Origin of the sequence: Gillisia xinjiangensis (genome assembly GCF_046298265.1) — a bacterium.
GTDB lineage: Bacteria > Bacteroidota > Bacteroidia > Flavobacteriales > Flavobacteriaceae > Gillisia > Gillisia xinjiangensis.
This window is the reverse complement of sequence record NZ_JBKAHK010000011.1, coordinates 1-93,253: the sequence shown is the minus strand read 5'-3', so window position 1 is coordinate 93,253 and position 93,253 is coordinate 1. Positions and strand designations below refer to the sequence as shown.

General features: G+C 37.4%; 76 protein-coding genes and 1 pseudogene. 38 read left to right on the top strand and 39 right to left on the bottom strand.

The window, feature by feature from the left end; all coding sequences use genetic code 11:
- Positions 1–205: 205 nt before the first annotated feature.
- On the bottom strand, positions 206–883 hold the full coding sequence (locus ACKGJN_RS15965; protein WP_409540559.1) for a DUF4294 domain-containing protein: 678 nt from the start codon (positions 881–883) through the stop codon (positions 206–208).
- Positions 884–1,081: 198 nt separating this feature from the next.
- Between ACKGJN_RS15965 and ACKGJN_RS15960 the strand changes: the two genes are divergently transcribed.
- Together ACKGJN_RS15960 and ACKGJN_RS15955 are read left to right on the top strand one after the other, a co-directional pair.
- Complete coding sequence (locus ACKGJN_RS15960) at positions 1,082–2,170, top strand: M42 family metallopeptidase (RefSeq protein WP_409540558.1); 1,089 nt, start codon at positions 1,082–1,084, stop codon at positions 2,168–2,170.
- Positions 2,171–2,302: 132 nt separating this feature from the next.
- Complete coding sequence (locus ACKGJN_RS15955; RefSeq protein WP_409540557.1) at positions 2,303–3,379, top strand: DNA topoisomerase IB; 1,077 nt, start codon at positions 2,303–2,305, stop codon at positions 3,377–3,379.
- 102 nt (positions 3,380–3,481) lie between these two features.
- Here the strand turns inward: ACKGJN_RS15955 and ACKGJN_RS15950 are convergent, their stop codons facing one another.
- The 3 genes from ACKGJN_RS15950 to acs form a co-directional block, all read right to left on the bottom strand.
- The gene (locus tag ACKGJN_RS15950; RefSeq protein WP_409540556.1) at positions 3,482–4,957 is read right to left on the bottom strand and encodes a G-D-S-L family lipolytic protein; all 1,476 of its coding nucleotides are present in this window, start codon (positions 4,955–4,957) and stop codon (positions 3,482–3,484) included.
- 45 nt (positions 4,958–5,002) lie between these two features.
- Entirely contained in the window at positions 5,003–7,762 is a 2,760-nt protein-coding gene (locus ACKGJN_RS15945) for a TonB-dependent receptor (protein WP_409540555.1), read from the bottom strand.
- A 223-nt stretch (positions 7,763–7,985) separates the two neighbouring features.
- Positions 7,986–9,911 (bottom strand): acetate--CoA ligase, encoded by a 1,926-nt coding sequence (gene acs / locus ACKGJN_RS15940; protein WP_409540554.1) that lies wholly within the window; start codon positions 9,909–9,911, stop codon positions 7,986–7,988.
- Between the two features lie 132 nt (positions 9,912–10,043).
- Here acs and ACKGJN_RS15935 point away from each other — a divergent pair, with 132 nt between their 5' ends.
- Positions 10,044–10,814: a glycoside hydrolase family 16 protein gene (locus ACKGJN_RS15935; protein WP_409540553.1), complete on the top strand. Its 771-nt coding sequence runs from the start codon at positions 10,044–10,046 to the stop codon at positions 10,812–10,814.
- A 6-nt stretch (positions 10,815–10,820) separates the two neighbouring features.
- Here the strand turns inward: ACKGJN_RS15935 and ACKGJN_RS15930 are convergent, their stop codons facing one another.
- Both ACKGJN_RS15930 and ACKGJN_RS15925 read right to left on the bottom strand, forming a co-directional pair.
- Positions 10,821–11,777 (bottom strand): phosphoribosylaminoimidazolesuccinocarboxamide synthase, encoded by a 957-nt coding sequence (locus ACKGJN_RS15930; RefSeq protein ID WP_409540552.1) that lies wholly within the window; start codon positions 11,775–11,777, stop codon positions 10,821–10,823.
- A gap of 392 nt (positions 11,778–12,169) precedes the next feature.
- Positions 12,170–13,123 (bottom strand): PhoH family protein, encoded by a 954-nt coding sequence (locus ACKGJN_RS15925; RefSeq protein ID WP_409540551.1) that lies wholly within the window; start codon positions 13,121–13,123, stop codon positions 12,170–12,172.
- 208 nt (positions 13,124–13,331) lie between these two features.
- Here ACKGJN_RS15925 and ACKGJN_RS15920 point away from each other — a divergent pair, with 208 nt between their 5' ends.
- The 5 genes from ACKGJN_RS15920 (at position 13,332) to dnaN (ending at position 18,385) form a co-directional block, all read left to right on the top strand.
- Positions 13,332–14,162 carry an SAM hydrolase/SAM-dependent halogenase family protein gene (locus ACKGJN_RS15920; RefSeq protein ID WP_409540550.1) on the top strand — a complete coding sequence of 277 codons (831 nt, stop codon included), beginning with the start codon at positions 13,332–13,334 and terminating at the stop codon, positions 14,160–14,162.
- Position 14,163: 1 nt separating this feature from the next.
- Positions 14,164–14,460: a putative quinol monooxygenase gene (locus ACKGJN_RS15915; RefSeq protein ID WP_409540549.1), complete on the top strand. Its 297-nt coding sequence runs from the start codon at positions 14,164–14,166 to the stop codon at positions 14,458–14,460.
- 202 nt (positions 14,461–14,662) lie between these two features.
- Positions 14,663–15,397: a gliding motility-associated ABC transporter permease subunit GldF gene (gldF, locus tag ACKGJN_RS15910; protein WP_409540548.1), complete on the top strand. Its 735-nt coding sequence runs from the start codon at positions 14,663–14,665 to the stop codon at positions 15,395–15,397.
- Between the two features lies 1 nt (position 15,398).
- Entirely contained in the window at positions 15,399–17,072 is a 1,674-nt protein-coding gene (gene gldG / locus ACKGJN_RS15905) for a gliding motility-associated ABC transporter substrate-binding protein GldG (protein WP_409540547.1), read from the top strand.
- Positions 17,073–17,266: 194 nt separating this feature from the next.
- Positions 17,267–18,385: a DNA polymerase III subunit beta gene (dnaN, locus tag ACKGJN_RS15900; RefSeq protein WP_409540546.1), complete on the top strand. Its 1,119-nt coding sequence runs from the start codon at positions 17,267–17,269 to the stop codon at positions 18,383–18,385.
- Positions 18,386–18,666: 281 nt separating this feature from the next.
- Here the strand turns inward: dnaN and ACKGJN_RS15895 are convergent, their stop codons facing one another.
- The 6 genes from ACKGJN_RS15895 to ACKGJN_RS15870 all read right to left on the bottom strand — a co-directional run bounded on the left by ACKGJN_RS15895 (position 18,667) and on the right by ACKGJN_RS15870 (position 27,700).
- Positions 18,667–19,296, bottom strand: a complete 630-nt coding sequence (locus tag ACKGJN_RS15895; RefSeq protein ID WP_409540545.1) for a hypothetical protein — start codon at positions 19,294–19,296, stop codon at positions 18,667–18,669.
- Positions 19,297–19,346: 50 nt separating this feature from the next.
- Positions 19,347–19,736: a response regulator transcription factor gene (locus tag ACKGJN_RS15890; RefSeq protein WP_409540544.1), complete on the bottom strand. Its 390-nt coding sequence runs from the start codon at positions 19,734–19,736 to the stop codon at positions 19,347–19,349.
- 1,450 nt (positions 19,737–21,186) lie between these two features.
- The gene (locus ACKGJN_RS15885; RefSeq protein WP_409540543.1) at positions 21,187–21,813 is read right to left on the bottom strand and encodes a response regulator; all 627 of its coding nucleotides are present in this window, start codon (positions 21,811–21,813) and stop codon (positions 21,187–21,189) included.
- A 21-nt stretch (positions 21,814–21,834) separates the two neighbouring features.
- On the bottom strand, positions 21,835–24,192 hold the full coding sequence (locus ACKGJN_RS15880) for a sensor histidine kinase (protein WP_409540542.1): 2,358 nt from the start codon (positions 24,190–24,192) through the stop codon (positions 21,835–21,837).
- A gap of 143 nt (positions 24,193–24,335) precedes the next feature.
- Positions 24,336–26,972 carry a chemotaxis protein CheB gene (locus ACKGJN_RS15875; protein WP_409540541.1) on the bottom strand — a complete coding sequence of 879 codons (2,637 nt, stop codon included), beginning with the start codon at positions 26,970–26,972 and terminating at the stop codon, positions 24,336–24,338.
- Between the two features lie 389 nt (positions 26,973–27,361).
- The gene (locus ACKGJN_RS15870) at positions 27,362–27,700 is read right to left on the bottom strand and encodes a DUF4870 domain-containing protein (RefSeq protein ID WP_409540540.1); all 339 of its coding nucleotides are present in this window, start codon (positions 27,698–27,700) and stop codon (positions 27,362–27,364) included.
- Between the two features lie 230 nt (positions 27,701–27,930).
- On the opposite strand from ACKGJN_RS15870, the gene mnmE reads away from it, so the two are divergent.
- The 9 genes from mnmE (at position 27,931) to ACKGJN_RS15825 (ending at position 36,418) form a co-directional block, all read left to right on the top strand.
- Positions 27,931–29,334: a tRNA uridine-5-carboxymethylaminomethyl(34) synthesis GTPase MnmE gene (gene mnmE / locus ACKGJN_RS15865; RefSeq protein WP_409540539.1), complete on the top strand. Its 1,404-nt coding sequence runs from the start codon at positions 27,931–27,933 to the stop codon at positions 29,332–29,334.
- Positions 29,335–29,649: 315 nt separating this feature from the next.
- The gene (locus ACKGJN_RS15860) at positions 29,650–30,021 is read left to right on the top strand and encodes a helix-turn-helix domain-containing protein (protein WP_409540538.1); all 372 of its coding nucleotides are present in this window, start codon (positions 29,650–29,652) and stop codon (positions 30,019–30,021) included.
- 3 nt (positions 30,022–30,024) lie between these two features.
- Positions 30,025–31,161, top strand: coding sequence for a tyrosine-type recombinase/integrase (locus ACKGJN_RS15855; RefSeq protein ID WP_409540537.1), 1,137 nt, complete (start codon positions 30,025–30,027; stop codon positions 31,159–31,161).
- Positions 31,151–32,041: a hypothetical protein gene (locus ACKGJN_RS15850; RefSeq protein WP_409540536.1), complete on the top strand. Its 891-nt coding sequence runs from the start codon at positions 31,151–31,153 to the stop codon at positions 32,039–32,041. The genes ACKGJN_RS15855 and ACKGJN_RS15850 overlap by 11 nt, the downstream gene beginning before the upstream one ends.
- A gap of 214 nt (positions 32,042–32,255) precedes the next feature.
- Entirely contained in the window at positions 32,256–32,588 is a 333-nt protein-coding gene (locus ACKGJN_RS15845) for a helix-turn-helix domain-containing protein (RefSeq protein ID WP_409540535.1), read from the top strand.
- Positions 32,589–32,778: 190 nt separating this feature from the next.
- Complete coding sequence (locus ACKGJN_RS15840; protein ID WP_409540534.1) at positions 32,779–33,207, top strand: hypothetical protein; 429 nt, start codon at positions 32,779–32,781, stop codon at positions 33,205–33,207.
- Positions 33,198–34,475, top strand: coding sequence for a DUF3987 domain-containing protein (locus ACKGJN_RS15835; RefSeq protein ID WP_409540533.1), 1,278 nt, complete (start codon positions 33,198–33,200; stop codon positions 34,473–34,475). Before ACKGJN_RS15840 ends, ACKGJN_RS15835 begins: the two co-directional genes overlap by 10 nt.
- A gap of 114 nt (positions 34,476–34,589) precedes the next feature.
- Positions 34,590–35,534 carry a DUF6371 domain-containing protein gene (locus ACKGJN_RS15830; protein WP_409540532.1) on the top strand — a complete coding sequence of 315 codons (945 nt, stop codon included), beginning with the start codon at positions 34,590–34,592 and terminating at the stop codon, positions 35,532–35,534.
- A 245-nt stretch (positions 35,535–35,779) separates the two neighbouring features.
- Positions 35,780–36,418: a hypothetical protein gene (locus ACKGJN_RS15825; protein WP_409540531.1), complete on the top strand. Its 639-nt coding sequence runs from the start codon at positions 35,780–35,782 to the stop codon at positions 36,416–36,418.
- Positions 36,419–36,467: 49 nt separating this feature from the next.
- Here ACKGJN_RS15825 and ACKGJN_RS15820 read toward each other — a convergent pair whose 3' ends face one another.
- From ACKGJN_RS15820 to hsdR, 8 genes are all read right to left on the bottom strand, one after another.
- Positions 36,468–37,310, bottom strand: coding sequence for a GIY-YIG nuclease family protein (locus ACKGJN_RS15820; RefSeq protein ID WP_409540530.1), 843 nt, complete (start codon positions 37,308–37,310; stop codon positions 36,468–36,470).
- A gap of 25 nt (positions 37,311–37,335) precedes the next feature.
- Positions 37,336–38,367, bottom strand: a complete 1,032-nt coding sequence (locus tag ACKGJN_RS15815; RefSeq protein ID WP_409540529.1) for a retron St85 family RNA-directed DNA polymerase — start codon at positions 38,365–38,367, stop codon at positions 37,336–37,338.
- Positions 38,368–38,570: 203 nt separating this feature from the next.
- Positions 38,571–38,858 (bottom strand): hypothetical protein, encoded by a 288-nt coding sequence (locus tag ACKGJN_RS15810; protein ID WP_409540528.1) that lies wholly within the window; start codon positions 38,856–38,858, stop codon positions 38,571–38,573.
- Entirely contained in the window at positions 38,855–39,799 is a 945-nt protein-coding gene (locus ACKGJN_RS15805; RefSeq protein ID WP_409540527.1) for a phosphoribosyltransferase, read from the bottom strand. The genes ACKGJN_RS15810 and ACKGJN_RS15805 overlap by 4 nt, the downstream gene beginning before the upstream one ends.
- 2 nt (positions 39,800–39,801) lie before the next feature.
- A complete protein-coding gene (locus ACKGJN_RS15800; protein WP_409540526.1) occupies positions 39,802–41,091 on the bottom strand; it encodes a restriction endonuclease subunit S in 1,290 nt (429 codons plus the stop codon).
- Positions 41,091–42,551 (bottom strand): class I SAM-dependent DNA methyltransferase, encoded by a 1,461-nt coding sequence (locus ACKGJN_RS15795; RefSeq protein ID WP_409540525.1) that lies wholly within the window; start codon positions 42,549–42,551, stop codon positions 41,091–41,093. The genes ACKGJN_RS15800 and ACKGJN_RS15795 overlap by 1 nt, the downstream gene beginning before the upstream one ends.
- A 24-nt stretch (positions 42,552–42,575) precedes the next feature.
- Positions 42,576–43,433, bottom strand: a complete 858-nt coding sequence (locus tag ACKGJN_RS15790) for a GIY-YIG nuclease family protein (RefSeq protein WP_409540561.1) — start codon at positions 43,431–43,433, stop codon at positions 42,576–42,578.
- Positions 43,434–43,436: 3 nt separating this feature from the next.
- Entirely contained in the window at positions 43,437–46,652 is a 3,216-nt protein-coding gene (gene hsdR / locus ACKGJN_RS15785) for a type I restriction-modification system endonuclease (protein WP_409540524.1), read from the bottom strand.
- A 647-nt stretch (positions 46,653–47,299) separates the two neighbouring features.
- Here hsdR and ACKGJN_RS15780 point away from each other — a divergent pair.
- Positions 47,300–48,367, top strand: coding sequence for a CNNM domain-containing protein (locus ACKGJN_RS15780; RefSeq protein ID WP_409540523.1), 1,068 nt, complete (start codon positions 47,300–47,302; stop codon positions 48,365–48,367).
- 216 nt (positions 48,368–48,583) lie between these two features.
- Here the strand turns inward: ACKGJN_RS15780 and ACKGJN_RS15775 are convergent, their stop codons facing one another.
- From ACKGJN_RS15775 to ACKGJN_RS15755, 5 genes are all read right to left on the bottom strand, one after another.
- Entirely contained in the window at positions 48,584–48,784 is a 201-nt protein-coding gene (locus ACKGJN_RS15775; RefSeq protein ID WP_409540522.1) for a hypothetical protein, read from the bottom strand.
- Between the two features lie 140 nt (positions 48,785–48,924).
- Positions 48,925–51,663 carry a cation-translocating P-type ATPase gene (locus tag ACKGJN_RS15770; RefSeq protein WP_409540521.1) on the bottom strand — a complete coding sequence of 913 codons (2,739 nt, stop codon included), beginning with the start codon at positions 51,661–51,663 and terminating at the stop codon, positions 48,925–48,927.
- A 209-nt stretch (positions 51,664–51,872) separates the two neighbouring features.
- Positions 51,873–52,640, bottom strand: coding sequence for an SOS response-associated peptidase (locus ACKGJN_RS15765; protein WP_409540520.1), 768 nt, complete (start codon positions 52,638–52,640; stop codon positions 51,873–51,875).
- A 110-nt stretch (positions 52,641–52,750) separates the two neighbouring features.
- Positions 52,751–53,428 (bottom strand): hypothetical protein, encoded by a 678-nt coding sequence (locus ACKGJN_RS15760; RefSeq protein WP_409540519.1) that lies wholly within the window; start codon positions 53,426–53,428, stop codon positions 52,751–52,753.
- A gap of 89 nt (positions 53,429–53,517) precedes the next feature.
- Entirely contained in the window at positions 53,518–54,579 is a 1,062-nt protein-coding gene (locus tag ACKGJN_RS15755; protein WP_409540518.1) for a bestrophin family protein, read from the bottom strand.
- Between the two features lie 615 nt (positions 54,580–55,194).
- On the opposite strand from ACKGJN_RS15755, the gene ACKGJN_RS15750 reads away from it, so the two are divergent.
- Positions 55,195–56,226, top strand: coding sequence for a site-specific integrase (locus tag ACKGJN_RS15750; RefSeq protein WP_409540517.1), 1,032 nt, complete (start codon positions 55,195–55,197; stop codon positions 56,224–56,226).
- The gene (locus ACKGJN_RS15745; protein ID WP_409540516.1) at positions 56,216–56,935 is read left to right on the top strand and encodes a hypothetical protein; all 720 of its coding nucleotides are present in this window, start codon (positions 56,216–56,218) and stop codon (positions 56,933–56,935) included. The genes ACKGJN_RS15750 and ACKGJN_RS15745 overlap by 11 nt, the downstream gene beginning before the upstream one ends.
- A 71-nt stretch (positions 56,936–57,006) precedes the next feature.
- On the opposite strand, the gene ACKGJN_RS15740 is transcribed toward ACKGJN_RS15745, so the two are convergent.
- The 3 genes and pseudogenes from ACKGJN_RS15740 to ACKGJN_RS15730 all read right to left on the bottom strand — a co-directional run bounded on the left by ACKGJN_RS15740 (position 57,007) and on the right by ACKGJN_RS15730 (position 58,985).
- The gene (locus ACKGJN_RS15740) at positions 57,007–58,263 is read right to left on the bottom strand and encodes a type II toxin-antitoxin system HipA family toxin (protein WP_409540515.1); all 1,257 of its coding nucleotides are present in this window, start codon (positions 58,261–58,263) and stop codon (positions 57,007–57,009) included.
- 3 nt (positions 58,264–58,266) lie between these two features.
- Positions 58,267–58,575, bottom strand: coding sequence for a helix-turn-helix domain-containing protein (locus tag ACKGJN_RS15735; protein WP_409540514.1), 309 nt, complete (start codon positions 58,573–58,575; stop codon positions 58,267–58,269).
- Positions 58,576–58,782: 207 nt separating this feature from the next.
- A pseudogene (locus ACKGJN_RS15730) lies at positions 58,783–58,985 on the bottom strand (helix-turn-helix domain-containing protein).
- Between the two features lie 416 nt (positions 58,986–59,401).
- On the opposite strand from ACKGJN_RS15730, the gene ACKGJN_RS15725 reads away from it, so the two are divergent.
- Genes ACKGJN_RS15725 through ACKGJN_RS15710 form a run of 4 tightly spaced genes read left to right on the top strand, consistent with a single transcriptional unit; the run spans position 59,402 to position 65,702 of the window.
- Complete coding sequence (locus ACKGJN_RS15725; RefSeq protein ID WP_409540513.1) at positions 59,402–60,601, top strand: hypothetical protein; 1,200 nt, start codon at positions 59,402–59,404, stop codon at positions 60,599–60,601.
- On the top strand, positions 60,602–61,177 hold the full coding sequence (locus ACKGJN_RS15720) for a condensin complex protein MksE (protein WP_409540512.1): 576 nt from the start codon (positions 60,602–60,604) through the stop codon (positions 61,175–61,177).
- Positions 61,161–64,844, top strand: a complete 3,684-nt coding sequence (locus tag ACKGJN_RS15715; protein WP_409540511.1) for an ATP-binding protein — start codon at positions 61,161–61,163, stop codon at positions 64,842–64,844. The genes ACKGJN_RS15720 and ACKGJN_RS15715 overlap by 17 nt, the downstream gene beginning before the upstream one ends.
- A gap of 3 nt (positions 64,845–64,847) precedes the next feature.
- On the top strand, positions 64,848–65,702 hold the full coding sequence (locus tag ACKGJN_RS15710; RefSeq protein WP_409540510.1) for a DUF7281 domain-containing protein: 855 nt from the start codon (positions 64,848–64,850) through the stop codon (positions 65,700–65,702).
- Between the two features lie 280 nt (positions 65,703–65,982).
- Here ACKGJN_RS15710 and ACKGJN_RS15705 read toward each other — a convergent pair whose 3' ends face one another.
- Positions 65,983–66,621 carry a nucleotidyl transferase AbiEii/AbiGii toxin family protein gene (locus tag ACKGJN_RS15705; protein ID WP_409540560.1) on the bottom strand — a complete coding sequence of 213 codons (639 nt, stop codon included), beginning with the start codon at positions 66,619–66,621 and terminating at the stop codon, positions 65,983–65,985.
- A gap of 46 nt (positions 66,622–66,667) precedes the next feature.
- Positions 66,668–67,162 carry a hypothetical protein gene (locus ACKGJN_RS15700; protein ID WP_409540509.1) on the bottom strand — a complete coding sequence of 165 codons (495 nt, stop codon included), beginning with the start codon at positions 67,160–67,162 and terminating at the stop codon, positions 66,668–66,670.
- Between the two features lie 275 nt (positions 67,163–67,437).
- Between ACKGJN_RS15700 and ACKGJN_RS15695 the strand changes: the two genes are divergently transcribed.
- From ACKGJN_RS15695 to ACKGJN_RS15655, 9 genes are all read left to right on the top strand, one after another.
- The gene (locus tag ACKGJN_RS15695; protein WP_409540508.1) at positions 67,438–67,728 is read left to right on the top strand and encodes a helix-turn-helix transcriptional regulator; all 291 of its coding nucleotides are present in this window, start codon (positions 67,438–67,440) and stop codon (positions 67,726–67,728) included.
- Positions 67,729–67,743: 15 nt separating this feature from the next.
- A complete protein-coding gene (locus ACKGJN_RS15690) occupies positions 67,744–68,928 on the top strand; it encodes a VapE domain-containing protein (RefSeq protein WP_409540507.1) in 1,185 nt (394 codons plus the stop codon).
- A gap of 223 nt (positions 68,929–69,151) precedes the next feature.
- Positions 69,152–70,009, top strand: coding sequence for a toprim domain-containing protein (locus tag ACKGJN_RS15685; RefSeq protein ID WP_409540506.1), 858 nt, complete (start codon positions 69,152–69,154; stop codon positions 70,007–70,009).
- Positions 69,999–70,508 carry a mobilization protein MbpA gene (gene mbpA / locus ACKGJN_RS15680; protein ID WP_409540505.1) on the top strand — a complete coding sequence of 170 codons (510 nt, stop codon included), beginning with the start codon at positions 69,999–70,001 and terminating at the stop codon, positions 70,506–70,508. Before ACKGJN_RS15685 ends, mbpA begins: the two co-directional genes overlap by 11 nt.
- Entirely contained in the window at positions 70,505–71,362 is an 858-nt protein-coding gene (locus ACKGJN_RS15675; RefSeq protein ID WP_409540504.1) for a relaxase/mobilization nuclease domain-containing protein, read from the top strand. The genes mbpA and ACKGJN_RS15675 overlap by 4 nt, the downstream gene beginning before the upstream one ends.
- A gap of 11 nt (positions 71,363–71,373) precedes the next feature.
- Complete coding sequence (locus ACKGJN_RS15670; RefSeq protein WP_409540503.1) at positions 71,374–71,682, top strand: DUF6730 family protein; 309 nt, start codon at positions 71,374–71,376, stop codon at positions 71,680–71,682.
- Between the two features lie 433 nt (positions 71,683–72,115).
- Positions 72,116–73,873 (top strand): sensor histidine kinase, encoded by a 1,758-nt coding sequence (locus ACKGJN_RS15665; protein WP_409540502.1) that lies wholly within the window; start codon positions 72,116–72,118, stop codon positions 73,871–73,873.
- Between the two features lie 247 nt (positions 73,874–74,120).
- Positions 74,121–74,825, top strand: coding sequence for a CPBP family intramembrane glutamic endopeptidase (locus ACKGJN_RS15660; RefSeq protein ID WP_409540501.1), 705 nt, complete (start codon positions 74,121–74,123; stop codon positions 74,823–74,825).
- A 485-nt stretch (positions 74,826–75,310) separates the two neighbouring features.
- Positions 75,311–75,499, top strand: a complete 189-nt coding sequence (locus ACKGJN_RS15655; protein ID WP_409540500.1) for a Rieske (2Fe-2S) protein — start codon at positions 75,311–75,313, stop codon at positions 75,497–75,499.
- 274 nt (positions 75,500–75,773) lie between these two features.
- Here the strand turns inward: ACKGJN_RS15655 and ACKGJN_RS15650 are convergent, their stop codons facing one another.
- The 5 genes from ACKGJN_RS15650 to ACKGJN_RS15630 form a co-directional block, all read right to left on the bottom strand.
- Positions 75,774–78,854, bottom strand: a complete 3,081-nt coding sequence (locus tag ACKGJN_RS15650; RefSeq protein WP_409540499.1) for an efflux RND transporter permease subunit — start codon at positions 78,852–78,854, stop codon at positions 75,774–75,776.
- 12 nt (positions 78,855–78,866) lie between these two features.
- Positions 78,867–80,369 (bottom strand): efflux RND transporter periplasmic adaptor subunit, encoded by a 1,503-nt coding sequence (locus tag ACKGJN_RS15645; RefSeq protein WP_409540498.1) that lies wholly within the window; start codon positions 80,367–80,369, stop codon positions 78,867–78,869.
- 295 nt (positions 80,370–80,664) lie between these two features.
- A complete protein-coding gene (locus ACKGJN_RS15640; RefSeq protein ID WP_409540497.1) occupies positions 80,665–80,901 on the bottom strand; it encodes a hypothetical protein in 237 nt (78 codons plus the stop codon).
- 18 nt (positions 80,902–80,919) lie between these two features.
- The gene (locus tag ACKGJN_RS15635; protein ID WP_409540496.1) at positions 80,920–82,107 is read right to left on the bottom strand and encodes a TolC family protein; all 1,188 of its coding nucleotides are present in this window, start codon (positions 82,105–82,107) and stop codon (positions 80,920–80,922) included.
- 71 nt (positions 82,108–82,178) lie between these two features.
- Positions 82,179–82,613: a hypothetical protein gene (locus ACKGJN_RS15630; protein WP_409540495.1), complete on the bottom strand. Its 435-nt coding sequence runs from the start codon at positions 82,611–82,613 to the stop codon at positions 82,179–82,181.
- Positions 82,614–82,811: 198 nt separating this feature from the next.
- Between ACKGJN_RS15630 and ACKGJN_RS15625 the strand changes: the two genes are divergently transcribed.
- Entirely contained in the window at positions 82,812–83,258 is a 447-nt protein-coding gene (locus ACKGJN_RS15625; RefSeq protein WP_409540494.1) for a hypothetical protein, read from the top strand.
- Between the two features lie 41 nt (positions 83,259–83,299).
- Here ACKGJN_RS15625 and ACKGJN_RS15620 read toward each other — a convergent pair whose 3' ends face one another.
- The 4 genes from ACKGJN_RS15620 to ACKGJN_RS15605 all read right to left on the bottom strand — a co-directional run bounded on the left by ACKGJN_RS15620 (position 83,300) and on the right by ACKGJN_RS15605 (position 89,185).
- Positions 83,300–84,067: an SOS response-associated peptidase gene (locus ACKGJN_RS15620; protein ID WP_409540493.1), complete on the bottom strand. Its 768-nt coding sequence runs from the start codon at positions 84,065–84,067 to the stop codon at positions 83,300–83,302.
- Between the two features lie 1,397 nt (positions 84,068–85,464).
- Positions 85,465–86,208 (bottom strand): PepSY-like domain-containing protein, encoded by a 744-nt coding sequence (locus ACKGJN_RS15615; protein ID WP_409540492.1) that lies wholly within the window; start codon positions 86,206–86,208, stop codon positions 85,465–85,467.
- Between the two features lie 1,072 nt (positions 86,209–87,280).
- Positions 87,281–88,369 carry a sensor histidine kinase gene (locus ACKGJN_RS15610; RefSeq protein ID WP_409540491.1) on the bottom strand — a complete coding sequence of 363 codons (1,089 nt, stop codon included), beginning with the start codon at positions 88,367–88,369 and terminating at the stop codon, positions 87,281–87,283.
- 234 nt (positions 88,370–88,603) lie between these two features.
- Positions 88,604–89,185 (bottom strand): GNAT family N-acetyltransferase, encoded by a 582-nt coding sequence (locus ACKGJN_RS15605; RefSeq protein ID WP_409540490.1) that lies wholly within the window; start codon positions 89,183–89,185, stop codon positions 88,604–88,606.
- 107 nt (positions 89,186–89,292) lie between these two features.
- Here ACKGJN_RS15605 and ACKGJN_RS15600 point away from each other — a divergent pair, with 107 nt between their 5' ends.
- The 4 genes from ACKGJN_RS15600 to ACKGJN_RS15585 all read left to right on the top strand — a co-directional run bounded on the left by ACKGJN_RS15600 (position 89,293) and on the right by ACKGJN_RS15585 (position 92,818).
- Positions 89,293–89,439: a hypothetical protein gene (locus tag ACKGJN_RS15600; protein WP_409540489.1), complete on the top strand. Its 147-nt coding sequence runs from the start codon at positions 89,293–89,295 to the stop codon at positions 89,437–89,439.
- A gap of 34 nt (positions 89,440–89,473) precedes the next feature.
- A complete protein-coding gene (locus tag ACKGJN_RS15595) occupies positions 89,474–89,728 on the top strand; it encodes a YceI family protein (RefSeq protein ID WP_409540488.1) in 255 nt (84 codons plus the stop codon).
- Between the two features lie 493 nt (positions 89,729–90,221).
- Positions 90,222–90,770 (top strand): hypothetical protein, encoded by a 549-nt coding sequence (locus tag ACKGJN_RS15590; protein WP_409540487.1) that lies wholly within the window; start codon positions 90,222–90,224, stop codon positions 90,768–90,770.
- A gap of 29 nt (positions 90,771–90,799) precedes the next feature.
- On the top strand, positions 90,800–92,818 hold the full coding sequence (locus ACKGJN_RS15585; RefSeq protein WP_409540486.1) for a lipase family protein: 2,019 nt from the start codon (positions 90,800–90,802) through the stop codon (positions 92,816–92,818).
- Positions 92,819–93,253: the final 435 nt, after the last annotated feature.

The following is a 93,253-nucleotide window of genomic DNA, read 5'->3' as shown; positions in this document are numbered from 1 at the left end:
ATTTTAACCACAGCTTAACACAATGAACACCTGCAGATTAGATTCTGAATTTTTTTTATTACACTGGAAATCCTTCAAAAAAAAAGGATTTTCAGCAAAAAATGCCTTAAGGGGCAAGAAAGTGCTTAAAAAAGCACCAACGCTTTTTTAATTTCAGGCCCAAAACCGGGGTCGAACACCAGGGAGAAAAGAAATCATGACCGAATTATTTTAAGTTAATGACAGTCCATTTGTTGGTAAGATCGGTAAAATTGAAATCCAGGGCACTTGGCTGGGGTTCCAGAATTTTTGACTGGAAAGAACGCTGAAGAATATCCTCTATAAGATAGTCTTCCTGATTGCTCTCAGGATGATATTCTTCCTTGAGTGAAATTTCAAATAAGCTGGCTGTAGTATTATACCAGAAAGCCCGCCATCCGCTCTTCAGGTTTTTTATCAACTCAAAAGTGGTAATTCCGGTTTGCCTATGAACAAGTTTTACCAGGATCTGACCTTCTGTATGAGTGAGTTTTTTAAGTTCTGCGGCGAATTCTTCTTCTATATAATCCTGTACTATCTTGGTGTATCTCTTTTGATCCCTTTTCGTCTTGATTTGATCTAACCTGGAATTGAGCGTAAGCAATCGCTCGGAAGCAAGTTTGGCATAAGGATACACTTTCCTGGTTTTTCGTCTTAAAATTAAATAGCGCCTTCTATCCTCATCGGAGTTAAATTTTAATTTGCTTAAAATAAGCACTTCATCCAAATCAATGGATTCCCGCATTATAGTATCTCCCACGACGATGAAATACTGCTTATCAATAGTATCCTGAACAGGCTCTTTTGTTTGACCGGCTACGTTAAAAAAGATAAGCAACATTATATAAGTGAAATATCGATTCAAAGCAATATGATTTTTTATTTTGTCTATTATAAACTAAAACCATTCCAAATTTACAATTATTGGCCTTGTTCTGCTTTTAATTCTTCTTAAATTCGTGCAAATATTTTTGTCATATTTAATTGTGATTCTTAATAACGAGGCTTACTTTTTTTTATTTCAGAACTAAACCATTTATATCACATTTAAAATTATAGATAAATGAAAGAAATTGAACTACTCGATGAAAAATCGATAACATTTTTAGAGAAATACCTCAACAATGCCTCCCCTACCGGCTATGAATGGGAAGGCCAGAAGATTTGGATGGATTACTTAAAACCCTACGTAGATGAATTTATAACAGATACCTATGGAACTGCAGTTGGAGTTATCAACCCAAAGGCTGAATTTAAGGTAGTTATAGAAGGACATGCCGATGAGATTTCCTGGTATGTGAATTATATTACCGATGATGGATTGATCTATGTAATAAGAAATGGCGGAAGCGATCATCAAATAGCAGCTTCCAAAAGAGTTAACATTCATACAAAAAAAGGGATTGTAAAAGGGGTTTTTGGATGGCCGGCAATTCATACCCGCGATAAAGAAAAGGAACAGGCACCAAAAATGGACAATATTTGTATCGATGTTGGATGCAGCAATAAAGATGAAGTTCTTGAACTTGGGGTTCATGTAGGCTGCGTGATCACGTATCCCGATGAATTTTTTATTCTGAATGGGAATAAATATGTTTGCCGGGGATTAGACAACCGAATGGGTGGTTTTATGATCTCTCAGGTAGCTCGTCTTCTGAAAGAAAATAAGAAGAAACTGCCATTCGGACTCTACATCACAAATTCTGTTCAGGAAGAAATAGGCTTGAGAGGGGCCGAAATGATCACCCAGCGTATTAAACCAAATGTGGCCATTGTGACAGATGTTACTCATGACACCACAACCCCAATGATAGAAAAGAAAACCAATGGGTATGCGAAAATTGGTGAAGGTCCCGTAATTTCCTATGCTCCGGCAATTCAGAATAAATTAAGGGAGTTATTGATAGAAACCGCAGAGAAGAATGAAATTCCATTTCAACGGGCCGCTTCTTCCAGAGCTACCGGAACAGATACGGACGCTTTTGCTTACAGCAACGGCGGAGTAGCATCGGCGCTAATCTCATTACCCCTTAGATATATGCATACCACTGTGGAAATGGTTCATAAAACAGATGTTGAGAATGTTATCCGATTGATTTACGAAAGTTTACTTAATATAAAAGAAGGAGAAACTTTTAGTTACTTCGATTAACACTATAAATCTCCATAAATTTAAAGCTCTTTTCCCTTCTGCGGAAAAGAGCTTTTTGATTTTATAAGGACAACTTTCACAATTTTTTATAGATACATTATTGCTTTTACATTTATCTTTCCCAAAAAAGCGATGACCTTAACTACGGAAGATGTTGATATTATTCTCGAAAACCCCGTAGAAGCCATTGATATAGCCAACCTGGAATATACTTCAGAACATCAGTTATCCATTGAGCGAAAAAAAGTTGGCAGGGGCTATTCCTACAGGGAAAAAGATGAAAAAATATCCGATCCTGAAATCCTTGACCGAATAAAAAAACTGGTTATTCCTCCAGGCTGGAAGAATGTCTTTATTTGCAAAGTGGCTAAAGGTCACCTTCAGGCTATTGGCAGGGACGATAAAAATCGCAAGCAATATATTTATCACCCGTTCTGGTCCAAGATCAGAAATCAAACCAAGTTCTTCAAAATGACATCCTTCGGAAAAACTTTGCCTAAAATAAGGAAACGGGTTGAAGAAGACCTGGACCAGCCAGAAATGAACAGAAAAAAAGTTCACGCCCTTATTATCCGATTGCTGGAAGAAACCCATATTAGAATTGGCAATGCGTATTACGCTAAAACAAATAAAACCTATGGCCTTTCCACGTTGAGGACAAGGCACGTGAAAATAGTGAAGAATAAGATGATGTTTGAGTTTACCGGGAAAAAAGGAAAGGCACATTCCATTTCCCTAAAAAACAAAAAACTGGTGAAACTGGTCAATCAATGCGAGGAGATCCCAGGCTGGGAATTATTCAAATTTTACGATGAAAACGGGGTAAAACAAACCATAGACAGCGGGATGATAAATGAGTATATTCACAAAATTAGTGGAAAACAGTTCTCTGCCAAAGATTTTAGGACCTGGTCTGCCTCTAAAATATTTTTTGAAACCCTTTATAAATTGGGGTATACCCATGATGAAAAGGAGAATAAAAAGAACATTCTCGCTGCCTTTGACGCAGCTGCAAATGGCCTTGGCAACACCCGCAGTGTCTGCAAGGAATATTATGTGCATCCCACAATTGTTGAAAATTATGAGAACGGTGAGATACAGTCTTTTTTTAAGAAGATTAGATCTAACACCGATAAGAATTATGCCTCCCTTTCAGGTTCAGAAAAAGTATTGCTGAAAATGATAGGAGATTATGAGATCAGTATCTAGCCAGGTAGTAATTCTTTCATGCTTAACCTTCAGGTATTCAAAAAAATTAAAATCCCATTCCGTTTACGAAATGGGATTTTTGATAATTAGAACTATTGCTTCTTACATATCTTTCGGATAGACCGTGGTATACCCCGAAGCTTTCACCGGCGGAAGATTAGATCCATATTTAGCGTTTATAGCTTCAAGGAATTTATTGGCAAGATACGCATATCCCCTCGCTGTTGGATGAATCCCATCCAGGGAGAAGGCCCCTCCAAAAACAAGGTTGGCATTCAGTGAATATTCGTCAAAAGTGACTCCGGTAGCTGCCACCTGGTTTAAAATAGCATTAACATCTACAAATGCAAATTGGTGTTCCTCTGCTAATGATTTAATGGTTTGATTAAATAAAGTGGTTGCTGCAAGAACTTCGGCTTGTTCCTCCGGGGTCAATACCCATTTGTCCTCCAGAGGAACAGAAACGCCGTTAATGAACTGAGGATTTCCTTCCACCGCCGTGCCAATAAAGGTAGAAGCGGTAAAAACAATAAGATCCTGGGCAGTTGCATGCCTGTATGATGGGATATCATAGTCGGTAAGATCAGTTAAGCTTTCATCTACAATCACAACCGCATTTTGCCCTGCTGCAAAAGAGATAGTTCTTTTAGCTGCTTCTTCGGTAGTGATAAGGTTATTTTGGGCAGCAAATTGAAGCCCTCCGTTATATGGTGCATAGGCTTGGTTTACCGCTCCTGCCGTAGCGGCATCAAGTGGAACCGGATTATGAGGAACCGTTGTAAAATAAGGAATGGTCAACACATTTGGGATATTTGCAATCACCCCGCCCGCCCCGGTTGCCTTTAATGCGGCTACAATTAAGGAATAAGCACCTTTAAAAACCTCAGGGTCTGTGATGTCATCGTTCCCATAAGTTCCTGGGTTATCGTTTCCCGCCTGGTTAACACCTGTGCCGCCATTTATTGCATATACAAGAACATCATTACTTCCTATCCATAAAGAAAAGAAGGTAGGATCCTGGGCGATTGCATCTTCAAGGATAGAAGCAGTGTTGCTGCTTGCAAACCTTGCAAAATAAGGATTTGCCTGAAATGTTGCCACCCCGGCTACATTCCCATATCCTTCAGCCAATAAATGAAAACTCTTGGCCCCGGGAACACCCATATTATTAAAGGGGCCTGTAAGACGGTTTGTAACCTCGGTAGTTGGGGTGGCATTAAGCCTTGCCGGGGCACTCACATTAAAAAAAAGTCTTGGTGCTTCAATTACAGTACCTCCATACAGAAGGCCTCCTATATTATCTGATGTTAACGGCTGTACAAATTCTCCACCTCCTGCCAGCTTGAATTGCTGTGCAAGGATATTAGGGAGCGAATTTAACTGGCCCGCTTTAAATAATGCTCCATCCGTATACCCTGATGTAAGAGTATTTCCTATGGCTACATAGGTTGAAAAATCGGCCGATCCGGAAGTATATTCAACCGGTTCTACAATTATCCCATTATCATCATCTGAACTACAACTTACCACCGCTCCCGCAAGGAGTAGTAGTAACCATTTATATTTAGTAAATTTCATATGTCTGTTTTTTATATTTTTTAATACCATTAAAATCGATTCCTGCTAAAGATTATTAAAGATCAGGGAAACGTAATATTGTTGTCCAATTAAACCAGTCCCGTAGGCGGTGAAATAATCTTTACCTCCAATATTGGTTGCACCGGCTTTGATCATAGATTTCCAGGATGGGATCTTATAATTCACCTGGGCATCTACCACGGCGATTGATGGTACAAACCCATCGGCAAAAGTTGCCTGCCAGAAATAAGAATCGCTCCAGCGATAATTAATATTAAATCCAATATTTTCGTACACCTCCGAATTTCCGAAAGAAAGTTTCACCTTATGTTTTGGTGTATTAAATGCTGTTCTGAAATCGGGTGCGGTAGACTGGTCAAAATCCTGTTCAGCAAAAGTATAGTTCCCTTCAAGATCATAATTTCCAAAAACTTTAGAGCTCAACCCAATGGAAGCTCCAAAGGATTTAACCTCTGCAGGAGAATTGGTATAGGTTTGATAGGCCTTAAAATCTCCCTGCTGTAATGCAAGAAGGGAAAGGGAATTATCTCCTACTGTTCCATATAAAGGTACCAGAACCGTTTCATTGGAAATGAAATCCTGATATTCATTGAAATATGCGTTAAGATCTACAATCACTCTTCCTGCGCGACCGCGATAACCCACTTCATACGCAGTAACCTGTTCCGGTTTTACTATTTCCACATTTGCTGCAGCAGGTGCACCCCTTTGAACGGAATTAAGAGAAAAAGCATTTTCATAAGCCGCTCTACCTGTAATGGTAGCAGTTGGGCTTCCGGTTACAGTGGATCCCATTCCGCTAAGAGGAAATGTTCTGCTATCTCTGTCAAGATTAGATTCAGCCGATCCTACCAGGATAGCACGCCCTGCATCAAGGCCTATAAAAAGATCCTGGGTGGTAGGGTATCTGAAACCGGTTTGAACCGATGCTCTCAAATTATGACTCCTGGAAGCACCAGCAGTATAAGCAGCCGAGATCCTTGGAGAAAAATTCCCTTCAAAAAGTTCAGATTTGTCATATCGTAAAGAGCCGGTTAGCTTTAATCTTTCTTCTAAAAATTTCTTCTGAATCTGAGTGTATACTCCATATTCCTTATATGAAATAGGACCATCAAAATCTGTAAAGATGGTTCCGAAGGAATTTAAACGGTATTCCCTGAAAGAACCTCCTACCTGGATCTCGGCTATATCGGGCGTTAAATGGGTAAGGTTATAATTGGCATCAACGTGTCTTAACTGTGAGGCATCCTGAAACTGCGATCCTGTTGCAAGATCTGGATCTGTAGTCACCTTGTCAAAGGCAGTCTGGAACTCGGGAGTTCCGGGAAGGAATCTGCCAGTATCCGCCTGTTGTCTTGCAAGGGCATGTGCCTGGTCCGGACCAAGCCCTCCAAGGGTACTCTGGATAAAAGCACCTGCATATTCCCCAAACCATTGCTGGTCAGATTTCCATAATCTGTTGATGTTGATTGCAGTAAAACGGGTATCATAGGAATCTCCTGCATCTTCATCTGTAATATAAGCTCTTATAAAGAAGTTGGCATTTTGAATCTCTAATTTATGTTGTTGTAAAAAGAAATCCTTGATAGAATATCTGTTTGCCCCCTGGTAAATAGTGGTTCCTAAACCTACTTTACCAACATAGCTTATTTCAAAATCATCGGCAAATGGGCGGTAGTGTATAGCTGCATCAAGTTTTATGCTTTCAGCATTATAATCGGTCAATGCGGTTTCGGCATAGCCTGTACGGCTTACGGCAGAGTTAGGCAGCAGGTTCTCCGCTCCTGCAGGTATTCTTTCTAATTGCGCCAAAGTCTGGCCTACCCCGCGTATGTTGGCAGAAACCTCATCACCGTAAATGTTCAATCCGTCATAATTTGGATGAGAACGATCTCTTCCCGGATTTAAAACATCTTCCTCACTTACTGCATACCAGTCGGTTCCCTTTAAATAAGAAAAGTTGACTTTGGCGGCAAATTTATCAGAAAATTTATGGGCTACACGAACCCCAAGATCGTAAAAGGCATTGGTACCGGCGGCATCCTGAGAAGTTAGCCCCTGCTTATAGTATGCGCTTATCCCGGGAAAATCGAACGGATTTTTACTTGTCATAAAGAGTATCCCGTTGAAAGCATTTGCCCCGTATAAGGCAGAGGAAGCACCGGGTAATAATTCAACATTGTGAACATCCAGCTCTGTCATCCCCAATAGGTTCCCCAACACAAAGTTTAGGGCGGGTGAAGAGTTGTCCATACCATCTACCAACTGTACAAAACGAGTGTTTGCAAAGGTGGCAAAACCCCTTGTGTTAACCGACTGGAATGTCAAACTATTTGTATTCACGTCTACTCCTTTCAGGTTTTCCAAACCACCATAAAAAGAAGCCGCCGTAGTATTTTTAATTTGAGCCAGCCCGTATCTTTCCACTGTTACCGGCGATTCAAAGATCCTTTCCGGAGTTCGAGAGGCAGAGATAACGATCTCATCCAGCGAAGTACCTTCTGAAAGCCTTATATCAATAACCTGATTATTGGAAGAAACATCCATAGTTTGGGATTCATAACCAACGCTACTAAATAAGATTTTAAAGGGCGGATTTTGATTTACCGTTAGGGAATATTTACCATCATAGTCGGTAATTGTGCCAGATGAAGTTCCAAGCACCGAAACATTTACTCCTAAAATAGGAACATTATCCGTATCAACAACAACTCCTGAAATGGTAGATTGTGAATAGGATATAATAGAAAAGAGAAAAAACAATAAAGCTACAGGGATTTTCATAATTCGTTTTATTGGTTACACCACACCAATATAACTATTTATAAATAATTAACTTAAATTAACAGTTGTTTTTTACTTCTTCAAAATAATAATTTGTATATCCATTACTAAAAGTGACAAGTCTTAAGGAGCGCAGTCGGGAAATTTTTGTTTGACCCTTCGACTGTGCTCAGGGGGACAAAAACTGTTTTTAGGTTTCTAAACGGATAAGTATAAATAATAATTATAAATTTTTAGAATCCTGTATTATACTATCCACAACTTCCGGATTTAACAATGTAGAGGTATCTCCCAAATTTGAAGTATCATTCGAAGCTATTTTTCTTAGGATTCTTCTCATGATCTTACCGCTTCTCGTTTTTGGAAGGCTGCTCACAAATTGAATTTTATCGGGTTTCGCGATGGGTCCAATAATTTTTGAAACCTCCTTTTTTATTTCCTCTTTTAAATCATCAGAAGGTTCAGTATTATCATATAAGATCACATAGGCATATAATGCATTTCCTTTAACATCGTGGGGATACCCAACCACAGCACTTTCTGCTACTTTGGGATGTTCATTTATAGCATTTTCAATTGGAGCAGTTCCAAGGTTATGGCCAGAAACAATTACAACATCATCTACCCTTCCGGTTATTCTGTAATTACCTGTTGCATCCCTGTATGCACCATCTCCTGTAAAATACATGTTCTTATAAGCAGAAAAATATACCTGCTTAAACCGCTCGTGGTCCCCATAAATTGTTCGCGCCATCGAGGGCCATGGAAACTTAATAGCAAGGTTGCCTTCAGCTTTTTCGTGCACATTGGTAATTTCTTCAGAATTCTCATCCATTAAGGCGGGCTGTACCCCGGGTAAAGGAAGCGTTGCAAAAGTTGGCCTGGTAGGTGTGATTCCGGCAAGTGGAGAGATCATAATAGCACCTGTTTCGGTTTGCCACCAGGTATCTACAATGGGACAATTTCCCTTGCCAATATTATCATTATACCAGTGCCAGGCTTCTTCATTGATAGGTTCTCCCACAGATCCTAAAACTTTTAAGGAGGATAGATCATGTTTTTCAACCAAACTTATAGGGTGCTTTGCAAGCGATCTTATAGCAGTAGGTGCCGTATAAAAATGAGTGACTTTTAATTTTTCGATAATTTCCCAAAACCTGCCAGAATCGGGAAAACTTGGTATTCCCTCAAACATCACCGTAGTTGCGCCTGCAGCCAGGGGTCCATAAATAATATAAGAATGGCCCGTAATCCAGCCAATATCTGCAGTGCACCAGTACACATCAGAAGCATTCGAACCTTCGGCATTGTATTGAAAAACATTAGCAAATGTATAAGAAGTCCCAACCATATATCCACCTGTGGTATGCACCATGCCTTTGGGCCTGCCTGTAGATCCGGAAGTATATAATATAAAGAGAAGGTCTTCTGCATCCATTTCTTGTGCAGGGCAATCCTTTTCGGCTTTTTGAAGTTCATCAAACCAGAATTTGTCACGGCCTTCTTGCATAGGGGTAGTTTCTACAGTTCTCCTGTAAACTATAACCGTTTCTATAGAGGGAGTGTTTTCCAGAGCTTCATCACAAATATCTTTTAGGTTAACAGGTTTCGTGCCTCTATACACCTGATTTGCGGTAATAAGCATTTTACAATTGGAATCATTGATCCTGTTTGCGATTGCTGTACTTGAAAAACCGGCAAATACAATGGAATGTACCGCACCAATTCTGGCACAAGCCAGCATTGCAATTGCCAATTCCGGAATCATTGGCATATACATACAAACCCTGTCCCCTTTTTTTATCCCGTTATTCTTCAAAACATTGGCAAAATGAGAAACCTTTACAAACAATTGCCTGTAGGAAATGTATCTGGATTCTTCATCCGGATCATTAGGCTCCCAAATAATTGCTGTTTTATTCCCAATGGTCTCCAGGTGGCGATCCAGGCAATTTTCAGTAATATTGAGTTTCCCACCCTGAAACCATTTTATTTCAGGCTTGGTAAAATCCCATTCCAGGGTTTTATCCCATTTCTTTTTCCAAAGAAATTCTCCTGCAATTTTATCCCAAAATTCCTCTGGCTTTTCAACACTTTCTTTATACGCTTTCTTATATTCGGCAAAAGTTTTTATTTGTATGTTTTTCATTCTATAAATTTATATAAAGCAAAACCGATTAGCAAAAAAAGCTGATGGTTAAATTCCTTTTTTTTGAACAAAAAACACCTAATTCCAGCCTTGGTATAATTTTCGCCCTGTAACCGTTTAAATTTCCAGTTGATGCACTTATTTCAAATTATTATTTTCCTTATAATTCCCGCAATGCTTTCCTCTCAAAAATACGAACTCGAATGGTCTGAAGAGTTTAACGGATCCCAATTAAATACTGAAATATGGAATTTCGAAAAAGGCCTTGCCAAAAACAACGAAGCGCAGTTTTACACAGGAAGGACCAAAAATGCACGTATTGAAAACGGAAACCTCATTCTTGAAGCTTATAAAGAGGATTATGAAAATGCTGATTATACCTCCGGCAGAATAAACACTTTGCATAAAAAACATTTCAAATATGGCCGGATCGAAGTTCGGGCAAAACTTCCCGAAGGACACGGTACCTGGCCGGCTATATGGATGCTCGGTATAAATCATCATACAGACGGGTTTCCTGCCTGCGGAGAAATAGACATTATGGAGCATGTGGGAAAGGCTCCCGAAGAGGTTAACGGAACGATTCACTATCCGGAAACCGATAATATTAAAATGAATTCGGCATCCCAGGGTTTTTTATTGCCGCCTTCCCAGGATGGGTTTCATACTTATAGTATAGAATGGGACGGTGCTCAAATAAATTTCTTTGTAGACGATATAAAGTATCATCAATTTGAGGTTGATGATGCAAACCGGCAGAAAAGAAAAAACATCTTCAGAAAACCATTTTATTTGGTCCTTAACCTGGCACTGGGAGGAAAATGGGCCGGAGAAATAGATGATACCATTTTCCCGGCCCGCTTTTATGTGGATTATGTGCGCTACTTTAAGCTTAAAAAGTAAAAGTATCTAAGATTGCGATCTCAAATAGTCGATTACATTTTTCTCAATTCGGTCTTCTATATTTTTAACATCGGCTTTAATAAAAGGTGTGCCGGTAATATTTTCATATAATTCAATGTATCGCTCTGAAACAGTTTGAATATAATCATCGCTCATCACAGGTGTTTTTTGACCTTCCAGGCCTTGAAATCCTTGCTCTATAAGCCATTGTCTTACAAACTCCTTGGAAAGCTGTTTTTGGGTTTCTCCCTTTTCCTGACGTTCCTTATAACCTTCGGCATAAAAATACCTTGAAGAATCCGGGGTATGGATTTCATCTATCAGCACAATTTTTCCTTGCGGGGTTTTCCCGAATTCATATTTTGTATCCACCAATATCAATCCTCTTGAGGCTGCGATTTCTGTTCCCCTTTCAAATAGTTTCCTGGTATAATCTTCCAAAATACCATAATCAGATTCAGAAACTATTCCGCGTTCTAAAATATGCTCTCTGGAAATGTCTTCATCATGATCCCCCATTTCAGCCTTGGTCGCAGGAGTGATAATCGGTTCCGGAAATTTATCGTTTTCCTTCATTCCTTCTGGCATACGAACCCCACACAACATCCTTTTTCCCAGTTTATATTCCCTGGCTGCGTGTCCGGACATATATCCACGGATGACCATTTCAACTTTAAAAGGCTCGCATTTTATTCCTACTGCCACATTTGGATCTGGAGCTGCCTTTAGCCAATTGGGGACAATGTCTTTGGTTTCATCCATCATTTTGGTAGCGATCTGGTTAAGGATTTGTCCTTTAAATGGAATTCCCTTTGGCATCACCACATCAAAAGCAGATAACCTGTCGGTTGCGATCATAACCAGCACATCATTTTCCAGCTCATATACCTCTCTTACTTTCCCTTTATAAACCGATTTTTGTCCGGGAAAATTAAAATTGGTATCTGTAATAGTATTCTTCATTTTTATAATATTTTTTTCAGTAATGTCCCACAAAGAATCAAGATCGTTCCGCCTTTGGCGTAACTGCAAGAATCAAGAACAAAGACTTGTTTTAATTTAACTGATAAACATTTAGTTATAATTCAATTTTTTGAGAACAGTATAATTTAATTATATATAAAAGCAGTGTCTGTTTTTATATAACTTCTTGGAATGTCCACTGGAGGGTTAGTTTCAACTTTTACAAAAATGTATACCGGACAACATTTTATTTTTATCAATCCTTCCAATGGATTTAAATCTAAGCTGATTTCTTTTAAGTTTTTGATATTTCAATCTTTTACAACACTTAAATCCTCTAAATAGAAATGGAAATTTGTAATTATTTGGTTTTTTCCGAAGCGATACTTTCTTCACTCTACATGCTCAATTTCCTTATATGCGGAGATTATGCTTTTTACAAGCTTGTGGCGTATCACATCCTTATCATCCAGGTAAACCACGCCAATTCCCTTAACATCTTTAAGAACCAACAAGGCTTCTTTTAAACCGGAAATAACCCGCCTTGGCAAATCTATCTGGCCGGGATCGCCATTAATTATAAATTTGGCACTTTTCCCCATCCGGGTAAGGAACATTTTCATTTGGGAATGCGTGGTATTTTGTCCTTCATCAAGGATCACAAAAGCATTATCTAACGTGCGTCCCCTCATAAAAGCTAAAGGTGCAATTTGTATCACTCCTTTTTCAATATACTGCTCCAGTTTTTCATGCGGGATCATATCCCGTAAAGCATCATATAAAGGCTGCATATATGGATCCAGTTTTTCCTTAAGATCCCCGGGTAAAAATCCCAGATTTTCCCCTGCCTCTACCGCAGGCCTTGTTAGAATAATTCGTTTCACCTGTTTTTCCTTCAATGCTTTTACAGCAAGGGCAACTCCGGTATACGTTTTTCCGGTTCCTGCAGGTCCTATGGCAAATACCATATCGTTTTTGCCCATCAATTCCACCAACTTGCGCTGATTGGCAGTTTGAGCTTTTATAACCTTTCCGCCAACACCATGTACAAGGGTTTCCCCGCTTTGTGCAGAGGTAGAATACTCCTCCTTGCTTTCGCTGCTTAAAACGCGCTCTATCATGTTTTCATCCAGCTTATTGTATTTGGCAAAATGATCCAGAAGCATGGTAAACCGTCGGTCAAATTCTTCCAGCAATTCTTCATCTCCATAGGCCGTAATCCTATTGCCCCGGGCTACTATTTTCAGTTTTGGAAAATACCTCTTAAGAAGTTCTATGTTTTCATTTTGTTGCCCAAAAAATTCTCGCGGGCTAATTTCGGAAAGTTCAATGATGATTTCGTTCAATAGGAGTTTGGTTTAGAATTAATTATTCTTTTCTTAAAGATATTAAATTTGTTTAAACCTGCTACAAATTCTAATTTTGTTATTGACAATTTGATATAAAATTCTATTAAATGTGACAGGAAAGGAGGAAATAAATTTATCTTCGCCTGTAGTACAAACTTACATAAAATAACAACTTACCAACCTTAAAAATTATTAACAATCGCCTATGGCCATCATCACTTTAACGACCGATTTTGGGGAGAAAGATCACTTTGTAGGAGCCGTTAAAGGAACTATTTATTCTGAAATAGAAGATGTAAGGATTGTTGATATTTCGCATTCTGTTTCCCCCTTTCATATTACAGAGGCTTCTTATATAATTAAAAACGCCTATAAATGTTTCCCCAAAGGAAGTATTCATATCATAGGAATTGATTCTGAACTTACTCCTGAAAATAAACATCTTGCAGTTTTTCTGGACGGGCATTATTTTATTTGTGCAAATAATGGAATTCTTTCCTTAATCGCTTCAGAAATAAACCCCGATAAGATCGTAGAAATCAATATTCACAACACCGTTGAAACAAATTTTCCTGTGCTGGATGTATTTGTACGGGTTGCCTGCCACCTTGCCCGTGGCGGAACTTTGGAAGTGGTTGGAAAGAGTATTGAGAACCTCAAATATTTAAAAGAATTAGAACCTTCCCTGAATGTTGATAAAAACCAGATCATTGGCCATGTTCTGTATATTGACAACTACGGGAATGTAGTTACAAATATCTCCCGAAAGCTATTTGACTCTGCAGGAAAAGGGCGATCTTATTCCATTACAGCACGTACTGCCAGATTTACAGAAATTTTTGAAACCTACAGCGATGCTATTAACTTTAAGCTGGAAAAGGAAAAACGGGAAGAAGATGGTAAAAAACTGGCTATTTTCAATTCCGCCGATTATATTGAATTGGCCATTTATAAAAGCAATCCCAGTACGGTAGGAAGCGCTTCCACCTTATTTGGATTGGAATTAAGGGATACCATCACCATAAAATTTGAATAAAATGTTTGTTAGAATAGTAAAAATGGGCTTTAAGCCTGAAAATATAGAAGCCTTTTTAGAAAACTTTGAAGTGAATAAATCAAAGATCAGAAATTTTGAAGGATGCCTGTTCCTTGAACTTTACAGGGATAAAACCAAACCAAATCAGTTTTTTACTTATAGTTACTGGGAGGATGAATCGGCATTGGAAAATTATAGAAATTCTGATCTTTTTAAAGGCTTATGGGCAGATACCAAGATCTTTTTCAACCAGAAACCGGAGGCCTGGAGTGTTGATAAATTGGTGAGTATTGAATGATGAGTAGTGAGTAGGGAGAAAAAAGAAAAGAGAAAAGAGAATAGAAAAGAGAGAAAAAGAGGATTAGGGAGTAAATAGCTTAGGGTTTTAACCTGATCTCCGGGTTGAACTTTGAACTTTGTAACTTTACAACTTTTGAATTTTTGAATTTTTGAATTTTGAATTTTGAATTTTGAATTTTGAATTTTAAATAACTTTTACGTTGACAGCAATTTTAAAAAAAGAAATTCAGTCATTTTTTTCAACCACGATGGGATATCTGGTGGTTGGAATATTCCTGGTGGTGAGCGGGTTGTTTCTGTTTGTTTTCACTGGTCCTTATAATATACTGGATAATGGTTTTGCCGATCTTGGTCCGTTTTTTAACCTGGCTCCCTGGATCTTTATTTTTCTTATTCCCGCGATTTGTATGAAGAGTTTTTCAGAAGAAAACAAACAGGGAACCATGGAATTGTTACTCACAAAACCTATTGGGGAATGGAACCTGGTTTGGGGAAAATTTTTAGGTGCTTTTCTTTTAACCATAATCGCTCTTATCCCCTCGGTTTTATACGTTTTAACCATCTATCAACTAGGGGATCCCATTGGAAACCTTGATATGGGCGCCCTGCTGGGTTCTTATCTTGGATTGATCCTGCTGGCTGCTTCCTATACTGCTATTGGAATATTTTCATCTTCCTTATCTTCCAACCAGATCACCTCTTTTATCATCGCGGTATTTTTATGTTTTCTGGGATTTTTCGCTTTTGAAAGCATTACAGATTATCAGCTTTTTGATTCTTCCTACGGCATAGAATACCTGGGGATGAGCTACCACTATAAAAGTATGAGTCGGGGTGTGATCGACACCCGGGATCTCATTTATTTTTTAAGTTTGATTTGTTTATTCCTGTTGCTGACCTATTACAAGATCGCTCCTCAAAAAAACAAGAACTGATTTGAAACACCTTCTGAAATATAAATACTTTCTATTTCTCATCCTTGCCCTGGTGGTTATAAACCTGATTGCATCACAGTTTCATCATAGGTTTGATTTGACCGGGGATAACCGATATACGCTCTCACCGGCTGCAAAAGAAATCATCGGTAAGGTGGAAGCTCCGCTTATTATCGATGTTTTTATGAAAGGGAGTTTCCCTCCGGAATTCAGAAGACTTCAAAATGAAACCCGGCAATTTCTGGAAGAAGTAGTTTCCTATAATCCCAATATTAAATTCAACTTTATAAATCCCTTGGCTGAAGGCGATGATGCCAATGCTATTGCGGAAGAATTCTATTCCCTTGGAATGACTCCCGCACGCCTAAGCGTTATGGAAAATGGGAAGGCCAGCGAAATGCTTATTTTTCCCTGGGCGTTGGCAAATTTCAACGATGAAACTGTAAAAATCCCTTTGCTGAAGAATAAATTGGGGGCGACAGATGAAGAACGGGTTAACAATTCTGTACAACAGCTGGAGTATTCTTTTGCCGATGCCATAAGTCGGTTGGTTAGAGAACGAAAAAAGAAAATTGCGGTGATGCGTGGGAATGGAGAACTTGCCAATGCAAATCTTGTTGATTTTATTCAAACCATCCAACAGTATTATTTCGTTGCACCTTTTACTTTGGATGCCACTTCTGTGAATCCACAAAAAACACTCAATGATCTTAAGGAGTATGATTTGATCATCGAAGCAAAACCAACCCAGGCTTATTCTGAAGAGGAGAAATTCCTTCTGGATCAATACCTGATGCAAGGCGGAAAAGCGCTGTGGCTTATTGACCATGTAGCGATAGAAACCGACAGCCTTTTCAATGCGAGGGGCAGCGCTTTTGCAATTCCCCGGGATTTGAACCTGGGAGATATGTTCTTTTCTTACGGCATTCGCATGAATCCGGTTTTGGTTAATGATATTTATTCTGCACCTTTAATCCTTGCCACTGGAAGAGGAAATGAAACAAAATTTACTCCTTACCCTTGGTTTTACAGTCCCTTAACTTCCAGCCCTAACTCCCACCCTATCATCAACAATATAGAGGCAGTGAAGTTTGAGTGGGCAAATCCAATCGAGCTTTTAAAAACCAACCTTCGCAAAACGGTATTGTTAACAAGCTCGCCACGCTCCAAACTCGAGGGAACCCCCAGGGAAATAAGCCTTGAGATTCTGGGTTCAAAACCCGATATATCTTCATATACATCCGGGGAACAGCCTTTGGCAGTTTTGCTGGAAGGCACCTTTAAATCGGCTTATAAAAACAGGATAAAACCCTTCGAGATTGAAAAACCTTTAGATAGCAGCGAAACAACTCAAATGATCGTTATTTCAGATGGGGATGTGATAAAAAATCAAGTACAAAAAGGGGAACCTTTAGAACTGGGATTTGAACGTTACACTGGAACCACCTATGGCAATAAAGAGTTTTTACTGAATGCTGTAAACTATCTTTTAGACGATTCCGGATTGATAGACATTCGATCCAAAGAAGTAAACATCGCATTTCTAAATACCGAAAAGGCCATTGCCGAACGTGAAAAATGGCAGCTTATCAATCTTGCTATCCCTGTTTTGATTTTGCTTATGGCCGCCTTCGGTTTTAAGTACTTCAGAAAAAAACGATATCAAAAAAATTAAGTGGTTTCACCTACATATCTTCAGCAAAAATAAATATTAACAATTAATACTTTTTAACAAAGTTTAAATCCCTGTAAATCAGAACCATAGAATAGATTGGAATACTTTTCATGTTAATAAAATATCTATATATGTACTTCTATTTTTGAAGGATTAGGATATATTTGTAAAGATTCAAATTAATCGATACGTCCATGAAATTTATTGTATCCAGTACTTATTTACTAAAACAGCTTCAAATATTAGGAGGGGTTATTAATAATAATAACACCCTGCCAATTTTAGATAATTTTTTATTCGAACTTAAACAGGATGAGCTAAGGGTTTCTGCCTCCGATTTGGAGACTACCATGTCTGCCAAATTAAAAGTAGAATCAGATTCTGAAGGCGCCATCGCCGTTCCTGCGCGTTTGCTTTTGGAAACACTTAAAACCTTTCCGGAGCAACCCTTAACGTTTGTAGTTGAGGATAATCATACTATAGAACTGAGTTCCAATCACGGGAAATATGCCCTGGCCTATGCTAACGGCGATGAATTTCCCAATGCTGTGGAACTCAAAGAAGCCAGCAGCACCATTATCCAGGGAGATGTTTTGGCAACGGCTATAAGCAAGACCATTTTTGCTTCCGGGAATGATGATCTCAGACCTGTGATGAGCGGGGTTTTCTTCCAATTCTCTACAGAAGGTTTAACTTTTGTTGCTACCGATGCGCATAAACTTGTAAAATATACCCGGGAAGATGTTTCTGCTTCCCAGGCTTCAGAGTTTATTATGCCGAAAAAACCTTTGACCTTGCTTAAAGGAATCCTGGCTGGTAGTGAAACCGATGTGCTTATTGAGTACAACGAATCCAACGCTAAATTCACTTTTGAAGATACCACGCTTATCTGTAGATTGATAGACGGGAAATATCCCAATTATGAAGCGGTAATCCCAAAAGAAAATCCGAATAAACTGGTGATAGACCGCAGCCAGTTTTTAAGCTCGGTAAGAAGGGTTTCTATTTTCTCTAATAAAACCACCCATCAGGTGCGATTAAAAATTGCAGGAGCCGAACTAAATATTTCTGCTGAAGATATCGATTACAGCAACAAAGCCGAGGAACGTCTTACCTGTTCTTATCAGGGTGATGATATGCAAATAGGATTTAATTCCCGTTTCCTTACCGAAATGCTGAATAACTTAAATGCAAACGAAGTTCAGCTGGAAATGAGCCTTCCTAACCGTGCAGGTATTTTGACACCTGTAGACGGCCTTGATGAAGGTGAAAAAATCACGATGCTTGTAATGCCCGTGATGCTGAATAACTAAGCCACAGAAATGAAAAAGACCCCCTAGCCCCCGAAGGGGGAATTTTGAAACTGTATATTGTATAATGATTTAAATGACGCCATTCGGGAATCCGGTTGGCGTTTTTTTTTACAACTATCTTTCCGGCTTACAGGTACATTTTTATAACAAAACCTGACTCAGGGATTGGATATCACGGCTTTTTTCCTTCATCCCGCTTCACGGGATGTTGGCAGATTACGCCCTTGCAGGGCTAAGAATTCAAATTCCTTCACAACTTTTGAGAATGACCCCAAATCCGTTTACAAAATTTCTTCAAAACCCTTTTTCTCTACTTGTTTTTTAGTAGAAATTTGATTGGCATGAAACAATTTGGCGTGTTCTATTTTCCAATAAAGTTTCTTGATCTCCTTAGTTAAAATTTGTTCCGGGGAAAGTTCTGGTTTTATTTCAGTATTCTCCGCAAGGGAAGTTATAGGTTCTTCAGCCAGGCTAAAATATAGCAAGCCCCTGTTATATTTTATATTCCATTCCAGTTTATAAAACTTATTTGTGCATTTACTAAACCGGTTTTTCAGAAAAGTATTGGGCTTGCTTTCCTGTATCATTGCTACCAGGAACTTCAAGATAGAAGGTGAGCCTAAAGAAACATCCTTATCCATAACAGAGGTTTCATAAAATTGATTTTCAACCCCTTCAAATAAATTTAAAAAGTTAGGATGAATATACTTGAAATATCCATTCATGTCCGTTATAAAACAAATCCCCAAAACGTTCTTGTTTAAATTTGATAGTGCGCGATCCCTTTGCATTTTTCCATTTTCTTTAGAGTTATCTATCCCGTTCATCCTGTGCCAGGGATAACAAGCATACATCTCGATATTTTCATTTTCTGAAGAAAAATATGTTTTTGTATTTCCAGTATGTTCCATTAGTTACAAGTTTTCATAGCTATTTTTAGCTATTTTTAGCTAAATCTTTTTTAGGTAAAAGATTCAAACCGATTTAATTTTTGACTTATGTTTTTGGCACTTTGAAGAGCCATTAAGAAGTTTGGTATATTATAAAATTCAAAAGATTTATCTATAAAATAATGAGCTCCTAAAAGTTCACTTTTTCTGGCATAATTAAAATCAGTAGTATTGCATAACATAAAAACTGCAACACCAGGATAAGCTCTTTTTATAAACTTCAACAAATCAAACCCATTCTCTTCCTTCAGTTCAATGTCAATAATAACCACATCAGGTCTTTCACTCTTAATTAATGCTTTGGCCTCCCTGATGGAATAGGCATGACCTATCCACTTTAGCTTAACCATATCTTTAAAAATATAATTAAAATAAGAGGTGACTATTTCAGAATCATCCACTGTTACTATTTTCAAAATCATAGGGATCCAATAATTAACATTAACTTCTATCAAGTTTAGAAATAAACAGGGAATTAAAAATAGGTCTAACTGTGAATTTATTGTAACTGTTAAGACTACAATAAATTAGAAATGCGCAATTCAAAGAATCATGAAAAAGAAGAGGGAAATTATTGTGGTACTTTTTAATTAAGAAAATTGAAATTAAATATTCAACATTCAGAAAAATATGATTTCAAAATTTTGAAAAAGATGGGGAATTCAGATAAGGATAACATATGGAAAACATGACTTCTAACTAAAAAAATCCCTTGGGGGAAGGTAATGTGGGGCTTAAATCTATTTTAATTGAAAGAAGCCATGTTTTAACTCCCATATCTAAAAATCAAAAACTCCTTATTGATTTCATACCACTAAATAACGCTTTTAACGCGCCATAAAAAATAGGGCAAATTATGAAATGCTTGTAGTATTTTGACCTACAAGAATTACAACTAAACCGATTTATTCAGAAGCAACTGTAAGAAAAATCCACCGAAAAACACAATGGAGGCTTTGAAGAAATCAATAAACCGGGAATAAACAGGAGGCTAATAAAATAATTCAAAATTTAAGACTCAAGATTCAATTAAACTCCTCATCAAAAAAACTAAAAAAAATCAGTAATATCGGGTAAAGAGGAAAGATCGTTCCGCCTTCGGCGTACTGCAAGAACCAAAAACCAAGACTTGATTTTAATTAGCTGATAAACATTTAGTTATGATTACTATTTTTTTCAGAACACTTTAATTATGGGTATAATTGAGAAATTCAGAAAAGTAAGGTTTGTTATTAAAAACCCATTGGAATGCCCAATGAATTTGTGGTTTCAACTTTCACAAAAATATTTACCGGACACTAATGAAAAAAATAAAAAAAACCTCGAAACCCTTCGGTATTAATCGGCAGAAGAATTCCGGTAAATTAGAAACATCCTATTGCCGATTAAACCACCTTCCCTTGAAAGGGAAGGAACCCTTTGTTTTTTTTATTATTTTAAATAAACTTGAATATTAAAATGATTATGTTTTAGAACAATGTGGATTAATTTATTGATCTCAATTAAGAATTGCTATCAACCTCGTTCCAATTTAACCGCAAAGTACGCCAAGAAAAAAAACAAAGGACGCAAAGAAAAACTGATGATTTAAAATGAACCAAATGGATATTATTAATTGGAAATTATAAAAGGGATTACTTGACAAAAGCACATCTGAAATAGCAATACTATGTGATCTTTGCGGAACCTTTGCGCCCTTTGCGGTTAAAGATAGCACCATTCTATAGTTTCCTAAAACAGAACTTTTTCTTATTATTTTAAACAAACCTAAATTTTAAAAATTTAAAAAGCTACACTCCTTCCCAATACCGATAGAATATCGGGAGGGTGGCCAAAGGCCGGGTGATTTCATCAAACCAACGCATTATCTAATGCATATCTTGTGATCTCGGCATTGTTCCTTAATTTAAGTTTTTCAAGAATTCTGGCCCTGTAGGTACTTATGGTATTAACAGTTAAAGAAATTTCCAGGCCTATTTCTGAAACGGTTTTACCGGAGGCAATAAATTTAAGAACCTGCAATTCCCTGTCAGATAGTTTTGTGTGTAAAGGCTGGTCCAGCGGGTGGGAAAGGTTCTGGGCTAATTTATCTACAATATCCATGGAAATATATTTTCTGCCGCTTAAGATATGGTTTACAGCATTTATCAATTCCTCGGGTGCACTATCCTTATTTAAATATCCGGATGCCCCTGCCTTTAATACCCTAATTGCATATTGATCTTCGGGTTGCACACTTAAAATAAGAATTGGGGTTTGGAGGCCATCCGCCCTTATTTGTTTAAGCGTTTCAAGACCATTTCTTCCAGGCATTGAAATATCCAATAGAATTAAATCCAGGGATTCCTTCCTTGCAATTTGAAGCGCCTCGTTACCGTTCGAGGCCTCAAAATATTTTAAGGACTGAAAGGTTTCATGGAGGATCTCTATCAATCCTTTTCTCAATATAGCGTGATCATCGGCTATTAAAACATTCATGAATTTATTACTTTTTAAAGTTTATAATTTAACAACCAACTTTACCTTGGTACCGCCTTCTTTTCTTTTTTTAATTGAGAATATTCCGTTAATCATCAATGCCCGTTCTTTCATTCCGGTAATGCCTAATGATGTAAGATTGTTTTTTTCAGGTTCCACAAAGCCCTTACCGTCATCCAGTACTTCCAACTCTAAAATACTGTTTTTTTCGGAAAGTTTTATAAGCACTTCTGTTGCATTTGCGTGGCGTGTAACGTTGGTGAGTGCTTCCTGGAAAATTCGATAAACAGCGGTATTGACGGTTTTTTCATAATTATCAGATACGGTGGAAGTTTCCAGGATACAGGAAATTCCGGTTTGTTCCTCAAATTGTACACTCTGCCATTCAATTGCTGCTTCCAGTCCAAGATCATCTAAAACCCCGGGGCGCAAATCAGTCGCGATTTTCCGAACTTTCTTTATGGTTGCATTGACCTTATTTATAAGGCGCTCCATGCGTTTCTGCTCTTCCTGGTCCTTATTTTTAGCTTTGTTCTGCAGCCAGGAAGCATCAAGTTTAATTCCGGTTAATTGTTGGCCAAGTTCGTCGTGAATCTCCCTGGCGATACTAATTCGCTCCTCTTCCTGAACGGTTTGCAGGTGTGCCGACAAGTTTCGAAGACGCTCGCTAACATTTAGAATCTGATTTTCATATTCCTTTTGAGCGGTAATATCCTGAACGGTACCTTCATAATTTATAAAACCTTCTTTCCCTTTTGTGACCAAATTCCCGGTTTCGTGGATCCATTTTATAGTGCCACTTTCAAGTACAATTCTGTATTTTATATCCAAATGCTCTTTCCCCAAATTTGCTTCCTGCACATACTCGTCATAGCCTGGTCTATCCAAAGGATGAATTGTTGCATGGAAATTTTCCGGGCTAATGCCGTACTTTTCTTTTTCCACCTCCCATATCTTATAAACCTCATCTGACCAGAACAATTTCCTCGTCTCTAACTCATACTCCCAATAGCCTAATTTTGAGATTTTTTGAGCTGCCTGAAGTTTTTTATTATATTCCAGAAGCACCTCTTTATTTTTTTTGAATTCTGTAATATCTCTTGCAAAACACGCAACCCCAACAACTGTTTTATTTAAGTAAATAGGGTTAAAATTAACCTCCAGATAATTTTTTTCAGAAGAATCGTGTTTTTGCATTTCGGCTTCAATTATAAACCGCTTTCCTTTCAGGGCCCTTTCATATTGTTTGAGCCAGAAACTTCTTCTTTTCGAATCAAAAAGATCCTCAGGTAAAACATAGTCACCTTTTTTTAAAAAATAGCCTGTATTTTGTTTTATAAAATTCAAAAATGCATTATTTGCGGCAATCAGGGATAAGTCGTTCCTAATGCTCCAAATTAAATCGTCTGTACTATTGATAAGTGCCTCCTTATCCCGTCGCTCAAATTCCCGCTGGGTTTCTTCTTCCTTGCGCCCTGTGATATTTTGCTCAATCGCAATAAATTTTTCCAGCTCGCCCCGGGCATTAAAAACCGGATTTATAGAAATAGAAACCCAATATTTTTCACCATTCCGGGTATAATTTAAAATTTCCTGAGAAAAAGCCTTTCTTTTTTTCATGCCCTTTCTCATAGCCAATATGTGTTCCGGATTGGTCTCTTCACCTTGTAGGAAACTACCAGGTTTTATACCTTTTACCTCTTCCAGCGCGTAACCTGTATGTTTTTCAAATGCTTTATTTACATATTCTATCGCTCCATTGGCATCTGCAATAATCACTTGATCATCTGTTTGGGTGGCTATAAGGGAAAGGTCGCGAATAACATTTTCGGCCTCTTTAACCTTAGTAATATCGGCTACATTTAAAAGGCACTGGTTATCTTTTATAGAAATCCCGGTTAGGTGCGCATATACAGGAATATCATTACTGGGAATAAGGCTTACCTGGCAAAATTCTTTTTTATTGGATGTAAAGACATTCGTAAGAAATTCATTGAATTCTGGCTTGGTATCATCAGAAACAAAAAATCCGAACCGGCTTTTTTTTAATCCAATGCGTTCTTTTCCAAGTAATTGCGAGGCAGCAAAATTCAAATTAACAATATCTCCTTCTCTGGAAAGTGTAAAATAACCCGATGGAGCAAAATCATACAATTCTGCATATTTTTCAGACGCCAGTTCTTTTTCTCGTTCCCTGGCTATCTTAAGTTCCTCGTTCTGTAATTCCAGTTCTATTTGATGTACCTCAATTTCATGGATGAGTTTTAAAATTTCATCCTCAGAAAGTTTGGATTCAGCAACTTTGGTATTATTTTTAAGCAATTCTTCCGCCTTACGGCGCAGTATGGAAACTTCAAAGTCCTTAGCCTTCCGTTTCATTTGTAGCTATTTATTGTATCATTGGTTATATGTAATTCGCACGCCTTCAGTGGCGATGTCTCAAATTTCTGCTGTGGCACTTTTGTAATTCCTTTTTTACAATTGAATATGGTTAATTCTTATCCCTTTTTCAGCAAATGATATTATTGGTTTTTTTTATTTTTCCGAAGTTCATCATTAACTTCTTTTAATTCAATTTCCAGCTTTTTAGCCTTTGTTATATTGGTAAAGGTTATTACCAAACCGTCAATTCTGTCATCGTGGGTCCTGTAGGGCATGATCCTTACATTAAACCATCGTCCATCCTTGGTTTGAATTGGTTTTTCCACGAAAATCAAGGTGTTCAGTACCTTCTGGGTATCACTTTTAATCTCCGGATATTCCAGTTCCGAAACAAGATCGGTGAACGCCCTGCCTATATCGGTTTTACGAATTTTAAACAATGAAGTTACCTCTTTAGTGTACCTACGGATGTTCAAATCCTTGTCCAGGAAAAGAGTAGCGATTTGTGTACTGTTCAAAAGGTTTTTCATATCGCTGTCTGCCTGTACATAGTCCCTCACCTTGCTTCTAAGCTCTATGTTTACGGTTTGCAACTCCTCATTCATACTTTGCATTTCTTCTTTAGAGGTGGTAAGTTCCTCATTTGTAGACTGCAATTCTTCGTTGGTAGACTGCAATTCCTCATTGGTAGACTGCAACTCCTCCTGAGAGATTTGCATTTGTTCCCTGATATTTTTTATTTCTTCATAACTTCGTTGCAGTTCCATTTCAAGCTCACTTTGCTCTTTTCCAGAACTCCCTTTTGTTAGGAATGGCTTTGTATCCTTTATTTCAGTCTCATCGGTAACATCGTTAAAAACCACCATAATCTTATCTTTGATCGTAGCTGGATTATCAAGACGTTGTACCAGCAAATTAACAAAGAGAATTTTGGTGTTGGCTTCAATTCTAATATGGTTTAATTTAACCGGTTCATAATTTTCAGCCGCTTTTCGAAAAGCTGCGGGAAGTTCGAGACGCAGGCCTTCCCGTGCCATAGCGAAAATATTCCAATTTGCTTTTCCTGCCACCGGCTCCAGATAATTCCCTGTACGTCCTGTGATATACAGAATATCTCCTTTTTCATTTACCAATACACTAGCCGGGGCAAAACGCTGGAGCAAAACCTGATCTGCAAGGGTTTGAATATTCTCAATCACCTCCGGGCTTTTCTTTTTTTCTGAAGTCAATATTTTTTTTCTGAAAAATGCACTTGGAAAATTAACCAGTTCCCGGCTTGAATTTGTAGAAGTGCGTTGATATATTTTTAATTTTGAATCCAGTTCTTTGAAACCCTCTGTTTGTTTACCTAAGGTTTCTGAAGACCCCAGGATCATTATTCCATCTTTTTTTAAACTATAATTAAAAAGGACGATGAGTTTTTCCTGTAATTCAGGCTCCATATAGATAAGCATATTCCTGCACAAAAGCAGATCGAGCTTTGTAAAAGGAGGATCTTTTATAACATTTTGAGGTGCAAATACTACCATATCCCTTATTGAGGGATTTATTTGATAACCATCGGATTCCGACTTAAAAAATTTTTTGAGTCGCTCCGGGGAAACATTGGCAGAAATATTAGTGGAGAAAAATCCTTTCCTGGCTTTTTCGATGGCTTCCTGGTCAATATCTGTAGCAAATATTTGGAACGTCAAATTCTTTTGTTTCTTCACCTTTTCAATGGCTTCTGTAAAAATAATGGCCAAAGAATATGCTTCCTCTCCCGTAGAACAGGCAGGAATCCAGGCACGCAAAACCTGATCATAAGAGGCTGCTTTCATCAATTCCGGAAGTACACTTGTCTTAAGTTTTTCCCAAACTGCTTCATCTCTAAAAAAGCTGGTAACCCCTATAAGCAGTTCTTTAAAAAGGATATCAAGCTCTTCCGGATTTTCCTCCAAAAAAAGTATATACGCATCTATACGATCTAAACGATGAATTCCCTTTCGCCGATCTATTCTTCGGAATAAGGTGTTTTTTTTGTACTGGGAAAAATCGTGTCCTGATTGTTTTTGAAGAAGGAATATAATTTTTTCAAGATTTTCTTTATCGAATGTATTAGTTTGAACAAGCTCCTCATCAGTGGGAATACACTTATTAAAATCCAGCAGTTTTTTGGGTAATTCTTCTGCCGATGCCACAATATCTGCCTGAACGGCATTAATTGCACTTCGGGGCATATTGTCGAATTTTGCGGTGTCTGGGTCCTGTACCAATACCAACCCGCTTTTTTCTTTAATAGCTTTAACTCCCAGGCTTCCGTCAGATCCCATTCCTGTAAGGACTACTCCAATACTTTTTTCCCGCCTGTCTTCTGCCAAAGACCTAAAAAAGAAATCAATGGGTAACCGGAGTCCCCTTTTTTCAACAGGATTGGATAAATGCAGGGTATCATCCTCAATAGAAAGGCTCTTATTTGGGGGGATTACATAAATACTGTTAGGTTCCACTTTTAACCAATCTGTTGCCTGGTATACTTTTAAAGGAGTGATTCGTTGAAGCAGCTCCGGCATCATTCCCTGGTGGTCCGGATCAAGATGTTGAATAACAACAAAGGCCATATCGCAGCCTTCCGGCACACTGCTAAAAAACAGCTCAAGAGCCTCAAGTCCTCCTGCAGAAGCACCTATTCCTACAATTGGGAATTTGTTTAACTCCTTTTGTGATGGTTTTGGCGACTTTTTTGGTTCCTTTTTATCCCTGGACCCTTTTGGATCTTTATCTTTATCTTTTTTCATTTCTAAAATAATCTTGCAACAAAATAGCTTAAAGCTGTCGCGGTTGAAGGCTGTCTTCCTCTAAGATACGCACTCATCATAAAACTCTATAGATTTTCAACAATTCTTTCTAAACGGGTTTTGGACAAAGACTTATAAAAAGGAACGAATTCCATTCATCTATTGAAGAAAATCCGTTTAAAAATTCCAGGTTTTTCGGCTATCAGTTATCCAAAGTTATCCAAAAAATTAGCCTGGATAAATATAAAATAATCTAAGTCAATATTATGAATGGGAGAACTTAAATTTAAGAGATAGAAGAGTTTGATACAATCTTAAACAAAAATAAAGTTTCACGTTAAATCGGGATTTTTTTATATTCCAGCCATCATCCCACTAGAATTTCTGATCTAATTCAAAAATTTAATAGACAACGGATAATCCGGCATTTCTCCGTTGCTTACTTTAATGGCATTTATGACAGGTAATATTAGGGCGATAAGACCAATGGCTATCAGAAGAAAAATACCGAGTCCAAAAAGAAAGATCAGCGGAATACTTACGATACTGTAAATAAAAATGCTGATCTGGAAATTAAGGATCATTTTCCCATGCATATCCATTCCAGCGACTTGTTCCTTTTGGGTAGCCCAAAGAATAAGGGGAACTATAAATCCGCCTATACCAGTTACAAAGTCAAGCAGCTGACTCAAATGTGTAATCATTAATAATTGTCTGTCTTCTCTCATGATGAAATTGTTTTTGGATGATTGATGATAAAAAGAGTCATTTAAAAACAAACCTCTTTATAAAGATAAGTAGCTTTTTTAAGCGGTTTGTTACATAAAAGTAAATCAATCCTTAATTTTAAGGATGACTAAATATACTTTTTTAGGTGACTACAGTTTCGGTCTACTTAGGATTGATATTTAAAATACCCCTTCAGGGGATTTAGGGGGCTTTTCGTACCTTTGCACCTATGAGATTAAATGATACCGTAGTAGCACTGGCTACTCCTTCCGGCGCAGGAGCAATTGCAGTAATAAGGGTTTCGGGAACCGAAGCCATAAAATTGGTCGCCCCTTTATTTAAAGCAAAAAGCAATAAAAATATTCAGGATCAGCCTTCACATACCCTGCATTTGGGCAATCTTGTAGATGGTGAACGCATCCTGGATGAAGTTTTGATCTCAATTTTTCACGGACCAAGATCCTATACCGGTGAAAACACCATAGAAATTTCCTGTCACGGAAGCCAATATATACAGCAGGAAATAATTCAGCTTTTAATACGGAAAGGAGCTCGGTCCGCCGAAGCAGGGGAATTTACCCTTCGGGCATTTTTAAACGGAAAGATGGACCTGAGTCAGGCCGAAGCGGTAGCCGATCTTATTTCTTCTGAAAACCAAGCCTCCCACCAAATTGCAATGCAACAAATGCGCGGAGGATTTTCCAACGAGATCCAGCGGCTACGTCAGGAATTATTGGATTTTGCTTCTTTAATTGAACTCGAACTGGATTTTGCAGAGGAAGACGTGGAATTTGCCAACCGGGATCAATTCAGGGATCTGGTGAGCAGGATACAGCAGGTTTTAAAACGCCTGATAGATTCATTTGCTACCGGAAATGTGATTAAAAATGGTATTCCTGTGGCGATTATAGGGGAGCCTAATGTGGGGAAATCTACATTGCTTAATGCCCTGCTGAATGAAGAAAGAGCAATCGTTTCTGAAATTGCCGGGACCACCCGGGACTCTATTGAAGATGAAATTTCCATTGGCGGGGTGGGTTTCAGATTTATCGATACCGCCGGGATCCGTGAGACACAAGACATAATTGAAGGCCTGGGAATAAAACGGACTTTTGAAAAGATCGCCCAGGCCCAGGTAATTGTTTTTCTGCTTAACGCAGAACTGTTCAAAGTTCAGGGTTCAAAGTTCAAAGTAGAAATTGAAAAGATCCAGAATAAGTTTCCACAAAAACCTTTACTCATCGTTGCCAATAAAACAGATAAATTAAGTGAATCCGAAATCTCAAATCTTAAAGACAGCCTGAGCGCAGCCGAAGGCCCAGATCTAATAGCTATCTCAGCCAAAGAAAATATAGGCGTGGAAGAATTAAAAGCCAAACTCCTGGAATTCGTCAATCTTGGGGAATTGCAAAACAATAATACCATTGTGACAAACAGCCGGCATTACAACGCCCTTTTGAGTGCGCTTGAGGAAATAAACAAGGTACAGGAAGGCTTGAACAACAACCTTTCCGGAGATCTTTTAGCCATAGACATCCGGCAGGCTTTGTATCATTTTGGTGAAATCACGGGTCAGGTTACCAACGATGAATTGCTGGGGAATATTTTTGCTAATTTTTGTATTGGGAAATAGAGCAACAAACCAACAAAAGGAAAAACAAGCCAAATAGCACGCTATTATTGACTTTACACAACAAACCTCTTTTGTTTCTTTTTGATAAAAGGTACAAATTTAACATTATTTGTACCTTTTATAATAAATTTATTTCTAGTTTTGGCTTCAAATAAGGCCAAAATGCCCTTAATTTCCACCAAAATTAAATTTTATGCCCATGTCTCTTAAAAATGGCGAAATCATGTCCCTTATGTCCCTTATGTCCTCTAAAAAGCCCAAGCGAAATGACCCTTATTTCCGCTTAGATATGCTTATTACCCTTAAAAGTACCCTATGAGCTCTAATATGAGAATCAACAAAAAATGCCAGTTATGCAACCGCGAATTCATCGCGAAAACAACTGTCACAAAATTCTGTGGGAAGGACTGTGCGAAGATTGCCTATAAGGCCAAGAAACGTGCTGAAAAGATTTCCTCTTCCACTAGAAAGTACGCTTCAAGGGTAGTAGATCCAAAGGATAGGGTTCAGGAATTGCAGTTAAGGGAGTTTTTGAGTGTTAAAGATACCGCTCTTTTGTTAGGCTGTTCTTCAAAAACCATTTATCGCCTAATTGAAAAAGGAACCATTAATGCAACAAATATAGGAGACCGGTTAACGCGTATAAAAAGAACAGAAGTAGATCATATATTCTACCAACAAAATTAAACTATGGCCACAGTAGCTTTACGATCTAAACCAATAAAAAATGGGATGTTGAGCCTCTATCTCGACTACTATCCACCTGTAATTATTCCAAAAACTGGTAAATTATCCCGAAGGGAGTTTTTGAAAATAAAAATTTATGAGTTTCCCGAAAATATTCAGGAGGAAAAGTTCAATGATTCCCAAATTGAAATAGCAGAAGAGATAAGGGCAACTAGATTTCTGCAATTGAGAAATAAAGAATTCGGATTAAAGGATAACATTATACTTGATATCAAATTCAGTGATTTTTATCAGGAAGTAGTAGATGAATACTTAGATTCAGGAAGCAGAGGGAATTATTTTACCTGGAAAGCTTCCCTGGCTTATTGGAATGCATTTATGGGGAAGGATCTTACCTCTCAAAATCTCACCAATTGGCATGTCAATGAATATCGAAGTTTTCTGCTAGCTACCAAAAACCTTAGAACGGATAAAGGTAAGTTAGCCATAAATACGGCTTCTACTTATTACAAGAACTTTATAATGGTATTAAAAAGGGCTTTTAAAGAAAAACTTCTTAATAAAAATTTAGCAGAGGATGCCAGGCATATTCGCGAGCAAGATACACATAGGGAATACTTGTCTGAAAAAGAACTTACCAAGCTTTGGAATACCCCAATTGATAATATAAAAGTAAAGCACATGGCTTTGTTTTCCGCATTAACTGGATTACGGTTTTCTGATGTTATCAACCTATCCTGGGAGGATGTCTATGAAGATACCCATCAAGGGAACTATATTCAGTTTAGGGAGCAAAAGACTGGTAGTATTAAAAATCATCCTATTGCAAAGACCGCTATAAATATTTTAAATGCGCAGGAGACTAGAGAAGGAATTATTTTTAATGAATTCAAATATCATCAGATTTCCCGCCCACTCAAAAAGTGGTTGACAGATGCGGGAATACATAAAAAGATTTCCTTTCACAATTTTAGACATAGCTACGCCACGCTGCAGTTGGCTAACGGAACAGATATTTATACCGTCTCTAAACTTCTCGGGCATAAAAATGTATCAACTACCCAAATTTATACAAAGGTTATGGATCATAATAAAGTAAAAGCAGCTAACAGGATAAACTTAGATTTAGATGGATTATAGCATAGTGTTTGAAGAAAAATACACGGAGACCTTAGAACAATTAGAAAGGTTCGTCAATAGTGAATTTAAGAGCTCAAAAGAAAACGATGAAGATGAAAGGGATTTCAGGGAGACCTATAATGAAGTTAGAGCGAAACTTGAAGAATGGAGAAGCCAACAATTTGATACATCTTCGCTCCAGACTGAAATGGAAATCTACAAATATTTTACAACCCAAAACAATAAGGTTTCTTTTCCAGAATTCCTATTTCCTGGTGTCCTTGAGCGGAAGACAAAAAAGCTGTTTGTAGAGAAGCACAAGGAAGCAGAGTATTCTGTTTTCGTTGAAGAATTATCAGAAAATAAAGCCTACCAAGATGTCATAGATGTAGTAAACAATTATGACAAATATTTTGATCTGGTGTACCGGGACAAGAAATGGAAACCAATTGACTTCTCAAGGTATGACCAGAATTACGAATCAGCCGAATATTTCTTAAACCTTCATAAAAAGATCTGGCCTCAATTAGAACGGTCTGGAAGCAAGACAAAAAGAGACTACAGCCAGGAAATTGCTCAAACAAAAGAACGATTGAAAGCTTTTACACAGGAAGAGAAGATATTTCTTCTCAAAGTGTTTTATCAAGAAATTATATTTCATAAAGGGTTAGGCAGAACCGAATTTATAAAGTTTTCTTACGTCGTTTCGGGAATAGATGATTTATCTATATTCTACAAGAAAGCAGAGAGTGCTCAATCCTACAACCTTTTTCAAAGGGATTATGATCATTTCTTTAAGTTTAAAAATGGTAAATTTTTAGAAATGCTTATCAATAAATTGGATAAATTAGGCCTTATTAGACTGGAATCTGAAGTGAGAATGATACAAAGTAAAATATAACATTTAAAGCCAAACTTATAAAAAAACTAAAACCAGCTACCCAAAATAGCTGGTTTTTTTGTGTTGTTTATTGATTTTATTCAGGTTTAAATATTTGATAAACAGACATATACACAAAACCCACGGCCTGCTCAGGGGTAACCCATCGATAGAGCTAATACTGCAGACATCACGTAATCTTGTTTTCCAATTATAAATCTATTAAAACAAAAAGATGAAACAAGGAACAATTTACGAAGATGAGGACTTAGTGAAAATCGCTAAAGTCTTTTATGAACTCGCAAAAAAAGATGCTGAAGAAAACAATCAGGAAGACATCCTAAATGCGAAACAAGCAGCCAAACTTCTCGACCTAAGTCCGGCAACAATCTACGGCAAAACCCATCGCAATGAAATTCCATATTTCAAACAGGGAAAAAAACTACTTTTTTCGCGTGCTGCCCTAATAGAGTGGTTAAAGAAAGGAGAAAATCCCGTTGCTGTTATCGAATCTTCAACCGCGAAATCTAAAGCAGCTGAGTATCTGCATAAAAACCGGAGATTTTAAAAAATCTATTAAAGAAAAGGATATGCCTAATTCGAAACAAAACTATATCAGGATTTTGAGTTTGAATCAGAATGGTTCTGCCGCTGTATACTATGATACCGTGGATAAAAATATGAAAGTTCTGGACACAAAAACTTACATGAGGAAGATTCATTCTTCCGTTAATCTAACGTTACTTTAATTCAAAATAATGGAAAAACACTTATATACCTGTGATTATTGCTCTAAAACATATTTACCAAAGAGGAGACACAAACAAAAATTTTGCAGCAACAGCTGTAGAGTTAATTCCCACAATCGCAATAAGAAACTTCAAATAAATCAAGCTACTAAAGGCCTGAAAGTACCCACAGAAAAAGAACAAAAGGATGGTATTACCTGGGGAGGTATTGGGAACGCAACAATAGCCAATATTGCTACGGAAGTCGGAAAATCAATATTCACTAAGGAGGAAAACAAACCTGCAACAAAAGGAGATATTCAGGCAATTATGAATGTTTCCCAACAGCGCTACTACCCTGTACAAAATGCTCCAAAAGGTAATGATGGCACCAGTGCGTATTATGATACCAAAACTAAAACAGTTGTTTATCTTCAAAATCAATTTCCATGGAAATAAACAGTTTACAGGACGTCGAAAAGGGAATCCAGGAGCATAGTTCCAGTTTAGAAGAAAGTGCCGTCAACTTGCTAGATGATATAATAAACGCTTTACCTGTTTATATAAAAGACCTTATAAACGAAGCTTTTGAGTATAAGCGAATACCGAAGGAATATTTACTAAGTTCAATATTTTTTGCTTTCTGCAATGCTTCTGGATTGGCTTTTCAAATAGATGCACTTGGCTATTCTAATTATGGAAACTTATACTTTGCCTTAATAGGAAGCAGGGGTGATGCAAAGTCTCCTGCTATGGATTTGGCCACCGGTCCCTTAAATAAATATGATAACCAAAAGTATGAAGAGTTCAGAGAGAAATCTTTGGAAGCCGATCCTGGAGACATTATAGACAGGAAACAATTGTTCATTCAAGATGCTACAGTAGAAGCTGCTTATTACATGCACCATAAGAATCCTTTTTCATTAGGCATTTTTATTGACGAAATGTATCATCTCATAGAAAAAATGAGTAATCCTTCGAGCAAAGACGGCCCTGCCTGGCGACAATTACTACTCCAAGGGAATACAAACAAACACGTAGACATTCTAAGAAAAACAACAGAGAGTTTCCGTCTAACAAAGTCCTATCCTACTCTTTTGGGTTCCATACAGGAACAATTTATACCTAAAATATTTTCAGGAGGGAATGAAGAAAGTGGGTTGACAGATCGGCTATGCTATAGTCTGAAACTTACTCACAATTCAAAATTATCTAAATATAGAATAGGACTGGATTGTTTAAGAAACTATTCAGATAATCTTTTGAGAATAATGGACCACCGCCTAGTAGTTGAGGAAAAAAAAATAGATGCCCCATATGTGTTAACCTGTACTTCTGAGGCTGAAGATATATTATTCGATTATACTCAAAAACTATTAGATGATCAAAAAGATACGGAAAGTGGAGAAAAAGAATATCTGTCAAAAATTCAAATTAACATTCATAAAATGGTTTTAATATTACATCTCATTAAACAATCCGCTAAACCCGAACTAAGTTTAAAAGTAGAACCTGAAACTGTAAACGAAGCCGTAAGAATCATGGAGTTTTATTTGATAAATTTCAGAATCATTAAGCAGAAGCTGGCAGGGCAAGTAAAAAACATCAACCCCGGAGACATAATTAGATTGGGAATAAAAAACAATGCTACCCAACAACAAATTGCTGCTGTTCTTGGTGTGAATAAGTCCACCATCTCCAGAAAAATGGCTAAAATTAAAATATAATGCAACCTGCAACTTGCACTTTAGCTCTCAAATCACTTCAACACATTAACAATCAATTATTTGCATTCAACCCTGAATAAGATTGCGGGTTGCACGTTGCACAACACTTAACCTATGCTCTTAAAAAAAGATAGATTATTAAAATTCAGTAAGAAAAGGAATACCACAATTATTTCCCCTTGTTGTGGCAAACGAAACATAGATGGCAAATTCGTTAATTATGAAGGATATCCATTAACTTATGGCTACTGTCATTCCTGTGGGATAGCTACTACCCCACCTGCTGTTTACAGCGATGAAAAGGGAGAAGAATATCAGTGGAATGAAACAACCAGTTCTTGGGAACAAGGTGTGGTTAGCTCCACTACCCTGCCATTATCCGAAAATGTCAATCAGGAGATAAATCATCCTGAACAAAAATTTATTCCTGAGGCAATCATCTGGAAGTATTTTCAAATAGAACCTGAAAATAATTTATTGAAATACCTTAGAAACAATTTTCCGCAGGAATTGGTCGATGGTGTGAAGGAAACCTATGCCATTGGAACTACGAAGGACGGTGGAACTATCTTCTGGCTTACCAATGAAAATGCCCTGGTTCAAAAAGCAAAAATTTCCTATTATAATAATGAGGGTAAAAGAACTAATAAGTTTAAGGTTCCCTATAAGAATGAAACTGGTTATTTCGCCTGTTTGTTTGGAGCACATTTGCTAAGTGAGTCATTTAAGGGAACCAGGACCGTTGTTCTGGTTGAAAGTGAAAAGACGGCCATAGTGGGTGAAATACTGCTCCCACAGTATGTGTGGCTAGCTTATGGTGGCATCAATGGATTAACCGATGATAAAATTGATTGCCTTATCGGTCATAAAGTTTTAATCATACCTGATATGAGTGAAAATGCGGTTTCAATAGCCTATAAAAAATTGCCTTTCTTTCATTCTAAAAGAATAAATGCAAAGATTTGGGATATGACCGATGGAAAAACCGACCTGCAATTGAAGGAAGAAGGAATTTATAATAATGATCTGGAAGACTTTTTCCGGGAGTTATCTAAATGATTTAAACAGCATTTACTAACTAATTTGGTGAACAATAAACTATAAATACCAGTCCAATATCTCGATTCAATTTTCCGTTTTAAATTAGGCTTAGCCTGGCAAATTAATAAGCATAACTATTTGAAAATGTGGCATTTTTTATTGTAACCTATATTTTACATTCTCCAACCTGGAATTAATTTCCTAAATTAGGAAGTACAAAGATTCACAGCTTAACAATTTGCTCTTATAACTAATCCACTATCATGAAACCAGGTTCCTTTTTTAATCATCAAAAAATTAGATTTGAATTGTTAAACCAACTCCTTAACAGAAAGTTCCGAAACGGTAAAAAATCTTCCTCTACAGAAAAATTAAAAGAAGAACTTTCCTCTCAGGCTTTTGAGGAAAAGTTAAAAGCACTGGTGAAAAAGGATCTGGCAAAAAACTATAGCCGCCATACTATTGAAGAGGTGCTAAGCGAAATTTCCTTTTTTATACTAGAGGATAGTGAAATTGAGACTTCAATTGATGATCCGGGAAACGAAATTCCAGAACCTGAAATTAATTACATTGTTGAGGATGAAAAGATGGATGAGGTTTTTAAAGTCCAAAACAGAATCCCGAGGTGGTTTAAAAATCCCCATCAAATAAATTCACGTATTCTCATTGCTTATATGGAACTTTTAGAAAATAATAAATCTGTTTCCTATCATAAGCTTGCATCCTCCTGCCGTTCCATAGAAACTTTTCAAAACAATTATGTTCAAATGAAATCTTTTGGAGAAAGAAATCACGCTAAAGTTTTTGAAGAAGCAGGCTCCCGTATTACTCTTTGGGAGCCAATTAGGGAATTTGTGAAGAGCGAATTCAACATATTTAAAAGAAAAAGAAATGATTGGTAGTGCCTCAAAAAATCTAAAGGGTAAAAACCTGAATTTCACAGAGATCCTTCTAATTTTTCCTTTTTATCTCGTCTAAAGTTTTACCTTCTTTGTTTTTCCATGACGTCCATCCATTCGAATTCCTACCTTTAACCGCAGATGCAGCTGCGCTGGGAGAGCTAAAGATATAATCCTCTTGGAATACCAAATAATTATTTACTTCTTTTAAAACGTTTTGTTCCCTTAATTTTTTTCTTAAACCAATTACCCAGGAACTTGCAGCAGGTGTTTCTAATAAAAGTGCTTTACTTCCTTTTAACACAATATAACCATCATCTACTAAGTGCCCTACGGCATGTGTTGTTTTTCCTTTGTAAAAAAACATCTCATTTTCAGAGGTTATTTTCCGTTTTTCCTCAAATATGGGATAACCCAGAGTTGCTAAAAGAATCTTAGCCGTTTCAAAATTATCCAGAAGATCATGTTCCCGGCTTTCTGAAATTGATGTTCTTCTGGATCCTGTATCATTGTCCAACTCATATCTTCCTACTTGTGCGGCAATTTTAATACTATGATGCTCAAGATATTTTCCATCTGTTTTTGTGTATTCGTTTGTTTTAGTCGTTATAACAACACAATGAGTCCAGAAATCCTTATTTCGGTTATGTGATTGGATTCTATTATAGCAACATTCGCCCTCTCCTATATAAACTATAGGTTTGGCAACATCCTCTTTTGTTCCAAACAAAAAATAAATTCCTGTATTATTAATTTGATCTCTTTTTGATACCTCCTGAAGTTTATTTCTGGGAAAAAGAATGGCTTTAACCAATCGATTAGTTAGTTCTGCTTCCCGAATACTTGTAGGTGAACCGTCCGGAAGAAATATTTGAATCGTTTGAGGTTTTAGCATAGAAATTTTGAAATTAAATTATTTATCAACTTAAGTCCTTTAAGACATTAGAATACATCAAAGAAATAGAAGACAAGGAATTTATTACGAAGGCATTTTCCGGTTCAATCTGCTTCCAATAGCTTAACCTTCCCAAGACACGATCTATATAATAAATATCTTTATTATATTCTACTTGATCCATTATGCCGTATGTTAAAATATAATGAACCTGCTGTTTAATTTCTCTTCTTTTTGGTTTAGGAAGGGTTAAAGAATCCTCTTTGACAACAACACCTGTTAATATTTTTCTTTGATATTTTTTATAGAATTTCGTTTTTTGACTATTAATAGTAAAACCTTCATCATTAACAGTCATTCCAACTAGGGCTTGAAAATCAGGCGGAATGCTTTTCCCTGAAAAAGCAATATCATCTGCATAACGGGTATATATTAAATTCTTTTTTCTTGCAAATGCTGATAACCTTTTATCTAATGTATTTAAAATTATATTACTAATTAAAGGACTTGAAGCAGCACCCTGGGGTAAACTTCCATTAAGACAACATAATTGACTCAAATAATTTGTTACTTCTTTGGAATATCCTAATCTTTTAAAAAGTTCTCGTACCCTCGGAATTTTAATAGTAGGAAAAAAATCAACTAAATCCATTTTCAGCATTTCTTCCCTGCCTATATGTCTATACGCATTCTGAGCTATATTTTTCTTTTTCACATAAGCGAATGCTGCGGGATGAACTCTAAATTGGGATAAAATGTGCAGATTGATCCATTGTTGTGTTTCTAAGAGAGATTTATATGGTGTTACTATTTCTCTTATCCCCCCCTTACGTTTAGGAATTTGGAAATTCCGGTAAAAACTAGAAGGTTTATTTACCATTGCCGTTAAAACACCAAATTTAACTCCTAATAAAAGAGATAAATGTTTTGGATCAATAATGACCGGAACATTATTTTGAAAAGATTGCCTTACTACGAAAAGTCTTTCCTCCTTCAACTTTTGACTAAGGTCCGATTTCTCTATTATATCACTCCAATTTTTAAAAGTATAATCCAAAATTTATAAAAATAATAGAAGAAGAATTACTTAATTGTAAATAATAAAGAAAAACCGGTTCCATTCAGCAATGTATGATGATGGTTACTATAACTGTGATCATATTTCTTGATTGCAGTTCTAACAAAGCATTATAATGGATAAAACAGCCTTAGCGATACTGGGGCGACTACGCCCCATTTTCTAATCCTTCTTCTTTTGTGTTAAATATATGGTTTATTAATTTCTATTTCTGTGCCATTCAAATAATCTGGTTTCAAAATTTTTTTTCTATTTAAACTATTTTTTTTTGATAATAATTTTTCTGTAGAAAATTTTTTTAAAATCATTTTCCTATCCCAATCTATTTCAATTAAATCACATTGTTCTAAATTTTTAAGTTTTGTAGCTAAATCTAATGGATCATATTTTTCTTTAAAAAAAGATATTTTAACCTCATCGTTTTGAACTTCCTGAAGGTACTCTATAAGTGTTTTAATGTTTTTCTTCATTGCATACGATTAAATAAAGCTTTTCGCTTTGAGCCATCTGTATAACGGTTCCACCAAAATAAGGGAAGATTATTGTTTGGAAGATTAAATCTGCCCCAAGAATATAATGTTTCTGATTTACCAAATCCCAGACTAAATTTTTCTAAACTTTCAGGGTCCTTACCTTTATATAATATCCTTTCCATTATCACTATCTTTTTTCTAAATTTTTTACGTTTAAAAATGGGATAAATAATTGTTGTGGCTTTATCTAACTCAATACATGTTTTTAACGAAACATCTAACTTTTTAATTTTTTTAATTCCGCTTTTCATTGCGGCAACTGAAAAAATTTTCAGATTATGCTCTCCTTTTACTTCTGATAATATGTTTTGAAGATGCTTTAAATTTTTCTCTGCTGTTCCACCTGTACCAATAAAATCATCTACTAAAACAATGTTCTTCAAAAACAACCCATCTCGCGTAAACCCACCTTTTTTAATTCTTTCAATTCCATAATGAAAATCAGGTATTAAGTTTTGTTCCTGCCAATCCCCATTTAATTCAACTAAAATAGCTTTTATTTGATTCAATAATATTTCTGACCCATCGGGAAATTTATGTTTCCTAAACCCTATAAACAAAGTGTTTTTCGGAAGTAACGACCAATCTCGAATACCTTCATCCAACTTCTGTCGCAGTTTTACAACTGAATCTTCCTGTGTTAGATAGGTGAAATTATTTATTAGCTGAATTAAAATTTTTTTTTCTTGATGATCTGTATAATCAAACCATAATTTTTCTAATCCTTCTTTATTTATTTGATGTCCAAGCCATTCATTCTTATAATATAATTCACATAAGCTCTCATAATCAAGATCAGAAATTTCTTCAGATTGAAAGTCAACCCTTGATTTCTCACTAAATAAATTTTTAATAAAGTTTAAACAGCTAATAAACATATTTATGATCTAAATTTTTGGCTAGACTCTTTCTTTCTTTTCCCCCTCTCTTTCCTCAACTTCTCAATCTCCTCCAACAACTCGCGCGCATCTCCATCACTTTGCAATTGAGGTACCAGCTCTCCTTTAAAAGCTTTAGTTAAAATTGCTTTTTCTAGGTCTACCAACTTTGTCATTGAAATATTCTTTATTTTTCTGAGTGAATGAGAATAGGTAGTAAGGAATTTTTCAGCGAGAATTTGTGTCTTCTGACCACTTACCGGCATTCGAATCTCAGACAAACTTTTAAAATAAAGACGTGCACGAACACTTCCTTTAGTGTTGGCCCCGATTTCAAGAAGCCCTTGTTTCGACTTTAAAAAACCTAATAATAGTTCAGAAGAGAGAAATTCTTTCACACGGAATACGACATAATCCGGACTTGTAATTACAATTTCTTTTCCTGTATAAATTGCAATTGAACCTATATTGACCCTCATCGTGTTGTAGATGAAGTCCCCCGGAATTACCACTTTATAATTCTCAAAAGTCATCTTTTGGCCGGTACTTAAATCTATAATTCCTTTTTTTGCGGAGACTCCAATCTTACGACAACTCTCCCAATTTTTTCCAATCCTTTCAGATCTTTCCTCTAAATATCTACCAATTTTTTGCCGTGGAAAAAATTGTTTTGTTTGATTATTTACCAAACAACTATATATAAACCTTTCTTTTATGGCTTTTAAGGTTGTTATTCTTTCTTTGATTACCTCCAGTTGCTTAAACAGCTTATCCAATTTAACAACAATTCGATTTTGTTCGGGAAGAGGAGGAAGAGGAAACTTTAATTCTTCTATATAATCTTTTCTTATATTATTGATATTTATTCCGCCTGCTAATTCTCTTATCCTTTCCCTATAGTTATCTGATAGGAAATAATAGTCAAAAAATCCGGGGTTCAAACCTTTTAAAGGTCGAATCAACATTAAAAAAGCACCGAAGGAAACATTTTCATAATCTGCTTGTGCAATTCCAGCTTTACCAATTAATTTTTTACTACCGGTAGAACCAACAATTATTATATCACCTTTTCTTATTTTCTGATTTTCCTTAATAAATTTTTCATCAATATAAACTTCTCCGGCATTACCTACTATTATTCCATCCTGGATGTTTCCTCCCCTAAGGATTAGATAATCACCCTCATTTCTAAAAGATTTAGCATCTTCCTTTTTATAGGAAACACCTCTTATTAACTCAGAAAGCATTTTCACTTCCGTTTTAACCCAGTTCTTTGGCAGTTCTTCATTCATTAACTCAACTCCTTTATCATTGCATTTAACTGCTCAGTAATTTCTTTAATTTCAGCAAGCGCTTCTTTCGCGATTTCTACCGGTTCTCCTAAATCTTCTCCGTTACTAATACTGCTGTCCGAAATTAAACCTAAATCAAGGCTGTCGTTCTTCTCCTCAATTGTTTCACGAGAGATCTTATTCCAACGTTCATCTTTAATTTTCTCCCGCTTTGCATCGCTAACCAATCCGTCATATTTTTCCTCCACTTCATCAAATCCAATTCCACCTGTGTAAGCCTTTATAAAATCTTCAAAAGCTTTTTCGGTAAATGGAGTCCGTTTTCCGTAATTGGGAACGTTAGTTCGCATGTCATAAAACCATACATCTTTAGTGTTTTTGGTTTCAGTAGTACCACGTGTGAAGAATAATACATTGGTTTTTACGCCGGCAGCATAAAAGATCCCGGTTGGTAAACGCAAAATAGTATGCACATTACATTTATCCATCAGGTCTCGGCGTATGCGCTGCCCGTCTCCATCTTCAAAAAGCACATTATCCGGCAGGACTACAGCTGCGCGGGCTTTGCCGTCTTTCTTCAGGCTTCGGTAAATATGTTGTAAAAAGTTAAGTTGCTTGTTACTGGTAGGAAAGGTAAAATCATCCCTGGAGGGCCGCTCTCCTCCTTTTTTAGTTCCAAACGGGGGATTTGCCAGCACCCCGTCAAAATTCTTAAGACTTTTTCCGAATTCTGTTAAGCTATCTGCTAAATAAATCCTGCTTTCCATTCCGTGAAGTCGGGCATTCATTAAAGCTAATCTATGAGCATCACCCACCAATTCTACTCCGCTAAAAGCTTCTTGCTCCTGGAATTTCCTTTCTTTCTCTGAGAGCTTATAGTAATCATCATTTTTAGATCTCAGGTAATGATCTGCAGAGATCATAAACCCAAAGGTTCCGGCTGCGGGATCATTCCATTTTTCTCCTAATTTCGGTACAAGAAGATCTACCATCACATTGATCAATGGCCTGGGTGTAAAATACTGCCCTGCCCCACTTTTCTTCTCTCCGGCATTCTTTTCTAACAGGGTTTCATAAATATCTCCCATAGCATCCCGTTCATTCTCTTCATACCAGTCAATCTTCTCAATGGCCTGCACAAGGGTATCAAAATTTACAGGCTTTCGTAAACTTGTAGAAGCATCCGCATAAATTTCCTTAATACTGTCGCTAGTAGTTTTGTTGCTGATTTCAGCCAGGAATTTACGGTAGCGCAAAAAGGCTTCGTTATTATCGGGTTCATCTACAAAACCTCTCCATCTGTATTCTTCAGGAAGGTGCTCTTCGAAACCTTTAACTTCTGATAATTTTAAGAATAGTATATAGGTTAGTTCGTTTAAATACTGGTGATAGGTTACTCCGTCATCCCGTAAAACATTACATAGGTTCCAAAGTTTATTTGCTATTTCTTGTGAGCTCATTTATTTGTTGTGAGATTTGGGATGTTAATTTTGATATGATTTAGTTTGATATGATTTAGTTTGATTTGCAATAAATCTGCAATTGGCTTTATCAATTTTTAGTTCCTGTAATTTTTTGGGATTATGTGAATCATTCAATAATGGCGAATACTTTATTATAAAGGCCTTTTCCACCATGAAATCTCCTGAGTATTCTGTCCAGTTAACTTCCAGATTCTTATTGATCCAGTTAATAATCTCTATTTCGTCTTTAATAGAAAATTTATAATTTTTTTTATTCAGGTAAGAAATTAAGGACCCTTGTTCAGGGCTATATCCTAAAACAGCACCTATACTTCTAAAAAAAGTTCCGTGACCTTTTGCTCTCAATTCCTGCCCCAGGAATCTTTTTCTTAAAGTTTGACCTTCAGCTTTGCCTATATAAATAATTCTATGATTTCTTGTATCAAGATGTTTTTGGTATCGATCTGAAAATTTTGATCCAACGCTTAATTTGATACAATAAAAACCTGTACAATCTAATTTCGCATTTCCGTCCAGGTTTTTGGCTGAAATAAATTTTCCATTAACAAGGTTGTTTTCAATTTTTGTAATATTTTCTTCCAGGCTTTTGCTAACATTTAATGCTGATACTTTTGACTTTGATTTTTGTTCAGCATTCAATCCATTTCCGGTTTTCTGGATTTTTCCAGACCGCAGCAAAGCTTCGAATTGAGATATGTCTATATTTTGAATGCCATAATCTGAGACATAAAATTGAAGTTTCCTGAACCTGGTTCGTATGCTTTTTCTTTCTGTGGCTTCAGTCGACTTGCAAAATTTCTTCACCAATATTCGTAAATCCTCAATTTCCTCCCCGGTAAATTTATTTTTTCCTGTCATCACTTATGCTGAATATAGATTTTCATTTAATTCTGCTAAAATCTCATCAAGATTATTTTCAAAAATTTTGTCCAGTCGGTTGTAACCGCCATCTTTCTTAAATGGTTCCTCATCTAAATCTCCTTTGGTTAAAACGGTTTCTTTCAATAGCTGAGATTCAAAACGATCTATCCATTTTAACTGGATCCTGTTCCAGTTCTTAACTGATTTGATATTTTCTACAGCATTTTTTATACGTTGTTCGTGACTTACAAGATCTGTATCAAGTGCCATTGTTCTAATAAAGGAAATAATATCTGCAGCTATATCCACATTCCTGGTGCTTTTCCAGGCCGTACTTAAAGTCCGCGCATTATAACCTTCCTGGTCCAAAGCAAGTTTTAATTCCTTCAGTGATTTCCTGTCAAGTTCAGCGGGTTTGGTACATATCATTTCCAGGGCCGAAAGCTTATTTCGGTTTGCCTCGATGAAGCTTCTAAAGTCCTCAATATAATCCTCAGGCCTTTTTGCCTTTCCATAACCTCTTTCTATTCCCAAAACTTCATCCTGATGATCTGACACCAGCTGAAATTTCGGTTGGAAAATTTTAGAATCCAGAAAATTCCAGAGTCCGGGATATTCTGCCACAACTCTTTTTACCTGCTCCCCTTTAATCTGCTTTAAGGCTTCAATTAATTCATCTGGAGAATCACCTTTTGCCAGGTACATAAATTCCTCAAGACTATTATCCCTTAATTTATTTTTCTTTCTCTGTAGCTTGGCAAGTATTTGTTGGAGCTGTTTTTCCGCCCGATCCGGAGTTTCGATATAATCGAGTTCTTCCACCAGCTTTTTAAAAGAAATTTGCGGATTGGAAACCGTTTTCATCTGGGTATAGCCTTCAAGTGCTTCATAAACCCTAACGGCATCATATATCCTAAAAAACTGTTTATCTATATCCGGGCATAACCTTGTGGCACGGCCCAGCATCTGTTCAAATAAAATCCGGGATCTAACCCTTCGTATAAATACCAGATTGGTGATAGTAGGCACATCAATTCCTGTAGTAAGCAAATCTACGGTAACGCCTATAGAAGGATATTTTTCATTTTTAAACCGTTTGGTGAGATCTTCAGGATCATACGTATTACCGGTAATTTTCGCAATTGCTTGATTAGGCACATCTACCCCAATAGCAGCAAATTCCTCATAAAGTAAACGTACAATTAGATCAGCGTGACTATCTCTTACTGCAAAAATTAATGTTTTTTCATCCCCCTCAGGATCTAGATTCTGCACCAGACTTTTAGCTATCTCTCGGTTAAAAGGTTCTGTAATTACAAGTTTATTGAACTGTTCAATTTCAATATGAAGTTCATCCTCCAGTTCTGCAAGCTCTTCAATTTTGTTGGTTTCAGGATTATAAGCTTTTGGTTTCTCCCCTTTCTTCCATAGAATTCCTTCTTCACTTAATCTTGTCTTAATTAAATACGGAGGTTCGTGATCTACCAAAAAACCATCAATTACGGCTTCCCTGTAGGAATAGCTGTGCACGGGATCACCAAAGATTTGTTTCGTATGAAGCGCCGGAGTTGCAGTTAATCCAATGATGTAAGCATTGAAATATTCAATCACTCTTTTATATTGCCCCACATAATCCTGTTCATCCTTAAAATGAAGATCATCCTCATCTATTTCCTTATCCAGGTTATACCCTCTATGGGCTTCATCAATAATTATACAGTCATAGGTATCTATTGGCAAAGGATCATTCTCATTATAGAATAACCTTTTTACCATGCTTTGCACTGTAGCGAAATGTAAGCGGGTAACATCGTCGGGAATATGAGTGTTCATATCCTCTATCTGGTAAACATTCGCAAAAGTATTAAGGTCTTCAATTTTATTATCTTTAAAGCCGCTTAAAGCCTGAATAGCCAGTAATCTTCTGTCGGTAAGAAATAAGATTCTTTTGAACCTGTTAGATTTGATAAACCTGTAAGCCAAACCTAATACCGTCCTGGTTTTTCCAGTTCCGGTAGCCATTACCAATAGCGATCTTTTATCATCTGGTTGTTTTATGATCTTGTTCTCTATTGCCTTTATTGCATCAATTTGATAATCTCTAAGGCTAAGACCATTTTTACTTTGAAGGTAATCATATTCACTCTCCTGAAGTTTCCTGTTGGCATCCTCAACATTACGCTTATACAAATCCTCAAGACCCTTTGGTGAGAACCAACCGCGAAGTGCATCTGACTGATTTCGATCTTTTCTCACATCCAGAAACCAGATTCCGCTTTTTGTTTTCAGCTGTTCCAGGTAAGAACGACCATTGGTAGAGAAAAGAAAGGGTACTTTATAGATGCCCCAGCTTCCCATTAGTTCAATTTCCGAATGAGGTTCAATACATCCCGCGTAAATCTTGGACTGGTAAAGGTCTGTTGAAATATCTGAAGCATACTTTTTAGCTTCTACAATGCCATATAATTTTGTTCCAATAAAAAGCGCATAATCTGCCCATTTACCAGCACAAGGCCATTCTGCAATAGCAACATTTCTTCCCTTTCCAGGAAGGGTTTTATTCTTTTTATGGTTTAAATTCTCGGTATCACATTCCCATCCGGCTTCCCGTAATTTTTCATCTATCAAATCCCTTGTCTCTGCTTCAGATTTGGTGAGATTTTTTGCTACCCTATAAGATCTTTCTTTTCTCTCCTCCACCACATCTGGAGAAAGATTCATTGAGGCTATTTTCTCCTCATAATTGGTAACCTTCCGGGTTAACCTGTCAAGCTCACATTCAAGATCGTCAACCGATTGTTGGTCCTCCTGTGGCGGTAAACTGTATTCCTGTGGCTCCAGGTAATCATTCTCATAAGTCTCATAAAACCATTTGGCGAGTTGAAAACATTTTTTCAATACGAAAAGCGCTTCTTTTTCTGTACTATTTCCCTGGTGGCTTGCCTTATTTCCGGATTTTCTAATGATATGTAAAAGATCCTTAATAATCTCCGGAATAATATTTCGATTATAGAGCTGGTAAATTCTTTCTACCTGTGTTCCTTCAAAATAGGCCAAATCCTCAAACTCCCAGATAAGAGTGGTGATTTTCTCTGTGAATAACCTGGTTTTGGAAAGCGAAGAACTGGGATCAATATAAAACAACCTCTCTGATAACTCACTGACTTTAAACAGCTCCGGGTAAGAATCCTGAAGGAAATAAAATTTAGAAGTCATAGTTAGTTTAAAGGGGGTGGTTGGTGGTTAAATATAGTTAATATTTTAACAACCAGATTCTGATAAAATTAGATAAAAAAATTTAGGTGATATTACGGAAAACCGTATTTCAGAACCTTTTAGCTTTATTTTCAGGATAATTAATAATAACAAAAAAGCGCAGAGAACATTACTGTTATCTGCGCTTCTGTTAACAATATAGGCAGAGGTTATTTTTGAATAATTATTGGTGTCAATCCCTCTTTAAGGGTCTCGTAATCTTCTTCTTCAATTATTCCAAGATCAAGCAGATCTTTTGATTCTATATGCTGCCTCGGATAAAAGGTCGTAGACTGCCTTACCCAACACATAAGGGATCATATTGTGTTCCTAGGGCTTGATGATATGTCCTGCAGAAGGTTGATGAGGGATTTTGAGCTGGACAATAAAAAGTGCATTACATACGATGTCCTGGAGTTTGGTAAAGAAGTAATTAAAAAAAGTTCCTGATCCAAACTATTCAACTTGCTGAAATTTCCCTATTAAACCCTATAAGATCTTAAGGATAGTTGTCTGCAAAATCATCCTAAATAATAATTCAACTTTAATATCCTTAATTATCTATCTTTGGTGTCAAATTGCTTTAAAATAAGCCTTTATACGTAATTATGACCCTATTATTCATTTACCTTTTTATAGCCTTATTTGTTTCGTTTTTATGTTCAATTGCAGAGGCGGTTCTCCTTTCTACACCTATATCGTATCTTAAAGCAAAATTAGATCAGGGAGATAATAGGGCTGAAAAATTCCTTAAACATAAGGAAAATGTAGACCGTCCCCTTTCTGCAATTCTTTCATTAAACACTGTGGCACATACCGTAGGAGCTGCAGGAGTTGGTGCCCAGGCTACTATTGTATTTGGGGAAGCTTCCTTTGGAATTGTTTCGGCGGTATTAACACTTTTAATTTTAGTGCTCACTGAAATTATTCCCAAAACCCTCGGCGCCAACTATAGCCGGGAGTTAATGGGATTTTCTTCAGTACTTATTGGAATTATGATTTTTATCACGTATCCTTTGGTGCTTTTGTCTTTAACTCTTACCCGGCTTTTATCCCGAAAGGAAAAGGAACTAACCACAAGTCGTGAAGAAATTTCTGCCCTGGCCTCCATCGGTACCGAAGAGGGGATTTTTGTGGATAAGGAAAATAAGATTATTCAAAACCTTATAAGGCTGAAAAGTATTCCAATTTCGGAAATTATGACGCCACGAATCGTGGTGGTAATAGCCAATCAGGATATGACTTTACAGGAATTTCTGAAAAATAAAGAATTCCTCCATTTCTCAAGAATTCCCATATATGGCGGGAATCGTGATAATATTACGGGCTATGTATTTAGGGAACTCGTTTTTGAAAAACTTGCAGAGGACCAATTTGATCTTACCCTAAAGGATATTCGCAGAAATATTACTACTTTTTCCGAAAAAACCACCTTGTTTACTGCCTGGGAAGAATTGATAACCAGAAAAGAGCAAATATCACTGGTGGTTGATGAGTATGGCGGAATGGATGGTATTGCAACCCTTGAAGATATTATAGAAACATTGCTGGGTTTTGAGATTGTAGACGAAAAAGACCAGGTAGAAGATATGCAACAATATGCGATGGAGCGTTGGAAATCCAGACAGAAAAAATATAAAATGTTGGATGATAATATTAAAAATCCAGAGGAATAATTCCTAAACTTATAACATCCTCGGGAATTAATTTAAGTAATCCTCCGAAGACACTATTCATTAAATTTGAAATGCAAAAAAAAGAGGGCTACAAATTGCCCTCTTTTTCCTCTGTTTAAAAAACCTAACCTTCTGTAACAGATACTAAATCTCAAATTATATTTCTTTATAAAGCTGGAAATACAACTCCTATTCAATTTTATTTTACCCCAACTTTTATTGAACAGTAAGAGAATCTACAATAACTGTATCTACCACGGTAGAATCGATTTCTATGATCGCTGGAGATTCTATATTCTCTGCAGGGGTTTCATAAACTTCATCTGATTCAATGGTAGTTTCTGTTGTGGATTCTTTACAGGAAACAACACTAAGCACTAATGCAAGGGCAGCAAGGGTGGGTAAAATTTTTTTCATATTAAATGATATTTTGATGGTTTGATTGGCAAATGTATATTATTTTTCCAATGACATAGGAAGTTTTAAAATTATAAATTTAAAAAACTTCCCTTTAATAATGTTTAATAAATAAATCAGGTGCCTCTACCATAATTTCACTATACCTCAATGTTCTTAAAATAATGGTAACGAATCCATTTCTCAATACCTATAATGATCAGGATGGAAAATGCGACTATAAAGGACATGCCCCATGCTTCTGCCTTTAAAGGAGATGTATGGAACCAGTGGTTCATAATGGGAATATAAACGAATGCAGCCTGGGCAAATAATACTCCCGCAATTCCAAAATAAATGGAAGGATTGGAGAAAACTGCAATTTTATGAATTGGGAGCTTCAGGGAACGACAATCAATCAGGTAAAATACCTGAAATAATACCATTGTAGTTGCAGCCATGGTTTGAGCTTCGGAAACAGCAAGGTCTTTTGAGATTCCTTTTGAAAGCTCTAAGTGGTATTCCCACAGAAATAATCCTATAGTTCCCCCGGCCATCACAAGGGCAACCAGTACAATTCTGAAGATCAAAAAAGAACTTAATAATGGTTTGTCTGGCTTGCGCGGTGGGCGGTTCATCACATCCGGATCCTTAGCCTCAAGAGCAAGGGGCAATGTTAGTGCAACTGCAGTAATCAGGTTGATCCATAGTACCTGAACGGGCACCATAGGTTTGAGTAGTATGCCACCTTCGGAAGGGAAAAACAAGACCGCAATAAATATTACCAGGCCTAAACCTATGCTTGTAGGTAATAAAAATGCAAGACATTTAAGAAGGTTATCGAATACCCTTCGTCCTTCCTCAACAGCTGCTTCAATACTTTCAAAATTATCATTGGCTATAATCATATCTGCCGACTCCTTGGCAACAGCTGTTCCGCTGATTCCCATAGCCACACCTATATCCGCACGTTTGAGGGCTGGCGCATCGTTCACTCCGTCTCCAGTCATCGCTACAATTTCTCCGTTGGCCTGCAGCGCTCTTACAAGTCTAAGCTTATCAGCCGGAGAAACCCGGGCAAAAATGTGCGTAGTTTTCACTGTTTCCTGTAGATCAACTTCATTCAACTTCTGAAGTTCATTCCCGGTAATCACCTTGCCATCTTGCGTCAATCCAAGTTGTCTTCCTATTTCAGTAGCAGTAGCGGGATGATCGCCAGTAATCATTTTCACAATTATTCCTGCACTGTGACAGGCTTCAATAGCATCTTTCACCTCCAGCCTTGGAGGGTCGCTCATGGCCATTAATCCTAAAAATTCAAAGTGCCTTAAATTTTCTTCAACAATGTTTGGTAAGCCCTCTTTTGGTAATTTTTTTTTGGCAAAGGCAAGCACTCTCATTCCTTTTTCGGCAAATGTCAAAACTGCTTTACGTATATCCTCTTCAAGTGATTTTTCTGATACTTTACCAGGATGGGTTAAAAGAGGAATAACAGCCTCGGGAGCCCCTTTAAGATAAATAACTTTATCACTGGCAGGAGACTGATGAAGAGTGGCCATTATCTTCCTGTCCGAATCAAATGGTAACTCATCCAGTCTTGGCCAAATGTGTTTCAATTCTTCTAAATCAATTCTAAAATTTAATGAAGCTTTCAAAAGTGCGATCTCTGTTGGATCACCTATGGCTATCTTCTTCTTCTTTGTTTTATCGTCTTGTTGAAAGGTTGCATCATTGCAAAGTGTTGCGCAAAGAATCAATTCTCTTAACTCATGCGCTTCCGCTTCTATGCTACTGCCATCCTTTATGATTTTACCCCTTGTATCACTCCCAGCCTCCAGGATAGGAAATTCTCCTTCTCCGTTCCATAGGAAATTAACTTTCATTTCATTGCGGGTAAGCGTGCCGGTTTTGTCCGAGCAAATAACCGTAGTGCTTCCCAGCGTTTCTACCGAAGCCAAATGCCTGATGATCGCTTTTCTTTTTGCCATGCGTGTCAAACCAATAGTTGCTGCAATGGTAATAACTGCGGGCAACCCCTCCGGAATGCTGGCGACTGCTAAGGTAATTGCAGAAAATGCAGCATCGCTAAACGTATAGTCACGGAATATGGCCAAAGCAAAAACAGCAACTCCTACAGAAATAATGGCGTAGGTAATTCGGGTTGCTATCTTTTCAAGGGAAAGTGTGAGTGGCGATTTTGGTGCGTCTGTGGACTCTAGCAGAGATGCAATTTTTCCAATTTCTGTATTCATCCCTGTTGCAACAACAACTCCTTCGGCAGTTCCCGAGGTTATTAATGTTCCGCTAAAAACCATACAGGTACGGTCAGACACTCCCGCATCGGAAGCTACAGCAAGGATTTCCTTTTCTGCCGGAAGGGATTCTCCCGTAAGGATAGACTCATCACATTGAACATTTTTTGTGAAGGTGAGCCGCATGTCAGCCGGCACACTATCCCCTGCCTGAAGTAAAATATAGTCCCCGATAACCAGTTCAGAGATGGGTATGCTTACCTGTTCATTGTCCCTCATTAATGTGGCTTTTTCCGGTACTAATTTCAATAAACCGGCTATGGTATTTCCAGCCTGATATTCCTGAATAAACCCGATAACTGCATTAATCAGTATTACTGAAAATATCACGACACCATCTGTGATTTTCCCCATAGCTATAGCAAGAATGGTTGCTACAAAAAGAATATAGATGAGTGGATTTAAAAATTGTCGTATCAGAATGCTAAAAATGCCTTCTCTTGCTCTTCTAACTAGTGTATTGCGTCCCTCTTTTTTTAAACGTTCGGAAGCTTCTTTTGAAGAAATACCCTTGATGGAACTTTTAAGAAGTTTTAATACAGCTGTGGGCGAAAGAGAATGCCATTGGATATTTTGGTCGCTGTTCATTTCCATTATTATATCACTTATCTATTACCTCTATAGCAAGTATTTGATGCCTGGATTGTAACTTAAAGTAACGAAATATTTATTTTATTTTTGGGATAAACCTATATTTTTACAGGTCATGGTCTTGAATATGAATAAACTATCCATGTCCAAAGAAATATTTATAGTTGATTTGAATTGCGGATCCTGGAGATCATAAAGATTCACTTTTATGAAGCCTTTAATTCTGCATATTCAAAGGGTTCACAAACTTTCTCAACATTCCCGATATATTCTTTTCCCCTCAATCGTTTCACCGTGTAAGCATCTAATTCTTCATCAGGGTATTCTCTTATCAATTCCTGAATGGATTTAACATCCAGTTCGTCTTCAATTGGGTGAAGCCAATTGTCCTCCAATTCCTGCGGCAAAATTAATGGCATTCTTGGTCCTTCCAATTTTGGATTATTATGGATTTTGGCCAGCATTTTATTTCCTTTGGTGGTTACTATGGAAAAAGTATTTAGGTTCTCCCCTGTTTCCCGATCGGTCCATTCGCTCCAAAGTCCGGCCAATGCCAAAGGTTTATCGTTTTTTTGATGAATGTAGAACGGGAAGGTTTTACCATTAAGGTGATGGTGTTCATAAAATCCATTGATATAAATCAGACAGCGGTTATGATTGACCGATTCCCGGAAGGAAGGTTTTTCAAAGATGGTCTCTCCCCTGGCGTTTAATGTTTTATTCCATAATTCCTTTAGCTGCTTTTTGTCTTTTACCCAATGAGGAACCAACCCCCAGGTTGATACTTCGGGATTCCAGGGAGAACGATCTGTATAAATAAGCAATTTGGGATGACTGAAACCTGTAGTATGGTAAATTGGCAAGTCGGTTAAAGTAGCCAGGTTTTCCTCAATTTCTTTAATGGCCCGTAAATCCAATTTCCTACTGGCACGGCTTAATTGAGCTTCCAAATTAGTACTTATATCGTAGCACATAATAAAAATATTTTGGTATCATATAAAACTTTGCAGCGTTTGCCAGGAATGATAAATTTAAGAAAAAGAAAGTTACAATTACCCAAAACCACAATTGCCTAGTTGTTATGTTAGCTGTGGTTTTCATCTAAGTTCTGTGATACTTCAATAGATATTTTTCGTAGAGTTTCTGAACTTATCCCCATTGAAAAATGTTTATGAAAATAAAAATGCTCAATTTTGTTTAAATCTGTTCGTACTAATATACTTTTATCAATGTTCGCGAACTTTTTGAATAGCCCGGTTTTTTTATTAATAAACTTCAAGTGATTGATTAATCCCCAAAACAGAAAAATCATTTTAGTAGAATCATTTAAGAGGTGATCTAATTCATTAAGGTGATTTCTGTTCTCTGCAGATAATAGAAATTCATTAAATTGTTTAGAATTTGTTGAAGACATTCCTGTTGTTGGAAAACCAATGATTTCGACAAATGATATTTTATCAGCGTAATCGCTTTTAAAGTTTAATTTTGAAATAGTTTTATGATATTTCTTTCCTTCTCCATCGTACTTGGGATGTAAAAACGGATGGTGAATTTCGTGCTTCTCCCAGAATTCAACTCCATCACGCAAATAATCGCGAACCAGGTTAAATATTGGCGATAAATCAATGTCCACAGCCCAATTTGGATCTTTGCCAACAAATAAGACTTTTGCACTCGCAGGATTTGCCCCTTGAAAGTTCTTCAATCTGTACAGTTCAATTAATGATTTTGAAGGATGCTTCTTAAAATTACTAATGTTCATTTTTTAACTTGTATAAAAAACCCTGCTAACGGCCAGGTATAAGCGGTCGTTTTAATGCCGGTTATACGTTGTTAGCTGCTGGTTCCTTTTTACATTTCAGTATCAGCAGTATTTTGAAAAGGCTTTGGTATGTCCTTTTTATCATCTCCAATAATTTCTCGAATATCAATTTCTATAGCTCTTGAAATTGTAGTAATCGGGACATCATTTCTACTTCCTTCGAAAGGATTTTCAGATACGTCACCTACTCTTTCCATAAGCATAAACACCCATGATATAATAATGCTAATTGGAACAGTCATCCACACAAAATGCTCAGCAACAAGACGATTCAAAAAGCTTGTGTTTTCGTCTTTAGCCATAACGAGTCCTATCTCATGGAATTCATGCATCATTCCAAAGGGTAGTAGAATTATAAAAATCCAAATAAAAAACAAGTTTAGAGTGGCAAATTGCCTTGGATACGGAAAGTTTTTAATTCTTTCAACTTTGCCTTGCAAAGAAAATAGTTCGCCAATCATATTCTTAAACTCCATGTGGCGGAAGACATCAATCAATCCTTCTGATTTTAATTCCTTAAAATGGCGGGATTGAAGGTTGAGGCAGGCTGCTTGCTTATTTGTCATGCTTAGTACAAACTCTTTCTCATCTTTATCTAAATATCCATCTAGTTCTTCTTCGAGAGAGATTTTGTGTTCTGCTACATCTACGGTTTTCATTTGCTCTTTATTGATTTCCCATGGTTTTTTGACCCTAAGAGCATGCCTCAGAGAAGTCATCCAAGCTACATGACGCATTATAATAACCTTCTTGATTTTAAGAAATTCATTATCAGTTCTCACTGTTCTGGCAAATTCATTAGTGATAAAGTCATTGCTCATTGTTGCTAATAGCCTTGATGCGTTTACAATGCCTCCATATATCTTTCGGGCTTCCCAAAGCCTTTCATATGAAGCATTGTTTTTAAATCCGGTTATGAAAGCGAGAGATGTCCCTACAAGTCCAATTGGAAGCCAGGGTAGATATAGCCATTTTAAGCCAACAACATCAAACAGTAAAACAGGTACAACAGATAGTAGGAAAAAAAAGTAGATATACTTCCTCGTCCATAGGAGTACAATTTTTAGTGGGTAAACTGGCTTTATGTACATATTTTAATTTTTTTTGCAGCTAACGTGTTATATAAAGCTTAAAGTAACGGAATATTTGTTTTACCTCGGGGAAATAGAAATGTTTTAATGATTTATGATCTCGACATATCGGGTATTTAAATCACCCAGATAGGATTTATTCCAATTAGAGGCATTCCAGAATAACAAGGATCATTTTGAACAATACCGATTGTAAGAGAGCTTAATTAGTACAATATTTATACATCTAGCTTTTTAAAAAGACGATATGTTAGGAAATATTTAGTAAAAATACTTCCTAACATATCGTCAGATTTATTTGGGCGATTCCTAGCTATTTCTGGAAATGGTCTGATCAAAAAACCTGACCAACGGCCTGCGATTTTTTATTATTATTCCTGGCGAAATTACCGGCCAGGTTATCTTTTTAGTTTTATTTAAATTTGAATTCCTGGAGCCTAATAAACAAGACCCAGGATCTGAAAATTTTACTTTATTATTTTTGGTCAAATTAGAGGCAAGATTTTCTTTTCATTTTTTTTTAAAAAAGTGGTGCTAATTTCCGTGTACCTTTCTGTACCTTTTTTATTTTTCCGCTTGTAAAGCACTGTTAATGCTAATTTCTCACTTCCTGTATTGGAATTTGAATATCTTAAGGAGTATTTATACATCAATCCGAAAAATACTTCTGAAAAAAAAGAAAACGCTGAAACTCTTTTAAGGGCTGAACAGATTCTCTCTATCCGCAGGGCCGAATACGCCCAGGGGAGATACGGGATTAAGGATCGATCTAAAAACAGGTTGTTATTTCTCACGTACTATGAAAAATTAAAGGAAGAGCGTTATGAGAGCAAAGGAAACTATGATAACTGGGATGCTGCTCAAAATCATCTCGAGGATTACTGCAAAAAGAAAAAAATAACATTTGAGGACATTGATGAAGAATTTGTTTTAGGCTTTAAAAAATTTCTCAATAAGGCCAGGACCAAATCAGATACGCTCCTATCCCAAAATTCCAAATATTCCTATTACAATAAATTTAAAGCCGCTTTAAGACATGCTTTTGATGAGGGTTATACCAGAAGGAATTTTGCTACTACCGTCAAAGGCTATGCACAGGGAGAAACAGCTCGGGAATATCTTACCAATGAAGACCTTCAGGCCTTAGTTAAAGCAAACTGTAAACACCAGGTTCTAAAATATGCATTCATATTTAGTTGTTTGACAGGCCTGAGGTGGAGCGATATAGATAAACTTACCTGGGCTGAAGTCCGCGATGAAGAGGAAGGTACACGGCTGATCTTCAAACAAAAAAAAACCGCCGGACAGGAATACCAATATATTTCAAACCAGGCAAAACAGCTTTTAGGAAAAAGAAGGCAGGAAATAGACCGTGTCTTCAAGGGGCTAAAATATGGAGCGCATTTTAATGCTGAAATCCTCAGGTGGTGTATGAGGGCAGGAATTACCAAACACATCACCTTTCATAGCGCCAGGCATACCCATGCGGTTCTTCTTCTGGAAAATGGAGCAGACATTTACACTGTTTCAAAGGTTCTTGGCCACAAGGAAGTAAGAACCACACAGATTTATGCAAAAATAGTGGACAAAAAGAAGAAAGAGGCTGCCACCTTAATACCTGAGCTGCAAATAGATTATGAATTTTGATCTTTTTCAATATCTGGCAAATGTGGCATTTATTTATGCATACGGGCGTTTAGCTATTCATTTTGCTCCGGGAATTTTTCGCTATTTTCTAAACACCTCTTTTAACTCGTATAGTCAGGTAGAAAAACCGAGAATCCTTTTTAACCTGGTGGGACTTGGTTTTATGCATCTGATGTATTTTTCTCAAAGTACCTCCCAGGCTGATAACCTCCTGCTTCAGGTAATAACTACAGCTGCATTTGGGTTGGGTTTCTTTTTTTGTGTTCTTTCCTGGTCCGATAAATTTGAACGATCCTTTTTGCCGCATTTGAAAAGGCCGGGAGTAATCCCATTGGAGAATTTTAATCTTACCATTCCAGATGTGAAACTTGAGCAGTTATATAACGATCTCGTCCGGTATGAGTTGGTAAATCAGGACCTGACCTCATTGGAAGATTTCCACAACGTGCTTACCAAAAACTGGAAAGACCACAACTCCAGAATTCATTTTAAAATGGACGGTCCCAGTTCCCGCGAATTTTATAACTATTTCACCAAAACATTTCCAAATAATACCATGACCATAAAGAACCTATTTATTACTTCAAAATTAGTCTTCCGCCCAGATGGTAAAAAGTATAATTACAACACCCTCAAAAATGCCCCCTCTAGAACCCCATTTTCAAAACATAATGAAACGCTGGAAAACATTTTTAAAAAACTGAAATGATTTTGAGTATGACCGAATGACTCCGCAGTTTTTTTTGTCTATTGCTTGTGAGCTGGCTTGAACTGGTTTACTTATAGCTCTGTATGAAAGGCTGGTTCCATCAATAGTTGTTCCCTAGGGGGAATACCTATTTGCTTTGCGACAGATTTCCACTCCTTGACCGCATTCAAAACTTCTTTAAGGATGGTATCCATTTCACTTTCGTTCAAACGGAAAAATTTCCCAACGCTTCTTGCAAGTTCAAAATTCAGCGCATTATCATCCATATCTATATTGAGCGCAAGTCCATCCTTATCAATCGATGGGTTCAGATCAAAGGCAGGTGAAAGTTCCCAACCTATTTCATTCAGGATAAAACCGTGATTACGCAAGTGATCGTCTGTATTTGAGACGGCAATATTGAATACAATCCTGCGCCATAACTGTTGAAGATTTTCATCTACATTCGTTCCGTAATTCTCTATAACATCCACGATATCGAGATAACTGGGTGTATTTGTTTTGAGAGATTCCTCGGTATTCCCGGTCATCGTCATTGCTGATGCAAAATGGATACGATTACCCTTTTCACGATCAAATCGTTTAGTCAAAAAAGTATGATATGCACCGGAAATTCGCTCAATTCTGGATTCTGACATTTCAATGCCACCTGCAATTGCCAGTTTATAGGTAAGGAATTCCCAGGCTGCCTTATCCACGGTATCTGTTTTTGAAGGAAACTTTGCAATCCATAGGTCTTTGTCCTTTCCCAATATGTTTGCTTTGGGTCTGGCACCGCCAAGAGAAGATCCAGGTGCGATGAGAACGGCTATCCATTGGCGAATATCATCACTCTGTGTGTCATTCTCAAGATGATCGACCGCTTCCTGTAAGTCTCCGAGTGAGGACCAGGGCGGTGTAGGATTTTGGTTATCGTTATCCAAAAATGGCCCATCTGGATCTGTCTTAAACCGAAGTGCTCCCATTCGACTTTCATCGTAAACACCTAACAAATAATCAATTTCATAAAGTGTTCTCGCCTTCTCATTGCGAGCTCTTGCATCTTGCGACTCTCTGCGCTTCATCAAGGTCTTCCCCCATGTATCTGGCATGCTGTCTAAAAAGATGCCAAAATTTTCCTTATCGGAAGGGTACTGTGGCCCGGAATAAAACATAATATCCGGATCAAGCAGCTGATAGGAATCCCGCGCTAACCATTCTTTATTGTACTCGAAGCTGAATGCTTTTTTAGCTTTAGCAAAATGTGCCGAAAGTATTCCAATATGCACAGGACCAATCAAGCCTTTCCAATCTGCATACACATAAATATCAAATTTTCCTCCTGCCATAGCTTAAAGTAAATCAAGATCCTGAAGTTTCCGGCCAAGTTTATCATCTTCGGCTAGGCTATTAAAATCCTTTTCAAGATTTAATACCTTGAGCACATTGAAGTAAATGCCAATAGCGACCGATGGATCGCCCTTCTCAACCCGGTACAACGTAGCGCGGTGGATGCCGGCACGTTCTGCGACCTGCTCCGCAGTTAGCTTTCTACGCTTTCGCGCAAGCTTGATATTCTCACCTATTCCATCAAATATTTTCTGATATTTGGGAAGGAGCAATGCTTTTTTAGAGTTCATTAAGTCGCTTATTAACGACAAATATATAATTTTAGATGTAAATAAGCGACATTATTGTTCAAAACTTGGATATAAATTGAACAACATCCGCTTTGCTTGAATCCTGATATCTACAGAATTCAACTATTTATATATTCAAATTTTCATCCTATTGAAAAAATAAAGTATACCATTTTTCTATGAGTTTGACATACTTCTCCTGATGTCCACTTCAGGAGAGCAACTCGCCTACTTTTTGGAAAGGTCTTTCTCGCTTACCGGTGCCTGTATGTGCCCAAACATTTTTAAAACATGGTTTACCTTTGCAAGGTTTAAATTTTCTTTTCCCTGTCTATTTTTCGTACCACGGTTAGTGCAATTCCCACACGTTCAGCAAATTCTTCCTGGGTGAAATTATTTTCCTTCCTTTTTTCTTTTAAAAACTGAAAGATCCATAAAGCTCCCCGGAATGTAAAGGTTTAATAAGCAATTTACACATTGAAGGGTTTTTCACTGAAATCTCCTTATCCAGAACTGTCCCGTGACGATCAACAATAAGCTCATCTGCTGTACCAGGAGGCCAATTGCAAAATCCACAGCAATTTACACTGACATTCAAAAAAAAATTTGGCACCAACCTGGTAGTTTTTAAAGAGGAAAAAAATATATAAGAAGTTCAAAAAAAATAATTTCCAACCTAAACAAGGACTAAAATTAACTTCACCCTTGCGCTAAAAAAGCTATACCCGGTATTCATAGTAGAAGGCTGAAAGAATCTAGCCAAAAGGTTCTTCATTTCTAAATAATTCAAGTGGCTCCTCTCATTTGAAAATGCTATCTTGACCACCTGAATATCTTGATTTTGTAAATGAACACTTTCTCCACTTTAAAAGAACTTCTCAGGGCGCTCCAAATGGAAGAGAAGCTGCTTTCTGAAATGTTTGTTAAAAGAAAATCCCTGGCGTACCGGTATGACTACGCTTTGGAAATGGTGGATTATAAAGAGGAAAAAATCCAGTTCCTTATAGATCATTCGGTAATCTATAAAAATGACGAGTATCTCGAACTCGATACGCAGTACCTCGAATTTTTTGAAAATGTGCTTGGGGTAAATGAGGAGATAAATACTTTCTATATCAATGAAAATATTCGGAGCGTACGGGAAAACATAGATTATTTCCTGAACGAAAAAAATGAGGTCAGGAAGTACAATTATCTAAGGTTTATAAAAAACACCTTTAAAAAGATCGCCTTAAGCACGGTGAGAAACGTGGTAGATCTGCGCCGCAACATAGACACGACTTTTAAAAACGAGCCTAACTACAAAAACAAAAAAGCCAAACTCGAAAACCTGGATCGCAAAAGGCTTGACATCAAAGATCTTATTGAACAAACAGAATATTTGATCTCAAACGAAGAAAAAACCTTCTTTAAATCGGCTCTGGATGAGGAGCTGAATCTTATCATCGTTCAACTAAAACGCGATCTTATTGAATGTTCACATAACCTGATCGAAACCGAAAAACAGATAATAGAATTTCTGAACCAGATCAAGTACCAAAGCGGCATCATAGAAAAACTTCGCAAGATAAAATACTTAAAGGATCAATTCATTATCGAAGCCAGTACTGATATTAAAAAAGTATTGGCCCAACGGCATTTAGTGGTCTTTGAAAAGCAACCCACCTATCCCGTAAAACTTTCTCTGGATTTTCTTACTACAGATGAAGCTTTTGAAGCCATTAAAAAAATTGGCTCCCGAATTAAAACAAAAGCAGAAATTAAAATTCCCGTAGCCGAAAATATCTCCCGGGACCAACTGGATACACAAATAAAGGAGGAAGTTTTGATCAACCTGGAAGAGGTGAAAAACAACTTTATGGCAACCGGCAATAATCTTTTCAGTTTTCTGGTGAATTATGATTTTTTGAAAGAGGTTTCTTTTGCTGAGCGGGTAACCATATATTGCCAGTTGATCTCTCAGTACGAAGATATATTGGAGATCAGTTCCAGTTATGAAACCTATCAAGATATAGAATACACCATTGTTTATCCAAAACCCAATTAAATGCAGGAATTCCCCAAACACACCGCCGAGATTTTCGAGGTCCTGAGCAAAGGAAAATTTATTTGTTCCAACAGTTCCAATGACCTTAATCGCAAGCTATATGGAGTCCTGGAAGATGAAAATCATTATGAGCAGCTCACCTCATATTTTGAAAACATCAATTTCATTTTGGAAAAGGGAGATGGATACTTTTATTTTAGCAGAGATGAATCTAAGGTGAATTTGGAGCGCAAGCTGGAATTTGCCTTTAAGTGGATAGACATCCTGGACTTTTTTAAAACCTTTGATCCTTCTTTTGGCTCCGGTTTTCGTTTTAGCATTGCCGATATTATGGTGCGGCTTAATACAGATGCAGATCTGAAAACCAAATTAACAGGGTTAAAAAAAGTTACAAAAAAATCCAACTTCACAGACGCTGCTTCAAATCTTGCCAAATTTTTGATCAGGGACAATTTTGTGGAATTACAGGATGAAGTTTCCGGCACCTATAAAGTGCTTTCATCTTTCGCATACCTGGAAGAACTAATATTAGCAATACACATCCCTGAAGACATCGCCAATGAGATCCCTGAATAAGATCATTTTCATAAACAGTGCTGCAGCACAATATGCAGAAATAAGCCTGGACGGGAATGTCCACCTGATAGGAACACAAGGGGTGGGAAAAAGCACGCTTTTAAGAGCCATCCTGTTCTTCTACAACGCCGATAAAACAAAGCTGGGAATCCCAAGGGAGAAAAAGAATTTCGACCAGTATTATTTTCCTTATCAAAATTCCTATATCATTTACGAAGTAAAACGTGAGGATATTACTTATTCTGTAATTGCCTTTAAAGCCCAGGGAAGGGTAGCATTCAGGTTTTTTGATGCCAGGTACCATCAGGATTATTTTATAGACGAAACAGGAAAAGCCTTTCCTACATTTGAACAAACAAAAACTGCATTTGGAAGGGATGTATATTATACAAAGATCATAAGCAACTACGAGGATTATCGCAACATTCTCTACGGAAACAATAAGGGCCTGGCAGCTGAATTCAGAAAATATGCACTTCTGGAAAGCCGGCAGTACCAGAATATCCCCAGGACGATTCAAAATGTATTTTTAAATTCTAAACTCGATGCTGCTTTTATAAAAGAGACCATCATAAAATCCCTGAGTGAAGAGGAGATAAAGATCGATCTTAGCACCTACGCCCACAACCATTTAAGGAATTTCGAGACAGAGCTCAAGGACATCAAGATCTGGTCCCAAAAAAACAAATCAGGCAAGGTCATTGTTCGCTCCCAGGCTGAAGCTGTGGCCGATGCCAACAGGGCATATTCATTTTTGGAAGCGGAAAAAAAGAGTTTATCAATGCAATTAGGCTGGTTCCTGAACAACATTAAAACCAAAAAACCGGCGCTAGAAGAAGAACTAAAAAAGTCTGTATCAGAAGAATCCAGATTTAAAGAACGCCTTACCTCTCTTGAGATAAACTTCGGAAAAAAACATAAACTACTACAAACGGAAATTGGCATTATTTCCGGCAAACTCAAGAGCCTGAAAGAAAAAAAAGAGGCCTACGAAGCCAAAAATATTGAAGCTGTTTTAACCAAAGTGGGGAAAAAATCAGATGTAGTTCTTTCGAAACAGCATTTACAGGAGGAACGGCATTTGCTCACAGGAAAATTTGAGGCTATTGAACAAAAATACCAGGCCCGCCTTAACCAACTTGAAACACAGCTCGAAAAGTTTAAAAATAAATTCACTGGGGAAAGACTAAATCATCAGGAAATTTTTTCGGCTTATAAAGAAAACCTGCAGTTTAAATATGAAAGACTGATAGAGCAGATCGAAAAACAGCACCGGGAGGCTATAGCGGTTGCGGAAAATGAAATCGCGGAAAAGGATATTTCATTATTTGAACATAAAGTAAAAGAGGTAAAAATAAGGCATAAGCCAATTTTTAAAAATGAAATAGCAGCTCTGGAAGATGAAAAAAAGAAGCTGGAACAACAAATTCAAACGGCAGAAGCTACTATAGAAAATTCCGGGAAAGAAATAATCCACCTGAAAAAGGAATGGGAACTGGAAAATGCCAGGACTGAAAATTCTTATGAATCCATCAAAGAAAATTTTGATAGATCCCTGCAGGAAACCAATAAAAAAATTGGAGCCGTCCGTTCTAAAATAAACGACAGCAAAGGTTCTTTTTATGAATGGCTAAACATACATATTCCGGGTTGGGACAATTCCATTGGAAGGGTCGTTGATGAAGAAAATGTACTCTTCAGCAAAGATCTTAATCCGGAGTTAAGTGAGGTGAATGCAAATAGCTTTTATGGGATTAAGCTTGATTTAGATGCGGTGAATAAACAGGTGAAAACCCTGGCAGATTATGAAGAGGACCTCCTGAAATTTTCAGAAGAAGCCGAAAAATTGCAATCGCTAAAAACCGATTCCGAAGAAAACCTGGAAAAGGAAAAACATAATTTAAAGAAAAAATTCCGGCCTAAGATCAATACCTTAAAAGAAGAAAGTTCCACCACTACCTATCAAAAGGATCAATTCTCGCAAAAACTTTTAAAAACAGAAAATGCATTGCATGATCTGAAACAAAGCGCAGATACTGAAAGAGAAAAGGTTTTGGATACACTTCTGGAGAATAGAAAGAAATTAACCGGGGAAAAGCAAAATGCAGTTGATGCCCTGGAAAAATTACTGGCCCGGGTAAAGAGGGACGTTTCCTCCAAAAATAAAGAAAAGAAAGAGCTGCTCCTTCAGGAAGAAACTAAATTAAAAGTCCTTCTTCAGGATCTAAAAGCACAGTTCCTGAAGAAAGAAGAGGAAATTGCTGCAAGAACAAAAGAGATAAAAGATCAGGAAAAATCTGAACTTGACGCAAAAGGAGCAGATACCGGCAGGATCGAAGAAATTGACAAGAGTCTGTATAAAATTGATGGGCAACTGAATTTTATAGAAGCAAATACTCCTCTGGTTATAGAATATCAAATGGACAAACGGGAATTATTTGATAGAGAGCCGGAATTCAGAAACCAGAGATCGTTATACAATAAGGAACTGGAAGGGGCTGAAACAGAATATAAGCAAAAAGAACAGGCCCTTCTCAAAGAATTGAAAACCAGAAATGAGCAGGTAAAGGAACTGGAAAAAGAAATTGGACAAATTTTGCAGGACCTCGAAAAATATGAGGAATTTCAGAAACTGGACTTGTTCCCAGAAGTGGAAAAACTCTTAAAGAAGTATGGGGACACGGACAAAACAGAGCTTGGCGGAGCCAAACTGATTGAAAATATAAAAGAAAAGCAGTATTCCAGCATTAATAGATTAAATAACCTCAAGGAAGCAATTATAAAATTCACCGGAAATTTTGCGGAAGAGAATATTTTCAATTTCCCAACCCGCTTTAACGGCACAGGTAACTTCCTGAATTTTGCCGAAGATCTTAAAGAATTTTTGGAGGAAGATAAGATTTCTGAATATGAAGCAAGGGTCAACGAACGTTTCTCGCACATCATAAGACAAATTGGAAAAGAGACCGGGGAAATGCTTTCCAAAGAAGGTGAGATCAACCGGGTTATTCAAAAGATTAACAGCGATTTTGTTTCGAGGAATTTTGTGGGCGCCATAAAGAGTATGGAAATGCGCACTGTAGAAAGCTCCAATAAGATCATGAAAATCCTGCTTGAAATTAAAAAGTTCAACGATGAGAACGGGATGCAACTGGGAAAAACCAATCTCTTTTCTTCTGAAGATCACAGTAGCAACAACGAGAGAGCCGTTAAGCTGTTAAAGCAATTACTTGCCGAAATCAATCTTTTTAAAGCCGATGAACTTAAACTATCTGATTCTTTTGGCCTGGAATTCAGGATCGTAGAAAATGACAATGATTCGCAATGGGTGGAGAAATTGTCCAACGTAGGTTCTGAAGGCACCGATGTACTGGTTAAAGCAATGATCAACATTATGCTCCTGAATGTGTTTAAGGACAACGCTTCCAAAAAGTTTAAGGATTTCAAGCTTCACTGTATGATGGATGAAATTGGAAGGCTTCACCCAAATAATGTAAAAGGCATATTGAAATTTGCGAATGACCGGAATATCCTGTTGATCAACGGCTCACCAACAAGTTATAACGCGACAGAATACCGATATACGTACATTTTATCTAAAACGGATAAGAATTTCACCACAGTTAAAAGGCTGGTACAAAAAATACCGGCGGCAAAAAATCTCTAATCAATGAAACTTCCTCTTAGTATTGCAAAAGCGCTTTTAAAATTATCAGACGGGAAAACCCTGCCGGGAAGTGCCGCGAAACACCCGGTATTTGAAGAGCTGATACAGGAACATATCCTATTCCGAACTGGAAAAACAAGAAAAACCATAGGATTAAATAGTGCGGACAATTTAGCTTTACACCTATATAATAGGTTTACAATTAAAGACCTCAAAGCTTATGTTGCAGCATTAGAGGAAGATGAAACTTCCCGAGCATCTCTAGTAGATATAACGGGAGACTCTAAATTAAAGAACGTACGTACATTTAAGGGGTTTTTAATTAATTGCCTCTCCCCCATTTCTGCAAAATTAAATGGTGAAGCTATTACCATTGAACCCAAAGAGGGCCTATTTCATTTTATCTATGATTTTGAAAGGTTTATTCCGGCCTCTGAGGTAACGATCGTAGGTGTCGAAAATTCAGAAAATTTTAGAAAATTAAAAGAACAAGCTTATTTGTTCAAGGATATCCAGCCACTATTCATAAGCCGCTACCCTCAGAACCAAAGTAAAGATTTAATCAAATGGATAAGCTCCATTCCTAATAATTACCTGCATTTTGGCGACTTCGATATGTCCGGAATTGGGATTTACCTCAATGAATACAAAAAGCACTTTTCTGTTAAAAGCCAATTCTTTATCCCGGAGGGTTTAGAGGAACTCATAAAGAAAAGTGGTAGCCGAAAAAGGTATAATTCTCAAAAAATAAACTTCAATATTTCAGCAATTGACGAGGAAGGTATTTTAAAACTTATTAATTTGCTTCATAATTATAAAAAAGGACTGGATCAGGAAAAATTTATTTTGGAACAGTAGTTTCTTTTACAAAAAAGATCAAGGACTTTAATCGTTGTTGTTAAAGGACTTAAAGACTTTCCATATAAATGGACAGGATCTCCAAGGTTTACTTAAGCTACATGTATAATTTCAGTATCCAATGTTCACGTTTTTATCTTGTTCACGATTCGTGAACAGTTTAAGATTATGAACAAATATTCAAATGCAAAAATATTATATTCTACCTGAAGTAGTTTTGTGAAATTGCCATAGCACCTCATCTTCTTTGATGAGTTAGGATGATCTAATCACCGGAGATCTAACTGACGATGATTTTAAGTTCTTCTATAATTCTTTCAAACCTGGCCATTTGATCTTCAAAGTATAAATTGCCAATAATGGCTTCCTGTAACTTATCATCTTGTAAAATTTTCCGGAATGATTCTATGAGATATTCTTTAACCTCTTCATCAGGTGAACTTATTATTTCCTCTTTAAAATTTAAGGTGTAATTTAATAAGTAAACAATATCTTCAAAATCATGACTCATCCTGGGGTCACGGCCTCCTCTGGCAGTAAAAGCTGAAAATTTTGTAGCCAGGAAATATCTCAAGGGAAGTATTTTTATTATTTTATCTTCAACCTGAACAGGAATAGCCTTTTCAAATCCAGGTTCAAACCAGGGGTTAGCCGGAGCCCAGCCTACCTCTTTAGTAGACATTACGTCCACTTTAATATCCTGTAATCGAAACCTACAGATAACATCATCTTCCGAAGATTGAGAAAAACCGCTGCTTGTCAAAATTTCTCGTAATTCTTCCAATTCTCCAACACTTACAATCTTAAAAGTAATGTCGATATCTTTTGTGGGCCGCACATCTTCAGCTGCTGGGTCATCAATGTATAGGCTAATCATAGCTCCCCCTACAAAAACTACCTTATCATTTAATTCCCCCAGTGCATCAGCTACACGTTTGGTGGCTCTTCTGTTTATAATATTTTTTTCAACCCAATCTTTTTTCTAGTTCTTCAAGTGCAATATTTTTTTCCCGGACTTTTCCCAAACGTATGGCTTCACAAAGCACCATATATTCATAGAATAATCTATCCTTTAGGCAAGCTTCCGGAACATTTACATGAAGAGGTTCTACCGCCTGACCTCTTACTGTTCCTTTGGAATATGGCCAAACGTAAGGTTCTTCACTTTGAATTATTTTATTTAGTGGTGCTGCAGAGTGTGCAGTTGGCATTCCTCGCACTAAAGAACCAGGTTGTTGCGGGTAAACATAAGGTAACCCGGATTTGAGAAAATCCAATAGAGCAGATTTCATCAACCTTTTTTTATCTCCAAATATAAGCCCTGCTATTACTGAACGGTTTATGCTTTCGCTTACCTCGCTGCCACTTATTCCCAGTTCGTAAGCCAGATCTTTCATGTACCAGCTGGTTCCTTGTTTTGCCGCAATTTTCAACAAAACTACAACGTCATGGGGTCTCATTCCACTGTGCTTTTTCATACTATTCTTATAATGGTTCCAAATATACAAAATAATTCGCGATTCGCGAATCGCGAATTATAAAAACTCCCGGAATTTATAGTACTCAAAACTTTAAGCTAAAAGCAAGGATTCCTAAAAGAATACATACCTAAAAAAGGAATAATGATACCTGGTATTCCTTGTACGACTTCCTGCTCTTTTCCCTTCCTAGTTTAGTCGAAAATTAACCCAGCAAAGGCGCTATTGTTTTTTGCTAAACTTTAAAAACTTTCGAAATGAAAAAACTAAAAATTTTAGAACAACTGGACCGTATTGAAAAAATGATCCAGGCAAACAAAAAGGTATTAACCCTTGATGAGGCCTGTGAATACACAGGAATTTCCCGAGGCTATATGTACAAGTTAACTGCAAGGGGAGAGATCCCGTTTTCAAAACCCAGGGGAAAACTCATCTACTTTGATAAGGAAAAGCTGGACCAGTGGTTACTCTCCCAGCCAAGCAAATCCCGGGCTGAAATTGATAACGAAGCATTGAACTATGTCTTTCGCAAAGGAAAATCAAGATAATAAAACCTTTTTGTTATGAAAGCACAGCATCGACCGCTTTACCAGGTTTCAGAAGAGAAGAAAAAGAGTATCTATGATTATATCCAGCGCTATGCAGGGCGTAAGTATGATATCCGTTACGACCAGATCTCACAGGATTTCCAGATTTCCTTCAAGGACCAGAACAATTGGGAAGAGTTCGAGAGCCAATCATTTTTAGTTGAATTGGCACAAAACAGTTTGGTAGTAACTCCCGCTAAACTCGATATATTCCTTAAGTCCCACCTTGTTCTGAGGTATAATCCGATAGAGGAATATTTCAGTAACCTCCCCGACTGGGATGGAGAGGATCATATCAGGGATCTTGCTTCGTATCTCCCCTTGAAGGAACCGGTCCTTTTTGTATACCATTTCAGAAAATGGCTCGTGCGCACTTTGAAAGGTGCCCTGGAAGAAAACTATTTCAACAAGCAATGCCTGGTCCTGGTGCATGCGGAACAGAACTCGGGAAAATCAACCTGGTGCCGCTTCCTCTGCCCCCCTGCCCTGTCCAGGTATTTTGCCGAGGATATGGCCACGGATAAAGATGCCAGGATCCAGCTCACCCGAAATTTCCTGATCAACCTGGATGAACTTTCTGTCCTGGCCAAAAAAGAAATAAATGCCCTGAAGGCTTATTTCTCTAAAACCATGATCAACGAACGACTGCCCTATGACCGGAAAAATTCAACCCTGCAAAGGACCTGCAGTTTTATCGGTTCTACCAACCGTGGCACCTTTTTGAATGATGAGACAGGTTCCGTTCGTTGGTTGTGTTTTGAACTCACAGGGAAAATCGATTTCAACTATTCCCACAAAATTGACATTAATAAAGTATGGGCCCAGGCGTATCATTTGGCATACCGGGATATGGATTTCTGCCCGGAACTAAGTGTTGAGGATATTATTGAAAATGATGAAAGGAACAAAAACTACCAGGAACCCACAATGGAGGAAGAGCTGGTCTCAAAATATTTTGAGGTAAGTGTTGATCCCTCAGACTTCCTGACTGCTTCCGAGGTAATAATCCTAATAAGCTGTATTAATCCGAGGCTGAATATCATAAGTATGGGAAAGGCATTAACCTCCAGGGGTTTTCAAAGGGTGAAAGATCCGGGCCGACAAGTGTATGGGTATTTGGTCAAGCCATTGTTCAAATCCAATCCCTGGGAAATCCCCTGATGCTTCAAATAAAAAAAATAAAAAAATAAAAATATTCTTACCTACTTACCTATTACCCCCTCAAGCCTCTGGAATTGGGCCAATAGACAAGGTAAGAACAAAAAAAACATTCTTACCTAACCTACCTGATTAGGTAAGTTAGGTAAGATCAAAAAGGGTACTTACCGCCCTGTTAAACCAGCAAGGACGGCCTTAGGTAAGAAGGTAACTTAAATTTTGAATTATGAACTTAAAACAACAATCGTGGAGTAGTGCCCGTACTATTTGCATCGTAAAAACCCTTGCAAAACTAGGGCACTACCCCACCAGGGAATCGGAGAAAGAAGCTTGGTTTCTGAGTCCCCTTCGGTCAGAAACCCAAGCCTCTTTCAATGTTTCTTTAATTAAAAACCTGTGGTATGATTTCGGAACAGGAAAAGGTGGTAATGTGATCGATCTGGTGATGCTTCTGGAGAACTGTTCTTTTCAGGATGCTGAAGATTTCCTTTCTGATCCAGGCATTTCTTTTTCTTTTAGCCCGGAAATCCCTGTAGCTAAAAAAAACAAAACTGCTGTAATCGACATGGTACAGGTTCAAGGCATTTCGCATCCGGCCCTGAGCGAGTATTTGAGATCCAGGGGCATTCCGCTAGCAGTAGGTAATGCGTATTGCAAGGAAATCAGGTATGGTTTCCAGGGGAGGGAATTCTTCTCACTGGGGGTGCAAAATCATCTGGGTGGATGGGAACTGCGGAACAAGTATTTCAAGGGTTCCTGCTCCCCGAAATCCTATACCCATCTCAAAAATGGATCATGCAAGTTGTTGGTCACCGAGGGGATGTTTGACCTTCTTTCCCTGGCTGTCCTGGAGAAAGAGCTTATGGATACCTCGGATGTGATTATCCTTAACTCGGTTGCATTCCTGGCTAAAATCCAAACTCATATCCCGGAGTACGACCAGGTATTTCTTTATCTGGACAATGATTCTGCTGGTGATAGTGCAACCCGGGAACTTTTAACCCGGTTTGAGAATATCACCGATAAGCGCACTTCTTATAAAAATTTCAAGGACCTGAACGAAAAACTGAACCATGAAAAATAAGGAAATTTTAAGAGAACAAAAAGCTAAGAATCATTTAGAGATTCCAGTTAAAGTGCTGATGGATCGGGATTCCATTTCTATGGATGAGCTGCAGGTAAGACTACCTGAAGATCCAGCACTTTTCGCGGATCAAATTGCAAGATGTGTGTCTGTGGACACAAAAACTGCTCCCGGTGGTCGCAAGAAAAAAGAGGTGTTTAAGGCTAAAAGGGAATTGGTGAAATTCAGGTGTTCCGTCTATGAGAAAAAGCTGTTGCAGGTCAAGGCGAAAAGAAGCGGTTTGTCCCTTAGTGAATACTGCAGACAGGTTGCCGGAGAAAAAGATATAAAGGAACGCCTGTCTGATGAGCACTGGGAAATCTATAAATCCCTGATGAAGTTCCACAACAATTTTAAATCGATCGGGAATATGTTCCGGAAGAAAGACCCCAGGCTTTCAAAAGCGGTTTATACCCTGGCAGATGAAATTAATATTCACCTTCAAAAAATAAACAAATGATCGGGAAAGGAAAAGCCATTGCGCATACCAGGGCATCAATCAAGTATGGCTGGAATCAAGAAAAAGATGCTGAAGTTGTTTACCGGCAGCACCTGGTAGGGGAAAATCCTGCTGAGATCAACTCGGAATTCCGCTTTATACAGGATATGAAACACAATTGCCAGAAAAACACCCTGGCCTTCGTGCTTAGTCCAACCATTGAAGATGGCAAATCCCTAAAACCAAAAGACATGAAGGAACTATGCGAACGGTTTTCAAAGGAGATGAAATTAGGAGAACGCCAGGCGATTGCCTTTGTTCACCGGGACAAGGAACATACACATGTTCACCTGTACGTGAACCGGATCGATTTTAAAGGGGTTGCCTTTAACGACAGCTTTATAGGCAAGAAAAGCCAGCAGGCTGCTGAAAAAGTTACGGAACAAATGAAGCTTACCACCGTAAAAATGGTACAAATGGAAAAGGATTTCAACCTAAGGGAAATCCGAACTGAAATAAAACGTCGCCACGACCTGACGATGAAACAGTTCCATCCCAAAACATTTAAGGAATATATCGAAGCGATGAGGGTTAACAAGGTGGTGGTGGTTCCCATTATCAACAAAGCAGAAAGGTTGCAGGGTTTCCGATTTCATTTTGACGGGTTCGACCTTAAAGGGAGTGCGATCGACCGCTCGATGAGCATCGGTAATATCAGAAAGGAAATGGCTGCCACAATGGGGGAAAAAGCATTTGTAAGGAGCAACTCCCATATGAACATCGGAGACAAGGTGGTACGCTTATCAACAAATGTAGCATTGAATATTTTAAAACAGGCAATTAAAAGAACAATCACCCGGGGATTCGGGTACTAAAAAATGTAATTATGGCAAAACTTGAAGAATTATCCGAACTGCTGGTCTCAGAGATCAGGGATTTTGAAGAGGCGGTAAAACGACTGGAAAAAGTCCAGGATGCAAAGATCACCATTGACGTGACCGAATTGAAGTCGGTGCTGTCAAATCACGAAAAGGTTATAAAAAACCAGCATGCAGAGGTGCAGGGGACCTACAACAAATTCGTGAATTCATTGAAGCAGGCCAAGATCTATCCAAAATGGGCGGTGATTATGTTTATTGTTTCGCTGGTGTTGAATTGTATATTCATCTCATATCTGTTCCTTAAAGGAGGCTAGAGCAAACTTATACCAATAGAATAAGGGAAAGGGCAATTATAGTTAGAATACTATTTTAAGCATCACCCCCTACTTCCGAGCCTTATAGAGCAGAAAGTTCACACTTTCGTGTGAACTTTTTTTTGTTTTGAAAAAATAAGTCAAAAAAGCATCATTGTCAGAAATTATAAAATTTCCGTTAAGCACTGGAACACCTATTTGAAATAATTTGGTCTTCAGGAACTTATAACGATATTCAATATATTTTTTTAAGTAATTTCTGTATATTTATTACTTTCATAAGAATTTTTACAACCAGTTTTCCAGATATATGCTTAAAATATTTTCCGCAATTTTACTGTTTTGTTTTTTTTTCGGATTCTGTTTTTCACAATCTGAAATTTTAAGCGAGAAAGACCTTAATAACCAACCTGTAGATTCAATCTTGTCATGGATGCGGGCTAACAGCACCACAGCAGAGAATTTAGACGAATTTCATGCTATAGGTCTAAAAACTTTAAAACGAAGTTTAAAAACAGAAAATGACAGTATAATTGCCCAAATCCATGAATCCTTAGCTAAATGGCACGCTTATAACGGGTTGTTTTCACCGGACTCTGTGGTTTATCATGCTGAAAAGGCTTTAGCATTCCATTTGAAAGGGGACGACCAAAAAAAAATTGCAGATACTTACAGATCTCTTTCCATAGATTACTTAAATACCGGTCAATTAGACAAAGCACAAGAGGTGTTGTTCAAGTCTATTGAGTTGTACGAAGACTTAAATGACGATTCCGGCCTGGGCAGCGCTTATCGTACTTTAGGAGTCAAATTTCGGGTGATGGAAGATTATGAGAAATGCATATACTACACCAATCAGGCGATTCCTTTATTAGAGAAAACCGAAAATTATGATGGTTTAGCCATCGCACAATTCAATTTCATAATTGGGTATGGAGAACTGGGTGAATATGAAAAAGCATATAAAGCAACCGAGGATTGCCTGGAAATTGTTAGAACAAAAGTGCCGGAGCAAATTTTCATCCCTGTTCGAGCATACTCCTATCGTGGGCAAGTCTATACAAAGGCCAAAGATTATGATAATGCCCTAAAGGATTATCTGGCAGCATGGGAATTGTGCAAAAAGCATGTAGGTGAAGAACGTTGTGCCACCTACAGAACAGAAATCGGTCAAATTTACCTTTTACAAAAAAATTACGAGCAGGCTTTAGATCATCTTTTAGCCGGCGTGAACGCTTATGAAGATAAAGAACAAAATGGAATTATTCAACCCTATTTAGATTTGGCAGAAGCCTATATCCAATTAGATGATTATGAAAATGCCTTGTTTTATAAAGACAAAGCCTACACCAATTCTAAAAATTTACTGGAAGGTAAGATTGAAAATATTGAATCTGAGATGGCTATCAAATATGAAACGGAGAAAAAGGATGAGGCTCTGGCTTCTCAAGCCGCTTTGATAGATCAAAAAAGTAAGACCCAAACGCTATTTATCGTTATCGCCTCACTCTTACTAGTCTTTTTACTGTCTTTGCTTTATTTCTTTTCCAAGAGCAAAAAAGCCACCAGAATTATAAGAGCTAAGAATGCCGAAAACGAATTGTTGCTGAAAGAGATACACCACCGGGTAAAAAACAACCTGGAAATGGTAAAAAGCCTGATCGCCCTTCAATCGGCCCAAATAGAAGACCCTGCTACTAAAGATGCCATGATCGCCAGTCAAAACCGGGTGCAGTCTATGGGCATCATTCATCAAAAGTTATATCAGGGTACAAATCTGGGAAGTATTGAAATGAAGGACTACTTCCTTAATCTAAGCGAAGGTATTCTTGACACCTTTAATGCAGAAGATCAAGTGAAAATTGAATGTGCTATGGATAATTTAGATCTGGATGTAGATACCGCCGTTCCCATAGGCCTTATTGTAAACGAGTTGCTTACCAATGCACTTAAATATGCTTTTCCAAAACAGCAACCTGGCATCATTAAAATTAGTTTAAAGAAAGACACTCAGCAAAATTTAAAATTAATGGTAAGAGATAATGGAGTTGGGAAAACAAATGGTCTTGCGCCAAAAGGTACTGGTTTTGGTTCTCAACTGGTGAAATTACTCACTCAGCAACTTAATGGAACAATGATAGAACGTAATGATCAAGGAACTCATATTGAATTTGACTTTTTAATCAGATAAAGCGCAACAACATAGCATAACTCAAACAAAGGGTAACTTCCTGGGAGAGAAACAAATCTGTTTTATTGGCTATCATACATGGATTTTTTAGTTGGTTATATGTGATATATTTTGTTCTCACCAGAAAAAAAGAAGAAAGAGAATAAACTTCTAAACTGTTTTAAATGTGCGCTTCCTATAGCTATTGAGAGCGTGTCCCCGCTCCAGAATTATAACAAAAATGCAGCCTAAAAGCTAATTAATCAAAATGAATCTCGATATTCCAACAACCCAATATAAACCAACCAGTTATAAAGGATTTCTTATTGACCTGATTATTTACATCTCTGTAATGTTTCTAATTAGAGAGGTTTATATTCCAAAAATTGGATTTCTCGCGAATGGCCTTTTTTGGTCGTTTACAACCTTGGGGGTTGCAACCTGGAGGATGAAAGTTAGAAATGTTACCTGGAAAGAATTAGGTTTACGTAAACCAAAAAGTCCTTTTAAGACCTTAGGGATTTCTATTATAATACTTGCAGCCGTAATAATTTCTATTGTTGCTTTTGAGATTATTAAAGACAATTTACCGTTTTCAATAACGCCAGATAGTTCATCTGAAAATGCGTCTTCAAAATTTGGGGATCTAAAGGGAAATTGGTTGCTTTTTTTATCAATTATGCCAATGGTTTTAATTGAGTCAGCGCTGGAAGAATTATTAGACAGAGGATTCTTAATGAATTGGATTGAACGCCTCTTTTCATCAACAACTTTTGCAACAATCATTGCCGTAGTATTACAAGCGGTAATTTTTGGATTTAGACATTCCTATGATTTTTCGGCAAGGTCAATAACTGCCGGAATTATTGGTTTAATTATGGGAATAGCATATATAAAGTTCGGTCGGAATTTATGGCCCTTAATTATCGCTCATTGCGTACTCAATACAATCTCTATGATTGATAGAGTATAATATTGAAATTAAAAATGACACTCAAAATCGGTTACTCCGGACATACTTCCAATCTTATATTATTAAGTCTAATAACACCTTTTAATAAAGTCAGGTTCTATCTTTTTCTTTCTGCGATAGTGGTTGCAATTATGCTCGTGCTTCAACATGTCATTATACTATTGACATCTTAGTTGTTCCTTTATTTGCCTTGTTAGCCATAGCAATAGCTGATACAATTATGAAACTTATTTTCAAAAGACCTATAGACTTATCCAGATCAAAGAGTTTACGTATGTTGTTTCAAAAATCTACCTAAAGACTTTTGGGTTTCTTTTTCAGACCTTAAAAGGTATAAAAAGTTGAAACTGTGAAGATCGATTGATCATCTTGTATAATATATCAATTATCAAAACCACCTTTAGCCTAATGCATTTCTGATTTAGAAAAGATGATTTAGTTTATGTATCTTTCTAAGATAATTTAAGAAATGAGTATACATCCATATGATTGAACAGGAAGGGCTTCTTAAGAATTATTGGTATGCAGCCGGAACTTCTAAAGAATTAAATGGGAATAAACCAATAAAAAGAATCGTATTTGATATTCCAATTGTTGTATTGGGAAATAGAGCAACAAAACAACAAAAGAAAAAACGAACCAAATCGCACGCTATTACTGGGAAAAATAACTGATAAGTACAAAATTTTTAATTTGAATTTACTTACTCATTGGGATGAAAATTTCCTGCTAAAGAGTATAAGGGAAATCAAAAATTCAGATACCTAGCGGTACCGCATACAGAGTGTAAAAACATAATTTTGGACGATAAATAGTTCTAATTAGGGGAAGTCTGTAATACAATGTAAATTTTAACGAATTTGAGAGTAATGTAACAGCTGCGACTTATAAAAATGGCTGTGTCCCCTTGAACACAGCCATTCCTTTAATTTAAAAGGATTATCTAAATTATTTATTTCTAATCACCAATTGATACACACAGGGAATTACAACCAAATTTAATATGGTAGCCGTTAATAATCCACCCAATATAACTACAGCCATGGGACTTTGTATTTCGCTACCAGGCTCCCCACCCTTTAAGGCCAATGGGATTAATGCCAAACCTGTTGTAAAAGCTGTCATCAAGATTGGATTTAATCTGTCTAAGGCTCCGGATTTAATCAATTGAAATCCTTGCATTCCTTCCTTTCTTAAATCTTCATAGCGAGACACCAGCAATATACCGTTGCGTGTTGCGATACCAAACAAACTGATAAAACCAATTGTTACTGCGATACTGATGATTCCGGATGTAAAATAAACAATCAAAATACCACCGATTAATGCCAATGGTAAATTGATCAAAACAACAAAAGCCAATTTTACATTTTTAAATTCATAATACAGCAATAGAAAAATAACTCCAATAGCAAGGAATGCACTTACTAGAAGTAATTGTGATGCTTTGGACTCACTTTCAAATTGACCACCATATTGTACCCGGTAGCCTTCTGGCATATTCACATTGTTCGCAACAACCTCTTTTATCTCGTTTACGGCACCACGTAAATCCCTGCCCTGAACATTGGCAGCAACAACAATTTTACGTTGCACATCCTCACGATTGATGGTATTTGGACTGCTTACTGAAGCAACCGTAGCCAATTCCCCCAAAGTGGTTTGACCTCCATTTGGTAAACTGATTAAGGTTTGACCGATGGTTTCAATATCATCCCGAAAGGGTTTTTCGTAGCGCACTATCAAATCAAAGTACTTTTGACCTTCATAAATCTCTCCGGCTTCTTCCCCTGCAAAGGCAATATCTACTTGTTCCATCAAATTACCTACAGTCATACCATAGGCCGATAGAATTTGGCGTTTTGGCTTGATGCGTATTTGAGGAACTTCAATCTGCTGGTCAACCGCAACATCTGCCAATCCATCAATATCCTTTATGTTCTGTTCTACGCTTTTTCCTACTTCAAACAATTGTTGCAGATCTGAACCGAAAATCTTTATGGCAATATTGGCTCGGGTACCCGAAAGCATATGGTCAATACGGTGTGCGATGGGTTGGCCTAAGGTAATATTGACACCTGGGGCAATGCTTAATTTATTTCGAACTTCTTCAAAAAATTCTTCTTTGGTCTTGCCTTGGAGAACAAAAGGAACATCGATTTCAGAAGCATTGACGCCTTGCGCGTGTTCGTCTAATTCAGCACGACCTTGTCTGCGCGTCACGACTTCCACTTCGGGTAGATCCAATAAAATTTCTTCTATTAATTTTCCTGTTTTGTTGCTTTCTTCCAATGACATTCCCGGTGGCCCAACCACACTAATCACCAAAGAGCCTTCATTGAATTCCGGCAAAAAGCTTCTTCCCAATTGCGTAAAAACCATAAGACTTATGATAAATGCAATGACGGTTACTCCAATAATTGTTTTTGGGATTTGTGTGGCACGTTCCAAAAGATTACCATAGTGTCTCTGTAACCAGCGCTCCACAAGTGTTCCTTCTGCCTGTTTATTCAGCAGTTTTTCATTATTCAGCAAATAGGAACATAAAATAGGTGTTACCGTAACAGCAACAATCAGTGAGGTTAAAACCGATGTAACAAATGCAATCCCCAGGGGCTGCAATAATCGGCCTTCCATTCCGCTTAAAAAGAATAATGGAATAAACGACACGATAATAATTAAGGTAGCTATAATGATGGAACTCCGAATCTCTACAGAGGCATCACGAACAACCGTAATTGTTGATTGGCGTTCCTCTTTCGGTTTTCTGACGTTCTCCCGCAATCGTTTATACACATTTTCAACATCGATAATAGCATCATCCACCAAGGCGCCAATAGCAATAGCCATTCCTCCTAAACTCATCGTATTAATAGTATAACCCAACCATTTTAAAATGATGATGGACACCAATAATGAAATGGGAATTGCCAATAACGAAATAAGCGTCGTTCTCCAATTCATCAAAAAGATAAAAAGTACAATCATTACAAAGAATGCACCTTCCAACAAGGTTTGATTTAAATTGCTAATGGAAGCATCAATAAAATCGGCCTGTCTAAAGATTTGACTTTTAATATTGACGCCTTTCGGCAAGGTTTTTTCTAAATCGGCAATCGCTTCATCCAATCTATCTGTCAGTTCCAACGTATTTACATCGGGTTGTTTGGAAATGGTTAAAATAACTGCCGGTTTTGCATTTAATGACCCATCCCCAATTTTATCGGCTGCACCAATTTGGACAGTTGCCACATCCTTTATTTTAATGGTTTGACCATTGACTTGTTTTACAACCGCTTCCTGTAAATCCTCCAAAGCATACGCTCTACCGCTTCCCTTGATAATGTATTGATTGCCATATTGATTGATCACTCCACCAGGTGCATTTGTATTGGCTTCTTTAACTTGTTCTACCAATTCAGAAAGGCTTACATCATAATACTTCATCTTTTCAGGATTGGCAAATACCTGGTATTGCTTATAATCGCCACCAATGACCACCACATTTGCAATACCGCCAATCGCTTTTATGCGAGGTCTTATAGTCCAATCGGATAAGGTTCGTAATTCCATTGCGGACAAGCTATCTGAGGTCACACCCAATAGCATTATTTCGCCCATAATGGATGAAATAGGTGCCATTGTTGGTGCTCCAATACCTTCTGGCAAATTTTCTCTCACCATTGGGATGCGTTCACTTACAATTTGGCGAGCCCGATAAATATCGGTTCCCCATTCAAATTCTACCCACACAATGGAAATTCCTGCGGCGGATGAAGAACGGATCCGTCTCACATTTGGCGAACCGTTTAAGGCCGTTTCCAATTGATAGGTCACTAATTTTTCGACTTCTTCAGATTCCATTCCGTGCGCTTCGGTAAGAATGGTTACCGTTGGTGCTGTAAGGTCTGGGAATACATCGACATTCATTGTGCTGGCGTAATACACACCCAACACGCTCAATGCAACTGCTCCCAACAGAATAAGCAATCTATTTTGAAGTGAAATTGATAATATTTTGTTTAACATTTGCTTCGTTTTTTAATGATCGTGACCGTGTGCAGGTGTTGAACCAGACATGGAAGCCATTTTAACCTGGTATGCTCCTTCAGTTACAACCACTTCGCCAACTTGCAAGCCCTGTAGTATTTCTACATTCTCGCCATTGCGCTTCCCTGTTTTTACAGGTCGCCTTTCAAAGCTCTCGCCTGAAAGTTGCACAATAACTGAATAGCTTCCATAATCTTCTAATAAAGCATTAACAGGAATCATTGTGTTTTGGGTCGCAATGCCCATCGCTATTTGAACGGGCGTTAAACTTCCTTCCGGCATATCGACCTCTGCATTTACTTGTGCGAAAACTGAAATCAGCGGGTTTTCACGCTCTACATCTTTACCAACAGACAGAATTTCACCTTCGGCATCTGTTACATTTGCCCAATGTCCATCGTTTGTTTGATACCAAATACCCTGCACATTCTCCATTGTAATTCCGTAGCTGGGTGCTATCTGGGTTTTTAGTACTTTGGATTGATGTGTTCCAATTGCTACCAATGCCACGCCCTGCTCTACATAATCGCCATTGGTGACTGAAATAGATTTGATAAAGCCATCAAAAGGAGCACGAATCTGTTTGCTGCCTCCCGAAACACCTGACGTCAATGATTGATAGTTTGATTTAGCTATCTCAAAATTGCTCTCCACTTTCTCAAATTCCGATTTTGGGACAATTTTAGATTCGTACAGTTCTTTTTTACGTTCGTATTCAGATTTTGCCTGGTTAAAATTGGCACGTGCATTGGCGATTTCGTTACTCAAATTATTGGATACCAAACCTTCACTGTTCAAACTCATCAACAGTTGACCTTGTTTTACCGCTGTGCCTTCCGTGAGATTATTCACTTTAAAATCCACCACGCCATTGGATTTTGCTGCTAGGGATTTTACCGAGCCCGGTGATGGCATCCAAACACCTGAGGTATTGATGACATCGTAAATTTCACCCGAAACAACAGGTGCGGTTTGAAAATCGATTTTCCAGGCCTGTTCCTTTAAGAAGGAGATACTGCCATCATCTTCGGCAGTGCCTAAGGCTTTTATTGCTTCGGCTGCATTCGGATAAACAGTCACGTCATCAATCGTTATCTTATCGGAATATTCCGGTGTTTTCAATTCAAAAACAAGTTGGTAAATACCAGATTCTTTCGGTTGAATTGTAGGCGAAAATATTCCTGGTGATGATGGTGCTTCTGCGGTATTTCGAATGCCTTTATCCCCTTTAATTAAACTTACCGTAACCGAACCTTCACGGACGGGCTGGTGTTTATCGAGCACCGTAAAATGGGCTGCAAATCTGCTTGAATTGCCTGCTATTAAGGCGGGGAATTCTACAAAAAGTTCAGTCTTATCTGTCCAGATGGTGTGGTTTAATCGAGGGATTTCTTCCCCAACGTGACTACCATCGGCATCATGTGCATGTGCATCTTCTGCCTTGTTATTACAAGACATCGCCAAAAAGGCAAGCACTATTAATATATATTTCATCTGTTTATTTTTCTGTTTTGAATCAATTATTCAGCGCTAATCTGCGTGATTCTGCGGAAAATTTTTCAATAGTAGATATTTATTGTTTTTCATCTTTCATAACTTGTCCCCATAATTCAAGAGTTACATCCATATAAGCATTTTCCTGTGTGAGATATTTTATTCTATTAAGATGACAGCAATATATTGACACATAAAATTATGTAATATACATGTGTATCAAACTGATAGTCTTTTATCTATATTCTTTCGTCTGGTTAATAATGGATGTTTCACCTTTTGTATCTGGTTGTTTTTAATGGTCGTGGTGTTCAGCACCATCATCGTGTTTGTGGCTTTCAGTTTTTATTTCCATAGAATCTTTCTCTACTTGAAATTCTTCCTGTTCTATAATTTCATCGTGCATATGACCGCCATCTGCATCGTGTTCATGACCGTGGTCGTCAGTGGGTTGATTTTTTGTGTCCCTGCAAGAGGTTACTAAAAATGTCGATGCGATTGTTATTGCAAATAATACTTTTGAGATTTTCATAATTGTATGTTTTAAAGTTTATAATTGATGTTTTAATAATTGTGCTTTAAGCAATTCTAATTCTTTTTCCATTTGAAGCATTTTATCTAATGCATTTCGATAAAACTGAAGCTCTACGTAGTAATCCATAAATGAATACTCGCCCAACATATAGGCTTTAAAAAGCAAATCCTCACTATTTAAATTATCCATTGTAGTTCGATACTCATTGTATTTTTTGAGCATCAATTCATAGCGGTTATAGGTTTCCTGAAATTGAGTGTAAATCGATGTTGTAATCAAAAGGGTATTGGATTGCTGATAGTCATAATTAGCCTGGGCGGCTTTTACTTTGTTTTTGCTATTCCAAAGCGGTATTGAAAGCCCACCATAAAAACCAGAATAATTGCTGCTGCTAACGCCTTGATAATTGTACCCAAGTGCGATATTGGGCAGCACTTTATTTCTTTCCAATTTCACTTTTTGCAAGGAAGCCGTTTCAGCAGCTTTTAGTTCCTGTACCGCAGGATCATTGGCTAATTTTTCCTGCCAGAGGCCTTCTTCCTTGCCGACTTCAATAGGCAAAGAAATTTTTGCTTCAAGGCTATCATCAATGGCTTTTCCACCATTCAAGGTCTTGAGTTTGGACAGCAAAATTTGGATTTCGCTTTCGATTTGTTGAACAACAAACTGCTCCTGGATCCAGGCAATTTTCGCCTTGTTCAAATCTAAAATACCAATTTGCTCCTTGTTAAAAAGTTCCTGAATCTGGTCGAAAACCTGTTTACTCTGGGTTTTTCGCTCGGTTTCAATCGCCTTTTGCTTCTGTAAAAAAGCAATTTCAATGAGTAGCTCCTTTGCACTCAACAAAATTTCCTGCCTCTTTTTTGCATAGGATGTTTGCAGTTGGGTTGATTTTAAATCGTTCCATTTACTGCGCGCACCATATACGGTAGGAAATTCAAAGGATTGTGATACCTCATATTCAGTATAATCACCGGTTGCATTATCACCAAAAGGCAAATAATAACCTGAAAGCTGTGGGTCAGGCAAATTGTTGTTGCTCCTGTTTTCGAGTTGCTGGCTTTCAATAAAGGACTTATAACCTTTTAACTCCGTATTATTCTGTTCTATTTCAATGAGTACTTCCTCTATATTTTTGTCTTGCGAGAAACCATGTACAAAGAACAGGCATCCGAAAATTGCGGATACGATGTGTTTATTCATTGTTTGAATTTTTAGGTTTAACCTGAATTTGTGAAATGATACATTACCGTAGAGGTAATATTCCTAAACGATTAACCTAAAGTTGGCGGGCCTCGTGTATCGAGGGATGTGAGATAATAATTGAAATAATTATTTGGAGGATGATATAACGTAACTTTTTCCGCTTCATCATAGATTATAGAAATACTATAATGCTTAGCAGAAATAGGCGTTTTTAAAACCTTTTTTACGTTAAGTTGTTTTACACTGCTGTTTTGCGTTACTAATATTTCATTAGACACTACTGAATGCACGTGCATTTCTAAAAAGAGACCCAATAATCCCTTGTTAGAACTCTCTTTTTCCGGAACATCGTGGTGATGATCGTGCGTATCGCTATGCGAAACAGCTTTATGTGTGTGCCCAACATCGTGTTGGTGATGCAAGTGCGGCAAAACCTGATGCAATAACAGCATAGAGAATACCCCTAAAAAGAAAAGTGCTTTTATGTGCTCATGTTTATGCATTAATGGCAAATATAATATTTTTATAATTGGTTGTTCCGGATATCAATTATTTCTGTTGGATGGAAAGAAAAAGTTCTTATTATTTTTTAGCCTTGGTTTATGTGATGGAAAAAAAAGTGCTGCTTGCATTCTTTAGTCAAAAATTTTGGCAAGCTTAATCGTGAGGCTCTGTATAGACGTAAAATTGATTTTCTGTGGATGATTTCACAAAATCCATCTCTTACAACAGGAATTATTCCAAGTAAAAATTTTATATTTGTTGGAAATATTCCTAATATGAGTTTTAGACCTTTATATGGATTTATAGATTTCCCGGAGAATGCTCAACCGGAAGACCTGCATTTGGGCCTCACATTCGATTATGAATTTGCAGGAAAAAGAACGGGAGAGCTGGTTTGCCTCTTAATCCATAGCTGGGTAATTGACTATCAGGGGAACGTATTTAGCCGTAAATGTGAGTATATGTTACCCCGGATAAAGGCGGTAGATTGTCTTACCCAACACATAAGGGATCATATTGTGTTCCTTGGGCTTGATGATATGTCCTGCAGAAGATTGATGAGGGATTTCGAGCTGGACAATAAAAAGTGCGTTGTATATGATGTCCTGGAGTTTGGTAAGGAAGTAATAAAAAAAAGTTCCTGATTCAGATTAAATTCTGGATTATGATCATTTCATAGATCTTGTTATAAAGCCTTTAATTCTGAATATTCAAAAGGTTCAGAAACCTTCTCAACATTCCCGATATATTCTTTTCCCCTTAATCGCCTCACCGTGTAAGCACCCAATTCTTCATCAGGGTATTCTTTTATCAATTCCTGAACGGATGTAACATCCAGTTCGTCTTCAATTGGGTCAAGCCATTTGTCCTCCAATTCCTGCGGCAAAATTAACGGCATTCTTGGCCCTTCCAATTTCGGATTATTATGGATTTTTGCCAGCATTTTATTTCCCTTTGTGGTAACTATGGAAAAAGTATTGAGCATTTCCCCTGTTTCCGGATCGGTCCATTCGCTCCAAAGTCCGGCCAATGCCAAAGGTTTGTCGTTTTTTTGATGAATGTAGAACGGAAATGTTTTTCCATTAAGGTGATGGTGTTCAAAAAATCCGTTGATATAAATAAGACAGCGGTTATGTTGAGCCGATTCCCGGAAGGAAGGTTTTTCAAAAATGGTCTCCCCTCTCGCATTCAAGGTTTTATTCCATATTTCCTTTAGCTGCTTTTTGTCCTTTACCCAATGAGGAACCAAACCCCAGGTTGAAACCTCGGGATCCCAGGGAGAACGATCTGTATAAATAAGCAATTTTGGATGGCTGAAACCTGTAGTGTGGTAAATGGGCAAATTGGTCAATGGAGCCAGGTTTTCCTTGATTTCTTTAATGGCCTGCAAATCCATTTTCCGACTGGCGCGACTTAATTGCGCCTCTAAATTAGTACTGATATCGTAGCACATAGTAAAAATGTTATCGCTAATAAATATACCGAATTAAGCTCAATGTGTAAATTGCAGTCTGGATAAGAACCTTTGATGTTTCTAATGCAGCCTATGGCGGTAGGATGGAAGATTATTTTAATTCTCATTTTTGTCATTGATACACCTATGTAAGTTCTGTTCCTTCTCCAAGAGTTTCGCAGTCGCAAATTTTATTGCTTCTTGATAAAGTGGCTGTGTTTCCATTTATTTGTTTTCAAGTTTATGACAAATCTCTCCTGCACTGATTTTTGCATAAGTTCGTGCTGAAAAAGGTTCAAGCTTGGCAGGCTCGCTGGGTAGAGTATTGGCTTTAGATACCCGGGGCGTAATTAAACAACTCAGAGAGGTAAAAGCATGCTCTGATTGGTTATGGATGTATTCTCCTTTAACAAAAAAGATGTTCAATGCTTAATGCGAATTAAATTCCAAAACTTAATTAACAAACTCACCCAAAAGATACCTCCACATCATCACCATTACAATACTGGATAACACCACTTATGATAGATACTATCAAAAGCCCTCGATAAAGAATGAAGCCCTCTGAAAATCAAGATATAGAGACCACCCATTGGATTATTTGAAATGGCCCCTGGTGATAGGGGGCTTTATCCTTTACCCCTTGGGTATATTTGGAGTGCTAACCTTGATTTAACAAAAAATTAATTTTCGATTAACACTTCTTTCTTGCAGTAATTAAACAAGATTGTATCTTTATAATGGCTTTAATGGAATATGGAAAAGGCATCAGCTAAGCTTCATTATTTCTTATAGCTAAGTATCTAAAATTTGTTGGGGTAGATTTTAGACTTAAAGTGAATAGACGGGTGGGGCCGTCTATTTGCATTTAATAGCATTTCCAGAGCCCTCTTTACTTATCTATTGAATTCCTGGTATCCCGGATGCTCAAATTAAATCCTAAAATCTCCATAAAATAAAAACAGGAAGCCGAAGCCTCCCGTTTCATCAGGAGATATTAATTTCACTACTAAACATTTTATGGTGGTCAATATCATTACATCAAGTGCAATATATTGAGTCTCCGATTAGACCGTGTATTTAATATCTTCTAAATTTGATTTTTCTAAACATAATTTAAGTTTTTTCTATCCAAAATGCTTTCCCCGTTAAGTCGGTATGCCACAAGTTTACCACCTTTTGCAACCCTATAATCCAAACAACAAATATTGTCTTTATTCAACATTACGAAACGCTTTTTATAGCAAGCTATAAAGCTAATTTTAACAATTTGGAAATAGGACGCCGTAGGTTGTTCAACGGGAAGTCGTAATCACTACTGCGTTTAAAATTGTTTTAAATAGGAAAAGGCTGCAGAATCTCCGCAGCCTTAGCCTATTTATGAATGCAATTTTTTCTTAGTTATCGTCATCATCATCGTCGTCATCTCCATTGTGGTCTTCAGCTTCAAGGAAAGTTCCGTCAGAATCAAATTTTAATTCTACTCCATTATTTAGGGTAACCTCAAAAGTATTGTCATCCTCCCTTTCTGCCTCAATGATGGTGTTGTTTGGGTAATTTGTTGCTATATAATCCCGAATCACCTGTGGTAATTCCGAAACTTCTATGTCATCGTCATCTTTGTCATCATTGTCATCATCATCTGCGCGGCCCAGAAAATTTCCGTCGGCGTCAAAAATAAGTTCCGCATCATTAGATAATTCAATCTCAAAGTTGCCGTTATTTTCCCTTTCGGCCTCTTCAATAGTTGCACCCGGAAAATAAGTGGTAATGAAATTCCGAATATTTACAGGAAGATCCCCTGGCGCGATATTTTCATCTCCGAAGTCATCATCACCGTCGTCATCAATTCCTAAAAAATTCCCCTGTTGATCAAAGATCAGTTCGGTTCCATTATTCAGCTCAACCTCATAATTGTTATTGTCCTCAATTTCGGCTTCTTTAATGGTATTGTTCGGGTAGTTTGTGCTAACATAGTTGAGGATCGCCTGCGGTAAAGCAGCCGTGTTAATATAATTATCAGAACGCTGTGCTGTAAGATTTAGATCTACATTTGTTCCCATATCTCCGGCGTCATCGTCGCTGGAACAGGAGCTGAAGGTTAAGGTGGCAGCAAATGCCAGGCTAAGAAGCTTTTTCATAATTCAAATTGTTTTAGAAATGTTTGTTTCTGATAAACGTATAGTTTATTATTAAATTACAAATAATCAGGATTTAGCAGAACTTTAACGGTGAAAACCAGGGCGATGGTTAGAGGACGGACTAATCTGGTTTATGCGGGCGATCACGGTGTAAGTATCCAATTTTTCACATCAGTATTCTTTAACCAATTCCTGAACTTATAAAACATTCACCTTGGCTTCCATTGGGTTAAGCCACTTGCCCTAAAATTCCTGAGGTAAAATAAACGGCTTTCCCGGTTCTCCCAAATTTGGATTATGATGGATTCCCATCATTTTATTTCGCAGCAGCCACAAGGTCTTGGGGACCCCATCAAAAAGATAATTTGTTAAAAATTTAAGCAAAAGACCTGAACTTTGTTGCAGGGCTTTTGTAATTATTTAGGCGATTATTGAAATACTCCCGGTCTTTAAAAGCCCTGAGCCAAAAACCACTGTTACACCTAAAAAGTTGATAATTTTATGAGTGTTTTTTTTTTGGATTATGGACTTTACTTTAAAATGAAAAAGACTGACCAAAAATTTTTGGATTGCACCAAAGCTTTCATGATACCGCGACATTTAATGTCTAGGCTTAGACCTTAATTAATAATTATACGAATAGCTTTAGGGGGCAGAATAAGGTGAGCAGCTTAATTTTTATTTAAGCGTACCGCGGGAATTTGAATTAAGCCTAAATGTTATGGACAAAGAAAAAATATTAGTGAATTCGTGGCAATCATCTGAAAACCCAAATTCCTGGTACCAAATTTCAGTTATGCAATTTGAAGATTATAGTAGATGAAATTTAAGGCTAAGAGAACATAATAAACAGTTAAGAGCAAGAAGAAATCCGCAGAAAATTAGAGTAATGAATATAAGCTTAAATGCAATTCCAAATTTTAATCCTGAATATTCTGAGATCTACGCATAATATTAGCCATCTTTTGCCCTTCGCCAAATCACTCTACCAACTTCTGCGTTTAACTTTCCACGTTAACTCAAGTTGCGGATTATAACCTAAATTTGTAGAAAGCTAAGCTGAACTGCCGGATCAAGACGGATTTTTAAAAAAGACCTTAAAGGTGGTACCTTCCCCCTCTTTACTCTCGAGTTTTATCCTGCCCTCATTATCCTCGATCATTTTTTTCACTACATAGAGGCCAATGCCGGTTCCCGGTATATTCTTGGATAATCTTGAATATTTTTTAAATATCCGCCTTTGATGTTCAAAGGGTATACCCAATCCATTATCCTGCACACAAAGGATCACAAAACCTTTCACTGCCTCTGTGGATATTTTTATCTCTGAAGATTTTTTGGGATCGCTGAATTTAACTGCATTTTTAATAAGGTTATAGAACACACTTCTCAAGCTGTTCCTGGGAAAGAAAATTTCCGTGACCTTCAAATCTGTATTAACCCTTATATTATTCTCTTTGATCTCCATCTTAAGGGCGGTGAATATATCTTCGCAAATCTCTTCAATATTCAGCACCCCCTCTTCGGAAGATTTCCCCTTCTCTTCCACCTTGCCCGAAGCAAAATCTTCCACCAGACCATCCAGGCTTTTTGAGGACTCTTTCAGGGTCTTGATCCATTTCTCAAACTGGAGGAAATTGTTTTTTTGATGCGCCATTAATAAGCCGTCCGCAATCAAAGTGATGGTCGCGATGGGTTGCCTTATGTCGTGTGCTAACGCGTACTTAAAATTCTCGTATTGAGAATTCAGTTTTTCCAGTTCTCTCATGGCCTTTAACCGCTTTGTGATGTCCACAAAAGTGATAATCACTCCATTGATGATATCCTTTTCATGCTCTATATATGGTACAATAGTCATCTGGAACCAACGGCCGTCGGTGGTTTGAACTTCTTTTTCGAGAACCTTGTTCGAATTTTCTATTATGTCTTTAATATCTTCAACAACGTTGGGGTAGCGTAAATTGTCCTTAACATCTGCGATGTTTTTGCCAACATGATCATACGTCAGGGAAAACTGCTTCATAGCAGGCGGGGTAAAGATCCTCAATATGAGGTCTGCATCCACGAACAACTGCGGAATTATAGTATTAGAAAAGTAATTTGAAAGGTCAAAATCGAGCTTCCGCAATTGCCGGGCATCACTTTTTGGGGTATCAGTCATAGAGAAAAATCTAAAATTATAACTGGGAGCAATATATAACAAAATAAAAACCTAAAATAGCTGCGGAGGAACTAATCCGTTTTTAAGAAAATTTTTAGATTTACTGAAGGGCATCCAGGGGATTTCCTCCCTACAATAACCCTTTGCAATTTATGGGAAGTTTTTACCCCTAAACTTATTGCTTCTTGTAGCTAATAACTTCTTTGCTCGATAGCGAAGCTGCTAGTCCCAAACTTAATTCTTTATTTTTTTACCAGGTTGAAATTCAGATTTTAGTAATGAGTAAATTTCACTATCCAGGTAATCTCCATTGTAATAATAGTTTTCCCTGAAATAAGCTTCCTTTTGAAATCCCATTTTTGTCAGAATTTTTCGGGAATTATTATTTTCCGGGTTAATGTTTGCTTCCAGACTATGAAGATTTAAATCATTGAATCCAAAATTGAAAATACTTAGCATTGCCTCCTTCATAAACCCCTTTCCCCAAAATTCAGGTTTTAAGGTATATCCGATCTCTGCCCTGGAATTTTTATGATCTATTTTGAAAAATGCAAAATCACCTATAAACTTATCGGTTGATTTTTCGATAATAGCCCAAAAGATCCCGGTTTTTTCTTCATACATTCTTAAGTTTTCAGAAATGAAGTTTTCAGAATGTTGAATCGTCACATGTCTTTCTGAATCCATATAAATCATAACTTTTTCATCTGAACGAATTAATTGTACTTCTCGAGCATCGTTTAGTTCCAGCTTTCTAAGAAGAAGCCTTTCACTTTCCAATAGCAAAAAATCTTTAAAGTATAAATCTTTAATCATATGCTTTGTGGTTTATTTGATATAAAAACGTATCATATTTAAAGGATTCCCGGCTACAGTTATTTTTCTAAAAATAAATCAAAAACCTAAGAGCAAGTCCAAAAGTTATGTCCCCTGATGATGAGGCTGCTGATAATCCAAACAATCCCTGGCAGCCATTGTGTGCAGGGATGGATGATGCCATAATAGCGCTCACGCAGCACGAAGATAATCTAATTGCCGGCGGTTGGTTTGAAAAGGCCGGTGAAGTCTAATAAACCCTGAAATTATTTATTTGCACTAAATATCATGAAACAGGTATTTTCAATTCTGTTTATCGCTTTTTTAAGCATCAACAGCTTTGCACAAACCACCTGGAATGCCGATCCGGCTCATTCGCAGGTTACTTTTGAAATCACCCACTTAACCATTGCGGATATTAAAGGTAATTTCAACAAATCTGAAGGCAGTATTGCGGCTTCAAAAGAGGATTTCAGCGATGCCCAATATCAAATTTTCATCGATGTTCCTTCTAAAGAGACAGGAGTTGAAAATGAGGGATAATCACCCTAGAAGTGCCGATTTCTTTTTTCGCAAGACATGGAGAGCCTGCGCCTTTTTCTAAGTTCGCCTAGAGCGTAGATCCCGGGAAAATCAGCTCATAAAAAAAGCCCGAACAGTGACTGTTCAGGCTTTTTTTGGTCGGGGTGGCAGGGTTAATTTGCCGCCCCCATAATACCAGTAAATTCAGTACTTTTCTTTATTTTCCTTCCTCCAGGTAACCGAATAGGTAACTTTAAGAATGATATAAATTACCTTGTAAAGATAAGAATTTTAAACTGCTTTAGCATTTTACCTGTTTTGGAATTTTATTTTCTATAGCAAAACCGTAAATAATATATGGTTTTCTATTAAGTGAAAAAAACATAATAACATAATTCTCATAAAATTAAATCAAAAAAGATTGAGTTTATAGAATGAGAAATATTTCGGATTGTGTTGTTATTTAACTTTCATATTAATAATTTTTGATACATTAACTTAAAATTTGAAAATTATGAAAGCTGCCATAAACCTTCTTTTGCTTATCTTATTTCTAAGTATAAATTCCTGTTCAAAACAAGATAACTGCGAAAACCCTGTTGATTGTTTGCCGCCAGTGACACAAACAGGTGCTAATATTGCCGGCTGTTTAGTAAATGGAGAAATATTACTACCTAGTGGGAAAAGCTTGGGCAGTGGTTCTGTTCTTCACTCTCAATATGTTTACTATCAAAACGAATATATATTTTCAATTACTATCAGGGATAGGGATAATAATAGATTAGTGCAAGTTCGTTCTGGAAATATTAAACTTGCTGAAGGTGAAAAGTATACGTTAATAGAGGAATCTGACAGCAATTTTTCAGGAGTCTATATTATAGGTGGAGCCGGAAGCGGAATAGGTTACCTTACTACCCAACAGGAAAGTGGCGAATTTGAAATAATAAAATTGGATGAATCAAAGAATATAATTAGCGGAACCTTCTGGTTTGATGCCATTAATAATGATGGTGAAATTGTTCAAGTAAGGGAAGGCCGATTTGATGTACAATATCAACAATAACTTTTTCATAACTACTAACTCCCAAATCTATGAAAACAACATTACTTTACCTGATGTTATTGGCATCTCTATGCCTTTCTGCCCAACAAAGCACCAATACCAGCTTTGGCACCCAAATGTCCTCCACCTTTGCTAACCTGGACAAAACACGGGTGCCTTATGGCATGCTTAGCGATTTCTCTATGGAATTTACCGCTCTGCCGGCTTTCCAGGGAACTTTAAACGATAGTTCGTATGTACACCCGGGAACCCTAAAACAATTGTACAAGACCTTATTGTTCTCCAGGGTGACAACAAGTACGCAAGGGTTTGTGCCCTATAACAATTTTGAAAACAACTGGGAAAATGCCCGTAAAAAGAAAACCATCGTGTTAAGTGGGTTGTTTTACAGGTATTCAAAATTTCTTGACAATGCTTATCCTGACAAAATCACAATTTCCAACAATAAAATATATGATAAATATGTGAACGGGATATGGCAAAACCCTTACCATGCGCAAAAAGCTTTTGCCATTTCCCCTTCTACTATCAACTATAAAAGCCTGGATATGCTGGTAAAATTCCCTGCTAGTTTATGGTATTCCAATGTAGGGAGCCAGGTGCAGTCGATACAAATCAATTTTAACGATGGCGGCGGGTACCAAACTCTGAACCCAGGACATGAAAAATATATTCAATATAGTTCTGCAGGAGTAAAAATATGGGTCTATAAACTTACCCTGAGCACCGGGGAAATTCTATACAGCCATTCCAAAATTAACGTAGATATGGGGATAAGCTCAAGACCGTATGGTTCCAAAACTTCCCATACAGGGGATAGGCCTGGGGTAGATACTCTTCATTTTACCGCAACCACCCCACATTTGGGAAAATTTGGAAATGCCACTGTTTTAATTAATTATGGCAATACAGTGGATCAGATTAGAAAACCTTTGATCATAGCTGAAGGCTTGGATATGGGTGCCGTTACCTCACCGGAGGAGCCTTTTGGGAATTCAGATATTGAGAATTTTGAAAATACTGTTTTGGCTTCTGACAGTGAGGAGCTAGGCGATATTGTTAATGCTAATGAAGGTATTCTTAACGATCAGGAATACGATATCATCTATGTCAACTGGAGCAACGGCACCGATTATTTACAACGCAACGCCTATGTTTTACAGGAAGTTATAAAGTGGGTAAATGAGGAAAAAGCCAAAGTGGGTAGCACAACGCCCAATGTGGTCCTCGGCCAAAGTATGGGCGGGGTTATTGCAAGGTACGCACTCAAAGACATGGAAAATAAGGGGCTCCCCCATGATACCCGCACTTATATAAGCCATGATGCCCCACACCTGGGCGCCAATGTCCCTTTGGGTTACCAGTTCGCCGCACGGCATGGCAGGAGCCAATACGTGCAATCCCCCTTCCAGCTTTTGGCGGGCGATGTGATAGTACCACTTTTTAACGATGGGGTTGGGGTTTCAGATTATCTGGAATTATTGGACCAGCCCGCGGCAAAGCAACTACTGGTGCAGCGGGTGAATACAAATTATACCAGTGATAACATTACCCATCTGGAATGGCAAACTGAATTAAGGAATATGGGCTATCCTCAACTTACGGAGCGCAATGTCTCGATAGCCAATGGAAACCAGTGTGCCATTACCCAGGGGTTTTATCCAGCCAACACCCTTTTGTCTATTAATGGTTTTGCAAAAACCGGCTGGTTAACTGATATGCTTACTAACTTTACGGGTTACGGTGTTTATGCAAATAACGCAATATTCCTGGCTGCCACTATTTTTACTATTGAACCCGGTTTTTTGTTTGGCTTATTGCCGGGAAATAGCAAGTTAACCGCTGATATAAATATTAAAGCGCTGCCCGCCTATGGACAAACCGCCCAAATCTATTCCGGGAAATTGACATTCACCAAAAAACTTTTGTGGTTAATAAATATCAATGTGAATCTCACCGACAGAAGTTTCGATCCCCTACCAATACCCTGCCTTATGATTATTTCCCTGGGGGAGTTGAGTCTACGGGTATTGCAAGTTCCACAGTAAATCAATCCAATGCTTTTTATGGTATCAAGACAACCATAACCAGTGATCCTGATTTTTCCTTTATACCTACTGCCAGCGCATTGGATATTGGCAAAGGCTTTACCGCTTTGACTACCGCAGATTATTTAAAGATTTATGAACCAGGTAGTCCACCGCCTTCCCCTAAAGACACACCATTTGATAATTTTATTGCTTCTCACCGGTCAATCCCTTTTGATATAGAGGAACTGCAAGCTGGAAACACAACTGTCTCCATCACAAATTTTAATCAGGGGCATTTGGATTTTTATGTTGGAAATGGAGATTGGCTTGCAAATGAAATTAACAACACAGTTGCAAATAATGTGGTTGATTGTACTTTTTTATGTGGACCTGTTGAAATCTCCGGAAGCGCAAGTTTATGTTCTCCCGGCCAATACAGTATTCAAACCGGTG

Excerpts from the sequence above, each read along its gene's own strand:
- ACKGJN_RS15755 (WP_409540518.1), bottom strand. The coding sequence starts at position 54,579 with ATGTACATAAAGCCAGTTTACCCACTAAAAATTGTACTCCTATGGACG.
- ACKGJN_RS15870 (WP_409540540.1), bottom strand. The coding sequence starts at position 27,700 with ATGAGAGAAGACAGACAATTATTAATGATTACACATTTGAGTCAGCTG.
- ACKGJN_RS15795 (WP_409540525.1), bottom strand. The coding sequence starts at position 42,551 with ATGAGCTCACAAGAAATAGCAAATAAACTTTGGAACCTATGTAATGTT.
- ACKGJN_RS15670 (WP_409540503.1), top strand. The coding sequence starts at position 71,374 with ATGGCAAAACTTGAAGAATTATCCGAACTGCTGGTCTCAGAGATCAGG.
- ACKGJN_RS15675 (WP_409540504.1), top strand. The coding sequence starts at position 70,505 with ATGATCGGGAAAGGAAAAGCCATTGCGCATACCAGGGCATCAATCAAG.
- ACKGJN_RS15590 (WP_409540487.1), top strand. The coding sequence starts at position 90,222 with ATGAAAGCTGCCATAAACCTTCTTTTGCTTATCTTATTTCTAAGTATA.
- ACKGJN_RS15615 (WP_409540492.1), bottom strand. The coding sequence starts at position 86,208 with ATGAAAAAGCTTCTTAGCCTGGCATTTGCTGCCACCTTAACCTTCAGC.
- hsdR (WP_409540524.1), bottom strand. The coding sequence starts at position 46,652 with ATGACTTCTAAATTTTATTTCCTTCAGGATTCTTACCCGGAGCTGTTT.
- ACKGJN_RS15695 (WP_409540508.1), top strand. The coding sequence starts at position 67,438 with ATGAAAAAACTAAAAATTTTAGAACAACTGGACCGTATTGAAAAAATG.
- ACKGJN_RS15715 (WP_409540511.1), top strand. The coding sequence starts at position 61,161 with ATGAGATCCCTGAATAAGATCATTTTCATAAACAGTGCTGCAGCACAA.
- ACKGJN_RS15860 (WP_409540538.1), top strand. The coding sequence starts at position 29,650 with ATGAGCTCTAATATGAGAATCAACAAAAAATGCCAGTTATGCAACCGC.
- ACKGJN_RS15600 (WP_409540489.1), top strand. The coding sequence starts at position 89,293 with ATGTCCCCTGATGATGAGGCTGCTGATAATCCAAACAATCCCTGGCAG.
- ACKGJN_RS15880 (WP_409540542.1), bottom strand. The coding sequence starts at position 24,192 with ATGAAACGGAAGGCTAAGGACTTTGAAGTTTCCATACTGCGCCGTAAG.
- acs (WP_409540554.1), bottom strand. The coding sequence starts at position 9,911 with ATGAAAAACATACAAATAAAAACTTTTGCCGAATATAAGAAAGCGTAT.
- ACKGJN_RS15625 (WP_409540494.1), top strand. The coding sequence starts at position 82,812 with ATGATTTCACAAAATCCATCTCTTACAACAGGAATTATTCCAAGTAAA.
- ACKGJN_RS15805 (WP_409540527.1), bottom strand. The coding sequence starts at position 39,799 with ATGTTTATTAGCTGTTTAAACTTTATTAAAAATTTATTTAGTGAGAAA.
- ACKGJN_RS15610 (WP_409540491.1), bottom strand. The coding sequence starts at position 88,369 with ATGACTGATACCCCAAAAAGTGATGCCCGGCAATTGCGGAAGCTCGAT.
- ACKGJN_RS15935 (WP_409540553.1), top strand. The coding sequence starts at position 10,044 with ATGCACTTATTTCAAATTATTATTTTCCTTATAATTCCCGCAATGCTT.
- ACKGJN_RS15810 (WP_409540528.1), bottom strand. The coding sequence starts at position 38,858 with ATGAAGAAAAACATTAAAACACTTATAGAGTACCTTCAGGAAGTTCAA.
- ACKGJN_RS15645 (WP_409540498.1), bottom strand. The coding sequence starts at position 80,369 with ATGAAATATATATTAATAGTGCTTGCCTTTTTGGCGATGTCTTGTAAT.
- ACKGJN_RS15660 (WP_409540501.1), top strand. The coding sequence starts at position 74,121 with ATGAATCTCGATATTCCAACAACCCAATATAAACCAACCAGTTATAAA.
- ACKGJN_RS15895 (WP_409540545.1), bottom strand. The coding sequence starts at position 19,296 with ATGGAACATACTGGAAATACAAAAACATATTTTTCTTCAGAAAATGAA.
- ACKGJN_RS15640 (WP_409540497.1), bottom strand. The coding sequence starts at position 80,901 with ATGAAAATCTCAAAAGTATTATTTGCAATAACAATCGCATCGACATTT.
- ACKGJN_RS15960 (WP_409540558.1), top strand. The coding sequence starts at position 1,082 with ATGAAAGAAATTGAACTACTCGATGAAAAATCGATAACATTTTTAGAG.
- ACKGJN_RS15770 (WP_409540521.1), bottom strand. The coding sequence starts at position 51,663 with ATGAACAGCGACCAAAATATCCAATGGCATTCTCTTTCGCCCACAGCT.
- ACKGJN_RS15955 (WP_409540557.1), top strand. The coding sequence starts at position 2,303 with ATGACCTTAACTACGGAAGATGTTGATATTATTCTCGAAAACCCCGTA.
- ACKGJN_RS15950 (WP_409540556.1), bottom strand. The coding sequence starts at position 4,957 with ATGAAATTTACTAAATATAAATGGTTACTACTACTCCTTGCGGGAGCG.
- ACKGJN_RS15725 (WP_409540513.1), top strand. The coding sequence starts at position 59,402 with ATGAACACTTTCTCCACTTTAAAAGAACTTCTCAGGGCGCTCCAAATG.
- ACKGJN_RS15710 (WP_409540510.1), top strand. The coding sequence starts at position 64,848 with ATGAAACTTCCTCTTAGTATTGCAAAAGCGCTTTTAAAATTATCAGAC.
- ACKGJN_RS15845 (WP_409540535.1), top strand. The coding sequence starts at position 32,256 with ATGAAACAAGGAACAATTTACGAAGATGAGGACTTAGTGAAAATCGCT.
- dnaN (WP_409540546.1), top strand. The coding sequence starts at position 17,267 with ATGAAATTTATTGTATCCAGTACTTATTTACTAAAACAGCTTCAAATA.
- ACKGJN_RS15745 (WP_409540516.1), top strand. The coding sequence starts at position 56,216 with ATGAATTTTGATCTTTTTCAATATCTGGCAAATGTGGCATTTATTTAT.
- ACKGJN_RS15650 (WP_409540499.1), bottom strand. The coding sequence starts at position 78,854 with ATGTTAAACAAAATATTATCAATTTCACTTCAAAATAGATTGCTTATT.
- ACKGJN_RS15740 (WP_409540515.1), bottom strand. The coding sequence starts at position 58,263 with ATGGCAGGAGGAAAATTTGATATTTATGTGTATGCAGATTGGAAAGGC.
- ACKGJN_RS15920 (WP_409540550.1), top strand. The coding sequence starts at position 13,332 with ATGGCCATCATCACTTTAACGACCGATTTTGGGGAGAAAGATCACTTT.
- ACKGJN_RS15655 (WP_409540500.1), top strand. The coding sequence starts at position 75,311 with ATGATTGAACAGGAAGGGCTTCTTAAGAATTATTGGTATGCAGCCGGA.
- ACKGJN_RS15850 (WP_409540536.1), top strand. The coding sequence starts at position 31,151 with ATGGATTATAGCATAGTGTTTGAAGAAAAATACACGGAGACCTTAGAA.
- ACKGJN_RS15830 (WP_409540532.1), top strand. The coding sequence starts at position 34,590 with ATGCTCTTAAAAAAAGATAGATTATTAAAATTCAGTAAGAAAAGGAAT.
- ACKGJN_RS15820 (WP_409540530.1), bottom strand. The coding sequence starts at position 37,310 with ATGCTAAAACCTCAAACGATTCAAATATTTCTTCCGGACGGTTCACCT.
- ACKGJN_RS15765 (WP_409540520.1), bottom strand. The coding sequence starts at position 52,640 with ATGTGCTACGATATAAGTACTAATTTGGAAGCTCAATTAAGCCGTGCC.
- ACKGJN_RS15620 (WP_409540493.1), bottom strand. The coding sequence starts at position 84,067 with ATGTGCTACGATATCAGTACTAATTTAGAGGCGCAATTAAGTCGCGCC.
- ACKGJN_RS15685 (WP_409540506.1), top strand. The coding sequence starts at position 69,152 with ATGAACTTAAAACAACAATCGTGGAGTAGTGCCCGTACTATTTGCATC.
- ACKGJN_RS15720 (WP_409540512.1), top strand. The coding sequence starts at position 60,602 with ATGCAGGAATTCCCCAAACACACCGCCGAGATTTTCGAGGTCCTGAGC.
- ACKGJN_RS15760 (WP_409540519.1), bottom strand. The coding sequence starts at position 53,428 with ATGAACATTAGTAATTTTAAGAAGCATCCTTCAAAATCATTAATTGAA.
- ACKGJN_RS15915 (WP_409540549.1), top strand. The coding sequence starts at position 14,164 with ATGTTTGTTAGAATAGTAAAAATGGGCTTTAAGCCTGAAAATATAGAA.
- mnmE (WP_409540539.1), top strand. The coding sequence starts at position 27,931 with ATGAGATTAAATGATACCGTAGTAGCACTGGCTACTCCTTCCGGCGCA.
- ACKGJN_RS15585 (WP_409540486.1), top strand. The coding sequence starts at position 90,800 with ATGAAAACAACATTACTTTACCTGATGTTATTGGCATCTCTATGCCTT.
- ACKGJN_RS15885 (WP_409540543.1), bottom strand. The coding sequence starts at position 21,813 with ATGAATGTTTTAATAGCCGATGATCACGCTATATTGAGAAAAGGATTG.
- ACKGJN_RS15630 (WP_409540495.1), bottom strand. The coding sequence starts at position 82,613 with ATGCATAAACATGAGCACATAAAAGCACTTTTCTTTTTAGGGGTATTC.
- ACKGJN_RS15775 (WP_409540522.1), bottom strand. The coding sequence starts at position 48,784 with ATGAAAAAAATTTTACCCACCCTTGCTGCCCTTGCATTAGTGCTTAGT.
- ACKGJN_RS15790 (WP_409540561.1), bottom strand. The coding sequence starts at position 43,433 with ATGACAGGAAAAAATAAATTTACCGGGGAGGAAATTGAGGATTTACGA.
- ACKGJN_RS15945 (WP_409540555.1), bottom strand. The coding sequence starts at position 7,762 with ATGAAAATCCCTGTAGCTTTATTGTTTTTTCTCTTTTCTATTATATCC.
- ACKGJN_RS15840 (WP_409540534.1), top strand. The coding sequence starts at position 32,779 with ATGGAAAAACACTTATATACCTGTGATTATTGCTCTAAAACATATTTA.
- ACKGJN_RS15635 (WP_409540496.1), bottom strand. The coding sequence starts at position 82,107 with ATGAATAAACACATCGTATCCGCAATTTTCGGATGCCTGTTCTTTGTA.
- ACKGJN_RS15595 (WP_409540488.1), top strand. The coding sequence starts at position 89,474 with ATGAAACAGGTATTTTCAATTCTGTTTATCGCTTTTTTAAGCATCAAC.
- ACKGJN_RS15605 (WP_409540490.1), bottom strand. The coding sequence starts at position 89,185 with ATGATTAAAGATTTATACTTTAAAGATTTTTTGCTATTGGAAAGTGAA.
- ACKGJN_RS15700 (WP_409540509.1), bottom strand. The coding sequence starts at position 67,162 with ATGAGACCCCATGACGTTGTAGTTTTGTTGAAAATTGCGGCAAAACAA.
- ACKGJN_RS15930 (WP_409540552.1), bottom strand. The coding sequence starts at position 11,777 with ATGAAGAATACTATTACAGATACCAATTTTAATTTTCCCGGACAAAAA.
- ACKGJN_RS15855 (WP_409540537.1), top strand. The coding sequence starts at position 30,025 with ATGGCCACAGTAGCTTTACGATCTAAACCAATAAAAAATGGGATGTTG.
- ACKGJN_RS15800 (WP_409540526.1), bottom strand. The coding sequence starts at position 41,091 with ATGAATGAAGAACTGCCAAAGAACTGGGTTAAAACGGAAGTGAAAATG.
- ACKGJN_RS15875 (WP_409540541.1), bottom strand. The coding sequence starts at position 26,972 with ATGAAAAAAGATAAAGATAAAGATCCAAAAGGGTCCAGGGATAAAAAG.
- mbpA (WP_409540505.1), top strand. The coding sequence starts at position 69,999 with ATGAAAAATAAGGAAATTTTAAGAGAACAAAAAGCTAAGAATCATTTA.
- ACKGJN_RS15825 (WP_409540531.1), top strand. The coding sequence starts at position 35,780 with ATGAAACCAGGTTCCTTTTTTAATCATCAAAAAATTAGATTTGAATTG.
- ACKGJN_RS15690 (WP_409540507.1), top strand. The coding sequence starts at position 67,744 with ATGAAAGCACAGCATCGACCGCTTTACCAGGTTTCAGAAGAGAAGAAA.
- ACKGJN_RS15835 (WP_409540533.1), top strand. The coding sequence starts at position 33,198 with ATGGAAATAAACAGTTTACAGGACGTCGAAAAGGGAATCCAGGAGCAT.
- ACKGJN_RS15780 (WP_409540523.1), top strand. The coding sequence starts at position 47,300 with ATGACCCTATTATTCATTTACCTTTTTATAGCCTTATTTGTTTCGTTT.
- ACKGJN_RS15665 (WP_409540502.1), top strand. The coding sequence starts at position 72,116 with ATGCGGGCTAACAGCACCACAGCAGAGAATTTAGACGAATTTCATGCT.